Here is a 115343-nt window from a genome sequence, read left to right on the forward strand (position 1 = left end):
GTTCCTACAGGGAAATTTAAAAAGAATTTTTAACCCTAATAAACACTGGTACATCAACATTTCCGGAGGGAGTCAAGAGGTATTCACTCCTACTAGCATACATTAAAATGAAAGTTAAACTTCCCGATCTTTTATGCTAACAAATGCTTTTTCATATCATAGATGATCTGGCCTCTGAAAGCGAGTGTCGGCAAATTAAACTATATTGTTAGCAGGTCAACAACCTGAAATACAACCATTAGGATCATTCTATTATTGCAGCGCCTTCACATCTTCTACGATTTCGTCGTATTTCACATTCGAAACACCTTCGTATTTCATAACTACGATTCCCTCTTTATTCACGAGATAGAAAGATGTTCCGTGAGTGAATTGGTCAGAGTTCGGGTCAGGTAGCGCTAGTGTTTGAAAGCTATTCTTCGCGAACTCCTGGATCTCATCTCCATCATAACCTGTTAGGAAATGCCAGTTAGATAAATCTGCATCGAACTTTTGAGAAAATGCTTCGAGTTGTTCAGGTGTATCACGTTCTGGATCTACACTAAAGGATACGATTTCAGCATCGATATCTTGCTCTGCTAGTTTATCCTGTATTTTAGACATGTTGGATGTCATAGGAGGACATACCGTATCGCAATTCGTAAAGATGAAGTTCGCAAGCCAAACGTCACCTTCTAAATCCTTAAGACCAAATTCGCTGTTTGTGTGATCCGTATATGTAAACTCTTCAACTTCCCAATCAAGATCATCGGGTACATCTTGTCCGCATGCTGCTAATAGCAAGATACTGATAAGACCGATCATCAATGTTAATTTTCTTTGCATTACTTTCTTCCCTCCAAACGTAATCGTTCTCTTACTACCATATATGATATATAATCGACTTGCCATACGTTTTATTCGTTAATTTTGAGCATTTCTTGAAATAGCAAGATATCTTGCCAAATAAAAAAGCCCCGTCCATCCGTATTGGATGAACGGGACCTTTTTGTCTGTAAGCACGACTGTGTAGTCCACGCTGTGTGAATGCCCATTAAATGTTATTCATCTAAATTGATATTCAATAACCCCTCAGCGAGTTTTCTAGATTCATTTCCATAGGAATCCTTTACTTTCACTTCAACTTTAGCTCCTTTTGCCACAACATTAGATGTAGCAGTCCAATAGCCTTCGTAATGTCCTTCTGACACTTCCATCATTGGAAACTCAGTTACACTTTGAGTCATCATGGTTGGATTTACGAGAGGCATATGAATTGAAAAGGTAGCCTTTATTCCTGGTTTACTATCAAATTCAATTTTCACCGATTCTCCAGCTTGAAGATTTTTAGTTTCATCAGGCTTTAAATTACTAATCTCCAATTCCTCTTGCTGGGTATAGACGGTAATGGATTTCTTCGCCTTATTACCTGCTTTATCTTTTGCTACAACTTTGATTTTATTTTCACCTTGATCTAGTAAGATGCGAAGCGAATACTCTCCCTCTTCTACTTTGGCTTTTGTACCATTTACTTTCACCCAAGCAAGGTTTTCATCGTTGATTTTACCTTTGACTGTCACAGAGCCTTTGTTTGTCTTCCAGCCATCCTCTGGAGAAGTGATCGTTAACTCTGGCTTATTTTGATCCAAAATGACGAGTACGGAATCTGATTCTTCCGTCATTCCATTGTCGGTAGACGCTCGCGCAGTCAACCGATTGTCACCTTCGCTCAATTGAATTTCTTCAGCAAAGTAACCGGCGTTATCTGAAGATGTCGTCGCTTTTTCTTCCCCATTTTTATAAAGATGGACTGTAGTGGAAGGTGCTGTTTCTCCTTCAACGAGAATGCTGTCTTTCTTTGTATAAGCTTTAGCTTTTGGAGAAGTAATCGTAGGTGCTGTTAACTCATAATCCACAACCGCTCGGATCATATAGTTTCCTTCTTCTTCAGGCGTCTTCGACCATGCTCCACTTACATATTGCCAACTACGATCGACATATTCTCCGTCTTCATCTGTTGCAAGTCCCGGAGCATTTGGATTACCATCCGCTTGAATATAAGTCAGGTAAAAATCACCTTCTACAATAACTCCTTGATCAGATAGATCGACCATTGTCCATTCTCCGTTTCGAAGAGCTGTTGCATCAATTGGACCAGCGAGCTTCTTGCCTGGTGCTCCATCTGGACCTGAAGCTTCATGAATTTCAACTTTGAAATCTGTCCCGCCTGGATTTGGCCATTCTGTATTCCAGAACCTGAATAAACCGCCTGTTACAAGTGCGCGTTCTTGCCCTTCCTCAAGTGACATTTTCACGGACCAGCCGTTACCGGCATCATAGAACGCTCGTGCATTCTCTGCCGTGCCATCATCATAACCAATTTCTCCGGCATATCCAATGAACGGAGAAAGTGATGCATCTTGAACAACTGTTTCATTGGCTTCCAGCGTGATGGTGAAGGTTTCACTATAGTAACCAGCAGCAAGAACTTTTAGAGTATATTCCCCTTCATATCCTGTTAGTGAGTAGCGACCTTCCTCATCAGTCTGAACAGGTGTGATCGCTGCATCTTCTACTAATAGGACGGTCGCTCCTTGAATTGGCTCACCCGTCTCACTATTCATTACGGTTCCTTCAACTTCTCCCTCAGGAATGGCTTCTAAAGTAAAATCAGCTTCCGTTATTTCATCATCCGTTATTGTTACTTCCTGAGTTTCTGATTGATAGCCATATGCTTCTGCAATGGCTGTGTAGTCTCCTGCTGCATGAGTCAAGGAATAGCTTCCATCTTCCAAATCAGTTGTTGCAGAACGTCCTGTCTCAAGAATAGACACTTCTGCTTGAAGCGGCAAAGCTTGAGGGGCAGGGACTTGCTTCTGTTGATCAGGAGCTTTCACATCGAAAAGTGGTGTAGGTTTTAGCTTACTAGGAATGACCTTTTCTTTCGCTTTTACGCTAGATTTCTCAACGACAGGCTGGGTAGTGGCTTTCATAGTTTTCTTAGCAGCCACTTCCATCGGCTCAGATGATAGCTTCACATCATCAATATACCAGCCCTGCTTCATAACACTACCATCTGTTTCAACGTGAAAAGCTAAATAAATACGTTGATTTTCATAAGAGGAAAGATCAATCTCTTCACTCATCCATCCATCAGAAGTATTATTGTATTCCCTTAGGGCTTCCCAATTTTCCTGATCGGTTGAAATGAATAAATGACCATAATCATAGTTTCTTTCAAGTTCATACCACTGACTAAATTGAAGGTAGGCTTCGCCTTCTTCAAGATCGATAGGTGGCATCATTAGCGACATATTCGCATTGTTATCATAGGCACCATCAAGATTTGTACCATAAACTTTTTCTCCAGAGAAGGCTTCGGGACCGGCTATTGGCGCTCCCCACTCCCAAGAGTTATTATCCCCCCAGCTCATCCATCCAGCTGGCTCTGATTCAAAATCACTCTCATAGCCAGTTGTGATGCCAGGCATAATGTCCACTTGATAGTCGTCCGTTGTAACAACATGGCCACCATAGTCTTCAATTTTGAACCTGTAACTAACAGAAGGTTCTTCGATTGCCTCCCCAGGAATAGTAGCTTGATAGGTTCCAGAAAGGTAATTCCCATCGACTCTCGTAGCATCTGTTGAACTCCATTCTCCATCAACAGCGTACTCAAGTTCTACGTTTGTTACACTGACGTTATCTGACGCTGTAATAGTCAAAGGAAGATCCATTCCTGCATAAGCCTCTGAAGGTGCTTCATGTTGATATGTTGGCCCTTCTTCATCATTTCCTTCCTTCAAGACTTCTCCTTGTAATGTACCAAGACCACTCATAACAGATGAAACAGCATCAAAGGCATTTACTAACCCATAGCCGTATCCATTATTAGGGGATTCAGGAAATTCATCATCTGTAAGCGGCGTAACGGTACTGAAAAAGATATCTTCTATTTCATCAACGGTTAACGACGAATCAGCTTGAAGAAGTAGAGCTACAATCGCTGATACGTGAGGTCCAGCCATCGATGTACCATTCCATCCTCCTTCATAGTTACTTCCTGGTACTGCTGAGCGTATATTGACTCCTGGAGCTGAAACGTCTGGTTTTATTTCATCATAAGGCGAGGGTCCTTGCAGTGAAAAGCTTCCGAGCGAATCATTAATGTCCGTCGCTCCAGTAGCAAATGACTCAGGATAATTGGCAGGTGTAGCGATGGACTCTGGGCCCCCTGGATTAAATAACGTGGTATTTCCAGCTGAAAATTCAGGGAAAATATCGGCATTTCGCCAATTCTGAACCATTGGACGATACCACTCATCAAGACCTGGTCCTCCTCCCCAAGAGTTATTTACAACGTCTGGCGCTTTCTCTGGGTGCGGGTTTCCTTCAGCATCTTTCGGAGCAAGAATCCACTCTCCAGCCTCAAGAAGATCAATATCTGTTCCTCCTTCTTCGCTAAATGCCTTTACTGCAATCCACTTCGCACCTGGAGCAACACCGATCTGGTTTGAACCATCCGGTTCAACGCCAACCATCGTCCCCATTGTATGTGTTCCATGGCCATTGTCATCGTAAGGAGCTTCTTCACCGCTAACAGCATCAAACCAGTTAAATTCATGATCTGCTCCCTCGGAACCATATCCTCTATACTGTTCCATTAGAGCCGGATGATCCCACTGAACACCGGTATCGATATTAGCAATGACCGTTCCTGCTCCGTCAATTCCCATTTCCCAAACTTCTGGAGCCCCTACTCGTTCAATATTCCATTCAATTGTATTCGTTTCGGCAGTCGTTTTTTGCTTTGTTTTGTTCGCCATTGGCTGAATCTGTCTCATTTCATTAGGGAGGATCTTCTCAACTTCTGGCATGGAAGCAAGATGATCCATTACTTTCTTCGTTGCAGTTACTGCCATCCCGTTCACAATATAGAATGATTTTATGTTTGTTGCATTGCCTTTTTGCTCTTGTTGTTCTAAGTAAGTTGTAACACCCTGCTGAGTTTCAATCGCCGTAGCTCTAAGTGCATTGACTACTGCCGATCGTTGTGTGATTTCTGCTTGGTATGAGGTTAAGTTCTTTTTCTTTGCAGTAGCTTTCGCATTTTTTGCTACTTTCGTGGTGTCTGCCTGTTCAGCAAATTTAATTAAGAACGTTACTTTTTCATTTTTCTCAAAAGCTTTCGTTACTTTCTTGTTGATTCGATCGCTTTCACTTTTCATCGATACGGAAGTTTCGTTTCCAGCATTTGCTTGCATAGCTGGGTGCATGAAGCTCGTGATGAGGAGAATAAAACAAGCAAATAGCATAAAGATTTTACGTCTTTGCTTCTTCAAATTTCTTCCTCCCTTATTTGTTGTAGTAAAGCTTCTTTTCCTCCTTCCTGTGTTCCAACTTCACCTCCCATGCTGTACCAGTAGTTACCAAAATAAAATCTAAAATGACATAATTTTCAGAAAATAAACCAAACAAATCATTGTACTTTCAATATAAAATAATGACTTATTCCCTGCTTATTTCTTCCAAAATTCACAAGAACGTTAACCTTCTGAAATTCAACATTGCACAAGACTATTTACCTATTACCAAAAACCAACACTCACGGTTAAGACTAATTTACTACAATTACTTTCTAAATTTTTTAACTGTGACTAAAAGGAGTATTTATCACAACAATAAACAACAACCTTTTTTCCATTTATTTAAAGTTCTATTAAATACGCTATTTTTCGCTAGTAAACAGGTCGTCAACCCCTAATCGCTTTACACAAAAATTCGACAAGTCTCTCAAAAGCCTCCTCAGAAAGTTTTAGTAAATTCGAACGGCTGGAACCAAACTAGCAAAAAAAGTGGTACGTGAACATTGATGCTGTTCACGTACCACTTTTCTTCTTGAGAAAATTTATTTTGTCTAATCAGATCATCATTTTTCTTTTTGAACATTCCTAACGATCCTTGTCGCAAGTTTTCGTGGCATAAATCGAACGGATTTTGCCATCAAGCGATTTTGTCGACCAGGTATGATTACACTTCTATTATCCATGAACCCTTTATAGCCTATTGTAGCAACAGACTTTGCATCCATCGTACCCATATCAAAAAGCTTTGATTTACCTAGGTCCGCTCGGTCTGCAAAATCTGTTTTTGTAGGACCTGGACATAGCGTCGACACCGTTACCCCAGACTCTTTTAACTCATTTTCTATCGCTTCAGAAAATGAAAGAACATAAGCTTTGGAAGCATAGTAAACCGCCATTAGTGGACCTGGTTGAAATGCAGCAGTTGAAGCAACGTTTAAGATTCTTCCTTGTCCTCTATCTTTCATTCCGCGTAAAAATAGCTTCGTTAAATGTGTGAGAGAATTGATGTTCAAGTATAACATGTCCATCTCTTGCTGAAGATCGTTCTCTATAAATCGCCCAAACATGCCAACACCAGCATTATTAACGAGAATGTCAATTTGCTTCCCGATTTTTTGTACTTCAGCATAAATTTCATCTGGTGCCCCGGGCTTCGAAAGATCGCTTACGATGACGTCAACCTGAATACCATGCTTCCTTAATTCTTCTGCGTTTTCCTCTAATTTCTTTTTATTTCGTGCGACTAGAATAAGGTCGATGTTATCTTTCGCCATTAGTTTTGCTAACTCATACCCTAAGCCGCCAGATGCTCCAGTTATCAGTGCAGTTTCCACGTATACTACCTCCATTACTTCTATTAGTTTAAACTTTTAAACATTAAATGTGTTAAAAAGTAGAAGATTAAAAGCATGCATCCTCTACTTTCGCTAACAAGTGTTTTAATGTTGTTACGCTATCTTCTAACTGTAGTGAATAAAAACGTGTCGTACCTTGTTTAGAAGCAGCTACAAGTCCTACTTCACGCAGGATTTTCAAATGGTGAGAGATCGCTGGCCTTGATAAGGTTGATTTCTCCGTGATTTCATTCACGCTCAATCTGTCATGTTCACTTAAGAGCATGATAATATCTTGCCTATAGGGATCACCGAGTGCTTGAAAGATAGGTGTACTTTTGCGAAAAAGGTCAATTACTTCATGATGGTCCTGTTCGTTATTCATAGAAACCCACATCCGTTCAAAAGTTTAAACATATAATCTAATACGATAATAAGGAAAAAAGAGCTGGTTGTCAACCTCTCTTCTCCTTCGTAAACCTACCGATCGTCTAAAGAAGATTCAGCCATCAGACAACGTTCGTCTTGGTAATCAACTTGGATTGTTAAATGTTCTAGATGAAGCTCTTCAACGAACTCTTGAATTTGTTCTTTAATGTGGATGATTTCTGCTTTGTTTAGAGACTCTTCCACAACGATATGAGTACTTAGAACATGCTGTTCGCCATCAAGAGACCATAGATGCGTATGGTGGGTCGAAATAATGCCTGGTAGAGCTACAATTTTACTTTTTATCTCTTTAAGATCGACACCTTCAGGTACAGCTTCTAAAAAGATCATAAGTGTTTTCTTGAGGTTCTTAATGACATTCACCAACACATAGAGCGTAATCATAATCGAAAGAATTGGGTCGAGAATCGGGATGTTTTTAAACATGAGAACGATACTCACGATCAATACAGCTACCCAACCTAATACGTCTTCAAGTAGGTGCCAAGTTACCACTTTTTCATTCATGGATTTTCCACTACGAAGTTTAAAAACAGCTGCTCCATTTACTAGAACGCCTAAAATAGCTAAAACCATCATTCCACTCGCTTGAACAGGCTCTGGATCTAAGAGACGAGGGACTGCCTGTGTCAAAATAAAAAGGGAGCCTCCAATTAAAATGATACTGTTGATTAAAGCTCCTAGTAACGAAAACCTTCTATAGCCAAAGCTAAACGTGGCGTTACTTCCTTTACGGTTTGATTTCTTTTGGAGGTACCACGATATTCCTAATGATAATGAATCTCCTAAGTCATGCAGAGCATCAGATAGGATTGCCATACTATTCGTTAAGAGACCACCTATAATTTCTATGATAGTAAAACTGAAGTTTAGGAAAAATGCCGTTTTAATGTTTTTTACTGAGCTGTGATCATGGTGTCCCATCTTATCCCTCTCTTCGCTCGAATTCGCCATTATTATGTATTCCTTACTTCATGATGTTTATAACAAAAAAAGACCTTTCTCCTCGGAAAAGTCTTTTATACATTACCAAATGCCCAGACCCAGTAGGCGACTCCCCATACTGCGCTGATAATAAGTAATATAATTAGCAGTCTTATATTTTTACTCCTCATGCTCAGGCATCTCCTTTTGATTCTCTTCCTTTCTTTCTTTTCGTTTTAGCATATAAAGAAAGAAACCAAACAGTCCGAAGACAACAAAAAAGATAACCGTCGACATGACGACTAAGATTGATCCTATGTCCCCCATCTCGTCCACCTTCCTATGAAAACACTGTTAATTCCTTAGCCACTATAAGATAGATAGATCGATAATGCACCGATCACAACCATCGTAATAAAAGGCAGAATAAAAGCTAAGAAAATAACAGCAGATTCAGTTTTATGCTGCTTAATTTTTGCTAACATGCTTATTCCCCTCTCGTTCGTTCTATCCACATTATAACTTTGCTTGCATACATTCAAAACCTAATTTTATGAACGTTTCCAAACTTTTTTCGCTCCTACTAATCATGACAAGCATGATTGATCGCCTGACTCAAGAGCGCCATCACGTGAGTATCATCCGGAGAATAATAAATGCTCGTCCCTGCTCGTCGAAATTTAACCAGTCTTAAATTTTTCAAGAAACGCAATTGGTGTGAAACGGTAGATTGAGACAATTGAAGCCCTTCCGCTATTTCACTAACAGAGCATTCATGATCTGCTAGAAGATTTAAGATGCGTATTCTTGTAGGATCACCTAGTGCTTTAAACGTTTGCGACACGATGAATAACGTTTCTTCATCAAGATCCACGTTCTCAAGGATAGCGTCTCTTTCTTGATTATCCATACTGTTTCCTCCATTTTATATGAATGTACGTTCATATATGGTCCTGATGCCATTCTATGTGAAGGTTTGCTCTACTGTCAACTAGAGGGCGGAATGTCACGGTTCCTTCACACATTCCTATTAGGTCTTGTTGTATTTCAATTGATTCCTTCTTACAATAATGGTAGAGGTTAATGAGATTTTGTATAGATGTGGTATGATGGGTATGTTGATTTGCTATGACTGGCTTATGAAATATAGATGGAGGTGTTCCTGATGTGGGAACAATTATCAAGCACGTTTTCCTTTAGTGCGTTGTGGAGCCCTGGGCTAATGGTCGCTGCCATTTTCGTAGGAGTACTCTACTTACTTCTAACGGGACCATGGAAAAATTCTTTTAAAGATTCAGCTCCTTTTCCGTTGTATAAAAAGCTGTTCTTTCTTTTAGGCGTATTTATTCTCTATATTGGATTCGGTGGACCTTTATCACTTATGGGGCATTTACTCTTAAGTATCCACATGACCGAAATGGCACTCGTTTATTTAATCGCACCGCCATTGATGATCATTGGTACGCCAGCGTGGATGCTAAGACCGCTTCTCAATATCAAGGTCATCCATAAAATTGTGAAGTTCTTTACGTTTCCAATCATTTCATTGCTCTTGTTTAACGGGCTGTTTTCCTTTTATCATATCCCGGAAATTTTTGACTACTTAATGGTTAACTATACAGCTCAGGATATTTACAAGGTCGCGCTGATTCTATCTGCTTTTGCAATGTGGTGGCCACTCGTATGTCCTGTTCCAGAATATGATACCTTATCTGGAGTGAAAAAGCTTGGATATATCTTCGCAGATGGTGTTCTATTAACACCTGCGTGTGCATTGATTATCTTCGCTTCAACTCCTTTGTATGCTACTTATACGGATCCAACTGTATGGGCGACGGCAATGGGTTACTGTGTTCCTGGGGGCACTACTGTACCTCCTGAACTTTTTGCTCAATTTAAACCACTCGGTATCTTAGAAGACCAGCAATTGGGTGGAATTATCATGAAGATTATTCAAGAAATCTCATATGGTTCTGCACTAGGCTACATCTTCTTCCAATGGGCACGAAGAGAAAAAGAAAAAGATGCAGAAGAACTACAATCTGCTGATTTTCGAATGAGTGAAATTTAACTAAAACAGGCAGTGAGGAAAAATTCTCACTGCCTGTTTTTTAATTCGGTAACCTGTAATCTTTTTAATAGGAATGCCCGACACACAAGACCTATTCCAACACCTATCACAATTCCGCTTATCGCAGTGAATGTAGGTGGAATCGGTATAACATTCGAGTAAATGACTCCGATTGTTGAAAAATATGCCCCTGAAACAAACGGAACACTTACGTAGGTTGGTATACGCATGTTAAGTCGCTGAAATGCCATCACATAGCTTTCAAAAATCGCAAACAAATAGATACAAGGATAAAACATCGCCCATTGATAGTTCGTTACATCGACTGCAAGGCTTGACTTGCCTTGAAAGCTATACAGAATGTTCAAGTTAAGGTTCGAGTTTACATTGATTAAAAATTCGAGAAGGATGAAAAATCCTCCGCGAATATAAGCACCATTTAATATTTGTCCAAACCCCGGAAACGCGATACTCCATAGTAAAACCTCAATAGGATAAAACTTCCTTTTCATCTAATCACCAGTTTCTCCACATCTTTGTCACCTCCCTATTTTTTCCAAATAGCTGGAATTCATTCTTTATTCATGGAATTATTTTCAGAAGTAGCTTGTGAAGCTTTGCTACATACTACAACTATCCATAAAAATAAGGAGGCTGTATTTATGCTGACAACCAATCAACTTCGTTCATTCAAACAAATCATCAAAAACCGATTAGCAGAAATTGCAGAACAAGAAAGAACTGAACAAGACGATTTTGGTCTATCGCAAGCCTTTGTTCAAGAATCCACCGGTGAACTTTCAAATTATGATAACCATCCTGGTGATACTGGAACAGAATTATTCGAACGGGAAAAGGATTTGTCATTAGATGAACATTTAAAACAAGAAAAAGCAGAACTAAACCTTGCCTTACAAAGAATTAACCAAGGTAAGTATGGTGTTTGTCAGGAATGTGGAAAAGAAATTGCTACTGAACGGCTACTCGCCATGCCAACAGCAACAACTTGCGTCGACCACTCACCTTCTGCTCAAACTTCCCACAATAGACCTGCAGAAGAGTCTGCACATCCGTTTGGGAAATATGATAACGATAACCGTGATGCGAATTTCTTCGACTCTGAAGATTCCTGGCAACGGGCTGCTAGTTATGGAACATCAGAAACCCCGTCAGATTTCATCGATCCAAAAAAAGACTACGACAATATGTATGTCGAAGCAGACGAACCATATGGGTATGTTGAAGAGATCGAGACGTTTCTTACATCTGATATAGATGGGAAACCAACTGGTGTTATGCCGAATGAATCTCATGAACGATACGAAGAGACGATCGATGAATATGAACAAAATATGTTTGATGGAACAGTTGAGGATACAGATTACACGGGATATTAAAAAAACGCAGATCCACTTAATGGGTCTGCGTTTTCTTGATAAAGCCTGAACCATGTTGTTACATTTCTTGCGGCGCATGAATTCCGAGTAATCGAAGACCTTCTGTTAACACGATTGAAACAGATGCCACTAAGTCCAGTCTACCTTGTTTCATGCTTTCTTCATCAAGTATTCTTACATGGCTATAATATTTATTGAAAGAACGAGAGAGATCGATCACGTATTTAGCAACGATCGATGGGTCAAAATCACGTGCTGCTCTTTGAACCGTTTCAGGAAAAGCATTGAGTAACATCACGATTGGCCACGCCTTCTCATCATCTACTCCAGAGACATCTCCCTTGGTGTATTGTCCCTTTCTTAAGATCGAGCATGCCCTTGCATTCGTATATTGTACGTACGGACCTGTCTCTCCTTCAACTCTCAACATGCTTTCTAGAGAAAAATCGATATCGTTTCGACGGTCATTTTTCAAATCGTGGAATAATACAGCTCCTACACCAACTTGTTTAGCAATAACATCTTTATTTAGTAGAGATGGATTTTTCGTTTCGATATTACCTTTCGCTAGCTGAATAGCCTCTTCAAGCACTTCTTCTAGGAGAACAACTTTTCCTTTACGCGTAGACATTTTTTTGCCATCCTTCAACATCATACCGAATGAGATATGATGCATGCTTTCTGCGAAATCAAAGTCTAGCTTCTTCAATACCTCTATCAGTTGTTTAAAGTGCAAGCTTTGTTCATTTCCTACTACGTATAAAGATTGACTGAATCCATATGTTTCATAGCGGTATAACGCTGCTGCTAAATCACGCGTAGCATATAACGTTGCTCCATCTTTTTTCTTAATCAAACATGGAGGAAGGTTGTCGTCATCCATTTCTACAACTAGCGCTCCTTCTGACTCTTTGAGCAACTCTTTGTCAGATAGAAGCTGAACAACGCGGTCCATCTTATCGTTATAAAATGCTTCCCCGTTCGTTGAGTCGAAGGAAATATCCATCAATTCATAGATACGATTAAACTCTTTTAGTGATTCTTCTCTAAACCACTCCCATAACTTAACGGCCTGCTCATCTCCATCTTCTAAGCGCTTAAACCATCTTCTTCCTTCATCTTCAAGAGTGGCGTCTTTCTCAGCTTCTTCGTGAAACTTAATGTATAGAGCGAGAAGTTCTTTAATCGTATTCTGACGAACCTTTTCTTCGTCACCCCACTTCAAGTAAGCTGCGATCAGCTTACCGAACTGAGTTCCCCAATCTCCCAGGTGATTGATTCGGATCGGATCATATCCTATTTTCTCAAGTAATAGAGCGAGGGAATTTCCAATAACTGTTGAGCGTAAGTGCCCCATTGAAAAGGGCTTCGCTATATTAGGAGAAGACATGTCGATTGGAACTTTTCCATTATTGCCATGATTACTCTTTCCGAACTCACTTCCACTTTCTAACACATCACGAATGATTTCTGATGAAGCCTGTCTTTTTTTCAAATACATATTAAGATAGGCCCCTACAGCCTCACATCTTTCAAACGAAGGATGTTCTAGTTTTTGCGCTAACTCTGATGCGATCTGTTGTGGAGAACGTCTCATGATTTTAGCGAGATCAAAGCATGGAAATGCAAAATCCCCATAGCTTTCTTGACTTGGTTTTTCGATTCGGTTGATAATGGTCTCGTACTCTACCTTATTTTCAATCACATGATAAAGCTCATTTGCAAATACGTCTTTAAAGTTCAATTTAAAATCCTCCTTCATATACAAAAAAACCCCGCCTCTAATCATTGATTAGAGACGGAGTAATCCGCGGTACCACTCTTATTGCCTGGTTACGACCAGTGCCAACTTTATTCCATAACGGGGAAACCGACCATTCCTACTAATCATTCAGAACAGTATCTTGAAAGTCCGGTTCATGCTTGCCTAGGCTCCAGGCTCACACCATCCCCGGATCGCTTTTCCCTTCACAAACACTACTCTCTTTCGCATAGACATTGTTATATTACTAATCAGTATAGCTAAATCACACAAAAAATCAAACCATTTTTTGCTCGTTAGCCTGAGTGCTGTTCCTGAGGTTGCTCTTGACGTTCTCCATCGGCTAAACCTTCTTCATAAGCTTCCCGATAAATAGAGGTCATGTACATGTAAATAAGCTGTCTTACTTTAGGTTCAACGTTGACGACTTCTAAATGTTTCATGCATCGATCTACAGCGAGCTTTTCCTTTTGAGTGTTTCTTATCGTCATCGTAAGAACCACCTTCCGATTTAGTAACTTTATTATACATTACTTAAACAATAAGAGTACATACATTCGACAAAACCTATCAAAACATCAATGAAAATGATCCAAAAGGACAGCAAACCCGAACGTTCATCTGAGTCTTTTTGCATATATCTCGTTTGTTCAACTTATTTTCACCATACAACTATTGAACAATTGGTATACAAAAAAGTAGAACGAGAATGTTACTCTCGTTCTACTTTTTCCATCTCTTCAATAACAGGTTCCTTTGAACCATGCCATGCATAAGCAACGTTGTAAAGTTCACCTTCGACTACTAAATTCCAAGTCATCTCATCTTCTACAACAAGCTTTTTGGCATCACCTTCACCCTCAGGCTGTACAAAGACATAGTACTCGTGGTGATGACTTTCCTTACTAACGATTTCGCCTCGTTCAATGTGCTCTTCATGAACATACGTATACTTCCCCAACAAAAGAGCTCCCACGATTACGATTAAACTTCCTATTATGAGATTCGTTACTTTTTTTCGCTCCATAATTCCTCCATTAGTAAAAACGACATACGCTTATCATTAAGTTACCACAAAATCGTGTGCGATAACAAAATAGAACTTGTATGTTTAACTCATTTTCTACCAGGGTATCGATTTACTATAAGCCGATATTTACTACAAGGAGGAATAGCATCATGGCTAAGAACTCTCAATATCAACCAATTCACGAAAAAGGTTTTCAATTAAGTGATGCACAGGAAGTTGCATATGCAAAGGAATTTAAAAAGGCGGACATCGCAGGTGGCGTTCGAAAGCCTAAAGTAAAACGAGCGAAAAGTGAAAATCCAGATTTATTAAAATAAGAACAACAAATGAGTCATGCAGCTGCATGACTCATTTTTTATTGACGTTTATCGCTCTTCTTTTATGATCGCATCATACCCTTTCTCTCTTAATTCAGTACAAAGTGTTAGTGCTCGTTTCTTCTCTTGAAATGCACCAGCTTGCACGACATAGATCGACTGCGTCCTTTTAACAACGGCAAGCGCAACAGACTCTGCAAGTTTCAGGCGAAGCGTACGTAGTTTCGCTATGTCCTCAATTGAATCTAGAAAGCCATATTCCACAATAAGCGTTTCAACTGATCCAGTGAGGCGATGCATGAAGTAATAATCACGATCGTCTTTTCCTTTTCGTGAAAATACTCGCCTGAGAGGCATTCCCGCTGACGTAAGAGCATGTCCAGCTGCTTTTGCAAGCTTACCATCTGAATAAATGGAATGGATCACTTCAGCGCCTTTCCCCCCACCAGCATTGAAATGATTGCTAATACAAATTGACCCACCACACCGTTTGACGAGATTCGTTCGCTCTATAGGCGTCAACCCTTTATCGGAGGTTCTAGTCAGCACCGTTTGAATGCCAAGATTATTTAAGAACGATTGCTGATGCAACGACACTTCTAACGTCCAATCCTTTTCCCTTATCCCTCCTGCACATGCACCTGGATCCGTACCTCCATGACCCGCATCAATGATGATCATTATCTTTCACTCCCCATTAATATAATAACTTCCTACTATATATCGAAAAGAAAAAGGAAAAAGGGGCACCTAAATGAAATTAATTACAAATACCTGCAACTTTATGTAGGGGCTACCGTCTTAATAAGAAAAAGGATTGTTAAAGGGCTGATAACATGAGAAAGATCGACCTTAACTTAATAAAGAAAAGTGATATTACCTCCTATACCACTGTCCAGAAAACGCAGTTAATCGAACAGTTGATGTCACAATTTGGCGAGTCGATCCTGCGACTTTCTTATACATATGTGAAGGATTGGGGCAAAGCTGAGGACATTGTACAGGAAGTGTTTTTAACATGCTTCTTAAAAATTGATACATATCGTGGAGAAGCTTCTCTAAAAAATTGGCTATACCGCATTGCGGTGAATCGTTGCCATGATTACGTTCGTAGCTGGTCCTTTAAACATATCGTTCCGAGCACAATGTTGAAGTTAATAAAATCTCATGATTCTTCTCCTGAATTACTAATTGTACAAAACGAAGAAGCGTTGAAGTTGCGCAACGAAATTCTGAAACTCCCTATTAAATACCGTGAATCGTTTATTCTTTTTTATCATGAAGATTTATCGATTAAAGAAATTAGTGACCTCCTGGATACAAAAGAAGCAACGATTAAATCTCGTCTACATCGGGCCCGACGCCTGCTTGAAACAAGACTGGGTGGAGAAAGTGAGTGAACGACTAGATGGAAACAAAAGATATGAGAAAAAAAGTAAAAAACGTTATGTTTCAGAAACAACATTTTACTGAAGCAAAGAAAGAAAAAATGCTTGAAAATATACTCATCGAACATTACTCAAGACGGCCAAGAAAGAAAAGTATGATCCTCGAATGGGTAGGGATAGTGGCCTGCCTGCTCTTACTCATTACGACTACGATTCAATTAACAGGAACCGACATGTGGTTCCCTGAAAACAATAGTGCAGAGGAAAACATCGATTCGCCGTATATAAGTGCTGCTTATATGAAGCGGTCAACAGAAATAGCAAAACGAGACACGGATATTATGGATGTTACTTATTTCGCAAAGGGGAGCACGCTTCACCTTGAATTGATGGTACCTGACTCTATGACGGAAGAAAAAATGAAAGAAGCAGCTAACAGCTATCTTACGTTACTCTCACACCTTTATATTGAGGAATATAATGGCCTTGGTGATCTCTGGAAATACTACTCTGTTGATATCATTATTACGGCAGAGAACGAATACATCATACAGAATTATTTAGGTGGAGAGAATAGTGCGATTTTATTAAAAGGTACAAAAGGAAGAGACGACGATCGGATTAACTGGATTCAACCAAAAGAATAAAGACGCCAAAAAGCACAACCTCCATGGTTGTGCTTTTGTCTATCTGTTCACTGCTCTTTGATCTTCGTATTCACTTTCTTCATGGTTGATGAAATAAAATGACCCAGCTGACACGTTCTTTTCTTCTGTTGTTGTATGAACTTCTTTTCTCCGATTACGCCTCTTCCCTACTTGACCGTTTTGAGTTTGCTTATAGCCTTCGAGGGTGATGTTAACTGAAAGAATCACAACGACAAAGAAAAGAATCGGGATTAGAGGAATCCACGTATTGTACGGAAGAAATTCATATGTTGATCCGATTAGCCCCGACCACTCTGAAGACACCGAACGATATTCGTCCCCGAGCTGTGGATCAGGGTTAAAGATTGTACCACCTAAGAAAAGCTTTAATAATCCGAGATGTAACAACAGGATAAAGACATTGATCAGCTGCTGCAGAAAGATGATCATCATTCTTGGCCACAAATGTGGAAAGATGTGTTTGAACAAGATTCTTACTTTAGAACCACCAAGAATTCTCGCACCTTCGATATAGCTCTTTTGCCACAATGAATGTGTTTCATTTGAAATAAGTACGGTCGTAGTAGGAACAGCGACCGCTGTTAAGATAATGACTTCAAAGATCAATCTTTCCCAGAAATTATATTGAAATGTACCTTCCATTCCATTCTCCATCAGTACGCCCCTTAAGATAAAATAGCTCAATAGAGAAATAGGAATGTACTGCATCGCATCTACGAGACCTGAAGTAACGCGAGACGTTTTTTTTGAATAGGTACCAGAAATCACTCCAGCTACAAACGATAACGACATCCTCATACATGCGATAAGAAGCGCGATTCCAATTGTATATTTTGCACCAATAATAATCTGTTGAAAAAGATGGTATCCTAATTTATCTGTTCCAAACGGCTCAACCTGTGAAGGTGTTAGTGGAGCTTTGTCGATCAAATTTCCTTCTTCATTATAAAGCATGAATGTTTGTGGAATGTGATCATCATACGCGATTGTATAAAATACGCTCCCTCCAAATAATAGGACAAGAACAAGTATCCCAGTAAGAAACATCGGATTTTTCATTAACACGAGCTATTCCCCCCATTCATCGTTACAATGCCTCCGCTTTGGAAACCCGTTCTGCAAGAAGTTGGTAGAGTCCTAGAATAATAAAGATCGGAACAAAAAGAAGCAACGCGCCAACTGTAAAGAGTTCAGGTGTAGGGTTAATATACATAAAGCGGATGATACCGTTTAAGTTGAAAACAAATTCCATAATGAATAAATTTGAAAGCGCAAACCAGATGATTGACCTCGAATGAAAATAAATCGGTAACAACGCGTTTCGAAACATATGAACAAACACGAGAGCAGTTCCAGCAACACCCTTTGTTTTCGCCAATTCCACATAAGGCTTTTCAGCTTCTTCTTCAAATACATGAAGCATGATGCGATAGAATAACAGCGCTGGAAGGATCGACAACACCAGTATTGGCATCGCATAGATTCGTTCAAACGCAGCGATATCAACGAGTAGAATACTAGTCTTCTTATAGAACCAAATGACACCGATCTGTACGCATGCAAGAATAAAAACGTCTGGTAACGACTCGAATAAAAACGATCCTCTTTTAATCATCTGTTTGAATTTTATTGGAAGCATCATGGTGAGGTATGTAGCTCCTAACGCACTAATGAAAGCTAAGATCAGTGCTGAAAATAGCAAAATCAATGAATAGTTTAAGTATGTAAAGAGTTCAGGAAACAATGGATATTGGTTATCACCAACTCGAAAGGTGAGCTCGTTATAAGCCATCAGCTTTTGTATGGTCGCAACTAACCGGTCTCCATAACCTCCTAGATCAAGTTTCATTCCATTGAACAAACCTGGTAATGCACCAAGTAGTAATACGCCAATAAAAGATGCTATGAACTTCACCCCAAAACGATAGACCCCTCTAATCATAGTTATCCCCTTTCTGTTTCTACCCTTCTACACTTGTAGACGTAAATAATTCCCAAAGGTTGCATGTGGCGTGACAAAATTTCAATTTGACTCGGTGATGAATTTTTAAAAAGATGAATAGGTTGTTAGAAGGAGCATTAAGAGGGGAGGAAATTCTATGAACAGTTCCTTGGAGATGATTCGAAAAGTAAGTGGGATCAGCGCTCTCAAGAGTCATTTTACAGACCTGATCGAACAAGACAAAAAGCTTGCAGCTTCTCAAGTAAACAGTGAAGAGGTGTCATTCCCAACGCTTTATATACTCTCATCATCTATCAGTTCAAACAGATTAACAAAATACTTATCAGATAGAAATAAAGTCGCACTCGCACTACGAAAAGATATACTCGCAAAAGAACGTGCACCCGCGAGCCCTTTTCCATACTCAATATGTGAGACACCTCAGCTCATCCATTCTGTATTAAGATGGATTGTCACAACTGGGGCCAACGAAAATCTTAATTCGAAATACCGTTTTGTATTAGATCGGTCAGCAGGGTTGTTAACGACGATCTTTCATGACCCGACTGACCTTCCTGCTATTTCTCAGTTATTGTTTAAGCGACATCAAAAAGGACACCCAACGCATTATTTAACGTGGGCTTACTTTTCAACACAAAACGTAAGTAGTTTACTTCCCGTCGGCGAAAGACTAGCATCCGCTGATCGTGAGGAGAAACACTTTGCAAAGGAACTTCTTCACTTTATACCTGGACTGAACGAGTCAGAAAATCCTTACGTACATTTCAGGACGTGGTACGAAGAGAACCTTCCATACCTTGTACTCAATGAAAATAGTTATGAGCTTACAGCTCAGTTAGAGCCCTATTGTGTTGACTATATGATGAAATACAAAGAACAGCCTGGAAATAGCCGTCTTCATGATGAAGAGTTTCGGTCTCTGCCAGCGGAAACACAGAAACGCCTTGGTGACTTTTCATATAAATTAAGAAAATATTCACGCTCTGAATGGAATGAATGGTTAACACGGCCTCTAGAAGCACAGGTTCAATCGATTGAGGAGGTAAACCATGATACTTATAGGAGATAAGGTCGCGACGATCGACGATTTTGACCATCGTATGATTCAAAACTCCTTCGAGCGACAGGTGTTAGAGACCCTTCTCAACAGCTCGGTCACACACACGTATAGCTCTCGTGGTGAAGTCGTATTTGAAATGCAGTTTCGTTCAGCAATTACAGCGAGTGCTCGAGAACTTTATTATAGCGGCGCACAATTTGCGGATTTTTATAAATCCAGGTGTAATCCAATGTTTTGGAACTTGATGCCTGACGGAGCTTTTCTGCTAAAACAAGGCGTTCCCCCTGCTGAGGCTATCGTTGATATTTTTCGAAACGGAAGAATCTATGCGTTTGAATGCGCAACAGCCATGATCATCGTTTTGTACAAAGCTGCCTTAAGAATGCTTCCACCCGTGAAATTCAATACGTTATTCGCAGATATTCGCCTTTGGGGTTGGAAGTATGATGCTGACCTCCGGATCGTTCATAATATCCCAACGCAATATATTCCTGGCGATATACGGTATGTGAAGAATCCAGACGTAAATCCATTAACACCTGAATGGCAAGGTGAGAACATCGTCGATTTGGGGGATGGTATGTATTTTGGTCATGGACTTGGTTTTAGGACGCTTCCTGGAATCATCGATGCCCTTGCGAGAAGACGACGACCTGGCGCAATGAGGATGCCTTACCTTCTTGAAACAGCAACAAGACCTGGTTTCTCCTATTTATACCAATTTGCGACAATGAGGGATGAACTAGAACAAAACGTTTTGTTATTTGACGATCAGCTAGGGAATAGCTCTGTATCTCTAGATGAATACAACAAAAAGCAAGAAGAATTATTAAAGGAATACATTACGATTCGTTTTCCTAAATCATAAAAGAAATTCATAAAATTCTTTTTATATAGATGACCGCCCTCCACACTCAAGACCGTTCTGCATATAGTGTAAAAAAACGGACGGTGCAGAACATGGATACTTTTCCAACACTTCTAACATCACGATTAGTGCTAACGGCTCTTCATCCGAACGATGTCGATGCTTTATTTTCTATTTTTTCAGATCCGCTAGTCACGTATTACGATACGGGTGACACCATGAAAACTAGAACTCAAGCAAATCACTACATCAATGCTTTTAAAGAGCCTTCTTCGATTTCAACAACAAATTCGATTCGATTTGCCGTTCGTCTTAAAAGCAACAACCAACTGATCGGCACCGCAGGATTCCAAAACTGGGATCGCAATTCCTCCAAAGCGGAGATTGGCGCTGTCCTATCAAGAGACTATTGGCGAGGAGGGTATGGTTTGGAGGCAGCGAGGTCCATTATCGATTTCGGATTTTCAAAGATGAAACTACACAAAATCTATGCCCAGACTATCCAAAACAACGAATCTGCAGTCAAACGCCTCAAACAGCTAGGATTCAAGAAAGAAGGTTGTTTTAAAGAGCATATCTTTCTTCATCAAAAGTATTACGACGTTCTCGTTTATTCCATCTTTTCTAAATAAAAGCTCCTCCCATTCGCATGGAAGGAGCTTATTATTATGCAGCTTTCTTTGGCGGAGGAGATAAAAAGGCGGCAACGGTACCTAGGATTGGGAAGATCAAAATAAGTAATAAAATCTCTGTATATCCTCCAAATGTATCGTAAGCCACACCAAAAGGTAATGGACCAAAGGCAGAACCGATTACCATCGTTGTTGTTGCGATCCCCTTTATACTACCAAGATTTTCTCTGCCAAAATAATCTGGCCATATAATGTTGAGAGTGATTCTCTCGATGCCCCCAATAATTCCCCATAATACGCCAAACACAATTGCAAGGACGTAGGTATCTACTTGAGTCAATAACAGGATAAAAACCATCTGACCGATGAAAGAAAGTCCTAAAACAATATGTACATTAACACGTTCTAGAATAAAACCTGATGCCATCGTTACCGGAAAACCAACGATTGCCATGATGCTCAAGATCAGGGCAGCAGTATGGTCAGGTACACCTTGCTCTCCCAATATAGAAAACAAATGAAACGTGAGCCCTGTATTTACGAGGGCTGGGATACTCACACAAAATAAAATTAACCAAAACGCTCTCGTCCTCATCGCTTCCTTTACTGTCCAATTCGTTTCAAATCCTTCCTCATCTTCTTCGCCCATCTTTTCTTCTTTACGCTTTGCGAGTCTTTTTTTCGAAACCGCATTATCAGGAAGTAAGCCGATGTCTTCAGGTTTGTTTCGGATTAGAAAGAAAACGACTGGTAAAAAGATGATGACGATTGCTGCTCCAAGAATTCTCCAGGCATTCTCCCAACCGAACGAGTCGATCAACCACGTGTTAAGAGGTGGAAAAATGGCAGAACTTAAGAATCCGCCAATCGCCATAAAACTAAGTGCACGCCCCCTTTTAAGAATAAACCATTGAGGGACAAGCGTATTTGGAACAAGTGTCATTGAACCCTGTCCGAACAATCGAAGCATAAAAAAACCGATGAACAACATGACCGGTCCGACTACAAAGCTATTCCAAAGGCACGCGACCGCTAATAAAGACCCTATAATGAGCATCATTCGTCGCTGCCCAAATTTGTCTACCATTCTACCAATAATAAATAGTAAAAGACCAGCTGCTAACGTAGCTGATGAATAAATACCAGAAACTAATGAACGACTCCAACCGAAATCTGAGATATAGTGATTAATAAAGACAGAAACGCCATAGGTTTGTCCAGGTCCTGAAAAGAAAACGCCTAAAGCTGCTGCTGCGACGATCAACCATCCATAGAAAAATGAGGAAGACTGCTTAGAAGATTGCACGACTATTCTCCTTTTCATAAGGTATTGATTACCATTCTACAGAAATATTCATACTTCCCAAAACACTTTGTCCTTTTGAACAATTTTCAATATCGTTGTAACCTTTTCGTAACGTATGTCGTTTTGTTATATAGGAGGAGGAGGGGTATAACATGAATGAAACATTTGATCGACTGTATAACGACTATCACGCAACATTATTTCAGTTCTTATTTTATATGGTAAAAAATCGTGCAGTCGCAGAGGAGCTTGTTCAAGAGGTCTATATAAAAGTACTACGCTCCTATCATTCATACGAAGAAAGAAGCAATGAAAAAACTTGGCTATTAACGATAGCGAGAAACGTCGCAATCGATTATTTGCGTACACATAACCGGAGAACTTCAAGGTGGCTGAGCAAGTTCGAATTTAACAAACAAAATACAAAAGATGATACACCGCTCCCTGAAGAAATCGTGATGCAAAAAGAAGACGTTCAAGCCATCTACCATAGTTTGAAAAATTGCACGCTCGACCAGCAACAAGTTCTTATTCTTCGCTACATTCAAGAGTTTACAGTGAATGAAACCGCCGAAGTTCTTCAGTGGAGCGTGAGTAAGGTAAAAACAACACAGCATCGTGCCATCAAAGCGCTTCGAGAACTATTGGACGATCAAATGAAGACGAATTTAAAGGGGGTTTTATGATGAGTGATAAAACAAAATCTCTGTTATCGAAATTACCCGAAGTTAAAGACCATCAAAGTAAAGAAATGATCTATCAACAAGTTCAAAATAAAATGAAAGAACGAGGTAGTCACGTGAAGAAGAAAAAACGTGCACCATGGATCATTCCATCATTTGCAACTGCAGCAGTCGTTAGTTTATCTTTATTTCTATTACCAGGCTTATTCAACGAACCTGAAGATCAATCGCAACCTGCCATAGAATCTTCTTCAGATCAGGGAGATTCGAATGCGAACGAAAGCGCAACTACCGCTACACTCGATGAAGATAAGAAGATTGTAGATGATCCGATTGGTGAAGCTGAAGATAGTAACAAAGGATTTGCCGCAAACGAAATGGTAACGTTCGATCACTATACTCCTGCTATGCAACAAGGAGCAGAAAGTATCGTCCTCTCATTTCCAGACCAAGAAGGGCAGGCTCTCATTCCTCTATCATTTCCTTTTGATAGTGAACAAACGCTCTCAGACCAATTAACAGAGATCCTTTCCTCCTTCGATGCAAGTGAATACGGGCTTTTAGAATCGCCAATCTCTGATGCTTCCTTTACAGTGGAAAATACTAATGATTTGAAAACCCTAGTCGTTGACTTCGCAACACCTGGTGATAGTCTTTCATCAAACGAATCGATCATGATTCGAGATAGTATAGCGTGGCTTGCGGATAGTGTCGATGCACAAAACATCGCATGGAAAACGAATGGTGAAGAAGGTTATACCCTAGGTAATTATGGTCCTGCTGAGCAAAGTATTGAAGACGAAACTGCACCATTCTTTCTATTTGAAGCGAGTACGGGCGATCGATACCTTGTAAAAGGTTCACCATTATATGGTAACAACGCGAATGATTTGCAGAGCGTTCTCTCCCTTATGAAGAACGGCGATAGCGAAAACAACGCATATGCGCCTTCAATTCCAGAAAGTGTGTCGATCGATTCAGTTGAAAAAAGAGACGATGTAGCTGCGATCACGTTTACAGAAAATAGCACATTTGATTCTCAAGAAGAGGCGATGGAAACACTTGAAGCGATCATGCTAACAGCATCACAGTTCGGATATAATAAGGTAAGCTTCTTTAATACAGGATTTTACAGGGTGGGACCTTATTCTCTCTATGAAGCGATCCCTATCCCTCAGTCTCCAAATGCCATCTCACTCGATCAATAATCATAAAAAAAAACGCATCTGTTAATCCAGATGCGTTTTTCATTTAAACGGCAGCTTCTTTACCATATAAAATAAGAGCTTGAGGCACACGCCATTCCAAGCTCTTAAAATAGGTTATCTTGCTATTTCAGCAATAATCTGAGCTGGTGTCATCTCAGTAGTAAGCTCAAATTCACGAGGTTGAATGGCTGTTTCCTTACCTTTATCTCTTAAGACTTTAATAAACTCATCAGCACTTTCCACAAGTTTCAGATCTTCGAGACTTTGCGCTACTTCTTGACTCGTCATGCCCTCTTTTATATCAAAGATAACCTTTTTAGGTTTTTCTTCTTCTTTTTCTTCTTCTTTTTCTTCTTCTTCTACCTCTTTATCTTTGGAGGTTTCTTTAGAAGTATCTTTAGCATTGATGGCTTCTAACTTTTTTTGTGAAGCCTGCAATGATTCGTACTCTTCTTTCTTTACCATCACCATGTTCTTTTCCTTCAACTGCTCTTCAATCAACTCGTCCGCTGATTTCTTGCTCTCTTCAGCCCATGCACTTGAAAACATTAAATAATAGGCTCCGAGAAGAAGAGCAGCAACCAAAAGACCAGCCGCAATTCCCTTTGCTTCTTGCTTACTCATTGGTACCACCATTTGCAGTTTTTGCTTGGCGTTCGAGAAGTTCCGTACGTTGTTTTACAACTTTTAACTCTCTCATTAAGTTAATGTATACATCATCTACTTGTCCTTTAACTTCTTTCGCATAATCGTTAACGAAATATGAGTAAATAAAGAACCCTAGTGAACCGGCAAGCAATAGAAAAATGATCAAAAGCATTATTATCCCCCTACTAACTGTTTTTTGCATTTTCTATATATGTACGTATTTCATCCATCTAATTCTTTCGTGGGGTTTGAAGGCTTTATGTCTATTTCAGCCAATATAAAAGAATTGCAAACACAAAAAAACTAGAAAATACGACATGAATCGACCTTTTCTAGTTTACCTATTATTTAAGAAACTGGCAATACGTCTCTTTTCCTACTGATCACTTACAAGTTGGACGAAGTGATATAGAATTCTTGCAGTCATCCCCCAAATCACATAATCCTTATAATAATAAAAGAACTCAGGTAATACAGAAGATGACCAGGTATACTCCTCACCATTTGGTATAAGATGAAATGGAAAACTCTCGTCGGGCTTTACATGTATTTTGATATCGTGGCGTTCAGGAGGATTCGATATAAAATAGCTTAAAGGTACTGTGAATACCTCCTCTACCTCCTCAGGATTATGAGACAACGTCGTATCTTTATTAATAACTCCTAGAAACGGATAGACGATGGATTGAAAAGACGACACAAGATAATCGAGCTCGCCAATGACGTGAAGATCATTTTCTGATACGCCCAGTTCTTCACACGTTTCTCTCGTAGCTGCTTTTAAGGGGTTATCATCGGTTCGATCGACTTTTCCACCCGGGAAACATACCTCACCAGGCTGTCTACGCAGTGTATGAGCCCTCACTTCGAACAATACATGGAGTTCACCCTTCACCTCGATTAGGGGAAGAAGCACCGCAAATTTATAGAAGTTTTCGTTACCGAGTACTTCACCTTTTCTCCCTCCAACGTTAGCGTTTATCTTATACCATAGCTGCATTCTATCGAACTCCTTTTATTCTTCCTTCACATTTATTATATACCCCTAAAAATAAGGATTACCTGCTTTTGATGAAATTTTCTAATTATCGTGTAACCTTTTCTTCACTTGAGTCGTCCAATTAAGAAAAGGGTGATTATATGCTTAAATACTTGGCTATCGGCAGTATCGCATTACTTACGTTAACCGGATGCGGAGAAGGGAATGAGTCAATGAATTCAACGAACAAAGGAAATGGTAATGGAAATGGAACGGCTGAAGAGGTTAACTCTGGGTCAACTGGCTCCTCTGGTATTGTTGCTGGGTCAATGGAACCTTCCCTCACTTTAGATTCGATTAGTAACGGGCAAGCAACCTTTACTTACAAAGTTCAAAACCAAACTGAAAAGGTTCAAACCGTCGTTTTTCCTTCGAGTCAGAAATATGATTACAAACTTTATAATGAAGAAGGTGAAGTTCTTGTAACCTATTCTGCCAACAAAAGCTTCATCAAACAAGTTGAAAAGAAAGAAGTGAAACAGGCTGATACTCTTGAATATACGATCACGCTCGATTCACTTGCCAAAGGCTCATATACGTTAGAAATCTGGCTTGCAGTTGAAAACGAAGAAGATTTCAAGAAGACCATTGATTTTACGGTAGAATAATTCAAACCAGCTGGCATACCAGCTGGTTTTTTCATTATCAACGCAAGGCCTTCTCTAGATATCGTTTTGACAACGTTTGAAAGTATGCAGCTTCAACAGATAGTGATGAAGAGATAAGCAGGCTTTCCATTGCTTCACTTTCCACAAACGTTAACCGACTCTTTGAACAAAGTTCCTGTGCCTTTTCTTTTACAACTGAAAGATCATTCTCTGAATGAACTCCTTCAAATAGACATGCATACGCATGATAAAAAACAAGAGGGTTGATCAAATCATCGTTTCGATCTGCAGGGTTGTTGAAAGCAAATCTTAATAACAGTCGAATGCTTTCAAAGTCATGAGTGTTCTTTAAATCTTCTACAATGAATAAAATCGCTGCCTGTTCAATCGAATACTTTTTCCCATGCTGCGGAGGGCCAATCCAATCTTTAATATCTCTTTTTACCCAATTCTGTACGGCAGTGGAACGAAAGCTTGCATATTCAATTTGATTTCCGAGACTCACTATTTCATTGATAGACAATCCGATCGCTCTTTCTTCAGCTTTTAAGAGCTTTTGAAAGACAGTAGGCAGATTATTGTTTTCTTCAAATCTCCCTTCTCCTCCGGTACGTTCCCAAGCTTTCATCAAAATGTCATATGGACTTTCTTGATTCTTGATACATTGTAAGATCTTTCCCATTTCCATTCTAGTTAAATAATAGCCTTTCATCGTACACCCTACCTTATAAGGTCATTTGAACTTATCGTATAGTTTCTTTATGGAAATATCAAGAAGGAGTGCTTCTTACATGTAATAATTGGGCTTTTCACCCCTCATTTTGTTGTAACTGTTTAGGAACTGGGTGAATATCCTGTGTTGTGTAAAGGAGGAGTTCGCTTATGAACATGTACAACAACCCCTACGCGAACCAACAAGTTCAGGGTGCTAACATGCATAACCAAGTACAAGGCGCTATGAATGGTCCTAATCAACAAGTTCAGGGTGCGATGCACGGACCGAATATGCCGAATCAGCAAGTTCAAGGCGCAATGCATGGACCGAATATGCCGAATCAGCAAGTTCAAGGTGCCATGCATGGACCGAATATGCCGAATCAGCAAGTTCAAGGTGCTATGCATGGACCAAATATGCCGAATCAGCAAGTTCAAGGTGCCATGCATGGACCAAATATGCCAAATCAGCAAGTTCAAGGTGCCATGCACGGACCGAACATGCCGAACCAGCAAGTTCAGGGTGCCATGCAAGGACCAAATCAGCAGGTCAAGGGAGATTTAAAGCAACTTTCAGGAGATATGAAAAAGCTTTGTAAAAAATACAACAATTATCATGCAAACGTTCAAATGACTGACGGTATGGAGTATGAAGGTATTATCATGGACTCAGACAGTGAGCATGTATCATTACTACTCCCTCAAGAAGTTGCAGAAGAAGAAACAGAGCGTCAGTACGGACGACGTCGTTACAGACGCTATGGAAGATACTATTTTCCACTCGCAGGAATTGCAGCACTTAGTTTAATTCCTTATTATCGCCCGTATCCTTACTACCCTTATTACGGCTATCCTCCATATGGATATCCATATTACTATTAAAATACCTACAAAATACGAAAAGGAAGCCGTGGGGCTTCCTTTTTTTATGGTTTACCTTAAGCTTATTGCTTACTTTTTACATCCAAGTCATTTCTGGACATGAGCTCTTTTGCTTGCTCGGAAGTAAACCGTTGATTGAGTGAATCACCGGAAATACTGTCAAAAACCATATCTGGGTTCAATGAGGTATTCATCTTGATATCCTGTTTTGATCTATTCCTGTTTTCCGCCATGATATCCACCTCCATCATTAGTTATCATGACCTGAACTGTTCGAAACATACCTCCCCAAACACATAAGCTACATGGTAATGACGATTTTCCCAAATTGTTTAGCTTCAGCTAAATGATTGAACGCGGTCTCGATTTGTCCCAATTCATAGTACGCGTCGATTATTGGTTCAATGGAATGATTCGCTACAAAATCCAGCATAGCGCTAAATTCATCGGCACTCCCCATCGTCGAACCAAGAAAATTATATTGTCCGTAAAAGAAGGATCGTAAGTTAATTTCGGCTGTATCACCTGTTGAGGAGCCAAAAATCACCAATGTACCTCCACTACGTAAGAGATCTAACGATCGGTTGATCGTCGCTGCTCCTACGCTTTCGATTACAAGATCGACATTTTCTTCTTTAGCGACGTTCGTCCAGTCATCTTCATTTGAAAGAGCGAGATCCGCTCCAAGATCGAGGGCTTTTCTGCGCTTTTCCTCACTTCTTGAACTAACGATCACTCTAGCCCCAACCGCTTTAGCAAATTGGAGTAAAAATGTTGCAACACCGCCTCCGATTCCTGGAATAAACACCGTTTGGTCACTTTTTAACTGTCCTCTTGTGAATAAAGCACGATAAGCTGTTAGTGCAGCGATGCCATAAGAAGCAGCTACTTCAAACGACATAGAAGAAGGCTTTAGAAAAGCATTTTCTTCAGGGAGCACGATACTTTCTGCAAACGTACCATCTCCAGGAAAACCAACAATTTGAAAGCCCTTGGGTGGTGCTGCAGCATTTTCTTTCCAACCGATACCTGGATTAATGAGCACTTCATCTCCAACTTTTACTGATTGGACGCCTTCACCTACTTCACTGATGATTCCTGCACCATCTGAGCCTAAGATGACGTCAGGATCTCCGTTTGATCGTCGCGTAGGAACGGACAAATCTCTATGATTTAACCCCGCTGCTCGTAATTGAATTTTCACCTCACCTTTGCCAGGTCGAGGTTCTTCTAAGTTGTCTTTGAATACAAGTCCTTCTTTTCCTCTGGCTCCACCGTGCACATAACCTTGCATATGTAATTTCTCCTTCCTATAGTCATTTCGTCTCTTCTATTCAATGGTACTATTTATTCCCGGCGTTTACGAATTCGTAAACCTTACCTACATCGTAAAAAAGTAAAAAGCATCAGGGGGTGATCCCTGACACTTTTATACTTAGCCACTAATCCATTTGTATTCTTGCCCCCAGCTTTCCTTTGCGAGGGTTTTCACTTTTGCTACACTGTCTTGTTCAACGGCATACGAATCGCCCTGTTCGTATGGATTGTAGTGAAACGCATAGAGACGTGAAGTGAATTCATCAAAAGGAAGCGAGCTTTCACCAAAGTACTCACCGTTACCCATAACCGTACTAACAATTCCTTGACCCCAGTTTTGAGAGCCATCGTTGTTCGGGTTATAAAAATAAACTCGGTAGTTACCTTTAGGACATTTCGCGATTCTTTGAATTGATACCGCGTGGAACCCAAGCATTTTCCCGTGAACGTTCGTGATGAATATACCGACAGGGTTCGGATAGATCAATTCATATTCATCATTGTATTCCGGATGATGGGTTGCATAAAACAGCCTTACGAAACCAGGGTAATCTGCAATGTTTCCAGTAATCGGCTCAATGACCATGCTGAACCCTTTTTGTACCCAGTTCCCATAAAAAGCTGGATTTACCCACCGGTGCCCATCTTCTCCTCTTAAAGCGACTCTCGACATCATTTCACTATAAATACGATCGAGGTGAGGAACTAATACGATCGACACTGGATCAAGTTCAGGATGTAGTTCAGGTGCTAATCCTCCCTGCAAATCTTTGGAGTAAATGTTAACGCCTTCGAAAACCATATCGATCTCACCATCACGTGCAGCTCGAGGGATGATTTCTAATAAATACCCTGGCGCGTGCTGTGCCCACAAGCTGATGCCCCGTGCAGCCTGACAGGTTGGGTTCAATCCTTGACCTACTCCAAGCGGTTGTCCGAGGACACTAATTACGCCAGCAAGGAGAATACTGTTTGCTGTTAGGCCTTCGCCTTCGTTCGCTTTGAACAATGCGTTTCGAACCTCAGGTCGAATATCAAGTTCAATCAGCCTTCTTAGCCCTGGTATAACTGGTGATGCTGAGAGCACGCCTCTTTCTAAGAGCAACGCTAGCCCGTATACAGATTGACACGTAGTTGGGAATAGAGCGACTTTTATTAGCTGATGAACGAGTTCTTCGTGCTCTTCAAAATTCGCTTTTCCTTTACCACTCAATTGTAAAAGGGCAGGGAGAAGCTCGGGTGACTTCCTGCTTAAGAAACGCGCCAGCACACTATGATGAGGAGAGCAAAGGCCAGTATTTCGCATCGATCGACCCAAGATTTCACTTTCTCGTTGAAGTTCTTCAACTGAAAGGTTCATCAATTGCTTCCTATATTCATTAGGCTGTGAATATAAATGACTTAAGTTAGATGGTCCTTCAATAGAAGCTACGTATTGCTGAAGAACCTCTTTCTGCGTGTCATCCTCATTTGATTTAAGCATTTCTTTTGCCATTTTTATGATCGACACAGTTCTTTTAACCATTATCGGGCGTTGCGCAGTCAATCGTTTGATTTCATAAATCAGCGTCTCAGAGAGAGCACTCGATGAAAGGTAACGAGAGATAAACTGGAACAAACGCTGGGCCTCATCCGCATTCTCTTTTTTCTCAATACGAGAAGCCTCTGTAGCTTGAGGGAAAAGCAAATCCAAATTGAGCGCCATGACCTCATTTAAAAAATCCATAGCCATTTCTTTAGAAACAGTAGGATGCTCTTCCATGCCTTCAGCAATGGCTAGCATACGTAAATTACTAAGCATCTCAATGACATAAGGAAGCCCCTTCGCTTGTAGCGAACCTGCGACTAGCGGAGGCTGAAGCTTCGATGGGTCTTCCCAAGGACCGTCTTGGAAGACACCTGCTTCATCAAAACGATCTGCATATTTAAATAGGATTTCGAGACCTTCTTCTGTTTCTAGAAGACGGTTTGCTTCTTGATAAACATCCGTCTGGTATCTCGATTTAGCGTATGTTGGTGCCTCGTTCAGCTTAGTCAATGACTGGGAAAACCTTGCAATCTTTCCTTCTGTTACTTCAGATGGCATGCTTAATTCTCCTTTATGATAAAGAATATTCTACAAATAAAAATCGTACTTTTCATAGTATTCTAATAGGCGTCTCATCTCGGCGCTATCATCACCGAAGAAGAAAATCGTTCCATAGTGGTTACCAAACCCTACTCGTTCTGCCACTTTACCTTGCGGTGGAGTGAACATGTCATGCTTTTCGAAGAAAGGATGCTCTTCAAGCTCATCTGGAATCGTTAGTTCTTCAATGAAAGTGACGTGCGGGTGTACCATAAGGCAGCCTGCATATCCATTAGCTTCATCTTCAGCTGGGAAGAATTTTCTTAGCTCTTCTTCTGTCGTGTTTGGATCACTACAAAGAATTTGTGCTTCATATGCGCTAAACCCGTAAGCGCGTTCAATTAAGTCGAAAATATGACCTCCTGGAACACGTGCAGCTACTTCACCGAAGTGCAACGTTCCGTCTGGCATGATGAAATATTCAGGGTGAATAACCCCATTCTCAATTTCAAATGCTTCGATCAGCTGCTCGATCGCTTGACGGATAACTGGTCTTTTCGATTCAAGAGTTGGAGAAGGTGGGACAAAGTTTGAATAACCTAACTTCACATATTCAGTGATGTTCAAAAATTGAATTTGTCCTTTATGAACAAACACTTCACATGAAAACTCTTGCCCATCGAGATGGCTTTCCATCAACAGTGGGAAATCATTGTCTGTTAAAGCTTCGATATCGGCTGGATTATCGATGGCACGGTGACCAACTGAACCTGCCTTATCGAGAGGTTTACAGTGGATTGGATCGTATTTATCTCCATCAACTTTAAGAAGTGCTTCATTAACTCGTTTCAGGAAGCGTTTGACATCATCTTTGTCTCTTGCCTCTTCAAAGACACCCACTTTAATTCCTGCAATCTGAGCCTTTCTTTTCATCATCCCCTTATCTCTCAATAGAAGAGAACGATTAAAGAGTCTTGGTTCTTGACGGAATCTGGCGTTTAATGCTCCTGCCCATTCTACACATTCTTCATATAGTGGAACGGCAACTTCTGCACCAAGTGCTTTCAGCTGCTTATAAAGCTTGTCTGATCCTTCATTCAAACGATCAAACTCCCACCCTACGAATGTGATATTATGTTTTTCAGCGTAGTCTTTGAAATCAGGTGGTCCTACTACTACAAAAGGCCGTTTCAATTTATCACAGGCCTCAATTGCCGGAAGACTCCATCCAATTAAAGCAGTTAAATATGGAATAGTTTTTCCTTCTGGCTGACTTTCTTCCAACGTCTGGTTCATTTCTAATTGATCCAGTTCCATTCGTTTTCGCTCCTTTTTTCATATAGTAGAGAAATCTTCCTGAACTTCCCTCTCTAACGTAGCAGATATGCGATGACTTTTTAACTAATATTCTGAATTTTAGCCAAATTACGACAAAAGAAGTCGGCATTCTCTGTTTTTCGAGTTAATTCGACTAATCGAAAATCAGAAAACCAGCTAGCTTTTCTATTCCCTATATTTTCTATTTTCTAACAAAAAAAGAAAGCCACACAATTGTGTAGCTTTCTTTGATAAACCTAGATGATATGCTCCCTATGCCGTAGGAGCTTGAATACAATCAATCAAAGTTATACTTTCTTATCTCTGATGATAACAAACGTTTCAGCTCATCATTTTGAAGTGATTTATTTTTATTCATCGTAATAACGCAGATTGGAGCGGAAGGATGCTCGACTCCTGCGGGACATGCGGGACAGGGGAGATCCCACAGGAGCGTTAGCGACGAGGAAGCTCACCGCCCGCCCCGCGGAAAGCGAGCATACTGGAGCGGAAATCACCTCTATTTTGTTAGCAAATTCTTAAGATTTTTTTCAACAAACTGAAAGCCACCCAATTGAGTGGCTTTCTAAAAATATAACTTACGAAGCATTTTTCACTGTGATCTTATCTTCAATTACCTCTACTTTCACTGACGTTACATCGCCTTCGTCAACAAGTAGATCAGCAATTCCATCTTCTACATGTTCTTCGATTACTCTTCGTAGTGGGCGAGCACCGAACTGTGGATTGTATCCAAGCTCAGCAAGCTTCGATTTAGCTTCATCTGTGACCTCGAGGGTAATTTGCTGCTCAGTTAGACTTCCTTTTAACTCATCGATCATCAAGTCAACGATTGATACAAGACTTTCTTTCTCAAGTGACTTAAAGGATACGATCGAATCAAAACGATTGAGAAATTCAGGTCTAAAGTATGAGCCTAGGCTTTCCATCACATCGGTATAACTATCAGCGGATTCAAATCCTACTGTTATACGTCGTTCTGTACTTCCTGCGTTGCTCGTCATGATGATCACAGTATCTTTAAAGCTCACTGTTCTTCCCTGGCTATCCGTCAATCGACCATCGTCTAAGATTTGTAGGAACATATTTTGAACATCTGGGTGTGCTTTTTCAACTTCATCGATCAATAGAATGCTATAAGGCTTACGGCGTACACGTTCTGTCAGTTGCCCTGCCTCATCATGACCTACATACCCTGGTGGTGAGCCGATTAGTTTAGAAACAGAGTGCTTTTCCATGTATTCACTCATATCGAGTCGAACCATCGCATCTCGATCTCCAAAAAGTTCCTCAGCTAGAGATTTGGATAATTCTGTTTTACCGACACCAGTAGGCCCTACGAATAGAAATGAACCGATCGGTCTGTTCTTACGCTTCAGACCTGCGCGACTTCTTCGAATTGCTTTTGCGACCTTATGAACAGCATCCTCTTGCCCAATAACTTTAGCATTAAGCTGTTCAGCAAAATTCTTCATCTTCATTTGCTCATCTTCTTGAAGCTTTTGTACTGGAATACCAGTTTTACTTTCGATGAGTTGTTGAATATCTTGTATGTCAACAGAAGCTTCCGCTTGATCGTTTGCATTTAAGGATTCTTCTAGTTTCTTTTCAAGCTTTGTTTCCTCATCACGAAGCTTTGCAGCTACTTCATAATTTTCTTCACTCGTCGCCTTCTTCTTATCTACTGCGATTTGTTCGAGCCTCTTTTGTATTTCATCATGATTAGAAGTGGTAATCGTTAAGTTTCTTTTTGCACCAGCTTCATCCATTAAGTCTATCGCTTTATCGGGTAAGAAACGATCTTGAATGTAGCGATTTGATAATGTGACACAAGCTTTTATGGCTTCTTCAGAGAATGTCACTTCATGATAATCTTCGTACCTCGGTTTTAGGCCTTCTAGAATTTGAATAGCTTCCTCAATCGAAGGTTCGTTAACCATTACTGGTTGAAAACGTCTTTCGAGCGCTGCATCCTTTTCAATTTGGCGATACTCTTTCAGCGTTGTAGCACCGATCAATTGAAGCTCACCTCTAGCGAGTGCAGGTTTCAAGATGTTTCCTGCATCCATCGAGCCTTCTGCTGAACCAGCTCCTACGATCAAATGAATCTCGTCGATAAAGAGAATGACATTCTTTTTTGCTTGAAGTTCAGAAATCAACTGTTTCATTCTCTCCTCGAACTGACCTCGAATACCTGTGTTTGAAACGAGAGATGCGACATCTAACAAATAGATCTCTTTGTTTTGTAGTTTTGAAGGAACGTTCCCTTCAGAAATGCGAAGTGCAAGTCCTTCGGCAATCGCTGTTTTCCCTACACCTGGTTCACCGATTAGGACAGGGTTGTTTTTGTTTCGACGATTTAGTGTTTCGATGACCCGTGCTACTTCTTGATCTCTTCCGATAACTGGATCGATCAATCCTGCTTTTGCAGCATCTGTTAGGTTCTTTCCTAAATCATCAAGTAAACCACCGTTCCCACTATCGGTTTGTTCACGAGGTTGAGTTTGACCTGATTGATTCATAAATGATTGAAAGAAATCATCAAAGTGACCGTTTGATGAAGGTGTTGTCTGACCATTCATCACATTTGCATAGCAAGAGTTGCACAGATGAACACGTTTTTTAGAATGGTTGATTTGAACATTCAACTGAACAGTTGCTGAATTTTGATTACATTTTTCACAAAGCATATGATGGCCTCCCTTAAAATTTATATAAGCGTTATATTTTAGTACGTTACATGTATTGGTTAAGGTCAATGCAGTTATTTTGACTTTGACTATATTTGACCTTGTAACCATATTATAATCTGACTATCTTTGACTTTCAAGTGTTATGCATTTTCTAATCTGTTCTTATAAAAAAAGCCGCGACAATTGTATCGCAGCTAAAAAAATGTAATATTTGAAATAAAGGAATTTTTTTGAGGGTTGGTTAATAGATTGTATTAAACTACTTTTCGACAAAGGGTATACAAGTTTACTAGTCTGGCAACAATGGTGATAGATTATAAAGGGAGGAATACCAATGAATGATTCAGTCTATCAATTGATAGTTGAAACGACCGTCAAGCGCGTCCCTACCTGTCATGAATCACCTAATGATTTCTTCATTGCCCTGGATGACTGTGATTACCCGTACCTTATCCTACCTACTCCTAAAGAAATGTTTGATAACGATGATGTCTTTGCCATTCGTTTAATTCCTGATGTACTGAATAAATTCCGTTATGATTTGGACAACTCTTATACAAAGCTATCGTTCAGTCGATTTTCTACTTTTTTCGATGATAAAACGTATTATTTTGGTCCAGAAGATAACATGCTAGTGAAATTCCTAACTTCTTCTATTTATAAGAACTATGTAGCGTGGATCAGCCACCTGTATTTCAAACGAATCGATGATCTAATTGAACAATACAATAATGAACCAGGTAAAGAGCAGAGAAAATCAATTAAAGCGAAACTTTCTCGCCTTCTAATCGAAGCTTAGACACTAGACGCTCCACTTCATTCTGGACAAGTTGGCATCCTTCATCAAGAGACTCATAGTGAACATTTATAACCTCACCTACATTCTCTGTCGCCTTATGAGTGTACCTAGGATCGTAATAATTCAACAAAAGGCTTTCGACGACTGCTTCATAATTCTTTTCCTCAAATGCGAGGGATATATAACGTCGTTCATTATCTGGCAGACGTTTCTCGATTCTTTGGATGCCCTTTACTATTTTCTCTCTATTCTGTTCGGGATGATATGTATCTAGAATGGTTTTTATTCGATAAGAAAGCGGGGCGTGAACATGTATGCGCGTCCCTTTTTGTTTGCCTTCAAAGATAAAGTCCGGAACGATAATGTTCCCAAGTCGCTTACTTTCAGACTCAATTACATAATAATCCGTCTCCCCTATTTCATTTAACCGTTGAGAAAGCTTCGCTTCAAACTCCTTTTGGCTTCTTGCAGGTAAATTCACTCTTCCGAAGACTGATCCTCTATGTGCAGCTAAGCCTTCAAGATCAATGACTGGGTAGCCTTTGTTTTTTAAATAATGTAAAATGTCTGTCTTAGATGTCCCAGTAAACCCTTCCACTATAAGAAAAGTTACGTTTCGTTTAGCATGTTTTTCAAGTATTCTCGTGACATTTTGACGATATGAACGAATGCCACCAACAAGTTGACGACATGGCAGCCCCATCATCTCAAAAATCACAGTAAGGCTTCTACTCCTCATACCACCTCTCCAACAGTAAACGACAAACTCCTGTCCTTTTGATAGAACTTTTGCCTTCTGATAAAAATCAGGAAGAGATGGAGACACAAGCGAGATCCCTAACTCCTTCGCTGCTTCTGTGCCTTGTTGTTTGTATGTTGTTCCAACTAACTCTCTTTCTTCGTTTGAAAAGATCGGCATGTTGACTGCTCCTGGAATGTGGAACTGCTCGAATTCGGCTGGGGTTCGAACATCTATGATGGGTAATTTTCTATCGAAACATTCATCTATCGAAATAGTTCTCATAACGACTCATCCTTTGTATCTCATTATTAGCTCATTATATCATTCTAGATTAGAACCATTTAAACCCTTGTTTATGCACCTTAAATTCGGGGAAGTTTATATTGAGGTGAAAAATATGGAAACTACCGAAATGGTAACTCGTATACAAGAAACCTTAAACGATTGGGTTGGCGGACATCTTATCATTCAAAAACAAGAGAATGAAGACTTGGATAAAGTAATCATGGTATTAGATCGCATTTCTTTGTATCACAGAGAGGAAACGATCGATAATTACACACCTTCTTCCCTCCTACAACTAGCGGGAAAAGGTAAGATCATTTCTGAAAAAAACCCCGTTTCCCTTCCAGACGCTAACTATGAAGTACAATTAGAAGATTTAAAAGAAATCGATCGTTCAGCAAATGAGCTGAAAATAACGACAGAGAGAGCACATTACGTGATTACGTATAATTCCAACTAGAAGGAGCCAGCGATAGGTTCCTTTTTTGTTTTGAACAAATCGCAAAGAATATCTAAGAAGCCTTCATAATACCTTGTATATAGACGGTTATGAAGGAGGTACTTCATGGAGGAAAAGGATATTCAAACCCCAGATGACGAAACGCGTTCATGGGCTATGTTTGCACATCTTTCTGCACTATCAGGCTATTTAATTCCGTTTGGTAACATCATCGCACCATTAATCATTTGGTCACTAAAGAAGGATGTTCATCCTTTTATTAATGAGCAAGCAAAAGAAGCATTGAATTTCCAGATCTGCATGACCATTTACGGCATCATCGCAGGCATACTCACACTCGTCTTAATCGGATTTATCCTACTACCTGCAGTTTTTATCGTCCAACTTGTATTTATCATCATCGCTTCAGTAAAATCAAATCAGGGAGAAGATTATCGGTATCCGCTGACTTTCCGAATGATCACCTAACATTCGACTAAATTTGAATGTTTCCACATAATTTAGGTATGTCCATGTTATAATGGAAGTAAACTTAGAATGTGGAGGGTGTGCCTTGACTGCAAAAGGAAAAGAATGGAACCGTTTTACTGTATGGGCGCTTGCATTTATGGTGTGGGCTGTGCCTATCGCTTTTATCGTCGGTTTCTATATCACAACAAGACCTCAATAAACCAGCGATTCGCTGGTTTTTTATTTATTCTGAATCGTTATCGTTAGGTTTTAGCTTCCATGTTGTTGGGAAAGAAGTACATATACACCAACTAAAGGAGGAACTAATTCATGAAAGAATTCACAGTAGCACCAAACAAAGATGTAACAGGCTGGTATGTTAAGGTGGAAGATATTGCACCTACAGATTTATATAAAATGCGTTCAGACGCTGTTGAAAAAGCTGAAGAACTTGCAAAGGAAGATACTCCTAGTAAAGTACTGATTCTGAACGATCAGCATGAAGTCGAGGAAGAGCGTAAGTTTTAATAATTCCTAATTACTCAAGCCCCTTTCATAAGAAGGGGTTTTAATTTTGTTTAAGTCCATAAAAAAAAAGAGCGGAGGCTTCTCCGCTCTTCATACCCATCAATTATTGTTACTGCCGTTTCCGCTATTTTTACCGCCTTTTTTCCCAATCTCTTCGTAAAATTCTTTGTCATGATTCTTAGATGTTTGCTCTCCGCCTTTTTCTCCTATTTCTTGATAAAACTCTTTATCATGCTCACGTGATGTTTTGTTTCCGCCCTTTTCACCAATTTCCTCATAAAATTCTTTGTCATGCTCCCTCGCAGTCTTATTCCCGCCTTTACGTCCTGCTTCTTCTCTACTCATCTTATTATTGTTATTATCAGCCATTTGAAAATCCTCCTTTAGAATGTGTGTTTATATCTCACTCAATTTCCGTATTTTACTGTTTTTCATAAATTTGGTACACTCTATGTGAAGTATCATTTAGAGAGAGCGGGCCCAAACCGCTCTTTTTTTATTTGTTCTGATTTCCACCTTTTTTTCCTATTTCCTTATAGAATTCTTTATCATGATTCTTAGACGTTTGCTCTCCGCCTTTTTCTCCTATCTCTTGATAAAACTCTTTATCATGTTCACGTGATGTTTTGTTTCCACCCTTTTCGCCGATCTCCTCGTAGAATTCCTTATCGTGTTCTCTTGCTGTTTTGTTTCCACCTTTTTCTCCTATTTCTTGATAGAATTCTTTGTCATGTTCATTTGCAGTTGTTTCCCCACCTTTTTGGCCGATATCTTGGTAAAACTCTTTATTATGTTCTCTCGCGGTCTTGTTTCCACCTTTTCGACCTGCTTCTTCTCTGCTCATCTTGTCATTGTTATTTGCCATGTTCTCTTCCTCCTTTAAGATACTTGTTTTCTTTTTTTGCTACAGTTGTGGTATTCCACGGTAGACTTTTTCGAAACCAAATAATGGGGTTATTTTACAAATATAAGCCAATCTTACCAACATGATCTGTTTTCCTCACACAAAAAAAAGCCCCCAACTTGAGGGCTTTATGATTAAGAGTAGTACACATGGATTGGTCTTTCGTATTTCTTAGAAAGCTTTTCTAGAGATTTCTTTACGTTGATCAAATCATCCTTATCGATTCCACAACCGATTTTTATTTTAAAACCTTTTTCCTCAAATGGCTTTAGTTCTTTAATCATACTCTCAAAAGATTTCAACCAGGCTGGGTAGTTCGTTTGAAGACCGGCTGGTTTATATTGACCGTATAGATTCGCAATAATTCTCTTATTATCGTGACTCAAGGCAAACGAACATTTACCTAGCTTCTTTTTTGGTGGAAAAGGAAAGTTTTCGTCTGCTTTAGCTGCTTCAGGGTAGGTTTCTTTCACTGATTTTGCAATCCCGACATCTAATGCATTGAAGCAATCACATTGGTGAGCAATCACAGTACAATCACTTTTAAGAAGGTTGCCTTTTTCTAATTGAATCATACATGCACTCTCCTTTAGAGAACCCTTTTGTATGATTATAATGAAAAATCAGATAAATTCAATAGGAATATTTTCCTTCGTTCTGCATAAAATGATAGGTTTCGCAGTTTTAATAGGATTTTGCTATAAAAAAAGATTTTTTATCCCTGATTATTCTGCATGTATACCTCTTCGAAAGGCTGAACAACCACAAATCCTTCACCTTCGAATTTCATCTGAATCGATTCTCCACTGCCTCTTCCAAAGAAAGACTTGAGAGACACATCCGTTTGAAAATCTGGGTTTAAATTACCAGACCAGGCTACCGTTGCGTTTGGATCAGTAATAACCGGTTTATCTGGTGTTACTCGAATCGTGAGCGGCTCATAATGACTCGTAACGGCAATCATGCCAGGTCCATTACATGTTACATTAAATAAACCACCTGCCATCATCCCAGTAATCCGCTTCATCATTCGAATATCCCAATCGATTCGTTCTTCAAATGAAAGAAGATCATTGCCGTTTACGCTGATTGACTCCCCATGACCTAAATGAATGATTGAAATCTTCTTCCCAGAATCAGCTAAGTATAACTTCCCTCTTCCTTCAGCTTTCATCAGAGAAGCACCTTCACCTGTGAATGCTTTTTTGAACATTTTACCTAAACCATGTTCTAAAATACCTTCACGTTCGAATTTTATTTCTCCATTATACGTGATCATAGATCCTGCTTTCGCCCATACTTTACCGTTTAAATTCACTTCCAACATTCTTTCAGTTTCAAGTTCAAAAAATCCTTCACCTTTATCCTTTTGCTCTGTTGATTTTACGAACTCATCCATCGAGTATCGATTCACAAAAACCTCTCCCTTCTATTTCTTACCACCATTTTACAATAATCGCTATAACTTCTCACACAGTTGGTTTAGACTGTAGATATAGACTGTTTGGATCATTCCAGCACAGGGTACATTAAAACGTATAAGACAAAGACTGGAGGTATGACCTTGATCATCGTGTATATAAGTATTGCACTAGTAGTTCTTTCACTCATTTATCTCGGCATCGTTGCAGTAAAAACCTCTAAAGAAACGAAAGTATCACTGAATGATTTTTCTGCCACTGCAGCAAGACTGCAAGAAAAAGTTGATAAGATCAACGAAGAAACAACGAACTTAACAAACACATCGAATCAAATAACAGAGAACATTCAAACAAAAAAAGAAACGATTCAAGGCGTGATCGGAGAAGCGAAAGCAACCCCTGAACCATTCAAAAAACTTTTCACATCGATTAAGAACACACCAAACCCACAAAAAGATACATCAGATGAAAGGTTGGTCGAACTAGGCGATCGACTGATCGACATGTGGGGCCGCTACCGCGTTAAGAGAAAATCGAAAGCGGAGTAAGGGCGCAGCCCTTACTTTTTTTGTACTGTAAAACAACTTATTAGGTGGGCTACTTATGAAACAAATTAGACAAATCATTTTCTTTATTCTAATGACAACGAGCCTTTACAGCGTGTTGTTCACATCGATCCCCACCCTATGGAAGTGGGTTTTTGGAACAATCTATCTTGTGATCTTATTTTCTATTCTCTTCGTCCTCATGCTTGAACAAAGGTCACCTTATAAAACGTTATTGTGGATGTACGTGCTGATTTTCTTTCCTATTATCGGGTATGTGTTCTTCCTCTTCTCAGGTCAGTTAGAGGTAAAGGGGCACTTGTTTAAAGAGAAACGTACAAACGGCCTCGAGTTTTTTCAGAAGTATGTTAATTTCTCTGCATCAGAGCGCTGGCATGACTTGAATGAGCGGAACCAAAACTTTTCAAACCTTATTGCTACGATGGTGTCTAGCCCTATCAGCATGCGGTCCCAAACGAAGCTCCTGTTAAACGGAAGTGATACATTTCCGGCTATTAAAGAAGAAATAAAAAATGCAAAAACATACATTCACATGGAATACTACACGTTCCGTTCCGATGAGTTAGGAAAATCAATCATTGATCTCCTCGTTGAAAAAGCGAAAGAAGGCGTTGAAGTGCGGGTGCTCTATGATTCAATTGGCAGTCATAATCTTTCAAGAGCTTCTAAAAATGCACTAAGAGCTGCGGGAGCTAGTGTCCAGCAGTTCCTTCCCATCAAATACGGTTTCTTCAATCAAACCGTTAATTTTCGAAACCATCGAAAAATCATCGTGATCGATGGACGTACCGCTTTTGTAGGTGGTCTTAACATTGGAGATGAGTACGCCGGCGATTACAATAATATGAACTACTGGAGAGATACCCACCTTCTCGTCAAAGGTGAAATCATTTCCGCTGTACACGGCGTTTTCCTTATGGATTGGGAATACATGTCTGGAGAAAGTTTGTTATCGGAAAAGTATCTAGAAACGTACGATGTGGAAGGTGACGGCGGTGCTCAGATTGTCCCGAGCGGACCTGATACAAAGAGAAGTGCTATGACAGACCTTTACTTCAGCTTGATCACAACAGCAAAAGATCGTGTGTGGATCGCAACGCCTTATTTCGTTCCAAACAAAGCGCTAAGAGCTGCTCTTTCCATCGCTGCGATGCGTGGTGTTGAAGTAAAATTAATCGTTCCTGAAGTGAGTGATGGATTTCTTACACAATACGCTACTCGCTCCTACTTCTCACAGCTTCTGGAGTATGGTGTAGAAGTGTATATGTACCAACGAGGTTTTCTTCACCAGAAGATTATGATTGTGGATGACGATATCGCAACGATTGGAACAGCAAATATGGACATGCGCTCCATGCATTTAAACTTTGAAGTGAATGTTTTCTTATTTCAGGCGAACACCATTACAGACTTAATAAACGCCTACCAAGAAGATATCAAAGACTCCATAAAAGTAGATAAGAACAGATATAACGAAAGAGGATTGCTTCACCGGACGAAAGAATCATTCGCAAGGTTATTTTCTCCCGTTCTCTAACGACGTTACCAATCTTTTTTTAAGAGAGCGTGCATCATGAGATCAAAGTGCTTCCCTCCTGCGTATGCATAGTCTCTAAGAACCCCCTCCTCCTGAAAACCGAGCTTTGTTAGTAACTTTCGGGAGGAGGTGTTATCAGGATGAACCAATGCCCCTATACGATTTAGGCGCAACTCATCAAAACCAAACGGGATAATGGCGGATAGAGCCTCTGTCATATATCCCTTTCCTTCTGCTTTTTCTACTAAATCGTAGCCAATCTCAATTCTCCCAACGCGCTCAGCCCAATTATGGAAACCACATGTTCCGATTAACTCATCAGACTCTTTAAGTGCGATTCCCCATCTAAATGCTCGCTTGTTCTCGAACCCTTTTCTAAAGCTCATCATGATTCCCTCAGCTTCTTCTAAGTTCTGAATCGTATCATTGCCATAATACTTCATTGTGTGTGAACTAGAAAAAATCATAAATAACGCCGTAACATCTTCTTCTTTAATCTCTCTTAAACGCAGCCTTGTTGTAATAAGTTCTGGAAACTCGTTCACTTAAACATCCTCTCTACTCAAAAAAATTCCTGGAGAACGACTGCTCTCCAGGCAAAATAAAAAAACATAAAATAAGGGGATCAATTATAAGACGATTCAGAAGCAATTAAGTTTCAATTTTTTGAATTTATTTTTTGATCTTTATCTACTCATGGTAAAATTTATAATGAGAAAATTATAAAGAGTAGTGAAGGAGTGATCATAGTGAAAAATTTGTACCTCGTACGTCACTGTGAAGCAGAAGGTCAAGCCCACGATGCCTCATTAACTCCAAAAGGCCGGGAACAAGCCGTGATGTTAGCGGAGCATCTACAAAGTATAACATTCGATAAACTTTATTCTTCCCCCTTCACAAGAGCTCTACAATCAATTGAACCGATCGCGCTAAAACTAGACAAGCAGATCACGATTGATGAACGGCTAGAGGAAAGAATACTCTCAGAAGTGGTTTTGGATAACTGGATGACAGAATTAGAAAAAACGTTTGATGATTTCTCACACAAGCTAACGGGCGGGGAATCTAGTGCTGAAGCAGCAACTAGAGGAGTAGAAGCTATAATGGATGTTGTTCGAGTAACAAATGAAAATGCACTTGTCGTAACGCACGGAAATCTCTTCACACTCATTCTCAATCACTTTGAATCCTCACACGGGTTCGATACTTGGAAGTCGTTGAAGAACCCTGATTGTTTTAAGCTGGTTTTCGAAAATGATAAAATCGCTTCAATCGATCATGTGAACGTGATCCCTACATGAAGACCGGGTTTTATTCAAAATACCATTGTTGTGCCACCTGCATTCATTTCGCAATCGTTAAGAACCCACGTACTTCTTACAGATGCAAACGGCTCGGTTTTGAAACCAAACCTACGTATCAATTCGACTGCTGGGAACCTAAAGACGTTGTAAAAAAGCGGATAAGAAAAGACTTACTTTAAACCTCCTGATCTGTTGGGAGGTTTTTTAATCCGTCGTTTCGATATCAGTTACTTCGTTCATCCATTGATCGATGGCGTGTTGCGGTACATCCCAACTGATCCAAGAAGCCATCACTTTGATATCCTCCGATTTTACTACCCAGTATTCGTAGCGCTTTTCATGAATATTGCGATAGACTCCAGATTTATAAATGATCATAGACAACGCCTCCTCTTGAATCTCTTATATTTTTCATACCCTTTTAAATTAAAAGTAACACGACAGATGTATGATTTATGACTTCATTATCAAATACTAACCTAAGTACATAGTAGGGGTGATGGTAGTGAAGTATAGTAATTTACAACAAATTCGATCCAGCTTCTGGTTCATTCCAACCTTCTATGGAGTGGGAGCATTCATTGCAGCGATACTCACGCTCGTTTTTGACAGGCACTTCATTCAAGGAAATCCCATTATTCTACCTTACTTCTTCTTCGCTACCTATGATACAAGTATAACAATCTTAAGCACACTCGTGTCTTCCATGTTGACGATGACGACCATTACTTTCTCTACAATTATGGTTGTACTTACTACTTATTTATCGAACTTTTCTCCAAGAACACTCCAGAATTTCATAACCGATCGCATCACTAAACGTGTACTTGGTATTTTTGTAGGTGGAATCATCTACTTCATCATCCTTCTCCTACTGATCGAACAAACCGCAGAGGATGGATTCGTTTACTTTGCGCCGGTTTTGGCAGTCACTTATGCTATTGTATGTGTCGCTTATTTTGTGTATTTTATCCACCACGTAGCAAACTGGATTCTAGTCGGAAACTTAATCAAACATATCTCAAAGAACACGATGGATACAATCGATCGAACATTTATGGATTTTGAAAAGGCGAACGAAGGTGGGTCTGCTTCATGGGACTCATGGGAACTCGATGAAATTAAAATGAAAGAACCTCGTACAATTTCTTCTCGAGTATCTGGTTACCTACAAAATGTAGCGATCAAAGATCTATTAAAGATCGCTATTCAACATGATCTTATTATTAAACTTGATAGAGATATTGGTGAATTCATCGACGAAGGTACAGTCGTCATCTCTTATTGGTCTGCAAAAGATTATCCCGAAGAAGAAAAAATATTAGATGCCTTATCGCTTGGAACGGAACGAACAACAGATCAAGATATTGAATATGGAATCCAAAAGCTCGTTGAAATTGCATTAAGAGCAATTTCCCCTGGAATCAACGATCCTAATACTGCGATTAATTGTATCAATCGCTTAGGAAGGGTGTTATCACGGTTAGGCCAGAAACATATCCCCCAACCTCTATACCATGATGAAAACAAAAACCTTCGCGTCATAACGAATCCAGTCACCTATAGTACGTACCTTTATAAAAGTTTCTATCAAATAAGGCACTATGCACGTGAGGACGTATCCGTTCTTGGCTCGATCCTTCACTCACTAGAATTAGCAGCAGATGGAAACAAACATGACATTCATGAGACGATTTGGGAGTTCGGTCAGTTTGTCATAAGAGGATTTGATCCGAACGTTCTCGATGACTTAGATTTTCGGTTTATCAATGAGAAATTAAAAAAGGTGGCAAAAGCAACAGGATTCGAAGAAGCTTATACGCCTCTCAAAAAGCCCGTCTAAAACGCAAAAAAAACGGCCGATATGGGCCGTTTTTGTTTATGATGCAGATTGCAACCACTCTTCCATTTCTTCAAGGGTTAAAGGGCCTACCCGTTTTTCAACAATAACTCCTTCACGATCAATCATGTAGGAAGTTGGCATCGAGAGTACTTTGTAGAGATCTTCTCCTACCTTGCCCTCAGTATCCATTAAAACAGGAAACCTCAAGTTATTTTCTTCGACAAAGATCGGAATCTCATCCTTTTTAGGTTCAAACTTCGTAAAGTTTACCGAAATTACTTCAACCTCTTCCCCATATTGATCAGCGAAGGCCTGAATATCTGGCATTTCCTCTTTACACGGAGGACACCAAGTTGCCCAGAAATTTAAAAACACCGGTTTTCCTTCAAAGTCCGACAAGCTTACTTCCTCTTCATCTTTGAGGGTCGTAAGAGTGAAGTCTGGTGCACGATCGTTTATTTCTGTACCAACACTTGGTTCGGCGATCACCGTACTATAGACTCCCCATCCAAGCGCAGCAACAAGGATTAGAAGCACGATTCGTTTAAGCATCAAGTCTCGCTCCTTTACTACGTATCTAGAGAGAAATATTCATCGCGAACGAAGATTTCTTCACGATTTACTGCATCATCTTTTGATGCTAATACTAGCCCCAAGGGAGTATCGGTTTCTTTATCATTAATGATTGTAAATGGTATAGAAGCTTTGTTTGCTTCTTTTATATATTTCGATAGCATGGAATATGGTAAATCTCCATTTAAAAGTAAAATGCGCCCCCTACTCATTTCGTTCTTTACAGGAGGATACAGCTTTTGAGCCACTTGTCTTTTCGTAAGCGCAACGTAAACTCGCTCCCTGAACGTTGATAAGTATAGTGCTTTTTCAGCAGGCTTTAATTCTGGAGTGCCATGGATTCCAGCTTCTAATGCTTGTTTGATCTCTTTGTCCAATTCATACACCTCTTCTTGATGATTAAGAATAGTGTCTCACATAGTGTGATTGAAATGCTAGTAAAGAGATATTCGAACTTAAAACATTTCTCTAAATAAAAAAACGCCTTTCTGAGTTATTCAGAAGGCGTAGCTTGTTTTGCGCTCCCTATGCCGCAGGAGTTTGAATCCCTCTTGCTTTCCTGTGGACGAACGCCCGAGCCTCAGAGCGGACAAAACCCCTCCACTCCGAGGCTCGAACGCCCGTTGGACCACTGGAGTCAAGAGGGATTCACTCCTACTAGAATACAATTAAACTAAATAAAACATCACGTCCTAGGTTAATTAACGCCAGCATATATCGCTGGTTGACTGTAACCTTACTACACTGATAGCTCTTCACGCTTTCTAAAAAGACTAGGCCTTTCTATTTTATTCAGAAGGCGCATCGTTTTCGTATTGGTTTAGCATGATTAAACGTTCCATCATTGTTGGATGACCGTATTTGAAAAACTTTACTAAGACCGGTGGATTCACTTCGTTTAAACTGTTTATCGTTAGCTTCTGGAAAGACCCTACTGCAGCATCCACATCGTCTGTCATCTCAATAGCATATTGATCGGCATTCATTTCAGCATGCCTCGAGATAGCAAGTTCTACCGGACTTGCAATAAATGACATGATTGAAAAGAGAAGCAGCAATGCAGGAAGTGTCGTTATATCGGAAACTGATGTTGCACCCCATGCATCTCCCCACTTCGCAACAATTTTACCTAAAAGGCGATAAGCGATATACAAACCGAACAAGCTCATGATCAAAGCACCTGCAAGGTTCCCATACAAGTGGTTCATTACGTAGTGGCCCATCTCGTGCGCCATGATGAAAAGCACTTCATCATCTTGTAACTTGTTCGTTGTCGTATCCCATAGCACAATTCGTAAATTTGAGCCTATTCCCGTAACATATGCATTCATTGCATTCGTTTTTTCAGACATGTTCACTTCAAATACTCTGTCAGCTGGTATATTTGCCTCATTCGCTAAGTCGAGAATTTGCTCCTCAAGTTCTTTATCAGACAGTGAACTAAAGTCGTTGTACAAAGGATCGATAACAACTGGTTGAATGTACATCATAAAAGCTAAGTACGGGACCATCAATCCCCATGCCGCAAGCCACCATCTCTTCTCAAAGCGCTTGATTAAGAAATACAACACTCCGATTATGATTGAGGTCAGACCGATCTCAATCCAGAAAGAAATCATTTCGTCCTTCATCCAATCAGAAAAAGCCTGCGTATTGATACCATATTTTACCGAAAGCGACCTGCTCCAAAATTTAAGAGGAAATGTAACGATCCACGTAAAGGCAGAGAGAAGAACAATATAGACAGGTATGATGACGAAACCTTTCTTTGAGATTCCTTTCCCAAACGACTTGAACATTTTCGATAGACCAAAACCTAGTACAAGAAGGTAAATCCCCCATTCAAAAGGAATTGACAGGAAGGACAAAAAACTTCTGTAACGTGAATATTCTTCCGAAAGTTCAAGCTGCCTTTCAGACATGAATGTAGCTGGGTCTGCCGCCGTACCTTGATACGCTTTCGGTACTCCAAAATCAGCCCAATAAAACAAATAAAGCCCCATTAAGAGCGCGTATGCGGAGAAGCCAAGAATGAACCACCAGGTTACTCGTTTCCTCATAATATTTCTCCTCCCGATACTTTCTCTATATTATTTGTACGAGCAAACCTCACAATTAGAACCTGTCTGTATTGTTGGGTTATGTAATAGTACTCTACTTATATTGTTATAATTTAGATCAATATTATTACAAAACGGGGCACAAAAAAATCGGCGGAACAACCGCCGATTTCATATCAGTTTATTTACTCTCTACATAGACATTCGTGCGATCATAGCTATGATCATATCGGTTCATCACTCCACAATGAGGACACTGCGAAATTACATGGAGCTCCACCACAGGAGCTTGACTGCTTTTTGTCGTGATTGCAGTCGCTTCAACCCTATCTTGTGATTGATAATTATCCTTTGCGATCGGAATGAACCAAGTGTAGTCATTATCGCACATTCTACAAGTTGATTTTTCTTCAATTTCTGTTGGTCTTAACATGTTTCCAGCTCCTTTAGCAGATTATTTCTCTAGACTGCGAGAAACAAGGCTCCGGAAACCCTCCTTTTTAGATGGGAATCCCTTCCTGCTATCACAATTTCCCGCTTAAATGGAACTGAAACGTAAATACCGGTAATATTTTTGACTATTTCGTTAATTTAATCTCTCTGTAAAGAAATAGAAATTGTTCACTTTCCATTGCAATTTTTCTTTACAAGAAGAAATAAGCATAAACACTAAGAGCTCCAACCGAAGTCATCACAACGACAATTAAGTTGGCACCAAGGTAAGCGGTGATGAAAGCGACAGCTGCTCCGATCAGCCCAAATGTCATATCTTCATGAATCGTTAAGATACCAGGAAAAATCAGTGCGCCTAAAATCGCAAACGGTACATTTTTCAATATGTTTTGAAGTGAGGCAGGTATATGATCTGAGTTAAAGAATACAAGCGGCACCATTCTTGGAATATACGTCACAACAGCCATACCAACGATGATCAATAGCATTGTACTAGACATTCTCTTTCCTCCCCGTAACAATCTCTACTAGCACGGATGATAATAATGTAGCTAGGACAATAGACCAACCTGTCGAGATGCTAAGATAAGAAAAGAAACTATTAAAGAGTGCAGCCACTCCTGCTAGAATGATGACTTTCCGACTCTTCTTAGAAGACGGAACAAGCAGTCCAACAAACATCGCATATAGTGCAACGCTCATCCCCTGTTGGATAACACCCGGGAGTGATGCCCCTACCATATATCCTGCTCCCGTAAAGACCACCCAACTCGTGTAAGAGATCAAGCAGAGCCCAAACATATAACCTGTCGTCACGTTTCCACTCTTTGTAGCTGCTACAGTAAACGTCTCATCTGTAATACCAAATGCATATAGAGCCTTTTTCCAGACCGAATCTTCTGTTACTCTTTCGTTAATGGAGGCACTCATCAATAGATGTCGAATATTTACAATGAATATTGTAAAAATAATTTCTAATGCACCTGTTCCGATTGCAAGTAGGCTTAGCGTTATGTACTGTGCTGCCCCAGCAAATACTAGCATGCTCATTAAAATCGCTTCAAACACAGTAAGCCCTGTTGTTCTAGCTAATAAGCCAAATGTGAGCGCAACTGGCATATAGCCAATCGCTATGCTTGTGCCTGCTCTAAGACCTGTTGCAAATCCTGACTCACTTCTTGTAACACTCGTGATCGCCTGCATACCATCACTCCTATTGGCGTTGATTGTTTAATATATTATACTGATTGTATGTTATATTAAACAAAACATCAATAGGTACTTTACCATAGAATAGGAGATAAGAATGAGTGACAACTCTTTAACAAAACAAATCGGTGAAAAGCTTAAGAAGCTACGCCAGGAGAATGGTCTGAGTCTCGATCAGCTTAGCTCTCAATGTTCAGTAAGCAAGCCGATGCTCGCTCAAATTGAAAGAGGAGCCTCAAACCCGACCGTAAATACACTTTGGAAAATTGCAAATGGCCTTGGTGTTTCCTTCACAGCCTTTATAGATGAGGAACAACCAGTGATAAAAAAGGTGAACAGAGACGAAATTGAACCGCTTTTTGAGGAAGGTGGAAAAATGAAAGTCGTTCCCCTGTTTCCAATGGAACCGGGGAAATCGTTTGAAAGTTTCGCGATAACGTTAGATGTAGGCTGTGATTATCATTCCAACTCCCATCCTGAAGGCGTGGAAGAATATCTTTTTGTGGAAGAAGGGGACATGCAGCTCATTGTGAATGATATTTCGTATTCGATCAAGAGAGGCGAGAGCTTGCGATTTACCGCCAACTATCCTCACCGCTATGTGAATCCTTCAAAATCATATTGTAAAGCGATGATGATCATTCATTACCCCACGCGTCATAGATAAGCAAAAAACAACGCCAATCAGCGTTGTTTTTGTTTTGATTCTGTTTTAGATAGTTGAAGTGAATTTTCAGTTGCTTCGATCCATGCTTCTCCAAATCCCGGGTGAGGCGCAAATGGGTAAATAAAGTCTTCATCTCGGGCAACCATCTCCAGGGCGAGCGTTCCTTTTTCGATGAGTTCGATTGCACCACTTCCAATCGCATGAAAGCCTAGTAAAAGATGCGTCTCCTCATCTCTTATCACTTTTACCAGACCTTCAGGTTGCCCTTGTAACGTCGCATAGCCGTTTGCTCGCATATGAGATAACCCTGTAGACACTTTATATCCCGCTTCTTTCGCTTCCGCTTCGGTTAATCCAACTGATGCTACTTGAGGTAACGTGTGCATGACGACAGGTAAAAAAGTAAGATCACATACAGAAGAAACTCCACAGCAGTTGTCTGCTGCTACCTTACCTTGCTTGATCGCTTTAACCGCAAGTGACGGTCCGTTTGTAATATCCCCACAAGCATAGATGCGATCATTAGATGACTGACATGAATCGTCGATCGTAATAAAGTGATCGTCATTCACCTTAACTCTCGCATTCTCTAGACCGAGGGCTTCAAGATTACGCCTTCTTCCCGCTGAATATCCTAATATGTCGGCAAACATCTGTAAATCTTTCCCCTTAGAATCGTTTGCGGTAACTTTTATAGAGCTTCCTTCTTCGTTTATCGTTATATTTGTAACCCCGGTAGAAACACGGATTCCCTGTTTCTTGAACTGTCTTCTTACTTCTTTACCAATCGTTTCATCAAGTTCAGGTAGAAATGAGGCCTCATCTGTCATCACATGGACATGAGAACCAAGGGCTTGAAAGCTACTTGCTGCTTCTGCAGTCACATAGTCCGATCCATATAGAACGAGGGTCTCTGGCACACGTTCCAGATTGTAAAGGTCTTCGACAGATTGTACAAAATCACTATGTTCTTCATAAAAGGAGGGGATCTTCGGACTGCTTCCTGTTGCGACGATCGCATGGTTAAAAGAACATACTTCAAATTTCTCGCCTTGCTCAACACCGATCCGCTCCTCTGATAAGAAAGAGGCGTTTCCTTGTATAAATTCGATTTTACTCGTTTTGAACAATGAGTGAAGTCCTGTTTCTAGTTTCTTTACCACTTCTTTTTTGTCACTGTTCCATTGCTTCATCGAAAAGGAAGCTGACAATGTAAGGCCAGGAGCTGCTTCGTTCATCTTACTCGCAGAAACAGCAAGCAGTTTTGAAGGGATACATCCGCTATGTAAGCACTCCCCACCAGGTTCAGTGCGATCGATCAAGGTCACATCACGTCCGTAGTTTGCTGCACGGATCGCTGCCTGATAGCCCCCTGGTCCTGCTCCTATGATCACCAGGTCTTTTTCATATACCAATTCTCCTACTACCATTATTTCAACTCCGTTAAGAGCAGTGCAGGCTGCTCGATTAATTCCATCACACGATTCGTAAATCGCATCGAATGTGCACCATCCGCTATTCTATGATCGAACGTCATCGATAGATTCATGATCGATCGGATCACGATTTCATCATTTTTACCTACGACAGGCATTCTCTTCGTTTTATGAAAAGCCATCAACGCTACTTCTGGGTAATTTATGATCGGCGTTGCACCAGTACTACCTAGGGGACCAGCATTGCTGATGGTAAATGTACTGCCAGTCATTTCTTTAGGAAGAAGCGTATTTGTACTTGCAGCTTCATATAGCCTCTTCATTTCTCTATGAATTTCCTTAACTGAAAGCGTGTCACAATCATGGATAACTGGAACGATCAATCCATCCTCTGTATCAGCCGCAAGACCAATATGAATAGAAGGCTTTAAATGGATAACCCCTTCATCTTCATCGAGCACAGAATTGAAAATAGGAAAGTCTCTAAGGGCAGTACAAACCGCTTTAATGTAAAACGCAGCAACTGATATCGCCTCTCCCCTTTGTTCTAACTGTGCTTTCATTTCGAGAACATTGGAAACGTCGACTTCATCAAAGTGTGAGACGTGAGGAATCGCAAGTCGGGACTGTGACATCTTCGCTGCAATCTGTTTACGCCTCCCCTTGAATGGTATGGTCGTTGTCGAGCTTTCAGGCGGAGCTTCTTTCCTGACTTCTTTTTTCTCCTTGATCGGTGCAGGTTTCTTAACACTTGTTTTCATGTGGTTGATCACGTCTTCATCCATGACGCGCCCCGCAGGACCAGTTCCTACAACTTTCTCGATATCTACTCCGTTTTCCCTCGCAATCTTTCTAGTAAAAGGAGCAGCTAGTATTCTATTGTGATTGCGCCATCCCCGTTCTGCTGACTCAGCAGGAGGCCGCTCACTTTCCTGAGTCGGATTGATCGTTAACATCACATTCCCTACCTCGATCACATCTCCAGGAGAAACAAGGATATTCTCAATCTTTCCAGCGATAGGTGCCGGAAGCTCAGCCGTCACTTTATCTGTTTGAACCTCAAGCAACGGTTGATCCACAGTTACAACATCGCCAGGATTAACGAGAAGTTGAACGACTTCTCCCTCAGACATCCCTTCACCTATATCATGAAGTTTCACTTCCATTAACGTTCACCCTCCTTAGAAACGCGTCACTTCTTCAATTGCTCGATAGATTTTCTTTTCATCAGGCGCATAGTCGTCTTCAAGTGTAAATAGAGGTACAGGCGTATCGTAGCCTGTCACTTTTTTAATTGGGGCTCTCATATAGAGGAAGGAAGTATCGTTGATGATCTCGATCACGTCATTGCTAACGCCACCAGTTGAAGGAGCTTCATGGACGATAATGGCTCTTCCTGTTTTCTGTACAGATTCTGCGATTGCATCTTTATCTAACGGATATAACGTTCTTAGGTCGATGACATCACAGTGCATTCCATTCTTACTTGCTTCTTCAGCTGCTTTTTCGGCCACTCTCACCATCGCACCCCAGGCGAAGATCGAGACATCATCACCTGTTCGCTTCACTGAAGCTTTACCAAGGGGAACAGAATAGCTTTCAGTTGGTACATCTTCTTTCCCTGCACGATAGATTTTCATAGGTTCAAGGAATAGAACTGGGTCTGGATCTTTTATAGAACTGATCAGGAGACCTTTTGCATCATAAGGATTTGAAGGCACAACTACTTTTAATCCAGGAATATGAGTGAAAAGTGCTTCAGTACTGTCACTATGAATTTCTGGTGCTCTTACACCCGATCCATATGGAGCTCGTACAGTTAACGGAACGGTATAGCGGCTTTGCGTCCTAGTTCGAATGCGCGTAGCATGGGTGATCAATTGATTAAAACCAGGATAGATAAATCCAAGGAACTGAATTTCTACGACGGGTTTAAAGCCGTTCATCGCAAGACCGATCGATGACCCGATCAATCCTGATTCTGCTAGAGGCGTATCGATTACGCGATCATCACCGAACTGCTCAAAAAGACCATCTGTCGCTCTGAATACCCCTCCGTTCTTACCTACGTCTTCTCCGAGCACCAATACAGATTCATCTTCAGCTAGCATTTCTCTTAACGCATCCGTAATCGCTTGGACGATAGTCAATTTCTTTGTATTTACGGCAGTACTCATCCCTTCTCGCTCCCTTCATAAAAGAAACGATGCTTTTGCTCCTGAACTGGCCAAACATCCGTCCCAAACACATGGTCAAACATGAGTGATTCATCAGATTTAATCGTTTTTTCCATTTCGATCACCGCTTCATCAAGCTTTTGTTCTGCTTCTTCATGAACGTTCTCTGCCCAATTCGAATCCCATGCTCCTTCATGTTCAAGAAACCTCTCTACTCTTGTGATTGGGTCTTCAGTCTCTCTTCTTCTACTACTTTCAGACTGGTCACGGTATTTCGAAGGCTCATCCGTTGTAGTATGAGCGCCATATCTCCATGTGACTGCTTCGATTAACGTCGGTCCACCGCCGCTTCTTGCTCGCTCGACCGCTTTCATCGTTTCATCGTAAACAGCAAACACATCGTTTCCATCGACCCGAACACCTGGGATATCATATGCTAAAGCCTTCTGAGCAATCGTTTTGGTTTTCATCTGACGTTCAAGAGGAACACTGATCGCATAGCCATTATTTTGGTTGAAAAATACGACAGGAATGTTAAACACACTGGCAAAATTTAGCCCCTCATGAAAATCTCCCTCAGAAGTTGCACCGTCACCAAAATAGACGATCGACACTCTGTTGGTCCCTTTCTTTTGCTCCGCCCATGCGGTACCTGTTGCGTGAAGAATCTGAGATGCAATCGGAACGGAAGGTGGAAAGATATGCTTTCCTTTCGGAGGCACACAGCCTTCAATACACCCTTTCCAATAGAGGAATATATTTTTCAAAGAATGACCAAATGCAGCAGTAGCTGCATGATCGCGATACGTCGGAAACATCCAGTCGCCATCTTCCATCGCAAGTGCACTGCCGATCTGAGAAGCTTCCTGCCCTTCAAAAGGAGCGTATGTCCCAATACGCCCCTGTCTTTGAAGATTTACTGCTTTTCGGTCGAACAAACGAGAAAACACCATATGCTGATAAAAACGTTTTGCTTTTTCGATCGTAATGTTTTCAGAAATAGCTCCGGTTCTCCTGCCGTCACCAGTGATTAGCTGTACGATAGGGAATTTCTCATTCATATCCATACGTATCCTCCTATTATCTGCATTTAAGAACGCACAGCCCATTTGCCAGGCTTTTTGTGAGAAAAGAAGCTATTTCTTCTTTTACGACTTTCAATTCTTTCTTCACAAAAATAATTCGCTGCCTGGACAGTCGATATTGAATTTTCTTCTGCGTTTTTGAACACCGTATGAAGCGTATCGTAAATTGCTTTCGTCTTTTGAAGTACACGCATCGGGTGAGGAGAATACAGCTCATCAGATACTTGTATTAACCCTCCGCTGTTCACGATATAGTCCGGTGCATAGAGAATCCCTCTATTATGAAGGCGGTCTCCGTGCTCAAGAGTGAGAAGTTGATTGTTAGCTGATCCGACAACAGCACTGACTTTTAACATATCGATCGTACGATCATTGATGACCCCACCTAGCGCACATGGTACGAACACATCTGCGTCAGCTTCGTAGATCTCATCACCTGAGACAACCTTGACCTCACCCTTCAGTTCAATCGCACGCTGAATGAGTCGATCGATAGCGGAGCGGTTAATATCAGTAACGATAATTTCTGCGCCCTCTTCAAGCAACATTTCAGCAACTTTATACCCTACTTTTCCAAGGCCTTGAATCGCATACGTCTTACCTCCGAACTCCTCATTCCCAAATACCATTTTGTTCGTAGCTTGAATGCCGTATAAAACACCTTTTGCGGTAGGAATGGAAGAGTCTCCGCTTCCACCATATTCTTCAGGAACGCCTACGATACAGTTCGTCTCTCGTAAAGAATGGACAAAGTTATCTGGTGTCGTCCCCATATCTGTTCCTGTATAAAATCGCCCGTTAAGCGATTCTACAAACTGACCGAATGCACGGAATAATTCTGGTGTGCGATCTGTAAGAGGATCTCCGATAATTACGGCTTTACCTCCTCCGAAATCCACATCTGCTGCAGCACATTTATATGTCATTCCTTTAGAAAGCCTAAGGACATCTTCTAAAGCATCGTCTACGGTTTCATACGGTCTCATCCGACAGCCACCAAGCGCAGGACCAAGCGTTGTATTATGTATCGCAATGATGGCCTTAAGTCCTGTATCTGCGTCATTACAAAAAAGTACCTGTTCATGCTCAGCTATTCGATCAAACATGATTTTCACCCCTTAATGAAATCGCTTACAATTTAGCATTTGCTAATTTCTCTTCTATTGCTTTCTTAGGGAGGACGAACTGGACGACTGATCCCGTTCCGATAATATCCAATCCTCTTCTCACTTCCACATAGCTAATCACTGATTTACTCGTCAATGAGGTGATCGTTGCGGTGATCGTGATCTCTTGACCTTCACAAGCTGGTCCAAGATGCTTCATTTCGACCCCTCCGCCTATTCCCTCTTCTTCCTCTTCTAAGTATGGAAGGATGAGCTTTCTCGATGCCCATTCCATATGGTAGACCATCGAAACGGTAGAATAAGCTGGATGGACAACGTTCCCTTCAAACTGAGCGAACATTTCTGATGTCACTGTTGTTGTAACCGTTGCTTTTTGTCCGATAGCGATACCATCCTTCACTCGCTTCATCCCCTAATCATCACACTAAAATATATGACGTTTATTTAACGATATAATAACATCACGTATAATAACCGTCAATTAATTGTCAAAAAATTACGACCCTTTCACGTTAGAAAAGCTGCCGAACCTACTTCGACAGCTATTGTTCATAAGGCTTACCCAAGCAGTGCCTTGTCACTATTCAACTTTGAACCTTTGATTCTTTGAAATTCCTGTAGCAAGGCTTCGATCGTAAGATTCTGCTTGTCCTCGCCATCAACTTCTAGAATAATCTTACCGCTGTCCATCATGATCAAGCGATTTCCGAGATCTAGCGCTTGTTGCATATTATGCGTAACCATCACAGTGGTCAGTCCCGTTTTCTCAACGATTTCTCCGGTAAGCTTAGTTATGAGCTCTGCTCGAGCTGGGTCGAGTGCTGCCGTATGTTCATCAAGCAAGAGAATTTTCGGATCAGTAAACGTGGCCATCAGTAGAGAGAGTGCTTGTCTTTCTCCACCGGATAATAATCCTACTTTCGCGTTCAGTCGATCTTCAAGTCCAAGGTGAAGACTTTCAAGAGCTTCCTGGAAAGTGGTTCTTAGTTTTTTCGTAACGCCTTTTACAAGAGTACGCCTACGGTTCCGACAGTAGGCCATGGCTAAGTTCTCTTGAATCGTCATCGAAGGGGCTGTCCCTGCCATCGGATCTTGAAAGACTCGCCCAATTAACCTCGACCGCTTATACTCTGGCATCGTCGTTACTTTCTTGTCATCGATAAAAACATCACCTACGTCTGGAGTTAACACGCCAGAGATCATATTCATCAACGTCGATTTTCCTGCACCGTTACTTCCGATCACAGTTACAAAATCACCAGGTTGTAATTTTAGATCGATATCTTCTAGCGCAACCTTCTCGTCTAGTGTTCCTTCGTTAAACACTTTGTGAATCTGATTTAGAAGAAGCATACTCATTTCCTCCATTCTCTTTCAGTTTCGTTTGCTGTAGACGCTTCCGTTTCTTTCGATTCCGTTCCTTTTGCCCATCGATTATCTGCGGGAAGATCAACGCTCCGATAACAATGACTGCTGTGATCAATTTCATATCACCTGTTTCAAGAAAATCGACTCGAAGTGCCAGACTTACAACCAATCGGTAAACGATGGCTCCCCCAATAACGGCAAACGTTGTGATCGCGATCGTTTTCGTTCCGAATATCGCTTCTCCAATAATGACGGAGGCAAGACCAATAATAATCATCCCGATTCCCATTCCTACATCTGCAAATGAACTGTACTGCGCAATGAGCGCTCCAGACAGAGCGACAAGAGCATTTGAGATGCCAAGACCTAGGATTGTCAGTTGATCAGTGTTGGCTGAGAAACTCCTGATCATTCGCTTGTTATCACCTGTCGCACGTAATGCCAGACCGACCTGCGTCTTAAGGAAATAGTCGGTCAAGATTTTAATAACAGCCGTAAGCAGCAGCATACTTATTAAAATCGACCATGTAGAGGTAATACTTCCTAGCCCAACGGCCGATGCTATGCTGTTTAGTAACGATTCAATTCCTAGTGATGAGAAGATCGATTCTACTTTCGTAAAGATCGACTCTTCATTTAACAGGGGCACATTCGAACGGCCCATGATTCTGAGATTGATCGAGTAAAGTGCAATCATCATTAAAATCCCTGAAAGCAGTGGATTTATTTTTCCTTTTGTATGTAGTAACCCTGTCACACATCCTGCTAGAAACCCTGCACCGATCGCGATCAAAGTTGCAAAGAAAGGATTTGTCCCATTAACGATCAGAATAGCGGCAATTGCAGCCCCAGTTACAAAGCTTCCGTCTACCGTTAAATCCGGAAAGTCTAATATTCGAAATGATAGATAAACACCGAGCGCCATGATGGCATAGATGACACCAGATTCAACCGCCCCAAATAATGCTGAGCCCATATGTAAGCTTCCCCCTTAAATTTCATTTGACGAGTAAAAAAACGGTTCGAAAAAGAAGCTGGCTTCTTTCTCGAACCTGTCCTGTTACTCGGTATATTCTCCTTCTTCCTCCCATTCTTGTTTGATATCGATTCGCATTTCTTCAGCAGCACTCTTATTCATCTTAAGCTTCAGATTTTGAGGATATTGAACAGGTAGTTCAGATGCTGTTGCTTCACCATTTAAAATCTTTGCTGCCATCAAACCTGCTTCGTATCCGATATCTTTATAGTCGAATCCGTAAGCAGCAAACGCGCCTCGTTCAACAGAATCGAATTCCCCAGCAAACATTGGAATGTCTTTGTCGTTCGCAACGCTGATAACAGATTCAAGCGCAGATACGACCGTATTGTCAGTAGCAATATAGATCACATCGACTTTTCCTACGAGTGCTTCGGCAGCTTGCTTTACTTCAGCTGAAGTCGATACGCTTTTCTCAACAGGCGTCAACCCGTTACTTTCTAGCGCTTCTTTTACAACTTTAACTTGTGCAACAGAGTTCTGCTCCCCTGCGTTGTAAATTAACCCAACGTTCTCAGCGTCGAATTCACTCGAGATAAATTCAATTGTATTAGGGATCGCATCAGGATGAGTATCAGTTGTACCTGTGATATTCTCTCCTGGCTTATCGAACGATTCTACTAGCTTCGCTCCAACAGGATCTGTAACCGAAGTGAAGATGATCGGGATATCTGACGTTGCGTTCAATGCTGATTGGGCACTTGGAGTCGAGTTTGCAAAGATCAGATCGACATTATCTCCAACTAAGTTTTGAGCGATGGTATTGCTGTTGTTCATATCATTCTGCGCATTTTGCACATCGTATGTAACGTTCTCTCCTTCTTTAAAGCCGTTCTCTTCAAGCGCCATTTTAAAGCCTTCGAATGCCGCATCCAACGACGGATGTTCAACGATTTGCGTTACTCCGATCGTATACATCTTATCTTCTGACCCTTCTCCCCCGCTGTCAGAGTCAGATGACGCATTGTTACTTCCACACCCTGCAAGCACCAAGACACTACTGACAAGAGAAATACCAACCCATTTTTTCCATGATTTCAACATCATTTTCTCCCCCTGTTCATTTAATGAGAACCTTCATGTAGCTATCTGTCATATTTTATCGTAATGGTACACTGCTATTGTGAAGCTTGTCAACGAATTATCAAACAATTATTACTATTGTTTATTTTAAAAATATTTATTATAGACAAGGGCTTCCCCTTATCCGTTATTAGGTTGTTTAAACTTGTTGAACTGTAGGGATTGATCGTTTAGTGTTTCTGAAGCTTCTCGTATCATCGTTACAAAAAGCTCTTCCACAGTAGGTAACGAATCGATCAGTCCACTAACTTGTCCACCATTGATAAACCCTTCTTCCAGCCGTCCTTCAATCGCTCCAATAATGTGCTTATCTTCAGCCGTCATCTTGGCAAAATCGTTAGGATGTACCCCATTTCTTTCTGCTTCTTCTAACATTGATGAATAACTTGTTTTTAATATCCTTCTCACTTTGCCTACACTCCGTCCAACGATGACAGTACCAGTGTCTTTCGATTGCAAAATCTGATCTAAATAATTTGAATGGTACGGAGAATCTTTCGTTGCGACAAGTCTTGTCCCCATCTGAACCCCTTCAGCTCCGAGCACAAAGGCTGCCGCTAATCCTTTGCCATCTCCTACTCCACCAGCAGCGATGACTGGAATCGATACACTAGCTTTTAACTGTGGAATCAACGTCAAGGTCGTTAGTTCTAGAGATGAGTTGATTCCTGCTGCTTCAAAACCTTCTCCAACAATGATGTCTGCCCCGGCATTTTCAGCTTTCACCGCATGCTTCACACTAGCTGTCACGCAGATTACTTTTATGCCATGTTCTTTAAAAAACGGAATGAATGGTGAAGGGTTCCCTGCAGAGAGAGACACTACTTTGACGTCATGCTTCACTACCAGTTCACACATCTCTCTAAAGTAAGGAGTTACGGTGATCGGGATATTTACAGCGAATGGTAATGATGTACGCATTTTTATATCTACTAACAATTTCTCGACCTCATCTGGCAACATCGTTCCAGTTCCAATCGTGCCAAGACCTCCTGCGTTCGAGACCGCAGATGCTAATTCTGAGCTTGAGATATTTCCCATACCACCTTGTATGATAGGATAGTTGATCGATAGCGTTTCACAAATTCGATTCATGATGTCCTCGCCTCTTTTCCTGTAACGTATTTATTACGTTTAATAGATTACGTGTTATACTCATACTAAACATTCAAAAAACAGACACTGAATTCCTGCAAAAAAATGAGAAAGAGAGGATTTTTTCGATGCTAATTTCTTATAACGGTCATAAACCAGCAGTAGGCAAAGATGTTTTCGTAGCTCCAGGAGCTAAAATTATCGGGGATGTTACGATTGGAGAAGAATCAAGCGTGTGGTTCAATACTGTATTAAGAGGAGACGAAGCACCAATTACGATCGGAAACGGATGTAACATTCAAGATAATTGTACGTGTCACTTGTTTGAAGGATTTCCGCTTGTGCTAGAAGATGAAGTTTCTGTTGGACATAACGCAATTCTACATGGATGCAAGGTGAAGAAAGGTGCTCTCATTGGAATGGGTGCCATTGTACTTGACGGAGCTGAAATTGGTGAAGGTGCATTGATCGGAGCGAATACACTTATACCTGCAGGGAAGAAGATTCCACCAAACACGATGGTTCTCGGCTCACCAGGCAAAGTCGTTAGAGAACTTACTGACAAAGATCGAGAATTGATTAAGTTAACGATCGATACCTACAAGAAAAAAGGAAAAGAATTTCTTGAACAAATCGAAGGCGTTGAAGAAATTCGTTGATACCAAAAAAGGAACGGGAGGTCCGTTCCTTTTTTTATCTATCGATCAATAGTGGATGCTGAAGTGCATCATAACGATCGTCTTTCTTCTTCAATTCATTGCCTTCTTTAAAGACCTCCTCAAAAAAGCGCGATGAAGGTTTTGCAAGTGTACGGTAGTAGTCGCTGAATAGCTTCGCCGCATGTTCTCCCGGCCACTCGTCTGGCAGCAGCTGAGGAGGAAGACCCGGATCCACGAATAGAAACTTACGGTATTCATGAACAAGCTTTGCTCTTTCAACAAAACATTCTCCATCTGTCATGTTCCCTTTTTCGATCTTATTACGATCGATGACGAACTTCTCACTGTAATGTTTGATGAAGGAGCGATATTTATCGCTGATGTCCTTCAAATCCCAGCATTCATTCACAAGAGCAGTATTTTCGTGTGGACCTTTGTAATCGGCTACAAAGAAATGAATATGTTCTTTAATGTCGTATTTCTCGATCAATACATCCACTTGCTCTTCTAGATGATTCGGAGACATCCACAAACTCGCAGAAGAACTTCCAAAGCCGCTCCAGACAAGTTCTTTTCGTAACTCGTCTCGAATGTGTCTTTTTTCCTCTGGAATCGTGTAAAGAAGCATGCGCCATCTTCCATCCCAACTGAACGGCTGAAGCTTAAAGATACGCCTTGCCGCTTCATCGATCCGTTTCACACCACGCTCTGTTAAGAAGTAATAGCTTTTGTTACCTTCTTTTCTTGATTGTACCCATCCTTGTTTGTTCATTCTTGAGATCGCAGCTCGAACTGACTGATCATTGTGTCCAAATTCCTTCAACAGCCTGATCAAACTTCCAATCCAAATCTCATTACCGTAGTGGCGGATATAATCACCGTACAGCGTAAAGATCATCGACCTTGTATTTAAACCTTCATTCATAACATTTTCCTCCGCTCAAGGTATACCGCTAATAAAACGCACCCTAAATATGATGTTATACTACCAAAGAGCGAAGGACATCGCAACTACTCTCCTTTAAACTCAGGCTTTCGCTTCTCAGCAAAAGCTTCAAGAGCTTCTAAACGATCCTTCGTGGGAATTGTAACTTCATACGCTTTCGATTCGATAGCCATGCCCGTATGTCGATCGACATTCATGCCTTCTCGGACTGCAAACTTCGCTTGTTGAACAGCCACCGGCGCATTCTTACAAATTTCAGAAGCAAGGTCCTCACACTGAGATACCAAGGCTTCAGCTTTTACGACACCATTCAGAATTCCATAATCTAATGCTTCTTCAGAAGTTAGTTTTCTTGCGGTCAACACTAGCTCGAGTGCTTTAGCAGAACCGATAAGGCGTGGAAGCCTCTGCGTTCCACCGGCACCAGGTATAATACCTAGACTCGTTTCAGTAAGCCCCATCTTAGTCCCTTCTACTGCATAACGAAAGTCACACGCTAGTGCGAGTTCAAATCCCCCTCCGAATGCATAGCCGTTGATCGCTGCAATCGTCGGTTGAGGAAGAGCTTCAACGGATGAAAATACCTCGCGAATTTTTTTGACGTTCCGCTTCACTTCACTTTCAGAGAGTGATCGTCTTTCTTTTAAGTCCGCCCCTGCACTGAAAGCCTTTTCACCAGCCCCCATAAAAATAACAACACGTACATTCTTATCGGTATAAATATCATCGATGATTCCTTGAAGAACAGAAAGCGTTTCATAGTTAAAGCAGTTTAGAACATCCGGACGATTCAATGTAACGTATCCTACGTGATTCTTTACTTCATATGTAACGACAGCCAATTTGCATCCTCCTCTAGTTAAGAACATAGGAAAGAGCCTGGTAGGATAATTAACCTCCAGGACCCCTTCCCCTAACATCTATTATTCTCGATATTTCCCCCAGTTTCCTTCTTTAAAGCATTATGAACCTTGAAACACCGGGCGCCTCTTCTCAATAAAAGCTTTTACACCTTCACGATGATCGTTGGTTCGACCTGCTTTACGCTGCGCTTCTGCTTCAAATTCCAGCACTTCCTCAAGACTGCTGTCCCAACTTTTTGCCATTCCTTCTTTGATAAGTGAGACAGCTTTAGGTGGTAGATTCGATAGACGAGCAGCAAACTTGCTGACTTTTTCATCCCAAGCATCATGCTCATACACATCGTTGACCATACCAAGTTCCTTCGCATGTGATGCACTCACTTTATCACCAAGCATCGCAAGCTCTAATGCTTTTGCATGACCGATCAATCGAGGTAAAAAGTACATGCTGCCAGAATCAGGAACAAGCCCGACGTGTACGAATGCCTCAATAAAACTAGCGTTCTCATGCGCAAGACGGAAATCACATGCAAGAGCAAGACTCATCCCCGCACCAGCAGCTACACCATTAACGGCTGCAACGACTGGCTTCTCACAGTTCACGATTTGCTTGACCATAGGATTATATGCTGATCGAAGTACGTCACCATGATCGAGTCCTTCGTCCACTCCATTCAAATCCTGACCTGCACAAAATGCTCTTCCATTTCCGGTAATCACGATACAGCGTACGTCTTCATTCGCCTCGCCACGCTCAACCGCTTCTTGAACTTCTTTATTCATCACCATTGTAAACGCATTCATTTTATCTGGTCGATTTAGGCGGATCCATGCGATCCGATCCCTTGTTTCGTATTCAATCGTTTCGTACATTCTCGTGCCCCTTTTCTATTGCTTAGTATCAGCTGTTTCGTGTACTTCTTCTCCGATCATCAGCGTAACAAGATCTCCAGCAAAGCTCATCAAGTCTTTTCCTGACGCTTTTCCTTCTTGTGATTTCATACCTGCCTTCATAGATTCATGATCTTCATAGTACATCTCGCAAAGCAGATAAAATTCACTCTCACCCATAGGAGAACCAACGATTCTCGTTACTTCCATCTTCTTTAATCCTGGGATCTTTGATGTGATCGGCGCGTGCGTGTTGAAATAATGCTCATCAAATTTCTGCTTGTTCTCCGGCTGCTTATACAATGCGATAACTTTAACCATCTTTCATCAACCTTTCTATTTTAAAATTAAATTGCTACAGGCTTCATGGCTTCAAACGGATTTTTACAGCTTTTACAATAAAGAATACTTCGACATGCTGCTGGACCAAAAATGTTGTCCATCGTAGTGTATACAGAGTCACAGTAAGGACAAGGAACACGCCATTCGTCCCCGCTTCTCTCTTCTGGAGGAGCGATTCCGTATTCTTTCAGTTGTACCTTCCCTCTTTCCGTAACACGATCGGTGGTCCATATCGGTTCACGTATATACTTCACTTCTACGGATGTAATTCCTTCTATTGCTTCAATTGCTTCTTTAATATCTCGTTTGATGATATCAAGAGCAGGACACCCGGAGAATGTCGGCATCGCTTCTACTTCAACGTTTCCTTCATCCACCTTCACATCGTAAATGATACCGAGGTCGACAACACTAACCGAAGGAATTTCAGGGTCTTTTACAGAATCAAGCTTCCGTAGAACTTTCATTCTCGTTGTCATAACAAAGCTCCTCTCAAACTACCATTCTGCTGATGGTACCGATTGATAAACTTCTGACAGTGTTGATAACGCGCCCTCAAGGTGGTCAGTATGCTTGCCGTTTCTTCCATCTAAGCTCATTTCAATATCTAGGCTAAAGTCCACCTTCTCGTTAAGCATGTCCTTCCACCTCTGAATCAGTACTTCTTCACTTTCTATCAAGGAAAGACGTACGATCTTTTCTCCATTTTCTCCATATGAGAAAACGCCCCTCATTTCTTTAAGTACGATGTCGATCGCGTTTGTCATTCTTCTTTTAGCTTCTGGTGTACTGTTCATTAGTTGATCGAACCACGTTTCCCAGTGCATGAGGTGGTAAGACATCTCGACCGAAATCTTTTTCACGATTTGTTGAAGGGATTCATAAGAGTTTTCCTTGATGGATTGCAAGCGTACTTTTTTCGCTAACGTGTAGAAATAGTTTCTTACTACAGTAAAAGCCCAATCGTAGTTAGGTTCTTCGAGATATGTTCCTTGCCCGTTCGGAAGTTCTAATAAAACTGCATTATGGAAGTCATGAGGTGACCTCGCATGTGTGAGTTTGTCAGCATCCCCTTCACCAAGCTCTTCGAGTAACGAATAGTAGAGGGTTGCATGCCCCATTAAATCCTGACTGATCGAAGAAAAAGCGACATCTTCTTCAATATGGGGAGCGAGTCCTAACCACTCTGATCCTCTATAGGCAAGGATAAAATCATCATCTGCAAGCTGGTAAATGAGCTCGATTAGACTATTGCGGTATTCGGCGGACTCCATCAATGATTGCCTCCTCCCATAATATCTTTTTCAGTAAGCTGTTCCTGTTCATATTTGCGCCACTTTTTCTTCAAGTAACCATATCCTTTTGTTTCTCTATAAGATTTATCGAGATTCTTCATTCCCTCTCGTTCTTCTTGTGTCATCGTTCGGATATCGTCTCGTTTTACGACCCAGATATCTGCAGGCTGTTCTCGTCGGAAAAAGTTTTCCTTTGCCATGATAAAAGCAAGCTCACGATTTGGAGCAAGCAGGCTGAATTGGTACTGTAATGGTGCTTTGTCATTCTTCTTACTAAACACTTCATAAACTTGGTAGAAATCCTTTTCACCTTCACTCACTTCAAGAACACCTCTCTATATATGCTGTGGTCTTTTACCAAGCGCCTCACGCACCCAGCTATTCATTTCATATGATCGTACTCTAAGCGCTAGTCGTTCTTTAGACTTCGGACCATTTCCAGTAACGATTTTCTTAAATTCCGACCAATCAGGATCTGCGTACTCCCACTCTGATTTTTCTTCATCAAATTTTAACGTAGGATCTGGAATCGTTAATCCTAACGCCCAGATTCTCGGAACATATTTCGTTAAAAATTCCTGGCGTAGCTCTTCATTCGTTTTCGTACGCAGTTTGTACTGCATGTTTTTATCTTGATTCGAGTGACCTGTTTCATTTTTTGATTTAGGACCAAAGAACATTAGGAGCGACGTCCACCATCTGTTGAGGGCGTCTTGCAAAAGTTCCCTTTGCTCTTCTGTGCCTTCTGCAAGTGCCATGATGATGCTCTCGCCATGCTGCGCATGAAAGACTTCTTCCGCACAAATCCGTTTCAAAGCTCTTCCATATGGTCCATAAGAAGTGCCTAGCATCATCGTTTGTGAGATGATTGCAGCGCCATCCACTAGCCATGCGATAATTCCTGCATCGCCCCACGTTGGTGCCTCCATGTGAAATACGTTGTGAAACTTTAAGCGTCCTGAGAACAGGTCCTTCATAATGTCGTCTCTATTCTTGCCGAGTGGTGCCATTAAATCTTCTGCTACACGAAGTAAAAGCTGACCATGCCCCATTTCATCCTGAACCTTTGCCATGATCGCTAATTTCCGATGAAGCGTAGGTGCTTTTGGTACCCATTCCTTCTCAGGAAGCGCTCCCATAATTTCGCTGATTCCATGCATCGATATTAAACGAATTAATGCTTCTCGGTACTCATCTGGCATCCAATCGTCCGCTTCAATTTTTTCACCATTGTTAATTCTATCCATGAAATGATCAATGTTTTGCTGATAAACAGCTTCCATTCCCACACACCTCCAATATAACGTTTATTTAACGTCATTATATTTTATTGTTATATAAATATCAAATATTTTCTGAATACTTTTCAAAAATAAAAAAGCCGGCTCTCAGCCGACTTCCTTGTTTCTACGCATTTACTTGCTTTCTTAACGCTTTTCTTAGAATCTTTCCGGTCGTGTTCTTTGGTAGTTCATCGATAAACTCGACGATCGTTGGGCATTTATATTTCGCAAGATGTTCCTTACAATAGATCATGACATCCTCTTCTGTAAGCGTGTCTTTTGAAACGATAAAGGCTTGTACCGCTTCTCCGAAATCAGGATCGGGTACTCCTACAACAGCTGCTTCCACAATACCTGGATGCTGGTATAGTACCTCTTCCACTTCTCTAGGGTAGACATTATATCCCCCTACGATCACGAGGTCTTTTTTACGATCTACGATATAGAAATAGCCTTCTTCATCCATCTTTGCGAGGTCTCCGGTATAAAGCCACCCGTCTCTAATTGTTGCAGACGTATCTTCAGGGAGCTTGTAATAGCCCGTCATAACATTTGGACCTTTTACAATAAGTTCACCAACAACACCAGGAGACACTTCTTGACCTAGTTCATCCACTACTTTATTCTCTACATTCGTAATATTCGTTCCGATTGAACCAGGCTTTCTCGGACGATCTAATGGGTTAAAACATGTAACTGGCGCCGCTTCAGATAAGCCGTACCCTTCTGAGACTCTTACACTGAACTTTTCTTCAAAGCGATGGAGGAGCGCAACAGGTAGCGGTGAACCTCCGGAAATACATATTCTTACATCCTTAAAATATTCACTTCGTCCTTCTGGGTATTGATAAAGAAAATTGTACATCGTTGGAACACCTGCAAAAACGGTTGCTTTATGCTTTTCAGCAACTCGAAAAACTTCTTGGGGACTGAATTTAGGCAGGATAAGAAGTGTTCCACCTGAAATAAGAGGAGCATTCATAGAAACAGTCATACAAAATACATGGAACATTGGGAGGGCTGTGATAACGACGTCGTCAGAATTAAACTCAAGATAATCGGCTGTGTCAGAAGCATTACTCACGATATTCTTGTGAGATAACATCGCTCCTTTTGGTCTACCAGTAGTCCCCGATGTATAGAGAATCACTGCAACATCATCTTCTTCTGTGTGAAGAGATGGTACAGCGTTTCCTTCTTCGGCAACCATACTTGTAAACGGTTTCAGTTTTATGTTTGAAATGACCTTTGAATCCGTTCCTTCTCCTACATACGTAACGAGGTTTACTCCAGGAAGCTGACCTGCCATCCCTTCTACAAGAGGTAATGCTTGTTCGAGCGTTACGATTGCCTTCACATCACCATTATGAAGCAAATATCCGATCTCGCTAGGTGTATAGATTGGATTGATTGGAATGACGACTGCTCCAGCTCGTAATACACCATAATAACTGATTAAAAATTCTGGTGAATTCCCAAGAATCAATGCAACGTGATCGCCTTTGTTGATATTCTCAGCTGCAAGGTTTGCTGCGAAAAGAGATACTTTCTGGTCAAGCTGTTCATACGTTACTGCCTCATCCTCATAAATATACGCTTGTTTATTTGGATGCGATAATGCGGCTCGTTTCAGTTGTTCCGAAAGATTCATTCGCTCTCCTCCTGATATGAATGAATAGTCATTCATTTTTAATTTTCTAAATATATTATATTGGAAGAAAATTTAACAAGCAAGGGGGGAATCATGTTATTATCGTTGTTCAAAAGAAATAGGAGCTGCTATAGCAGCTCCTATCCGTTAATAAAGAAGATTAATAAATTCTTCTTCAGTAATGTTTCCGAAATAATGTTTTACATCGATATCTTTAATTGCATCTCGAATGGACGCTGGGTCGTACCTAATATCGTTTAGTCGTTGTTCTAGCTCTTTTACATCCCCTACTCCGAAGAAGTCTCCAAAAATCGTTGCTTCCTTAATGTAACCTTTCTTCACTTCTAAGCGAACATCGATCGATCCAATTGAGAACCGCTTGGAATGCTGAACGTTGAATTTCGGGGACCTTCCATAGTTCCAATCCCAATTCTTATATCGCTTCTCTGCAATCTCATGTATTTTCTGCCAATCTTCCTCAGTTAGCTGATAGGTGGGGACATTATCATACTCTTCAAAAATTGATTCCAATAGCTTTTGTTTAAATTCTTCACGAGTCATATCATTGTCCATATGCTCACTGATGTTCGTCACTCTGCTTCGGATCGATTTAATTCCCTTTGATTCTATCTTCTCTTTGTTTACTTTTAATGCTTTTACGACGTTTTCTAGATTCACATCAAACATCAATGTTCCGTGACTATACATTCTACCTTTCGTTGAAAACTGAGCATTCCCCGATATTTTCTTTCCGTTAACGAGAAGATCGTTCCTCCCGCTTAACTCAGCTTCTACTCCCATCTTATGTAATGCTTTTACGACTGGGTCAGTGAATTTTTTGTAGTTGTGAAAACTATTTCCATCGTCTTTCGTAATAATACTAAAGCTTAAATTACCCTGATCATTGTACACAGCACCGCCACCTGAGAGACGTCTGATCACATCAACATCATTCTCTCGAATATAAGCTGTATCGATCTGTTCGATCGTGTTCTGATTCTTTCCTACAATTACCGTAGGATTCATCGAGTAAAAGAGCAGATAAGTTTCATCAGGGTCGAGTTCTTTTAGAATGTATTCTTCAATCGCCAGGTTAATCCCAGCATCCATAATGTTTTCATTATCGATATACCGCATAGCATTCCCTCCAGTTTGTACTGATTCCATTGTAATGAATTGTCTTAAACTAAGCAAAAAACCTACGCTTCCCCATAAAATGTTATGCGCTTCCTCCCCGTTCTTTTGTCCTATGCTACGAATACTTCTAGTAAACGCAAAAGAGGAGGAGCACAAATGAAGATTGTGTATTATGAAAAAGGGGACATCCCAGTTATTGTAGGTGCTTCGAGTTTAAATTCAAGCTTAACGATAGAGCAAATTAAAGCAGAAGGCGAAAAAAAGTGTAAGGAAATCGCAAGACTTCTTGGAAGAGAAATTGGTTTCTTAATGGATATGAACGGTAAACTCGAATCAAATCTAGATTAATATTTCAAAAGGACTGAAGGAAACCCCTCCAGTCCTTTACTCATCTTTCCCACGTTAATCCACTTTCCGCAAGAACAACTTCTCCATCAAAATACTTCTTCGCATCGTCCTCTAACTCTTCTAACACACCAAAGTGTGGCAGGTGAGTTAGCATTAGCGTGCCCACATTTGCTGAACTTGCAATGGTTGCCGCATCCGTACTATTCATATGCCCCATATCTGTTCCGTCCATATGGCTGTACAAATTACATTCACATATGAAAAGATCTACGTCGCGAGCGAACTCTTCGAACTCTTTCATATAACTTGAGTCTGCTGTAAATACCATGCTTGTTTGTTCATCCGTAATCCTCATAGCAAAACAAGTCACTGGATGCTTCGTTTTGAGAAACGTAATCGTAAATGGGCCGATCGTAAGCTCTTCGTCTTCCTTGTAGGGGGTTGCCACCGTATATGGTTCATGACTGAGTCGTTTAAATTCTGCTTTATCATGTGGAGGCGCATAGATCGGCAGCTCAGGAAGCTCCTTACCGATCTTTGATTGAATGAGTCTTCCATGGTAAAGAACACCGATATCCGCGATGTGATCAGGGTGATAATGACTGATCATTACGGCATCAAGCTCCTCAACAGAGAGATAATGTTGTAGCTGTGCCAAAACCCCACTACCACAATCTACTAGTAAGTTAAAACCATCTGATTGTACAAGATAACCAGCGCTAGCTTCTCCCACTTTAGGATATCCACCCCACGGGCCGAGAACTGTCACTTTCATCTCTATCACGCTCCCTTCATTTCAAGTAACGCTCTTGCAGTATATTGATCAGTAATTAAAATGTTTGCATAGCCGCCTTTTAACGCCCCAAAAATAGCCTCTACCTTTTTTGGACCGCCCGCGATCAGTATCGATTTTTCCTTTTTCGAAAGTTCTTCTAGGTCGATCCCAATTGTCCGATCATTTAAATCCTTATGAATCGGCCGTCCATTTCGATCGAAGAAACGAGAGCAGATTTCACCGACAGACCTTGAGTGAATGACATCTAATTCTTCCTCACTCACATACTCCGCTTGAACGATCACAGAATCTTTCGTTGGAATGCCGACGCTAAAAAGAGCTACGTTCGCATCGCGCCCCATATCGAGTACCTTCCGAATATGTCGATCAGCCTCCATCGTCTCTTTCACAAGCAGCTGATCGACGATAGCAGGTACAGGTAAGAAGTGACTCGCTGCATGGAACGAACGGCTGAGCATCTGTATAACTTCATATGCAAACGTATTGGTTTCTGAATAGCTGATCCCACCATTTAACTGAACGACAGTCACATTCTTCAAAAGTTTATGACGGAGATTTTTTCCCACCTCATGTAAGGTCGTTCCCCAGGAAACTCCAATTAGATCATTATCTCTTATCGTGTCATTAAGATACAGAGCAGCTGTCTTTCCTACATGGTGTTTTACGATACTGTCTTCATATTGGGGAACAATGGTCACTTTGGCGTCCATCAGGCCAAATGCCTCGACGAGCTCGGTGCTTAATCGATGGACATCCTCAGAAGGATCATGAATGGTTATCTCCACAACACCTTCCGCTTTCGCTTGTTTCAACAGCCTGGATACGGTTGGCCTAGATACCGACAACTTGCTGGCGATTTCTTGCTGACTGAAATCAAGCTGATAATATAAGCGGGCTGCCTCTACAACCTTTTCAAGTTTTCCCTTATCCATAGCAACACCTGTAATTCCGTATTATTTGCCACCTAAAACACCTTTAAAAAAGGCTTTCAGAAAGACCTTTTCGCCTTCTGAAAGCCTCTCAAGTGTTATCTTGATAGCATTGCTTTTACTCTTTTAACAACGTTTTCTGGAGTGAAGCCAAATTCTTTGATGACCGTATTTCCTGGTGCTGAAGCTCCGAAACGGTCGATCGCTAGAACATCACCTTGTTGTCCAACATAGCGATCCCAGCCCATGGATGCTCCCATTTCAATTCCAAGACGAACCGTTACATCATCAGGCAACACTGTTTTCTTGTAGTCTTCAGACTGCTGTTCGAAAAGATCCCAGCTTGGCATGCTAACAACAGAAGCCGTGATTCCTTCTTTTTCAAGAAGCTTTTGTGCTTCAACTGCAAGACCTACCTCAGAACCTGATGCGAGTAGAAGAGCATCCGCATTTGTGCTGCCTTCCACGATGTAAGCACCGCGCTTAACGCCTTCGTAAGCATCTTCGTGAGAGTCAGTTACTACAGGAAGGTTTTGACGAGATAAAACAAGTGCTGTCGGATTCTTAGAAGATTCCAGTGCTACTTTCCAAGCCGCAGCCGTTTCGTTACCATCTGCTGGTCTGATCACCGATAATCCAGGCATCGCACGAAGAGAAGCTAGCTGCTCTACAGGCTCATGCGTTGGTCCATCTTCACCAACTGCTACGCTATCGTGAGTGAACACATATGTTGCTGGTACACCCATCAATGCTGATAAACGAAGTGCAGGACGAAGGTAGTCAGAGAATACAAAGAAAGTCGCGCCAAAGATCTTAAGACCTTTGTGAAGTGCGATACCGTTCATCGCAGCTGCCATTCCGAATTCACGTACACCGAACCAGATATTTCTTCCACTATAATCCGCTGCTGAGAAATCATTCTCGCCCTTAAGCATTGTCTTGTTAGAAGATGCAAGGTCAGCAGAGCCACCGAAGATTTGTGGATTGTTCTTAGCGATCGCATTTAGAACTTCACCTGATGCAGCACGTGAAGCAGTGCTCGTACCTTTTTCATAAGAAGGAATTTCACTATCCCAGCCTTCTGGAAGTTCCCCTTTGATCGCTGCTTTCAACTGTGCAGCTAGTTCAGGATACTTCTCTTCGTAGCTAGCGAAAAGTTCGTTCCACTGCTTCTCTTTCTTGTCTCCTTCTTCCTTAAGTTCAGCGAAGACACTCTTCACTTCTTTAGGAATATGGAAGTCATTTTCATAAGACCAGTTGTAGTTTTCTTTTACTAGAGAGATTTCATCTGATCCAAGTGGTGCACCATGAGATGTGTTGCTTCCACCTTTATTCGGAGAACCATAACCGATCGTTGTCTTCACTTCGATCATCGTTGGCTGCTCTGTGTTGCTCTTCGCTTGCTTTAGAGCATCCGCAATTGCTGCCATATCGTTACCGTCTTCAACGCGAATCACTTGCCAGCCATAAGCTTCATAACGCTTTTGAACATCTTCTGAGAATGACTGGTTTAATTCACCGTCAAGAGAGATATCGTTCGAATCGTACATCACGATAAGACGGCCAAGCTTAAGGTGACCAGCTAATGAAGCTGATTCAGATGAAACACCTTCCATTAAGTCTCCGTCACCACAAATGCTGTAAGTGTAGTGATCGATCACGTTAAAGTCATCTCTGTTGTATGTCGCTGCTAGATGACGCTCTGCCATAGCCATTCCGACTGACATCGCTAGTCCTTGTCCTAATGGACCAGTCGTAGCATCGACACCTGGTGTTTCTCCAAACTCAGGGTGTCCCGGAGTGTTGCTTCCCCATTGGCGGAAAGATTTAAGATCTTCCATGCTAACATCGTAGCCGAACAAGTGAAGCATGCTATAGAGTAGCGCTGAGCCGTGTCCTGCTGAAAGGACGAAACGATCACGGTTGAACCATTCTGGGTTAGATGGACTGTGATCCATGAACTGACTCCATAATGTATATGCCATCGGCGCAGCTCCCATCGGCATTCCTGGATGTCCAGAGTTAGCCTTTTCGACTGCATCGATGGATAATGTACGAATTGTATTTACTGCAAGTGAATCCATTTGATTTGTTGTCATATGTATACACTCCTTTTTTTATTGTGAAATTTAGTAAAATGTCTTCTGAACAAATGTACATTGATTATTATACATGAGTGCTCGAAAAAGAAAAAGGAAAGATGTCTGATTTTACAAAAAAACATCTAGACCACAAAATTATCTTCCCTCGAAAATGAGTTTTCAATCATGAAAGTTTCAACAAATAAAAAAAGCGCGGTGAATACCGCGCTAAGGTTAAGATCAAAACACATCGGAGTGCAGCAGCTGATTTCCGCTCCAGGATGCTCGCTTTCCGCGGGGCGGGCGGTGTGCCTCCTCGGCGCTCTCCCGCGCGCCTGCGGGGTCACACCTGTCCCGCTCACCCCTCAGGAGTCGAGCATCCTTCCGCTCCAATCTACGTGATTATGAGCAAAACAATTTCCTCATGATACTTCGATGGTGTTAGATATTCTTAATTATTACAATAAGTAAGCTTTTACCTCATACGGTCGCATAGTAGAGTTCGTTTCTAATTTATGCGGAGTACTTTCATAGTTGTTGATGAGGAGGCTGCCTCCTTGTAAAGATTCATGTAGTTCAAGAGTTACGTTTTCACTTGAGAAGTTAGCTGCTACAACGAGTGTTTGGTCTTTGTATGATCTGGTGTAGACGTACAATTGCTCGTCGTCTTCTAGTAGGAGATTATAATCACCGTGAACGATGATGTCGTGTTCTTTTCTTAGGCGAATAAGCTCTTTATAGAAGTAGAAGGTCGAGTTTTCATCGCTCAATGCTTTCTTTGCATTCACTTCTGTATAGTTGGGGTTAAGTTTAATCCATGGTGTGCCAGTGGTGAATCCAGCATGCTGCTCATCAGTCCATTGCATTGGCGTTCTAGCATTGTCTCGTCCTTTTTTATGAATAGCTTGAAGGATTTCCTCATGCTCTCTCCCTTTATCTTCTACCTCTTCTTTATACATGTTCAGTGTTTCGATATCTTTATATTCCTCGATCGAATCGAAGTATACATTTGTCATACCAAGCTCCTGGCCTTGATAGATATATGGTGTTCCTTGAAGTAAGTGAAGCCAGGCTGCAAGCATTTTTGCTGATTCGACGCGATACGATCGATCATCACCAAAGACAGATACAGATCGAGGTTGATCATGATTTTCCATATACAGACTGTTCCAACCTCTACCATGTAACTCGGTTTGCCACTTAGAAATGATTTTCTTCAAATCCGTCAGCTTCCATGGTTGCTGGTCCCATTTTCCTCCTGGACCACTTGTTACGTCCATATGTTCAAATTGAAACAGCATACTGACGATTCCATCTTTTTCGTCTGTATACTTCACACCATCCTCAGGTGTAGCAAGCGGCATTTCTCCTACCGTCATGGCACCATACTGGCTCAATACTCTTTCGTTCAGGTCTTTCATATACTCAAAGAATTTCGGACCATTAACGAAATAGTCACCACCCCACTGGTATTGATCAGGTGACGTTACTTCAGCATCTGGAAGACCAGGCTCTTTCGATATAAAATTGATGACATCCATTCGAAAACCATCAACACCTTTATCGAGCCAGAAGCTCATCAAATCATACACTTCTTCACGTAACGTTGGATTTTCCCAGTTTAAGTCTGGCTGCTTCTTTGAGAAAAGATGAAGGTAATACTCTTCGGTCATCTCATCATACTGCCATGCAGATCCACCGAAGATTGACCCCCAGTTGTTTGGTTCATGTCCATCAACACCAGGACGCCATATATAATAGTCTCGATATGGATTGTCCTTTGATTTCCGAGATTCCGCAAACCATGCATGCTCATCTGAAGAATGGTTAACAACGAGATCCATCACGAGTCGAATGCCTCGCTTATGCATACCATCCAACATCTCTTCCCAGTCAGCCATTGTACCGAATTCATCCATAATCTCTCTATAGTTGCTAATATCATACCCATTGTCATCGTTTGGTGATTGATATACTGGAGACAACCACACGACATCGATCCCTAGTTCTTTTAAATAATCGAGCTTCTCTGTAATTCCTTTAATATCGCCGATACCGTCACCATTGCTATCATTAAAACTTCTTGGATATATTTGATAAACGACACTATCTTTCCACCATTGCTTCCCCACGTCGAAACCCTCCTGATATTATAGTATTGCGCAAACGTTTTCACAGCCTATTATATAGGAGATTCTATTGAAGTACAAATGAGGGATACGAAGCGAGCTTCTTTTATTTCTAGTATAAAAATTGGTATAATAGGTCTATTCTTCAGTATCTAATAGGCAGAAAGAGTTTTGTCGAGAGGGGCTATACTACATGAGTATCATTCAAGTTAAAAACTTAAAGAAATCGTTCGGTGATTTAGAAGTTCTAAAAGAAATCAGTACTGAAATAAATGAACAAGAAGTCGTCTGCGTCGTTGGCCCATCAGGGTCGGGCAAAAGTACGTTTCTTCGTTGTTTAAATAAATTAGAAGATATAACAGGTGGCAGCGTAATCGTGAATGGTCATGACATTGCTAATCCTAAGACTAAAATCAATAAAGTTAGGCAAGATGTGGGGATGGTCTTTCAGCACTTTAATCTCTTTCCACACAAAACTGTTCTTGAAAATATCACGGTTGCTCCTATCAAAGTAAAGGGAAACAACAAACAAGAATCCAAAGAACAAGCTTTGGAACTGCTTCAAAAAGTAGGGCTAAAGGAGAAGGCAAACAGCTACCCTGGTGAACTCTCTGGTGGCCAAAAACAACGAGTTGCTATCGCTAGAGCACTAGCTATGGAACCAAGCGTCATGTTGTTTGACGAACCGACTTCAGCGCTTGACCCTGAAATGATTGGAGAAGTGCTCGAGGTTATGAAGCAGCTTGCAAAAGAAGGAATGACGATGGTAGTCGTCACTCACGAGATGGGCTTCGCAAGAGAAGTTGGAGATCGAGTACTGTTCATGGACGGCGGCTACATTGTAGAAGAAAATGTACCTGAAGAAATCTTCCAAAACCCACAAAATGAACGAACAAAAGCATTCTTAAGTAAAATACTATAAAAAAACGTGCAGATCAGAGATCTGCACGTTTTTTACGTAGAAAATAATGTTAGCTCATTGCTACACCATTAGTCGATAAGGCCTTTTTCCTTCAAGAAGTTCATCGCAACCTCTTCTGGTTCTTCACCATCTAGATCGACCTTGGCATTCATTTCAGACATTTCTTCTTCAGAGATTTTTCCTGCTAGTTCATTCACAATATCAGCTAACTCTGGATGAGAATCTAGCGTTTCTTGTCTTACAACAGGAGCAGCGTAGTAAGGCGGGAAGAAATTCTTATCATCTTCCGTACTCACCAGGTTAAAACGGGCAATACGACCATCTGTAGTAAATGCAGGGATCACATCTACTTCCCCTTCATTCAATGCATCGTACATGATGTTCGGATCAAGACTTTCTGTTTCTTTAAAATCAAATCCATACGTTTCTACCATCGCTTCGTAACCATCAATACGTTCATAGAATGGGTGTGGTCCTCCGAATACCATTTCGTTCGATACTGGAATTAAGTCTGAGTACGTTTCAGCATTCAGGTCCTTATTCGTTTCTTGTGTGATCGCAAGGGTATAACCATTCTCAAAGCCTAGTGGCTCAAGCCAAACGAGGTCGAATTCGTCCTTGTATCCTTCTTTAACACGATTAAAGATTTCATCGGCAGATTCACTAGAATCAGCAGTATCTTTTAAGACCGTTTCAAGCCCTGTTCCCGTGTACTCAACATACATGTCCACATCGCCATCAACTAAAGCTTGATGGATAACACTTACCTCACCTACAGCTTCATCGATCTCGACTTCATAATCGCTATTCGCCTTTATGTATTCACCAATAAGGTGCGGTAAAATATATTGCTCTGTCCATGGCTTCCCTGAAATGACGATTGGATCATCCTCACTACTTCCGCTATCGTTACCGCAGGCAGCCAGTACCATAGCGAGGCCAATAATAAGTACAGTAAACTTCTTCAAATTAATCTCCCCTTTATTTTTTTGCTTTAATCCCTTTTGGAGTTGCTGCATTTTCTAATAACTTTAAGATCAAGTCGAACCCTAATGCTAGAATCGTAGCTGGAAGTGCACCAGCTAACACAAGCTCATCCTTGTTGGATGTAAGCCCTCTATAGATGATGTCTCCAAGTCCTCCTGCGCCAACGAACGTGGCTAACGTTGCAACACCAATCGTCAATACAGTCGCAGTTCTTACACCTGCCATAATAACAGGTAAAGAAAGAGGAATCTCGATTTTCTGAAGGATTTGAAGATTCGTCATCCCCATACCCCTACCTGCTTCTATCGAAGATTGATCAACTGAAGTGATTCCAGTGTATGTATTTCTCAAGATTGGGAGCAACGCATAAACCGTCAAAGCGATGATTGCAGTTGTGTTCCCAATTCCTAGGAAAGGAATTAAAAAACCAAAGAGCGCTAAACTTGGTACTGTTTGAAAAACCGCTGAAATTGCGATAAACGGTTCCGCAAGTTTTTTCCTTCGAGAGATAAAGATGCCTAGTGGTACTGAAATAACGATTGCAATCACGATCGAGATGAACGATAGAAAGAGATGTTCTTGTAGAGCAACTAGAATATCATCCCATCGGCCTTGAATGGTTTCAATGAACAAAACAAAGAAATTTCGATCATTCATTTAGGGCACCTTCCTTTCGCTGACTTACTTGATCGAGACCGGCTAGCCCTCTCATCATACTGCCATTCGTAATAACGCCTTCAAGTTTTTTCTCATTCACTACTGGAATCATCTTCAGTGTCTCTTCAGCAAACCGTTTTGCGATTTCTGGGTAAACCGTATCACTCGTAACAGGTTCAGGTTTACTCATCACATCGATGATGCGCTTAGAGTCATCCTCATAATGCTCTTGAACCACTTCAAGTGTAATCACTCCCTGATAAACTTGTTCAGGACCTGTAACGACAAGACTGTCGACGCGTTCTGATTTCATTAATCGAAATGCCTCGGCTAGGCCTCGGCTATCTTTCACAGTAGCCACTTTTCGGATCATCAAATCGCGAGCTGAAGGCGTCTTTCCCTTAGCGATCCTTTCATCGCCAACAAAGTCTCGGACAAACTCGTTTTTGGGGTGGCGCAGTATATGATCAGGAGTATCGAGCTGGAGGATCTCGCCGTCTTTCATGATCGCGATACGGTCAGCGATCTTCATTGCTTCGTCCATATCATGAGTTACAAAAACAATCGTCTTTTGTATCTCCTTTTGCAGCTTAATCAATTCATCTTGGAGCTGTTCCCGGCTGATCGGATCGAGAGCACTAAAAGGCTCGTCCATCAGAATGATTGGTGGTTCTGCAGCTAATGCTCGGATAACCCCAACACGCTGCTGTTGTCCTCCACTTAACTCTAGCGGATAACGAGAGCGAAATGTTGAAGGTTCTAGTCCAACAAGGTCCAATAACTCATCAACACGTTTATCTATTTTATTTTTCTCCCATTTCTTTAGCTTCGGTATCAACGATATGTTCTCTGCAATCGTCATATGCGGTAGTAGCCCAATTTGTTGAATGACGTACCCGATGCTTCGTCTGAGCTCTACTGGATCCTGTTCGGCAATCTGTATGCCGTCTATGTAGATCTGACCTCCTGTTGGCTCGATCAACCGATTGATCATTTTCATAGTCGTTGTTTTTCCACAACCACTTGGACCGATCAAGGTCAAAAGTTCCCCTTTTTCAATATGTAAGTTAATGTCTTTTAAAGCAGTTGTTCCATCAGGAAATTGTTTGCTAACATTTTTAAAAGTAATCATTCTTCCCCTTCACCCTGCCTCCTCAAAAATTCCTATTCTAAGTGAATACCCTAACGTGCTCGTTTCAAACTAATCGATACTATTACAATCTTACTAATACTCTATCCTTTTTCGCAGTATAATTCAAAGAAATGAGCCTTCTCGTAATCGAGAAGGCTCAGTTTCTTTTATTTCGTTACAGCAGGTTCATCAAACCTCTGAGTTTTACGTTTTTTCATTTCCATGAAGAAAAATACAATTGTCCCAACTATGAAAATAGTAGTGAACCCGGCTAATACCCATACGTTATCCCACATAAATGCAAAATTCCCACTAGAGATTACTGCCTTTAGTCCAGAAACGGTGTACGTCATCGGTAGCCATGAATTGAAGATTTGGAGACTCTCTGGAATTAACTCAAGTGGGAATGTACCGGCACTTGTCGTTAATTGTAGAATCAATATAATAATAGCGACAAAGCGTCCAGGATCGCCCATCGTCGTCACGAAGAACTGAATCATCGCCATATACGTTAAACTCGAAACAATTGAAAACATGATGAATAGCGGTACGCTCTTAACTTCAATTCCTAGTCCATACAATAATACGGCATCCGCAATCACTGCTTGAATAACACCTACTGTAAGAAGAATTCCATACTTACTCATAAACCATCCTAGTGCAGACTTGGGATTTGCAGCAGGTTCTCGAAGCGGGAAGACGATCGACATTAGAAGAGCCCCTACAAATAATCCGAGAGATAGGAAGTATGGAGCGAAACCTGTTCCATAGTTCGGAACTGAAGAAGTTGCATCACTTTCTACATCGACTGGATCTGCAAACATGTTGTAGGTCTCTTCATCTGCTTTTGTTTGAGACGTTTCTTTGGCAGCTTCATCTAACTTTGTATGAAGTTCACTCGATCCGTCACTTACTTTCTCAGCACCACTATCTACCTTCTTTGACCCTTCTAGAAGCTTTCCTGCACCTGTTGTTAAATCAGACGTTCCTCCTTCTAAATCGGTCAAACCGGTTACGAGTTTCTCGGACCCATCAGTTAATTCAACAACACCGCGATTGAGTTTCCCTATATTTGTAATCATGTCTTGCCAACCAGATGACACGTCGCTTGTTCCTTGAGCTACTTGAGCAGCACCGGCTTCAAGTTTTGATACCTTTTCTTTCGCATCATTTATCTCTGTCCCAAACTGATTGAGACCTTGTTCGAGCTTTACTTGCCCATCATATATAGATTCTAGTGCCGAAATAAGCTCTGATTGACTCGTTTTCATCTCACTTATGCTTGAAGAAACACCCTTTGAAACTGCTTCTAACGTTGTAGCTCCATCCTTAACGGACTGAGCGGCGCCTGCAGATTTTTCTGCGATAGGCTTTAGTTGACTGATCAACGCTTGTTTCTCTTCTTCTGTATAAGCATCATTTGATTGAATACCTTGAATCACGCCCTGTAACTCTTTTGAAACTTGAGCAGCTCCTTGACCACCATTAACAATCGGTTCTTTTATGCTTTCAGCAGTCGTACCTAAAGCGGTCACTTCTGACGATTTTTTCTTGAGGTTCGATAAAATTTGTTCGATGCCTTGTTGACTTTGTTTTACTCCACTAAGCAGGCTTTCTTGCGCTGACTTAAATTCATTGAAACCATCGTTTAGCTTTTTCACACCATCACTGACCTGATTGGCACCAACAGTTAAATCATTTACTTTAGATTGTCTTTCTTTTAATGTTGTTAACAAAGTAGTGGACCCTTGACTCGCTTCGTCTAACCCATTTGCAAGTTCCTCTGATCCATTTTGCAATTCACTCACGCCGTTCGTAATTTCGATCGATCCATTGTTTAGCTCGGCTAAATTTGCTTTTAACTTCGCTGTTCCATCTTTTAATTCTGAAGAGCCATCAGCTAAATCTCCTGCACCATCTGATGCATCTGACAAACCATCTGCAATCTCGCTAAACGTATCAAAAATAAGTTCACTATAATTCTCTGTGATATTGTTTGCGATTTGAGACTTGATTTCACCTACAGCTGTACCACCTATTTGCCCAGCGAGGAAGTTAAAGCTTTCATTTGGCACATACTCTAGATTTAGTTTTTCAGGCTGTTCATCAAGTACTGTCGTTGATCGTTCTGAGAAATCTTCCGGGATCTGAATCTTCATATAATAGGTCTGATCCTCAAGACCCTCATTCGCTACTTCCTCATCAACGAAGTCCCACTTGAATTGTGGATCGTCTCTCAACTTTTCTATCAAATCATTTCCTATTTCAATGTGCTCTCCTTCAAAATCAGCTCCGCTGTCTTCATTTACAACAGCGACAGGAATTTGATCGAGATTCTCATACGGATCCCAGAATGCCCATAGAAACATACCACTGTATAAAACAGGGATGAATAGGACTGCTAAAACAGGTATGAGAATTTTCTTATTAGTGAACAATGCACGCCACTCAGAACGGAGATGACGAAATTTCATAGTTGATGACCTCCCGTTGTCTATATGACCAATTTTGTCATTTGGTCATTAATACTAAAAAAAAGAACAATCTATACTATCTCGACTGCATTTTGACCAAAATTAAAATTTAGTCATTTTAACCACAGATAGTAATATATCATCCTTTTTTTATTTAGGCAATAGCCCTTCTATACCTTCTTAATCCCTTCCATTGTGAATAACTCGATATGGTGGGCAATCTCTTCTTTTGTTAAAGAACGGTTTGACTTCTCCCAATCAAAAACGAGAGCGATATACATTTTGAAAAGCAGGAATGCAGTGAGAGAAGGATCGCATTCTTTTATCTCATTGTTCCGTATTCCCCTCTCGATTTCTTGCTTAATAAAGGACGTGATCGCTTGTTCTACAAGATTGAGCGCTTCTAAAGCAGCTGGTGTTCCTATTTCTCGAACTTCTTGTGATAGTTTAATTGCGAGTTTATGTTCCTTCCGGTGTTCGAGTACATCGAACAATCCCCTATGAAGATTCTCAAAAAACGTATCCTCTTCATTAATGGAGGTTTGAGCAAGTTCTTTCATCTCACTTACCATCTGGTTTACGATCTCATTGAAAAGCTCTTCTTTATTTCTAAAAAAAGTGTAGATCGTCCCTTTTCCCACATTTGCTATTTTCGCTACTTGGTCCATCGTTGTTGCTTTATATCCAAACATTGAAAAAGATTTCTCTGCAGCATTGATTATGCTTATCTTTCGGTCAAATCCCATTGTCCTCCCCCTTTATTTTAATGTAGGGAGCGTTACCGTTACGGTCGTTCCCGAACCAATCGTACTTTCATACGATATTTTCCCATTCATATTTCTTATGAGTCTATTTGTTATCATTGTGCCTAACCCAGTACCTTTTGATTTCGTTGTGTAAAAGGGAAGGCCGATTTTTTTCAGCTCTTCATCACTCATGCCAGATCCATTGTCACTTATAACAATATCAACCGTGTTTCTCTTTGTTCCATTCTGAAGAGAGATTTCGATCAGTCCATCTTTCTCTATTGCTTCGATGGAATTCTTAATGAGATTGATCAAACACTGTTTCATCTCTTGAGGGTTGGTTAAGATTCTGAAATCACCGTTCTCTTCATAAGAAATTTTAACAGCATGGTAAACCCCTAGAACTGACGTCAACTCGATTGTATCACTGACAACTTTATTCAAGTGGACCTCAACATGATCCAACCTTGTTGGTTTGATGAGAGTCAGGTAATCGGTAATGATTTTATTCGTTCGATCAATTTCATCTAGCATCAGTGGCGCATATTTTTTCACCTGCTGATCTTCTGCACCTGTAGAAATAAATTGAAGTAGACCTCTAACCGTTGTGAGTGGATTTCTGATCTCATGGGCGATTGAAGCAGCCATTTTTCCAGCAACAGACAGTTTTTCAAGATAGACCGTCTCCTCGAGCTGGAGGTTAATGATAACGAGTTTCTCCGTTAAATAGAAAATAAAAAAATAAGCGATTGCAAAAGATAGAAAATAGATCGGATAAAAGTATGGTTCTGATGGTTTGACTAACCATAAGATGATCGATATATAAGTAATGATAAAGATAATGCCTACTTTTAAGATAACATTCCATTTCTGGATCGACCTTTCGAATAGGCCTCTATATCCCCAAGCTAAGAAAAATGCAATGATGGCTAAACTGACACCTACGTAAGCGAACTCCCCGCCCATGGAAAATCGAGTGATCGAGATAACGACCGCACATATGACTCCTGGGACTGGGCCTCCATATAACGTAACTAGAATAAGAGGAATCACCCGCAGGTCAAATACAGTATCTCCGAATTTCTCTAACGGAAATAACATACACAAAAGGGCCATTAAGGAGCTAATCACACCGTATAAGAATTTATCTTTTAAACTTAACGACCTTGACCGTGTAAAAGGCATGACCATGTTCCAGATAAATAGCACTGAAAATAGCATCGCAATATTTACAAGTAGAGGTCTTGCCATATCTAACATTGCCAAGTCTCCTTTTTCTATATGTTGCCATTTCATTTTATCATTAGAGAGGTGATGAGACTATCTTATGGATTGCTAAATACGCACAAAAAAAGATTCACCGATCGGTGAATCTACTTTTTGCCGAGGTATGAAACGACTGATGTTACGGATTCGACTCCTTGATCGATACAATCAGGAAGCCCAACTCCTCCATAGGAAGCACCTGCGAGAAAGACGCCAGGCATTTTACTTCTTAATCCTGTTTGTACTTCCTCAAAGCGGTTTCTATGTCCTACTTCATACTGGGGCATAGCCTGACGCCATCTCGTAATGCGGTAGAACTCTGGATGCCCTTCAATTTCCATGATTTGATTCAAATCATTAAGAACGGTTTGGACAATTTCCTCATCGCTCTTCTCAACGATTTCTTCCTCACCCGCTCTGCCTACGTAGCACCTTAGAAGGACTTTCCCTTTCGGTGCAGCATGCTGCCATTTTCGATGCGTCCACGTGCAAGCCGTAATCGTATAATCGGCATTTCTAGACACGACAAATCCTGTACCATCTAATGATTTCTTAACGGCTTCTTCAGGAAAAGCCATGGCTACTGTTGCCACCGTTGTTGAAGGCATATCTTCTAAGGGAGCCACTTCCTCGTGACCCCTGAACATCTTTGTCACTTGCTGATGTGGAGTCGTAACGATCACAGCATCAGCCTCGATCTGTTCACCGCTCATCGTTGTAAGCTTATATGACTCCCCATCTTTTTCAATCGAATCAACTTTAGTATTCTTCCTAATATCTACTTCAGTTAGGTGATCTTCAATCGCCTTTACTAGCGATTGCAGCCCTGATTTAATCGTTAAAAATGCTGGTTTCTTCTTACCAGTTTTTCTTCTAGAAGCTGGCGTTGTCTTCTTCATCCCTAATATTAAACTACGATGCTTCTTTTCAACTTCATAGAATTGAGGAAACGTAGACATCAGACTCAATTTATCGATATTCCCAGCATAGATTCCTGATAATAATGGTTCGATCAAATTTTCAACGACTTCATTACCCAATCTTCTTCTAAAGAAAAGACCTAATGACTGGTCCTCGCCATTACTATCTCGCCTTGGAAGTGCTAGATCGAGGGCTGCTCTTAGTTTTCCTTTCAAGCTGAATAAACGCGTCGAAACAAACGGAGCTACTTCTGTTGGTATTCCCATTACAGATCCACCAGGAATGGGATAGAGCTGATCATTGTTTAAAATAAATGCATTACCAGTCGAGTTAGGTACAAGCTGATCTTCTAGCCCTACCTCTTTCGCTAATGTCGAGGCACTCTTCTTTCTTGCTAGAAATGAATCAGGGCCCCTCTCGATTACAAAACCATTGGTTGTATCTGTATGAATCTTCCCTCCGAGACGTTCACTGCCCTCTAGAAGTGTAATTTGAAAAGGTTCGCCGGATTCATTCATTTCTTTCTGAAGATAGTACGCGGCAGTTAAGCCAGTGATACCCCCGCCAACTATCACAATTCGATTTTCTTTATTATTCATGATTTATCATCTTCTTTTTTATTAATTCTTTTGTCACAACAGAAGCTAATATCTCTATAAATTCGTCTCGTGCATTCGGCATATCAGGCCTATGATAGGTAGCCCCTAGCTCATCCGTTACCTGCTTACATTCATAATCGTTATCATAAAGAACTTCGAGATGATCTGCCACGAAACCAACGGGGCAATAAATGAACCCTGTATACCCTTCTTGTTCAAATAGATCCCGCGTTAAATCCTGAACGTCAGGACCAATCCAAGGTTCTGGCGTATTTCCTTCACTTTGCCACGCAACAGCATAATTTTGGATACCCGCTCTTGTAGCGATATGACTTGCAGTTTCTTCTAATTGGGAAGGATAAGGGTCTCCGTGTTGCAATACTTTCTCAGGTAAGCTATTAGCAGTAAAGATGACGACAGTCTTTTTCTTCTCCTTGTCATCTAGCTCCCTCAAACATGAGTTTAGTTGCTCAACCCAGTATTGAATGAATTTTGGCTCTGTGTACCATTCGTCGATGCAGTGGATATCCGGGAATCCAAGCTTTGCAGCAGCCTTATTCGCTCGATCATTATAAGCTTGTACACTATAACTCGAATAATGTGGCGCAAGAACGATGCTGATCGCTTCTTCAATTCCGTCTTTTTGCATATTTTTCACTGCATCTTCTACGAAGGGTTCAATATGTTTAAGTCCTAAATAACTTTTAAACGTAATATCTTCACCAAAAAGCTCATTCATCCTGACCTCAAGCTTTTCAGATTGTTCTTTCGTAATCTCATACAGCGGAGAAATGCCCCCGATTGCCTCATACCGTTCAACTAGATCTTGTAACATGTCCTCTGTCGGCCTTTTCCCTCTTCGAATATGAGTATAATATGGTTCTATTTCCGCTTCGTTCCGCGGTGTACCATAAGCCATTACAAGGAGACCTATTGTTCGTTTCGGCATATTCTACCTCCCGTTCCCCTACCTATTTCTTACTTGTATATTCGTGTACAAAACGAGTTAATCGCTGCAACGTTTCAACTTCAACTTGTGGGAATACACCATGACCGAGGTTGAAAATAAACCCAGGATCCTGCATCCCTTGATCTAAGATTTCTTTTGTACGCTCTTCGATCACATCCCAAGGCGCAAGAAGCAATGCTGGTTCAAGGTTCCCCATAAGAGGTTTAGTGATTCCCTCTTTAACACGTGCATTCTTAATGGTGATTCTCCAATCGATCCCAATCACATCAACAGGGAGCTTGTTCCATTCTTGAATAAGATGGCTTGCTCCGACCCCGAAGATGATAAGAGGAACACCGGTCTCTCTCAAACTAGAGAAGATACGATTCATAACTGGCGCTATGTACGTTCTATAATCAGCTTCGTTTAGAGCTCCAACCCAAGAATCAAACAATTGAAGCGCCTGAGCACCAGCTTGAACTTGAGCCTTAAGATAGGCGATCGTCATATCTCCTAATTTATCCATCAGACGGTGCCAAGCTTCAGGATCTGAGTACATGAGCGCTTTCGTTTTATAGTAGTTTTTAGAAGGTCCGCCTTCGATCATATAACTTGCTACGGTAAAAGGAGCACCACTGAAACCGATCAAAGGTACAGATAATTCCTCACGAAGCATCTTCACGGTTTCCATGACATACGGAACATCTTTAAGGGGATCTAACTCTCCAAGTCGATCGATATCTGATACGGTACGAATCGGGTTGTCGATCACTGGGCCAATCCCTTTTTTAATTTCAACATCGACACCGATTGAAGGAAGGGGTGTCATGATGTCTGCAAATAGGATCGCTGCATCCACACCTAGCTGCTCAACGGCAAACCTTGTTACTTCCGCAGCAACCTCTGGATTTAAATTCATTTCATGAAAAGAGTACTTTTCTCTAATCTTTCTATATTCAGCCTGATAACGTCCAGCTTGTCTCATATACCAGACTGGCGTAAATTCTGTTTCCTCCCCGCGACATGCGCGAAGAAATTGATCATTGAATGGCGCTTTACTCATCGTTGTCCACCTTTCCCACACTCTTAGTGCTTAACGTTCATTTATGCATCCCTACATACTATAGCGGTGCAAGTCTTACGTGTATAGTCATTGAAATAAACTGTCATAAAATTGTCCTTGTTTGATGCCGTTTACACTTCTTACCTTAACACACTGAAAACCACGATTAAGAGGTATTATCACATTATTACCCTCTTTTGTAGATTACTACCCTGCTTCCTCCTCCTCATCGCGCTCCATAAATCGATCAAATAAACGAATCGATGTTTCATTCGAAGGTGTTCCCTCTTGATCAGTAAGTGGATTAACAGGTACGACTTGATACGATACTGAGCCGAAGAAAGAAACAGAATGCTTCGTGTATTCACCTTTTCCTGTCACTGAATCAATCTTCTTTCTGTTACCGTCTTTAACTTCATAGATGACATACTCCACTCGATCATCTGAAGAAGCCGTCCATTTTAATGTTACTGCTGGTAGACCATATAAGAAGTCGATATCAGCTTTTAAATCATTGATTTCAGGGAGGCTGACAGGCTTCTCCATATCTTTTACATCTTCAGGTTTCTTAAAAGCCGTAGTACTAGCTTCACTAGCATTCACTACTTTTTTGAATAACTGTACAGGATATTCGCTGCCGCCTTTGAGGTACTGATCCTTTGTTGTTCTGTCATATCCCATCCAGACGGAGCCTACAATCTCAGGTGTGTAACCAACAAACCAGGCATCTCTTACGCCACCTTTTACTCCTTCATATGAAGTTGTTCCTGTTTTTCCTGCTAGAGCTGTGTTCACCTTACCACTTTGGGCAGTCCCGTTCTTCACAACTCCTTCAAGAATGCGAGTCATGTACCAAGCCGTTTGCTTTTTATAAACGGATTCTTTCTCAGGCTTTGCTTCACCTACAAGTTCACCTTCATGATCGTAGAGCTTCTCAATAAAATAAGGTTCTACTCTTTCCCCTTCATAAGCAAACGGTCGATAGGCTTCCATCATTTCAAATGGAGTAACACCCTTGTCGATCCCGCCAAGTGCGATCTTCAAATCTTGATCTTCAATCGAAACGCCGCTTTTTTCTAGATAAGATTTTGCGTAAGAAATCCCGATCTCGTTTAAAAGCCAGACCGCCGGCGCATTTGCAGAAACTCTAACGGCGTCATACAGTGGCATCTCACCTGAGTATTGGCCATTGTAATTAGACGGTGAATAGCCGTTATACTCTTCTTTTTTATCTTGTAAAAGCGTGTAGGGCTCGTACTCTTTTTTATCGAGCGCTGGTCCATAGACGGCGATCGGTTTAAACGATGAGCCTGGCTGTCTTCGTGCATTCACATGGTTCAACCCTTTTTGAACATAGTTCCTGCCTCCTTGAACAGCAAGTACACCACCGCTTTTAATATCCATCATCGTTAAAGCACCTTCTGGAGGCGTGTTAGGATCGCTTCCTGGGAATAGCGCTTTATTCTGGAATTCCGTGTATGCGGATTTCTGTAGCGTGACGTCCATTGGGACGACGATTTTATATCCGCCCTTTAATACTTCTTCATTTGAAAGGTTATATTTCGTTTTCGCTTCATCTAGTGTCATATCTACGTAAGTTAAGAACGATGGATCTTTCGTGACCTCTGCGATGTCTAACGCCACCGTTTTCCCTTGTAAGCGAACAGCTTTTTCAGCGGATAAATAGTCTTGCTTCTCCATAAGGGATAGAATCAGGTCTCTTCTTTCTTTACTCTTCTCCGGCTGATCGATCGGGGAATAGTTTGAAGGCGCTTTAGGAAGCCCTGCCAATAGCGCGCCTTCCTCTATGCTGAGTTCAGTCGTCTTCTTATTGAAATAGAGTTTAGAAGCGGACTGTATTCCATATGCACCGTGCCCAAAATAAATCTGATTCAAATACATCTCTAAGATTTTCTCTTTGCTGTAGTTGCGTTCGAGGTTAATAGCAATCACGGCTTCTTTTGTTTTCCTTAACCAAGACTTATCGTTTGTTAAAAAGACGTTTTTGGCAAGCTGTTGCGTGATCGTACTACCGCCTTCAACTTTCGCGCCTGCTAAGATATCTCGATATAACGCACGACCGATCGCTTTTATATCAAGTCCATGATGATCATAAAAGCGACTATCTTCCGTCGCGATAAAAGCTTCTTGTACGTGCTCTGGAATATCTTCGATCGATACAGGATCTCTATTTTCAATATATAGCTTTGTAATAAGCTCGTCTTCAGGTGTTACAAGCTTAGTCGCTGAATTCATCACAAGCTTTTTCTCATCGATCGCATAATTACCTGCAAGTAGAATGCCTAGATACCCTAGCAGTCCTACTAGGAACACTGCAATCGTTGCAACCAAGCCTATACCTAGCTTTTTCATTATGTACGGCACCCTCCTTACAAGTCGAATAAAATTAAGCTTACATCACCGACTATGTTTTTTGTACATCATAATTTGACAGTTCTGTTTAGTTTTCGCCAAAAATGGGTAAAGTATCAGGCGTTTCCTATCTTATTGTTGAAAGGATGTATAGCATGAAAGTTTATGTTACATACGGTACATACGATTACTTATTTAAAATAAAAGAAGAGAATAACGATGAGATGCTTTTATTAGTGGATGATGAAGGTGCCGCGCTCTATCACCAGACAGACTCACAACCCGTTTTCAACAGTGGAAAAGAGTATGACATTCTCGACCAAAAAGGGAATGTTATTGAACCTAAATTTGTCGTCTTAAACCATATACCAGTGGAAGAAAGCGAACGCCCAACATTTGAAGATCGATTTAAAAACAGAGCCGGAAAAGTAGAAAACGAACCTGGCTGTGAAGGTATCAGAATTTTACGCCCCGTTGATCACAACGATCCCTACATTGTCGCCACCTTCTGGCGTAGTGAGGATGATTTCAAGAACTGGCAATCCTCCGAAGCTTACAATACCGCACATAAACACCGTAATACAGACAAAGGATTACCGAAAACAGTCTTCAGAGGCAAACCCTATGTTAAAACGTATCATGTTGATTCCCCTAGCGTTTAACTAGACCGACTCAAGGGTATTTTCAATACAGCAGAAATAATTATACAGGAGTGTTTGCACATGCTTGTAAGTGAAAATGAGGTCTATAAATACAATATCGATACTAGCGACGGAAAAAAAGGTGCGCTGAAAGAACTCTATTTTGATGACGAGCATTGGGCAGTAAGATACTTAGTTGTCGACACGCATAAATGGCTGCCTGGTAAAAAGGTGTTAATATCACCATACTCAATCGAAAAACTTACTCATGATGAAGAAACCGTTTCCGTTTCGCTTTCAACGGAGGAGCTCAAAAATAGCCCTTCGATCGATACAGATCAACCGATATCTAGAAAGCATGAAATGTCTATGAACAAGCATTACGGTTGGCCTTACTATTGGGTAGGCACAGGCGCATGGGGGAGCGGGATGCACCCCAATCCTCACATGGACGTTCAAGAACTTGAAGTTTCTTATGAGGAAACGAGGGAAGATGATAACCATCTTCGCAGCACAAAAGAAGTTTCAAACTATCAAATACAAGCAATCGATGGCGAAATCGGCCATGTTGATGATTTTATCTTTGATGATGAAACCTGGAAGCTAAGATATTTTGTCGTAGATACGAAAAGCTTTTTAAGTGGAAAGAAAGTACTGTTATCTACGGATTGGATCGAAGACATCCATTGGAATGACCGTAGTGTAGTAGTAAATGTACCGAAAGAGAAAATAGAAAATGCTCCAGAGTATCTATTGAACGAGCGCCTCACCCGAAGATTTGAAGAAGACCTTTATACTCATTACGGGAAAACAGGATACTGGAAATTTTAAATTAAGGGCGAGGTGGATACCATCTCGCTTTTTTCCCTACCATTACTATTCTTCATGGCACCGCAAGCGGTCTTGGCGAATACTAGCCGAAAAAGTTTTTTTACAAGTAACTGCATAAACATCTGCAGTAATCGATTACGTTAGGAGACTTCTTATGGCAAATGAAGATAAACCGAAACAGCAGGAAGGAAAAGCATCATATCCTGAAAGACAATTTTATTTTCCTGCTCAAATCGTTGAAACCTTTATCGTTAAGGGCGAGTCTCATAGTGCAAGACCACTCAACAGGCAGTTTATCTTATCGATATTAGCAGGAGCTTTCGTTACCTTTGGTTCAATCCTATCTGTCCTCATTGCTCTAGGGGTGGAAACGAAAGGGATACATAATCTTCTTGCAGGCGCAGGATTTGTAACAGGCTATGCTATCGTGTTCATCTCAGGAGCGATCTTGTTCACAGAAGTAAACGTCTTGTTACCAAGCTATATACTGCAAAGAAAGTTCTGGATCCCGAAACAGCTTATGAAATTTTGGGTAGTTTGCTATATCGGTAATTTGATAGGAGCACTCTTAGTCGGAGGTTTAGTAGTACTATCAGGTTCTCTTTCACCTGAATTCTATACAGAATTAAACGTTTATATCGAACATAAGATGAAGTTCTTATCGGAAGGAACGAAAGGATGGTTTCAGATTCTGCTATCTGGGGTCATCGCAAACTGGTTGATCGGAATGGCAGCATTCCTTGCAACCGCTGCAAGAGACTTAACAGGAAAAGTACTCGCTACGGCGCTTCCAGTCATCATATTCGTAGCAGGGAATTTCCAACATAGTGTAGCCAACATGGGTTATTTCGGTACGGCTATTTTTAATAAGGCAGAATATACGTGGGTGGATTTTTTATTCTTCAACCTGGTCCCTGCTAGTATAGGTAACCTTATAGGCGGAGGAGTATTAGTAGCACTTACGTTCACTTATGCTTATAAACAAGAAATCAATGAAGAGCACTTTCCTCGAGAAGAAGCTTAAGTTATTTAGGGAATGCTATTACAAAACCACACGAAAGGAGAGCTTCCACTTTGGCGCATGCAGCCTTGATTCTAAACCCTAATGCTGGTAACCAAAAAATGATCAAGCAGATCGATACGATTAAAACGAGGCTCGATGACCACTATCAGCAATTTACGTTTTATGAAACCGAATATCCAGGACATGGAGCTAAGATTGTCGACGAGATTAATGAAAAAGTGGATATCATTATCGGAGCCGGTGGAGATGGTACGATTTATGAATTAGCAAATGCACTCTGCAGCAAGCAGACCCGCCCAATCTTTGGAATCATTCCCGGTGGAACGTGTAATGATTTCTCGAGAGCGATAGGAATCAATCAGAATCCGATTCTTGCCGTCGAACAAATTATCCAGAACAACACGAAAACCATCGACGTCGGACGTTCAGATAAAGAGTACTTCCTGAACTTTTGGGGCATCGGGATGATTACTCAGGCTTCTGAAAATATCGATCCGAATACAAAAGAACTGTTCGGAAGGCTTTCGTACTATATTAGCTCTGCACAGACGATCAACAACCCTTCTCCATTCCATCTTAAAGTGGAAGCAGAAGAGCACCAATTTGAGGGCGAAGCAGTGATGATGCTAGTAGGAAACGGACCATTTACAGGAGGCATACAAGCTTTCTTCCCTGAGAACAACCTTACGGATGGTAAATTCGACGTGTTGATCATTAAAGAATCGTCCCTTCCTACTTTTTGGTCATTCTTTCAATCTAAGTTCACAAAGGAACCTGCTTTGCATGAAGATATCATTCATTACCAAACGAGAGAATTGCGTATTTCCGCAGATCCAGAACAGAAAATTGATTGTGATGGAGAGCGAAACTACACGACCCCTTCAACATTAGAACTACTTCCAGAGCACTTGACTGTCCTCGCAGGAGAAGTATAGGTGACAGGCACCTGTCGAATCTTCGCATAAAGAAAAGCCGCTGAAAACTCAGCGGCTTTTGTTATCTTCGTTTAATACCATTCTTACAAGAAGATGAGCTAAAGCATGACGGTGCTCTTTTTCACCTACGAGCCATAGTTCTTGAAGAAGCTTTTCTTCTCTGTTCTTAGGCTCTTCTTTGTGAGCTAAGTAATCAGCCACTTTCTCTGCAGCTTGAGCTAACCTTTCTTCACTCAGCCCAAGCTTTTCACCCACTTCTACTTTATCAGCAAGGTACCCTTTGAAATGTTCAAAATTACTTAAAATGTCATCGATTCGATCCTCACTAATACGATCCATCGTGTCGTCCACTTTCTTTAAATCTAATTCACTGTTTTTGTTTACTAGGTGATTTTTCTCACTCATACCGATACACTCCTTAGCTGTCCATTACAGACAGTGACTTTTCAATAAATGCAGGAATATCATCTGGGTTTCTACTGCTGACTAATGTTCCACCACAAACGACAACTTCTTCATCGAAAACATTCGCTCCGGCGTATTTTAAATCTGTTTGGATCGACTTGAACCCCGTAATGTTGCGACCTTGTAGCGCTTCTGCAGTAATTAGCAGTTGTGGACCATGGCAGATCACAAGTGTCTTCTTATTCAGATACATCATTTTCTTCGTAAAGTTTACAAAGCGATCGTCAGCTCGTAATTCATCTGGAGAGAACCCTCCTGGAATGAACAACACATCGAAATCCTCTGCATTTACATCGTCGATTCCTTTGTCTGATGTAACCGTAGCATCTTGTTGCTTTCCAGTTAACGATTCACCTGCTTTATGACTGATGACAGTCAATTCATGACCAGCATTGCTGAATTGCTCGGCTGGTTTTGTATACTCCACATCTTCGAACATGCTTGTCATAAGTACCGCTATTTTACTCAATGTAAGTCCTCCTTCTGTTTAACCATCTAGTTGGACTATTACCCCTTCAACACCGATGCAAACATGAGAGTATGTAGCACCATTTATTCTTTCCATGTTTTATTAAATTCATGAATGGGTAAAAATAAGGTGGAACGAATTTTGTATAGAAAGGGTGTTTTGAATGGAAGACAAGAAACAGGAGCTTATCAAAGGGTTAAATGAAGACCTAGCGAACGAATATGCTGCGAGTATCATGTATACGTACAATGCGGCAGTTGTATCCGGCTTGTACCGTCAAACGTTGAAACCTTTCTTTGAAGGTGAAATAGCTGATGAGCAGGGCCACGCACTGTATCTTGCAGAAAAAATCAAGGTGCTCGGTGGTACTCCTACAACCAAACCAGCAGAAGTTAAACAACTAAGTGATGTTAAAGAAATGCTCTTAGAAGCAAGAAGAGCTGAAAAAGATACGATCGACCGCTATGAGAAGCGAAAAGTCCAAGCGGAAGAACTAGGGTACACGGAGCTTGTTGTAAAGCTAGATGATATGATCGCTGACGAGACGCATCACATGGAAGAGATGGATCGCATCCTAAGCGACTCTCGCTTTGAATAATGTGAAAGAGCCGGCCAAAATGGCCGGCTCTTTTGCAATTTATGAGGAAGCTAGCATCCTGTAACGATAGGCATTCATAGCAGTTTCACCTAGCCAATCGATAAAGTGGAAATTAACGAACGCTCCAACGATCGCTCCAAAACCAGGAATCATTTGCAGTAGCTTCGGTAGATCAATATAATCCCTGTATTCAAGTTGAAACGACTTCCAGTTGTGTTCTTCATTAAAGAAATCTTTCTCTCTATAAAGATGACTCGTCTCTTCCCAACTCTTTAGACGCTTGAAAATTTCTTTACGGGTTTTATCTGAGGAAAAAGCAAGTTGAAAGATGGTAAGGATGAACACTCTCTCCTCAAATCGTCTTGCATCGTATCCATAAATACTAGCAAGGTCAAATAAAAACTTCATCTTGATGGACAATAGTAATGGAAAATCTGCTAATCCTAACAGTATACCTCCCGCTCCAGTTCCTGCTCCTTCAACAGCGGCAACTCGCTTAAAAGTGACCGTTGCTTCCTTCGCCAATCTGTCCCTCTCTTTAAGTGAAAGATTTCGTAATGGTTCTTTCACTGCGTACGTATTGCCAGCAAGCACGCCTTCCACCATTGTTCGAATACTATTCGTCACAACCGTGTGGACACGCTCAGGTATCGCATCGTTCACTTTGTTTTGAAGTTTTTTAGTTGCTCGAGAATATAACGGAGCTTTTCGCGTCATCTTTTTTTCCCAAATAAACAGTTCATCTCTTAATTCTGCTTCATAGCTGTTCATGGCAATCTTCCTTTACGGATCAGATTGGTGGAGCTTTTTGTTTCTTTGTAGTAGCGAATAGGACAGTTAAAATTCCAATCAAACAAACCACAAGAAGCGTTGTTACATCTCGTACTAAAATAAGGGTGACCAACGCAAACAAGGCAGCTTGAATTCCGAGTAAGCGTCTTAACATTTTGTTGAATGCACGATCTTTTTGATCCTCCGGAAGAGGATAAAGCTTTATCATCACGTGTGCTGAATAGTGAGGATACAGTGTGCGCAGCTGTGTAGCCGTCAAATAGATAAATAGCCCCGCCCCAATTACCTTACCTATCGTACCTGGAACGAAAACCACGACCAACAGACCGATTATCGCTAGGCGTAGATAGATTCCAAGGTATTCGTTGCTTCGTACAAACGCTTTTTGATAAAGCTTTTCGTAAACCGTATCATTCGGAAGGAGTTTTTCAGCGATCGAACTGATCATTCTTCTTCCTTTAACAGATTGTTTTAGTTTTGGAACGTCTGTAAATAGATTTGCTGTTCGATAAAACTTCATACTTTGCTTCTCATCTAAAGCAAGAAGCTTCTCCCATTTAACCGAATACTTTCGATTAAGGGGATAAAACACAAACCATAAGAGACTAATAAGCGCTATTGCAGTCAGAGCAACAACAATCAAAGATGCTTGAACGAGAACGAAGTACGTAAACAGTAACGTAGCCACTGTACGCAGTCCTACGAATCCAGCTACAGATCGATGTGCAGGTAAATGTAACTCCATCCATTTCATGAAGATGTTTAGTGCTTTCAGTAATAACATGATCGCGATCACGAAAACGTAATATGCGGTCCCCGCTGCCATTTCATGCTGATACAACGGGGCAAGGATCACCATCGTAGCAATCGTGATGAACGCCTGAAGCATAAAGCTATAGAGTAGTGATCGGTTAAAATAGTCTTTTAGCTTTCTTTCTGCAGGTAATAAGAATACAAGATCAGCTTCTGATAGAAAGAACCTTAGAGGGGACCTTACGATTACAAAAGAAGCAATGACCGTGATAACAGCAATGCCTGGAAACGCTTCGGGCAGTACCTTGAGTAATTCACTATAATAATATGCGCCAAAGATAAGGGTCAGGACGAGCGTAAATAGAAAGCTGCTATTGCCGATTAACCGGAAGTAACGAAGCGCAATTTTCCAAAAGGCACCCGCTCTTTCCTTCCATAAGGTCTCGAACTGCATCATTTCCCGCTCCTGGTCGCTTCGATATAGACATCATCCAATGTAGCGTTTGGACGCCCGATTTGTTTCTGAAGCTCCGCCATTGTTCCTGACATAACAATGACACCATCATGGAGAATGATGAAGCGATCACAGTATCGTTCAGCCGTAGAAAGAATATGAGTAGACATTAAAACACCTGCACCCTTCTCTTTCACTTGGACCATCATATCCAAAAAAGACTGGATGCCGATCGGATCGAGTCCAACAAACGGTTCATCGACAATATAGAGAGAAGGTTGAACAAGGAAAGCGCACATGATCATAACCTTCTGCCTCATCCCTTTTGAAAAGTGACCCGGAAACCAGCTTTTCATATTCGTCATTCGAAACTCTTTCAAAAGATCTTCTGCCCTTTGTTGCCACCCCTCATCTAAGTCATACGCAAGAGCCGTCAATTGTAAATGCTCCCATAGCGTCAATTCATCGTACAATAGAGGTGTTTCAGGTATGTAGGAAAATTGTTTTCGGTACTTATCTTTGTTTTCACTGAACGTACTACCTGCAACACGAATGTTACCTTTCATAGGATCAAGCAGACCAAGAACATGCTTAATAGTGGTGCTTTTCCCTGCTCCGTTCAAACCGATCAATCCTACGATTTCATTCGCATTCACATTTAACGAAAGATCATGCAAAACAGGTTTATTTGCCTGGTATCCACCAGTTAAATTGTTCACTTCTAAGATCGAATTCGACATAATGACCCTCTCATTTCTGTATTTGACTCCATTTTAACAAACTTTGATTACCTCAGTGAAACGACTACGCTTCTGGTAGCGGCGTCGGAGTTGGTTTGCCATAACCAACCTTATAGGTCTCATCGATGAACGCTCGAATGTCTGTAACCGACTTTCCATTTTCTTTCATTTCAATGGCTTTCACAGCGATGTCAAGACAAACGCCGCACTTCGTACCATGGTCATCCCAAGTTGTACGTTCTGCTGTTTTGTCATGTACAAAGCAGTCGTAATTATTCATGTGACCTGCCGTGTCTCCACAACCGCAATAACATGGTATGTGTTGTAATAAATCTTCCTCCGACTCTACTTTTGAATAGATTGCCTGTACCGTATCGTGTTTATCTTCAAGGAATGTAGGGAGTTCGTTAGATGCTGTTGTTTCTCGTATATCTCCATTACTTAAATGTTCTTGGTGATGATTTTCATTATTATTGCACCCCGTCATAACAGATACGATAAGGATTCCTACTATTGCTAGAAAACGAAACTTCATTTGTCTCTCCTCCATTTTATAAATCTGTACACATCATATCTTGATTAAACGAAGGAATCCAGATTTTCATAAGAATATTCGCAAAACAGTTGAATAGTTTGTTCTATTTCCGAGCAACCTAGTACGGAGTGTGACGTCTTCCCTGAAACTAGTTACGCTCATGGCTCTGCACCCCCGGCAGAGCCTTATTTGATTTTTCAATAAACATGAAAAATATGGTACGATAAACAAAAATGATGAAAGGAAGATCGTAATGAGTCATTCTCCTGACTGTATTTTTTGTAAAATCATTAATGGCGATATTCCATCAGCTAAAGTTTATGAATCAGAAGATGTTTTAGCCTTTCTAGACCTCACCCAGGTAACCGAGGGGCACACATTAGTCATTCCAAAGAAACATAAGCAAAACATATATGAGTTAGATTCTGATACAGCATCAAAGCTCTTTGAAGCTGTTCCTGAAATTGCAAATGCATTAAAAGCAAATTTTGCACCTGAAGGAATGAATATCTTAAATAACAATGAAGCGATCGCTGGACAATCTGTGTTTCACTATCACCTTCACCTTATTCCACGCTATGGGAAAGGCGATGGATTCGGTGCTGTCTGGAAAACACACGAAAGTGAATACGATGCCGAGAAGCTACAGAAGCTTGCAGAAGGAATTCGCTCACAATTTAACTAATACAAAAAAGGAGGCATACGCCTCCTTTTATTATTTATATGATCTTTTCATCTCCTTCAGCGTGTGAAACCCTGTTGGCTCTACCCAATCTGGATGGTCGAACTTCTCCTCCATTCCAGCCAGGAGTGTAGATACTTTTGACTGAAGGATCGAATTCCAACGAAGTTCATGTATGAACTCCTCCCTATGCCCCTCATATCCCACCAGCCCTTTCAGTTCATTCAACAAGTCAGCCTGCCACATGGATGGCAAAGGCGATTGCCCAGGGATATCCATAAACCTCACCATTGAACCCTCTCTTAAAAATGCATGAGGATAATAGTAAGCATATACCCGTTCAAATCGCTCACCTGTCGTTAGCATGAGCTTTTCTCCTTGATGCTCCCTAAGAACATAGCTGCCTTCTGTACGGTTCAATAGCTCGAGTTGTTTACGTTCAACAAAGGTAACCCAAACCTCTGTTTTAGCACCTGTAACCGGGGCAATTACTGCCGGAAGTGCTCCATATGGTGCTAAAAACGATCCTGCAACGACATCGGTATCTTCAATGTTTGCACGGAAAAATAAGATAAAATCGTTTAAGTCGGGATTAAGGCTGAATTTATATTTTAATTGCGCCAAACAAACGTTAGAACCATATGCCAGTAAAGGAATCCGATCTTCAATGGAAGTAAGCCCTTCACTCTTCAGCAATTCATTCACTGTCAACTTTGTTGGTGAAGAAAAAGATAGCGTTCCCGTTACTTCTTCCCCCATAGAGTACTGAACAACTTGTTCTTCGATTGGGACATTTTGCTGTTCATCAATTCTATGAGCTTTTCCGTTATGATAAACGAACGAAGAAGATGGCCTGGGTCCTGGATAAATATCTGGATGGTCGTATGGTCCGATATGAATTGGTTTATTTTCTCGGTACATGTTATGGTTCACTCCTTTTTCATTCGTTCCTATTAGGATAGCAAAACAATGCAAGTTATCAAAAAGTTAAACCAAATCTTTTATAAGATTCAGAAAAAATATAGCGCTAAGGTTTCGATAATGATAGGATAATTACAAACAAAATAGGTTATCGCATTACTACATTAAAGGAGTGTCTTCTGTTGAATAGACGTTTTAATTTTAATGCCGGTCCTTCTGCATTACCTCTTGAAGTACTAGACCAAGCGCAATCTGAACTGATCAGCTATCAACAATTTGGTATGTCAGTCATGGAATTCAGTCATCGTAGTAAGGAATACAAAGCGATACATGAAGGAGCAGTTAACCTATTGCGTGAGCTTCTCAATATTCCAGACGATTATGAAGTTCTCTTCCTACAAGGTGGAGCTAGCTTGCAATTCTCAATGGTTCCTATGAACTTTCTACGAGAAGGACAACAGGGAAATTATTTTCTTACAGGAAGCTGGTCACAAAAAGCCTTAACAGAAGCACAAAAAGTAGGTGATACGTTCATAGGAGCAAATGGAGAACAAACAAACTTCAGCCGTATCCCCACTCCTGATGAATTAACCTACAGCGATAATGATGCATATGTACATCTAACATCCAACAATACGATACATGGTACTCAGTGGAAAGAATTCCCTAACGAACCAAACAAGACATTTATTGCAGATATGTCTAGTGACATCTTGAGCCGTGCTATTCCGATCGAACAATTTGGGTTGATCTATGCAGGCGCACAAAAGAACCTTGGACCTGCTGGCGTTACGGTAGTTATTTTGAAGAAGGATCTACTAAAAAACGCACCTAAGAACTTGCCTACAATGCTCGATTACAGAACTCATGTTGAAAAGAGTTCACTCTACAATACACCTCCGTCATTTTCCATTTACATGCTATCACTCGTTTTAAAATGGACAAAGAAATATGGAGGCATTGAAGCGATCGAAAAATGGAATAAAGAAAAAGCAAGTCTTCTCTATAAAACGATCGATGAGAGCAACGGATTTTATAATGGCATCGCAGATAAACAAAGTCGCTCTAGCATGAACGTCACCTTTACATTACGTGAGAAAGAACTTGAAGAATTATTCCTTAAAGAAGCAGAAGACGAAGGTTTTGTAGGACTGAAGGGGCACCGTTCGATCGGAGGGTGTCGCGCTTCCATCTATAATGCAGTTCCACTCGAATCTGTTAAAGCACTATGCGACTTCATGAACACGTTCCATCAAAAGCATAATATTTAATACTTTTCAAGAGACAAATCGTTTGTTACTATTAAACTAGTTCTTTCGCAGGAGGCAACGAGTGCACTTCTGGAGAGAGCCACCGTCTAAGAGACGGAAATGAGATGAGAAGAGGAGAGTTTCTTTATGAAAACAAAAAATTTGGTATTGATGGCTTTACTACTTGGAATTGGGACGATTCTACACGCAGTACTTCCAGGACTTATTTCTGGAATGAAGAACGATATGCTGCTCACGATGATGTTCCTTGGAATCCTGTTATTCCCAGACCGTAGAAGCGTTCTAGTGCTCGGTTTGGCCACTGGAGTGATTTCAGCAGCAACAACGACATTCCCTGGTGGACAACTTGCCAACGTAATCGATAAACCGATCACAGCATTTGTATTCTTCGGACTCTACTTGCTTGTCCGACGATCCAACTCACTCGTTACAGCTGGTGCATTAACTGCAATCGGAACGATGATTAGTGGAGCGATCTTCTTAGGTGCAGCACTTGTCTTCGCTGGACTTCCTGGGGGCGCAGCTTTTACAGGACTATTCCTAACAGTTGTCATCCCAACGGCTGTCGTGAATACGATCGCTATGGTATTCATATACCCAGTCGTACAATCCATTTTAAAACGTACAACATTTGCCTTTTAAATAGATCGAACGGCAGGCTGTCGAGAGCTTTCTCGACAGCCTATTTTTTTTGCCTTTTTAACACACTCCTCCCTTCTATGTGCACCAATTTACTATTAAATTGTTTCTAATTCGGGTAAATAGGCTATGTTAACCATTAAACGTTTAAAGAATCAGGTGAAAAAATTGAAGTTTAACTCTCTATATCGCATCGTTGTCATCGTCTTTATGTCCGTTAAATTCTTCATTCAACTCGAGATGTTTCGTAAAAGAAGCAAACATTCCTGGAATCAGGAACGCTGGCAAAAGCTTTTAAAGAAGCAGGCAAAAGAATATAAGAAAAAAGCAATTCGACTCGAGGGGCTGCTCGTAAAGCTCGGTCAGTTCCTTTCTACTAGAGCTGATATTTTACCGAAAGTTTTTCTTGAGGAAATTGAGGACCTTGTGGATCGCGTACCTTCTTTTTCATGGAACAAAGCAAAGCGTATTTTAGAAGAAGAATGGTCTTCTAATTACGAAGATGTCTTAAAGGACATTTCTGAACGGCCAGTCGCTTCAGCTTCCATCGGACAAGTGTATCGTGCAAACTTAATTAGCGGTGAAGAAGTCGCTATTAAAATCAGAAGGCCCAATATACGTAAGATTATTAGAGCTGACTTTAAAGCACTCCGAATCGTCTTCTGGTTGATCGATACCTTCACGTCATACAGTAAACAGCTCGATCTTCCTAAGCTGTATGATGAGATTCGAAATGTGATTGAAGATGAGCTCGACTTTAACAAGGAATTAAAAAATGGTCTTAATTTTCAGGAGCGCTATAAAGAAAGTCCAGATTATCGCATCCCTCACTACATCTCAGAATGGTCAACAAAGAAAGTGCTCGTGATGGAATGGATGGAAGGCGCACGGGTCACGAACATCTCTTATATAGAAGAGCAAGGCATCGATCGAAACGAGTTAGCTAGGAAGCTTCTAAAAGGATTCCTCGAGCAGCTATTACAAGAAGGTCAGTTTCATGCTGACCCTCATTCCGGTAATATCCTTATTCAGCAGGACGGCACTATCGTATTTATCGATTTTGGTATGGTTGGATTTATTGAATCACGCGATGCCCTTAGCATTCGAAAATTGATTACCGGCGTTGTTCTGAGTCAGTATGACGACGTAACCGAAGCGCTTGATGAGCTACGCTTTCTCCTTCCTGACTCTGACAAGAAACAAATTGAAAAAGCGATCAAAACTCTCGTGACCTTATTTATTGAACAAGATTTAACGATGATCGATGAGGATACTGCAGAACAAGTCTTACGAGAAGTCCAGACTCTTGTGAACAAGCAGCCCATCCAACTTCCTAGTGAATTTGCTTTCCTTGGTCGCGCCATCTCAACGATCGTTGGCATCCTTTATACACTCGACCCTAAGATCGATCTTATCGAAGAAGGAAAGCCTATCGTTCAAGAGTGGATCAACCGAGAAGAAGCTTCTGATGAACGATATGATCCTTCGAGAATGATTCGAAAGCTATACGGAAAACTAACCTCGATAGAGAATCCTCTCGATCGACTTTCTCAAGAGTTGAATCAACACCGGACATGGGAAGAATCAGTTAAACGAAGAGAATCTCAATCTAGAAGCATGCTTTGGAACAAGCATTATAGCTTCATAACGCTACTCATCTCTTTGATCAGCCTATTTGTAAGTTTTTCATTTGAGCTTGATAACGTACAGCTTGCAAGCTCAATCACCGGTGGGGTGAGTTTATTTCTAATCATCATAACGAGTACATTAGAATCACGAGTCTGGTCAAAAAAGGAGGGTCCTAAATGAGCGACGTTATGAAAGAAACGACTGAAAAAGTTGGGGATTCAGAAGTAAAGATAGAAGGCCTCTCTAACGGATATCGTATTACGGTTAGAGGGGATGAAGAAAATTTAAAACAAAACAGACGCATAGGTGGCGCATTCATCAATCTTTTAAAACAATTAGAAAAAGCCGGATATCGCCTCCCCTTCCCATTCTCCTGGATATTGCGTTTTTGGAATCGTTATTCGAAGCCATAAGAAAAGAGGGGACGATCCGTCTCCCTCTCCATCTATTCATTAGATTTTCACTCCCGTTTCCCATTCACGAAACTTCTCTAGTTCTTGTCTCAGTTGACTAGCTACAAACCCAATGACGGCTACATCATCTAAAAGGCCTACCCCTGCAAGCAAATCCGGGACAGCGTCGATTGGACTTATGAAATACAATAGCCCGCCTACGATCATGACCACGGATTTTCGAGAGATGTCTTTATACTCCCCTTTCCTCACTTCTTGTACCAACCTTGAGAAAGTTTTAACATCTACCCACATATCGCTCATGCCCTTTCTTCCTTTATAAAGAGCACCTTTTTTTAAAGATTCGAGGGACACTTCATTTAAACGATCTTTGTCCTTCACAACACTAACCGCTTTTTTTGTCATTCTCTTAAATACACTTTTCACCATTCTATTCATCTTACACACGCTCCTTTGCGTCCTTCTATCTATAGGATACCTCAAATGAGCGTATTTCTAACCTATCCACGTAGGTTTGTCAATCACGTTATATGGGAAAAATAAAGAATGGCTTACTATAAAACTAAAAACGCCATCGAAACACCTAGTAGAAGAAAAAAGATAGCGAACGTTCCAAACAGAAATGCGTTTCGTTTCTTTTGAATAATTTGTTCCGTATAAAAGGAATATTTTCGAACCATTAACAAGCGATTCACAGTTGCCAATAAAAGTAGACATCCTGCTGCAATAAGAGCAAAGATAAACCCAGCCATACTTATGCCTCCTATCTACCCTTCGTGTCTTACTAAAAGATATATGTACACTTGAATCATTTGATGACCGGGATGAGAGTGATAAAAAAAGAAGGAATTCAAGAGTGTTTGGAGAACTACAGTCATAGAAGCAGAGGATTGTCAGGAAAGGATGAAAGCATCATGGGAAAAGCAAAAGCGCTAGCGACAGGATTTTTTATAGGTGGAGTAGTGTCAGCCGCATCAGTACTGTTAACGACACCGAAGTCGGGTAAGGAAATGATTACTGACGCAAAGAATAAAAGTGATGAGATAAAGGAAAGCTTTACAAGACTGAAAGAAGATTTGAATGAACTAACAACCCAAGTCAAGCAGCTTTCTTCTGAAGGGAAACAAATCATAATCGAAGTTTCTTCAGATTTAAAACGTTCCATTTCTTCATTCCAAGAAGACATCGAACCGAACCTTACTCGTCTGAAGGAAGACATTGAAGAAATGCAGCAGTCTATCGAAACAGTTAAAAGTGAAGTTAACAAACCGGCTCCAAAATAGCCGGTTTTTTTACAACGTGAGAACAGTATTCTAATATAGATTTCCCAATAAGGTTGGGATTTGTTAAGGAGGCAAATATGAAAGATAGTCAGGGTATATCTATCCAAGAAGCTATGATTTTCAGCCACCGAATCGGTCAATTAAGCAAGGCGCTTTGGAAATCGGTTGAACGAGATTGGCAGGAATGGTTAAAACCCTTTGATTTAAATATTAATGAGCACCATATTTTATCGATCGCATATCACCTTGATGGCTCTTCGATTTCCGATATCGCCAAGTTCGGTGTCATGCATGTCTCAACAGCTTTTAACTTCTCAAAAAAGCTTGAATCACGCTCCCTTCTTACCTTCTCCAAAAAAGAGAATGACAAACGGAATACATATGTACAGTTAACAGATGAAGGAGAGAGACTCCTGAAACAAACTTGGAAACATTACTCCCCAAACAGAGATAGTGTTCTAAAAGCATCGATGCCACTAAGAGACCTTTATGGTAAGTTTCCCGAATTCAATGAAATGATGAGCGTAATAAAGGGCCTTTATGGTGATGACTTTTTGGAGATATTCCAGAAATCATTTACGAAATTAGAAGAAGAGTTCTCCGAAGAAGAAAAATTCGTAAATGAAGAAAAGATTTATTGATAGTTTGGAGACGCTGAGAGAAGTTCAGTCATTAAATTTGCATACTTCTCCTCTTGCGTCTGTATCGCTTTTATCGTAGGGATCGGTTTTAATTTCATATCTAACATTCCGACAAAATGTGTGAGCAATGAAGTTCGGCTAAGAAGGCCCTCTTCCATCTGCTCATGCATTTTTTGTTGGATTTCTTCACATAGCGAAAAAACGTCCTTCACTTCTTCTTCCGTAAGCCCATGCTCGATTACAAGAGTATAGAAAGGATACTTTCCTTCCTCTTCGTACATCCTAGCAAGCAAACGATTATGATACTCAATTTTATCTAGTCGTGCTTCAATAGATTCCATTCAAAAATAACTCCTCACTCTGCGATCAATTGTACTTATATTTTAACGGACTGGGGTAGGAATGAAAACGTCTTTTCCAATTCAATCCAATGCGAAAAAACGAGTATTTTGTCTAAAATTTTTTGACATATTTCAATTCTAAAAAACGTATTGATTTCTTCGGAAAATCGCTGTACAGTATACGAGTATTCAACATAATTAACATCTTAGACGGAAGCAGGTGATCCTTATGAATTGCTGGAAATCAATCTATTTAAATCGCGAATTCGGAGTACACCGACTTACGATTTTCTCTACTCTATTAACAGTACTCTATTTTATTGCTTTTTACCTTACGTTCAGTATGTTTTATCCTAATACAGAACACGCGATTGTGCCGATTCTTCCTTTTCTAGGGTCATTGGCAATTCTTTTCCCTATTCATAAGCTTCTACACTGGCTTCCTTTAACATTTGCTGGGATGAAAGCGACGATGCGATTAGAAAAGGGGTTAGCAATCGTTCCGAAGATGCATTGCGAAACATGTAATCCGATTTCTCGTAATCTATATTTGATCGCTTCTTTAAGCCCAGCGGTTATTATCACAGCTGGTGCGACTGCATGTTCGATCGCGATGCCTCAATATGTATCGTTCTTTTCAATACTCGCTGCTATAAACCTCGGTTTTAGCTTTAGCGATTTTCTCTACGCTTCACAAGTATTAAAAGCTCCAAGACATGCTTTTGTAGAAGATCGAAGCGAAGGGTTTCACATTTTGATCAAGCGAGCATCTTGATTCTCTCATAATAGAAATTAAACAGAGCGCTCTCGTTAAGCGCTCTGTTCTTTTACATCTAGCAAAAAGCCGGCAGTATTGAATTCTTATAAGACTTCCTTCATAATAACAATAGAGCATAGATCTAGTTAATTGGATAGTAAGCATCAAAGATAATTTGATCATTCGGTAGATCGAATGATTGAGCTCTTAATTTCATACCGTTCTTTAACTCTAGATCGCTAACAGCCATATAGATTGTTCCTTCGTCGGCATCAATCGTAATTTCAGGCGGTAACGATGCCTGTTTTTTTATAAACGAAAGTACTTTGTCACTCGGTAACTCAAGGATTCCAATCTGAAAAGCTTTTTCTTTTAATAAGAGATCGCCATTTGGTTGGACTTGAGGTTCAAATTTCAGAAAGAAATCGACTTTCCGATCAAAAATCGTAAGATAGCCTTGAAAAGTTGCAAGTTCATTTAGGTTCACACTGTACCCAAGATTTTCTTGCTTTTCACTATACTTTTCTAACTCGTTATTGATGATTTCATTTAGTTGGTCTTTCTTCATCTGAATAGAAAAAGTCGTTTCAAAGGACTCTTCTTCTGAAGTCTGATCTGGGATTCTAGCAAACTCGCTTTCAGGGAAATAATAGTGATAGGATCCAATTAAAACCACTATTACGATCAAGACTACAGAAGCAAGTGCAATAAAAGCGGTTCGCCATTTGTTCTTTAACATTCTAACCATCTCCTTGTGGGACGAATCTTTTTCATCATACTACGAATAGACAGCTTAAGGAAATACTGTTATACATTTCTTCGCATTATCGAATTGGACTCTGGGAGGTTTTCAAATGACAATTATCGGGTTGATTTTCATCCTGTTCGCTACAATGATCTTGCTTGCATTTAACTCAATGACAAATGCATTGTGCACGAAGAAGAATATTCCAGAGGAAAAGCAGCCTAACGTCTTCCGAACGATCAATGTTTTGATCACTATTCTGCTTATTTCATCCTATGTTGAAATTCTCTTCACATAATAAAGCAAATTTGATGGGGCTTATGCCCTATCTTTTTTATTATAATGAATGATTTCGCTTTCATTGTAATATGTAAATTCTCTCATATTTCTCACGCAATTTAACTTCATCGTACAATTTGTGCTATAGTATTAATTGTGACACAAAAATGTTAAATTTAACTAACGCTTAGGAGTGTATGCTTGATGAAAAAAACGTTCATTATACTCACTGCTTTCATCACAATGCTTGCTATATCAGCATGCAGCAATGATTCAGGTGATGATTCAGAAGTAGTAGTAGAAACAAATGCCGGTAACATAACGAAAGAAGAATTTTATCAGGCTATGAAGGATCAGGCTGGTGAAACTGTACTTAGCGACCTCGTTCAAACAAAAATTCTTGAAGATAAATATGATGTTTCAGATAAAGAAGTTCAAGCTGAGCTTGATAAGATTAAGGAGAATTTCGAATCTGATGAGCAATTAGAACAGGCACTACAAGCTAATGGCTATAAGGATTTAGATCAGTTTAAAGTTGATGTACGTAAACAACTTCTTGCTCAAAAAGCAGCTACTGAAGGCGTAGATGTATCTGATGAAAAGCTCAAAACGTTCTATGAAGAAAATCAAAATCTATTCACAGAGCTAGAAGCGAGTCATATTCTAGTTGACGATGAAGAAACAGCAAAAGAAGTGAAAGAAAAGTTAAATGACGGTGGAGACTTCGCCGAACTTGCGAAAGAGTATTCTAAAGATGGATCTGCCCAAAATGGCGGGGATCTTGGAATCTTTAAGAAGGGTGACATGGTTGCTGAATTCGAAGAAGCTGCATTCGCTCTTAAAGAAGGAGAAGTCAGCGACATCGTTCAATCACAGTTTGGCTATCACATCATCAAACTAAAAAGCAAAACAGTCAAACCTTTTGAAGAGTCTAAAGATGAAGTTAAAGAGCAATATCTACAGCAGAACGCAAAAGACGTTCCAACTGTTATCGACGAACTGATTAAAGAATCTGATATCAAAGTGAAAGACGATCAGTTTAAAGATCTTTTTAAAGAAAAAGAGCAAGAGCAAGAACCAGAAGCAAATGAAGAAAGTGCTGAATAGCATAAAAGCCGAGAGGGAACGTTCCCTCTCGGCTTTATTTGTTTATTGTCCGCTTACACGAGCTTTCTTTCTTCTCTCCCTCTCATCTTCCATTCGCTTCACATATACCTTACCTTCTTCTTCAATGTGAATCTGGTCGACTTTTCGATCTTCAACAGTTAATGTCATCGATTTATACCCGCTGTAGATGATCCCTGCTAAAACGAAATAAACCCACCAAGGTAAACCTGATGCAAACGCTGTAACTGCAGAAAAAATCTCTGTAAGCTGTAGAATACTAATAATAAATAAGACACCAAGTATGACAAGAATTCCTTTTCTCACCTTTTGCCCCTCCCCTTCATTCACTTCTAAGTACAAGCTCTTCAGATTACTACACTCTATGAAGGAATAGAAAGGATTATACCATTGTTTCGTCAGAGAACTCTTTCAGGAATCACTTCTTCTTTTGACTCTCTTAATCGGAACATCACGTAATACAATAGTGCTGCTATAATAGCTAATAAACCGATGATAGAAAATGTCCACGTAAACCCTACCAGAGCGGTTAATGGGATGGCTAGAGGCGCAATCGTTCTGCCGATTGTAAACCGTAGACTAGCAGCTGCAAAGTATTGCCCTCTCATATGTTCTGGCGCTAATCTTGATACAAATCCTTCCTGAATGCCTACAACCATAAGTTCAGCCATCGTAAACAGGAACATAGCGAAAACAAGCACCCATACGTGCGTGGTAAATCCAAAAACAAGCATACTTAACGTATAGATAAAGCAAGAAGCAATGAACACGTTTTTTTCTTTGAAGTGATTCATTTTCGTTGTCATATACACAGTTAATAGCGCAACCAGTAACCCATTTTCAGCGATGAGCCACCCGAAGATTTGTTTTCCATCTGCTTGAATATTGAAGAGTACAGATTGTTCTGGGACAGACTCGCTAAGGTAGACCGCGATCAAAAGATCAAGCTGCATAAAGGTTTGCGCCACAAAAATTCCTGCGAGAATAAAGAGCAGGAACACTTTATCTTGCGCGATGACCTTATAGTCCTGCAGTTGATCTTTCATAAACCCATACCATTTTGTAGAGGAATCTTTAACAAGCTTTTTATCCATCTGCTCTGGAGCCGTTTCTCGAATAAATGAAGTGATCAATATAGCAACCCCGAAGCTCACGATTGCAGCTGTGAGCAATAGTTCGAATCGATACTGAAAGAAAAATATTCCGCCGAGTATTGGTCCAACGACAACGGATATATTCAATGCAGTATAGAAAACGGCGAACACCGTATTTCGATCCTTTTCATCCACAACGTCAGCTACCATCGCATGACTAGCAGGCCAATAGAGTGCGCCGAAAATGCCAAGTATAGAGAAACTGATGAAAGTTAGCATAGGGGAATCGAGCCAAGGAGAATTTGCATAAGCAAAGAGTAGGAACGTTATCCCTTGTCCGTACGCAGCGATTACCATCATTCGTTTACGACCATACTTATCTGCACAATAGCCACCTACTAGATTTGCTAGGACACCAAATACTTGTGAAAGCACAAGAAGAAGTCCTGCCATCCCTTTCCCAAATGATTCAGAAAAATAGATCGCCATAAAGGGAAAGAACATCCAAAACAGAACGTTGATCATCCCTTCACCAAACAGACGGATTTTTAAATTTCGATCCCAATCTCTTAATTTCATCTTCTTTTCCTCCATACATCCATACAAATGATTAGACTTACTCACAGTAAAATAGAGAAACGCTACGTAGCGTTTCTCTATCGATCTACAACATTATGATTTGGCTGTTTCCTTTTGGACTGTTGCCGGAGTATTCGGTTTATAGAATGAACGATTATCAAGGGCAAACACACGATCTGTGAATTCGCCTGGCTCGACTTTATCTAACGCACGGTCTAGCATGTTCATCTTTGCATCGATGTTATCGATCATATGAAGCATTTCTGCTTCTCGAATCATAGGAGGCTTCGGACTGCCCCACTCTGCCTTTCCGTGATGACTTAAAATCATATGTTGAAGAAGCGTCACTTCTTCTCCATCGATTTCTAGTTCTTTTGCGGCTTGTCCGATCTCATTCACCATGATCGAAATATGTCCGAGTAGCTTACCTTCCTTCGTATAGCTCGCTGCTACTGAACCTGATAGCTCGACGACTTTCCCAAGATCATGCAAGATGATTCCTCCATACAATAGATCCGTATCGAGGGACGGATAGAGAGTCGCAAGTGACTTAGCGAGGTCTAACATCGAAACGACATGGTACGATAACCCTGAAACAAATTCATGATGGTTTTTTGTCGCCGCAGGAAAAGTTAGAAAATCATTCTGATGTTTTTTTACGAGATGACGCGTTATTCGTTGAATGCGAGGGTTACGCATTTCAAATATATATTGAGTGATTTTTTCCATAATATCGTTTACTTCGAGTGGAGCCGATTCAACAAAATCTCCAACTTTTACTTGATCCATTTCAGTGGCTAGACGAATTGTTTTAATTCTAAGCTGGTTCCTGCCTCTATAGCTGTTCACATCCCCAGTGACTTTAATGATTTGTTGAGCATCAAAGCTCTCTTCATCTTCTGGAGAAGCGTCCCATAATTTAGCTTCAATATCACCCGTTTTATCTTGTAGAATTAGCGTAAGAAATGGTTTCCCATTACTTGCTACTCCTTTTAATGATGATTTGATCAGCACATACTGATCGACCGGTTCACCTACTTTATAGTGCCCGATTCCCTTTGATTCCTTCATCTTTCCACCTCCGTGTCAACATCTATTTTCTTAGTATAGCATAGCAACCGACCGGTTCGATTCATTTTAGTTTCAATCGATGTTCACTTTTTTTGGTAAGACGATCGAGAAGGTTACACCGTTCACTTCATTTTCTACTTTTGCATATCCCTGATGACGTTCTGCTACCTTCTTCACGATTGCTAGGCCGATGCCAAACTGTCCTTTGTCACCCTTTTGAAATGGTTCAAACAGTCTTTCTTTTTCTCCAGTTTTAAACGAAATCGGTTCACCGTTATTGCTGACACTGATGACAGTCGTTTTTTTATCTTCTCTCGCTTCGATTTGTATGTCGCTCTTTGCATATCGAAGGGCGTTTTGAACAAGGTTATCGAGCGCAGTCAGCATCTGCTCTTGAATAGCCGTTAACAGGACGTCTTCACCAGTTATCGAAATCTCTACATCGTCTCGTTGATACATGAAACGTTCCCTAATTTCTTCTGCAAGCCCTCCGAAACGAAACGTTTCATAGCTGCCTTCAGGCTCATCGATCGAATCTAGTTTTATATAGGTGAGCATCGATTTCACTCTCTGCTCCATTCGGTCAGATTCGTTCAATATGACGTCCATTGTATTCTCCATCGAATCGGGCATTACACCATCCTTAATGGACTGCGCGTAGCTTTTTATGACCATAATCGGCGTTTTCAACTCATGTGACGCATGTTGGATGAACGTCTTTTGAGTTTTGTCATACCGCATCAAGTTTTGTCTCATCGATTCGAATTGATTCGATAGCTTTTGGAACTCTTCATCGCCTTCCCAGACGAAAGGCTCTTTCCAATTTCGGTTTGCGATTTGATCAAACCTTTCGCCTAGTACAGTAAGTGGCCTTCTTAAGTATCGCGCGATCCACATCGCAGGGAGTAAACTTAGAACCATAGCGAAAGCCAATATGATGATGAGTCTCCACCATAAACGCTCGATCATCTGATTACGATACGTATCCCACATATAGGAGATAAAGTAAGCTTCCTGACTATTCACCTGGACTTTTGAGATCACGTAAAAAAGGGACGCCTGGTTATTGTACGTAAGTTCATATCTCGCTTTTGGTGTCTCTTGTTCAAGAGCGTTTTTACGCATTTCAACGATTACGGCATTAGGAATTGGATCTCCTTGAAGTGGCCCTCTATATAATCTAGTAATGAGCGTGTGACCTACAGAGCGAGAGGCATCCCTTCGTTCGATGAAATCTTGATCTGTCTCAGGAGGGAGAGGGGCATCCCGGTCAGGGAACGTATACCGTTGCTGTTCAGATTCAATAATTTGATACGTTTCTTCAGTAAGTGTTCCTTTGATCGACAAAGGATAAATAACCGCAATGACGACACCTACGAGTAGAACGAGTATCATAAACGACAGCCATATACGTTTTGTTAAGTTCACGCGAAGCAAATTCATGTGATCAACCGGTAACCAAGCCCGTAGGAAGTCTCTAGATTCATGCGAGGCATTTTTTTCCGAACACGTCTAATCACATCATCCACCGCTCGATCTGAACCGAAATAATCTTCTCCCCAAACATGAGTTAGAATTTGTTCTCTAGATAACGTTTGATTCACGTGTTCTACTAAATATAAAATTAAATCCATTTCTTTCGTCGTTAGTTCGATCGGTTCTCCTCGATCTGTAACTTTGCGAGTAATTGGATCTACTTGATATTCGGATACTTCGTATTTCTTTTGGGATGCTTGCTGATAGACTCGATTCAATAGCTTTTTTGCTCTGATAATCAACTCTCGTGGCATGAAGGGTTTAGCGATGTAGTCATCGCTTCCAAGCTCAAGCCCTACAATTCGATCGAGATCTTCATCTCTTGCCGAAATAAAGATGACCGGAACATCCTTCTCCGCTTTAATTTTTTTAAGTAACTCATACCCATCTATTCCAGGAAGCATGATATCGAGAATCCAAAGGTGACACGAATCGTGGATGTTGTCCATCGCCTCTTCGCCGCTCAAAAATGTCTTAACGTCAAATCCCTCTTTTTCCATGTACGTTTTCAATATTTGGACAAGGTTTTCTTCATCTTCTACTAGATTGATCTTATAGGTTTCTTCCAAATCCAATCACCTCATTTTAAGATACCTTCCTATTGGAAAACACGCTCGAGCTTTATTACATGATCATCAATACCATCTAAAGTCGTTTGATGGCAAGTTAGCATCAACACTTGCTGTTCTTTTGAAAATTCTTTTATAAAACCTTTCGCCACTTCGGTGCGTTTTTCATCG

At 40.8% G+C, this 115343-nt stretch carries 127 protein-coding genes, 1 pseudogene and 1 other annotated feature (1 of these 129 running past the window's edge); of the genes and pseudogenes, 39 read left to right on the plus strand and 89 right to left on the minus strand.

From position 1 onward, the window contains the following. Positions 1-252: 252 nt before the first annotated feature. From ACXAHI_RS17005 to ACXAHI_RS17040, 8 genes are all read right to left on the minus strand, one after another. The gene (locus ACXAHI_RS17005; RefSeq protein WP_474849932.1) at positions 253-825 is read right to left on the minus strand and encodes an SCO family protein; all 573 of its coding nucleotides are present in this window, start codon (positions 823-825) and stop codon (positions 253-255) included. Between the two features lie 215 nt (positions 826-1040). Then, complete coding sequence (locus tag ACXAHI_RS17010; RefSeq protein WP_474849934.1) at positions 1041-5321, minus strand: S8 family serine peptidase; 4281 nt, start codon at positions 5319-5321, stop codon at positions 1041-1043. A gap of 587 nt (positions 5322-5908) precedes the next feature. After that, complete coding sequence (locus ACXAHI_RS17015; protein WP_474849936.1) at positions 5909-6694, minus strand: SDR family NAD(P)-dependent oxidoreductase; 786 nt, start codon at positions 6692-6694, stop codon at positions 5909-5911. A 52-nt stretch (positions 6695-6746) separates the two neighbouring features. Further along, positions 6747-7064: an ArsR/SmtB family transcription factor gene (locus ACXAHI_RS17020; protein ID WP_474849938.1), complete on the minus strand. Its 318-nt coding sequence runs from the start codon at positions 7062-7064 to the stop codon at positions 6747-6749. A gap of 95 nt (positions 7065-7159) precedes the next feature. Continuing rightward, complete coding sequence (locus ACXAHI_RS17025; protein WP_474849940.1) at positions 7160-8083, minus strand: cation diffusion facilitator family transporter; 924 nt, start codon at positions 8081-8083, stop codon at positions 7160-7162. 150 nt (positions 8084-8233) lie between these two features. Further along, positions 8234-8380, minus strand: a complete 147-nt coding sequence (locus tag ACXAHI_RS17030) for a hypothetical protein (RefSeq protein WP_474849942.1) — start codon at positions 8378-8380, stop codon at positions 8234-8236. A 35-nt stretch (positions 8381-8415) separates the two neighbouring features. Beyond that, positions 8416-8538 (minus strand): hypothetical protein, encoded by a 123-nt coding sequence (locus ACXAHI_RS17035; protein ID WP_270182542.1) that lies wholly within the window; start codon positions 8536-8538, stop codon positions 8416-8418. 98 nt (positions 8539-8636) lie between these two features. Next, positions 8637-8963, minus strand: coding sequence for an ArsR/SmtB family transcription factor (locus ACXAHI_RS17040; protein WP_270182541.1), 327 nt, complete (start codon positions 8961-8963; stop codon positions 8637-8639). Positions 8964-9218: 255 nt separating this feature from the next. Here ACXAHI_RS17040 and ctaG point away from each other — a divergent pair, with 255 nt between their 5' ends. Next, a complete protein-coding gene (gene ctaG / locus ACXAHI_RS17045; RefSeq protein WP_474849944.1) occupies positions 9219-10124 on the plus strand; it encodes a cytochrome c oxidase assembly factor CtaG in 906 nt (301 codons plus the stop codon). 26 nt (positions 10125-10150) lie between these two features. Here ctaG and ACXAHI_RS17050 read toward each other — a convergent pair whose 3' ends face one another. After that, a complete protein-coding gene (locus tag ACXAHI_RS17050) occupies positions 10151-10636 on the minus strand; it encodes a hypothetical protein (RefSeq protein ID WP_474849946.1) in 486 nt (161 codons plus the stop codon). Positions 10637-10786: 150 nt separating this feature from the next. On the opposite strand from ACXAHI_RS17050, the gene ACXAHI_RS17055 reads away from it, so the two are divergent. Continuing rightward, positions 10787-11521 carry a TraR/DksA C4-type zinc finger protein gene (locus ACXAHI_RS17055; protein WP_474849948.1) on the plus strand — a complete coding sequence of 245 codons (735 nt, stop codon included), beginning with the start codon at positions 10787-10789 and terminating at the stop codon, positions 11519-11521. Positions 11522-11579: 58 nt separating this feature from the next. On the opposite strand, the gene argS is transcribed toward ACXAHI_RS17055, so the two are convergent. From argS to ACXAHI_RS17070, 3 genes are all read right to left on the minus strand, one after another. Continuing rightward, positions 11580-13265, minus strand: a complete 1686-nt coding sequence (gene argS / locus ACXAHI_RS17060; RefSeq protein ID WP_474849950.1) for an arginine--tRNA ligase — start codon at positions 13263-13265, stop codon at positions 11580-11582. 47 nt (positions 13266-13312) lie between these two features. After that, positions 13313-13523, minus strand: a binding site (T-box leader). A 56-nt stretch (positions 13524-13579) separates the two neighbouring features. Then, positions 13580-13774, minus strand: coding sequence for a hypothetical protein (locus tag ACXAHI_RS17065; RefSeq protein WP_474849952.1), 195 nt, complete (start codon positions 13772-13774; stop codon positions 13580-13582). A 221-nt stretch (positions 13775-13995) separates the two neighbouring features. Then, positions 13996-14310, minus strand: a complete 315-nt coding sequence (locus tag ACXAHI_RS17070; RefSeq protein WP_474849954.1) for a hypothetical protein — start codon at positions 14308-14310, stop codon at positions 13996-13998. Positions 14311-14462: 152 nt separating this feature from the next. Here ACXAHI_RS17070 and ACXAHI_RS17075 point away from each other — a divergent pair, with 152 nt between their 5' ends. Then, positions 14463-14630 carry a YfhE family protein gene (locus ACXAHI_RS17075; RefSeq protein ID WP_474849956.1) on the plus strand — a complete coding sequence of 56 codons (168 nt, stop codon included), beginning with the start codon at positions 14463-14465 and terminating at the stop codon, positions 14628-14630. A gap of 48 nt (positions 14631-14678) precedes the next feature. On the opposite strand, the gene ACXAHI_RS17080 is transcribed toward ACXAHI_RS17075, so the two are convergent. Continuing rightward, the gene (locus ACXAHI_RS17080) at positions 14679-15311 is read right to left on the minus strand and encodes an N-acetylmuramoyl-L-alanine amidase (protein ID WP_474849958.1); all 633 of its coding nucleotides are present in this window, start codon (positions 15309-15311) and stop codon (positions 14679-14681) included. A 155-nt stretch (positions 15312-15466) separates the two neighbouring features. On the opposite strand from ACXAHI_RS17080, the gene ACXAHI_RS17085 reads away from it, so the two are divergent. Together ACXAHI_RS17085 and ACXAHI_RS17090 are read left to right on the plus strand one after the other, a co-directional pair. Then, the gene (locus tag ACXAHI_RS17085) at positions 15467-16030 is read left to right on the plus strand and encodes a sigma-70 family RNA polymerase sigma factor (RefSeq protein ID WP_474849960.1); all 564 of its coding nucleotides are present in this window, start codon (positions 15467-15469) and stop codon (positions 16028-16030) included. Between the two features lie 23 nt (positions 16031-16053). Then, the gene (locus ACXAHI_RS17090) at positions 16054-16665 is read left to right on the plus strand and encodes a hypothetical protein (protein WP_474849962.1); all 612 of its coding nucleotides are present in this window, start codon (positions 16054-16056) and stop codon (positions 16663-16665) included. Positions 16666-16704: 39 nt separating this feature from the next. On the opposite strand, the gene ACXAHI_RS17095 is transcribed toward ACXAHI_RS17090, so the two are convergent. Beyond that, positions 16705-17745 (minus strand): ABC transporter permease, encoded by a 1041-nt coding sequence (locus tag ACXAHI_RS17095; RefSeq protein ID WP_474850207.1) that lies wholly within the window; start codon positions 17743-17745, stop codon positions 16705-16707. 28 nt (positions 17746-17773) lie between these two features. Then, the gene (locus tag ACXAHI_RS17100) at positions 17774-18628 is read right to left on the minus strand and encodes an ABC transporter permease subunit (RefSeq protein ID WP_474849964.1); all 855 of its coding nucleotides are present in this window, start codon (positions 18626-18628) and stop codon (positions 17774-17776) included. A gap of 157 nt (positions 18629-18785) precedes the next feature. Between ACXAHI_RS17100 and ACXAHI_RS17105 the strand changes: the two genes are divergently transcribed. The 3 genes from ACXAHI_RS17105 to ACXAHI_RS17115 all read left to right on the plus strand — a co-directional run bounded on the left by ACXAHI_RS17105 (position 18786) and on the right by ACXAHI_RS17115 (position 21209). Then, entirely contained in the window at positions 18786-19718 is a 933-nt protein-coding gene (locus ACXAHI_RS17105; protein ID WP_474849966.1) for a hypothetical protein, read from the plus strand. After that, positions 19699-20577 (plus strand): protein-glutamine gamma-glutamyltransferase, encoded by an 879-nt coding sequence (locus ACXAHI_RS17110; protein WP_474849968.1) that lies wholly within the window; start codon positions 19699-19701, stop codon positions 20575-20577. Before ACXAHI_RS17105 ends, ACXAHI_RS17110 begins: the two co-directional genes overlap by 20 nt. A 92-nt stretch (positions 20578-20669) precedes the next feature. Further along, positions 20670-21209, plus strand: a complete 540-nt coding sequence (locus tag ACXAHI_RS17115) for a GNAT family N-acetyltransferase (RefSeq protein ID WP_474849970.1) — start codon at positions 20670-20672, stop codon at positions 21207-21209. A gap of 34 nt (positions 21210-21243) precedes the next feature. Here ACXAHI_RS17115 and ACXAHI_RS17120 read toward each other — a convergent pair whose 3' ends face one another. Next, complete coding sequence (locus ACXAHI_RS17120) at positions 21244-22515, minus strand: MFS transporter (protein ID WP_474849972.1); 1272 nt, start codon at positions 22513-22515, stop codon at positions 21244-21246. A 152-nt stretch (positions 22516-22667) separates the two neighbouring features. Here ACXAHI_RS17120 and ACXAHI_RS17125 point away from each other — a divergent pair, with 152 nt between their 5' ends. Beyond that, positions 22668-23201, plus strand: coding sequence for an RNA polymerase sigma factor SigX (locus tag ACXAHI_RS17125; RefSeq protein ID WP_270182525.1), 534 nt, complete (start codon positions 22668-22670; stop codon positions 23199-23201). Beyond that, positions 23201-24406, plus strand: coding sequence for a GerMN domain-containing protein (locus ACXAHI_RS17130; protein WP_474849974.1), 1206 nt, complete (start codon positions 23201-23203; stop codon positions 24404-24406). The genes ACXAHI_RS17125 and ACXAHI_RS17130 overlap by 1 nt, the downstream gene beginning before the upstream one ends. Positions 24407-24520: 114 nt before the next feature. Here ACXAHI_RS17130 and ACXAHI_RS17135 read toward each other — a convergent pair whose 3' ends face one another. The 3 genes from ACXAHI_RS17135 to ACXAHI_RS17145 all read right to left on the minus strand — a co-directional run bounded on the left by ACXAHI_RS17135 (position 24521) and on the right by ACXAHI_RS17145 (position 26054). Further along, positions 24521-25030 carry a hypothetical protein gene (locus tag ACXAHI_RS17135; protein ID WP_474849976.1) on the minus strand — a complete coding sequence of 170 codons (510 nt, stop codon included), beginning with the start codon at positions 25028-25030 and terminating at the stop codon, positions 24521-24523. Then, positions 25023-25226 carry a hypothetical protein gene (locus ACXAHI_RS17140; protein ID WP_474849978.1) on the minus strand — a complete coding sequence of 68 codons (204 nt, stop codon included), beginning with the start codon at positions 25224-25226 and terminating at the stop codon, positions 25023-25025. Before ACXAHI_RS17140 ends, ACXAHI_RS17135 begins: the two co-directional genes overlap by 8 nt. Positions 25227-25430: 204 nt before the next feature. Next, positions 25431-26054, minus strand: coding sequence for an NUDIX hydrolase (locus ACXAHI_RS17145; RefSeq protein ID WP_474849980.1), 624 nt, complete (start codon positions 26052-26054; stop codon positions 25431-25433). 140 nt (positions 26055-26194) lie between these two features. On the opposite strand from ACXAHI_RS17145, the gene ACXAHI_RS17150 reads away from it, so the two are divergent. After that, entirely contained in the window at positions 26195-26701 is a 507-nt protein-coding gene (locus tag ACXAHI_RS17150) for a BsuPI-related putative proteinase inhibitor (protein ID WP_474849982.1), read from the plus strand. Between the two features lie 37 nt (positions 26702-26738). On the opposite strand, the gene ACXAHI_RS17155 is transcribed toward ACXAHI_RS17150, so the two are convergent. Continuing rightward, entirely contained in the window at positions 26739-27413 is a 675-nt protein-coding gene (locus ACXAHI_RS17155; protein ID WP_474849984.1) for a DUF1836 domain-containing protein, read from the minus strand. A 170-nt stretch (positions 27414-27583) separates the two neighbouring features. Between ACXAHI_RS17155 and ACXAHI_RS17160 the strand changes: the two genes are divergently transcribed. Further along, entirely contained in the window at positions 27584-28297 is a 714-nt protein-coding gene (locus tag ACXAHI_RS17160) for a hypothetical protein (protein ID WP_474849986.1), read from the plus strand. A 62-nt stretch (positions 28298-28359) separates the two neighbouring features. Here the strand turns inward: ACXAHI_RS17160 and ACXAHI_RS17165 are convergent, their stop codons facing one another. The 5 genes from ACXAHI_RS17165 to ACXAHI_RS17185 form a co-directional block, all read right to left on the minus strand. Next, a complete protein-coding gene (locus tag ACXAHI_RS17165; RefSeq protein WP_474849988.1) occupies positions 28360-28530 on the minus strand; it encodes a hypothetical protein in 171 nt (56 codons plus the stop codon). Between the two features lie 68 nt (positions 28531-28598). Beyond that, positions 28599-29591 carry a zinc-binding dehydrogenase gene (locus ACXAHI_RS17170; protein ID WP_474849990.1) on the minus strand — a complete coding sequence of 331 codons (993 nt, stop codon included), beginning with the start codon at positions 29589-29591 and terminating at the stop codon, positions 28599-28601. 141 nt (positions 29592-29732) lie between these two features. Then, positions 29733-31700 carry a hypothetical protein gene (locus tag ACXAHI_RS17175; RefSeq protein ID WP_474849992.1) on the minus strand — a complete coding sequence of 656 codons (1968 nt, stop codon included), beginning with the start codon at positions 31698-31700 and terminating at the stop codon, positions 29733-29735. Between the two features lie 30 nt (positions 31701-31730). Beyond that, the gene (locus tag ACXAHI_RS17180) at positions 31731-32999 is read right to left on the minus strand and encodes an ATP-grasp domain-containing protein (RefSeq protein WP_474849994.1); all 1269 of its coding nucleotides are present in this window, start codon (positions 32997-32999) and stop codon (positions 31731-31733) included. Between the two features lie 599 nt (positions 33000-33598). Next, positions 33599-35710: an ATP-dependent Clp protease ATP-binding subunit gene (locus ACXAHI_RS17185; RefSeq protein ID WP_474849996.1), complete on the minus strand. Its 2112-nt coding sequence runs from the start codon at positions 35708-35710 to the stop codon at positions 33599-33601. 337 nt (positions 35711-36047) lie between these two features. Here ACXAHI_RS17185 and ACXAHI_RS17190 point away from each other — a divergent pair, with 337 nt between their 5' ends. After that, positions 36048-36512 carry a hypothetical protein gene (locus tag ACXAHI_RS17190; protein ID WP_270182511.1) on the plus strand — a complete coding sequence of 155 codons (465 nt, stop codon included), beginning with the start codon at positions 36048-36050 and terminating at the stop codon, positions 36510-36512. Here the strand turns inward: ACXAHI_RS17190 and mnmH are convergent. Next, positions 36475-37536 carry a tRNA 2-selenouridine(34) synthase MnmH gene (gene mnmH, locus ACXAHI_RS17195; protein WP_474849998.1) on the minus strand — a complete coding sequence of 354 codons (1062 nt, stop codon included), beginning with the start codon at positions 37534-37536 and terminating at the stop codon, positions 36475-36477. The two genes, ACXAHI_RS17190 and mnmH, sit on opposite strands and share 38 nt — an antisense overlap. Before the next feature lie 115 nt (positions 37537-37651). Here mnmH and ymzB point away from each other — a divergent pair, with 115 nt between their 5' ends. From ymzB to ACXAHI_RS17210, 3 genes are all read left to right on the plus strand, one after another. Further along, on the plus strand, positions 37652-37999 hold the full coding sequence (gene ymzB / locus ACXAHI_RS17200) for a protein YmzB (protein WP_474850000.1): 348 nt from the start codon (positions 37652-37654) through the stop codon (positions 37997-37999). Positions 38000-38104: 105 nt separating this feature from the next. After that, positions 38105-38467 carry a DUF4870 domain-containing protein gene (locus ACXAHI_RS17205; RefSeq protein ID WP_474850002.1) on the plus strand — a complete coding sequence of 121 codons (363 nt, stop codon included), beginning with the start codon at positions 38105-38107 and terminating at the stop codon, positions 38465-38467. Positions 38468-38779: 312 nt separating this feature from the next. After that, complete coding sequence (locus tag ACXAHI_RS17210) at positions 38780-38977, plus strand: DUF2188 domain-containing protein (RefSeq protein ID WP_270182507.1); 198 nt, start codon at positions 38780-38782, stop codon at positions 38975-38977. Between the two features lie 117 nt (positions 38978-39094). On the opposite strand, the pseudogene ACXAHI_RS17215 reads toward ACXAHI_RS17210, so the two are convergent. The 4 genes and pseudogenes from ACXAHI_RS17215 to ACXAHI_RS17230 form a co-directional block, all read right to left on the minus strand. Next, positions 39095-39346: pseudogene (locus tag ACXAHI_RS17215) on the minus strand (KGG domain-containing protein); the annotation flags it as partial. A 127-nt stretch (positions 39347-39473) separates the two neighbouring features. Further along, complete coding sequence (locus ACXAHI_RS17220; protein ID WP_474850004.1) at positions 39474-39842, minus strand: KGG domain-containing protein; 369 nt, start codon at positions 39840-39842, stop codon at positions 39474-39476. A gap of 173 nt (positions 39843-40015) precedes the next feature. Continuing rightward, on the minus strand, positions 40016-40456 hold the full coding sequence (locus tag ACXAHI_RS17225; protein ID WP_474850006.1) for a macro domain-containing protein: 441 nt from the start codon (positions 40454-40456) through the stop codon (positions 40016-40018). A 140-nt stretch (positions 40457-40596) separates the two neighbouring features. Beyond that, complete coding sequence (locus ACXAHI_RS17230; protein ID WP_270182504.1) at positions 40597-41295, minus strand: AIM24 family protein; 699 nt, start codon at positions 41293-41295, stop codon at positions 40597-40599. A 159-nt stretch (positions 41296-41454) separates the two neighbouring features. Between ACXAHI_RS17230 and ACXAHI_RS17235 the strand changes: the two genes are divergently transcribed. Then, entirely contained in the window at positions 41455-41850 is a 396-nt protein-coding gene (locus ACXAHI_RS17235) for a DUF948 domain-containing protein (RefSeq protein WP_474850209.1), read from the plus strand. 55 nt (positions 41851-41905) lie between these two features. Continuing rightward, on the plus strand, positions 41906-43405 hold the full coding sequence (gene cls, locus ACXAHI_RS17240) for a cardiolipin synthase (RefSeq protein WP_474850008.1): 1500 nt from the start codon (positions 41906-41908) through the stop codon (positions 43403-43405). Positions 43406-43410: 5 nt separating this feature from the next. On the opposite strand, the gene ACXAHI_RS17245 is transcribed toward cls, so the two are convergent. After that, the gene (locus ACXAHI_RS17245; RefSeq protein ID WP_474850010.1) at positions 43411-43950 is read right to left on the minus strand and encodes a GNAT family N-acetyltransferase; all 540 of its coding nucleotides are present in this window, start codon (positions 43948-43950) and stop codon (positions 43411-43413) included. 204 nt (positions 43951-44154) lie between these two features. On the opposite strand from ACXAHI_RS17245, the gene ACXAHI_RS17250 reads away from it, so the two are divergent. Beyond that, on the plus strand, positions 44155-44706 hold the full coding sequence (locus ACXAHI_RS17250) for a histidine phosphatase family protein (protein WP_474850012.1): 552 nt from the start codon (positions 44155-44157) through the stop codon (positions 44704-44706). Between the two features lie 207 nt (positions 44707-44913). Here the strand turns inward: ACXAHI_RS17250 and ACXAHI_RS17255 are convergent, their stop codons facing one another. After that, positions 44914-45087, minus strand: coding sequence for a hypothetical protein (locus ACXAHI_RS17255; protein WP_474850014.1), 174 nt, complete (start codon positions 45085-45087; stop codon positions 44914-44916). Positions 45088-45214: 127 nt separating this feature from the next. Between ACXAHI_RS17255 and ACXAHI_RS17260 the strand changes: the two genes are divergently transcribed. Then, positions 45215-46552 carry a DUF2254 domain-containing protein gene (locus ACXAHI_RS17260; protein WP_474850016.1) on the plus strand — a complete coding sequence of 446 codons (1338 nt, stop codon included), beginning with the start codon at positions 45215-45217 and terminating at the stop codon, positions 46550-46552. A 36-nt stretch (positions 46553-46588) separates the two neighbouring features. Here the strand turns inward: ACXAHI_RS17260 and ACXAHI_RS17265 are convergent, their stop codons facing one another. The 6 genes from ACXAHI_RS17265 to ACXAHI_RS17290 all read right to left on the minus strand — a co-directional run bounded on the left by ACXAHI_RS17265 (position 46589) and on the right by ACXAHI_RS17290 (position 50841). Then, positions 46589-47104: a redoxin domain-containing protein gene (locus ACXAHI_RS17265; protein WP_474850018.1), complete on the minus strand. Its 516-nt coding sequence runs from the start codon at positions 47102-47104 to the stop codon at positions 46589-46591. A gap of 17 nt (positions 47105-47121) precedes the next feature. Continuing rightward, positions 47122-47502 carry a YueI family protein gene (locus ACXAHI_RS17270; protein ID WP_474850020.1) on the minus strand — a complete coding sequence of 127 codons (381 nt, stop codon included), beginning with the start codon at positions 47500-47502 and terminating at the stop codon, positions 47122-47124. A gap of 411 nt (positions 47503-47913) precedes the next feature. Beyond that, positions 47914-49185: a M48 family metallopeptidase gene (locus ACXAHI_RS17275; RefSeq protein WP_474850022.1), complete on the minus strand. Its 1272-nt coding sequence runs from the start codon at positions 49183-49185 to the stop codon at positions 47914-47916. Positions 49186-49366: 181 nt separating this feature from the next. Then, positions 49367-49618, minus strand: coding sequence for a hypothetical protein (locus ACXAHI_RS17280; RefSeq protein WP_474850024.1), 252 nt, complete (start codon positions 49616-49618; stop codon positions 49367-49369). A 211-nt stretch (positions 49619-49829) separates the two neighbouring features. After that, a complete protein-coding gene (locus ACXAHI_RS17285) occupies positions 49830-50138 on the minus strand; it encodes an AzlD domain-containing protein (RefSeq protein ID WP_270182493.1) in 309 nt (102 codons plus the stop codon). Continuing rightward, complete coding sequence (locus ACXAHI_RS17290; protein WP_474850026.1) at positions 50131-50841, minus strand: AzlC family ABC transporter permease; 711 nt, start codon at positions 50839-50841, stop codon at positions 50131-50133. The genes ACXAHI_RS17285 and ACXAHI_RS17290 overlap by 8 nt, the downstream gene beginning before the upstream one ends. 103 nt (positions 50842-50944) lie before the next feature. Here ACXAHI_RS17290 and ACXAHI_RS17295 point away from each other — a divergent pair, with 103 nt between their 5' ends. Then, positions 50945-51514 (plus strand): helix-turn-helix domain-containing protein, encoded by a 570-nt coding sequence (locus tag ACXAHI_RS17295; RefSeq protein ID WP_474850028.1) that lies wholly within the window; start codon positions 50945-50947, stop codon positions 51512-51514. A 17-nt stretch (positions 51515-51531) separates the two neighbouring features. On the opposite strand, the gene ACXAHI_RS17300 is transcribed toward ACXAHI_RS17295, so the two are convergent. The 10 genes from ACXAHI_RS17300 to ACXAHI_RS17345 all read right to left on the minus strand — a co-directional run bounded on the left by ACXAHI_RS17300 (position 51532) and on the right by ACXAHI_RS17345 (position 61921). Next, the gene (locus tag ACXAHI_RS17300; protein ID WP_474850030.1) at positions 51532-52944 is read right to left on the minus strand and encodes a dihydrolipoyl dehydrogenase family protein; all 1413 of its coding nucleotides are present in this window, start codon (positions 52942-52944) and stop codon (positions 51532-51534) included. After that, on the minus strand, positions 52944-54116 hold the full coding sequence (locus tag ACXAHI_RS17305; RefSeq protein WP_474850032.1) for a dihydrolipoamide acetyltransferase family protein: 1173 nt from the start codon (positions 54114-54116) through the stop codon (positions 52944-52946). The genes ACXAHI_RS17300 and ACXAHI_RS17305 overlap by 1 nt, the downstream gene beginning before the upstream one ends. A 15-nt stretch (positions 54117-54131) precedes the next feature. Then, complete coding sequence (locus ACXAHI_RS17310; protein WP_474814166.1) at positions 54132-55127, minus strand: alpha-ketoacid dehydrogenase subunit beta; 996 nt, start codon at positions 55125-55127, stop codon at positions 54132-54134. Beyond that, entirely contained in the window at positions 55124-56188 is a 1065-nt protein-coding gene (gene pdhA / locus ACXAHI_RS17315) for a pyruvate dehydrogenase (acetyl-transferring) E1 component subunit alpha (RefSeq protein ID WP_474850211.1), read from the minus strand. Before pdhA ends, ACXAHI_RS17310 begins: the two co-directional genes overlap by 4 nt. A gap of 29 nt (positions 56189-56217) precedes the next feature. Continuing rightward, the gene (locus ACXAHI_RS17320) at positions 56218-57318 is read right to left on the minus strand and encodes a Glu/Leu/Phe/Val dehydrogenase dimerization domain-containing protein (protein ID WP_474814168.1); all 1101 of its coding nucleotides are present in this window, start codon (positions 57316-57318) and stop codon (positions 56218-56220) included. A gap of 25 nt (positions 57319-57343) precedes the next feature. Continuing rightward, positions 57344-57748, minus strand: a complete 405-nt coding sequence (locus ACXAHI_RS17325; RefSeq protein WP_474814170.1) for a thioesterase family protein — start codon at positions 57746-57748, stop codon at positions 57344-57346. A gap of 149 nt (positions 57749-57897) precedes the next feature. Continuing rightward, positions 57898-58692: an ABC transporter ATP-binding protein gene (locus tag ACXAHI_RS17330; protein ID WP_474850034.1), complete on the minus strand. Its 795-nt coding sequence runs from the start codon at positions 58690-58692 to the stop codon at positions 57898-57900. Further along, positions 58658-59683 (minus strand): ABC transporter permease, encoded by a 1026-nt coding sequence (locus ACXAHI_RS17335; protein WP_474850036.1) that lies wholly within the window; start codon positions 59681-59683, stop codon positions 58658-58660. The genes ACXAHI_RS17330 and ACXAHI_RS17335 overlap by 35 nt, the downstream gene beginning before the upstream one ends. Positions 59684-59767: 84 nt before the next feature. Further along, positions 59768-60787: an ABC transporter substrate-binding protein gene (locus tag ACXAHI_RS17340; protein WP_474850038.1), complete on the minus strand. Its 1020-nt coding sequence runs from the start codon at positions 60785-60787 to the stop codon at positions 59768-59770. 159 nt (positions 60788-60946) lie between these two features. Then, the gene (locus ACXAHI_RS17345; protein ID WP_474850040.1) at positions 60947-61921 is read right to left on the minus strand and encodes an NAD(P)H-dependent flavin oxidoreductase; all 975 of its coding nucleotides are present in this window, start codon (positions 61919-61921) and stop codon (positions 60947-60949) included. Positions 61922-62049: 128 nt separating this feature from the next. On the opposite strand from ACXAHI_RS17345, the gene ACXAHI_RS17350 reads away from it, so the two are divergent. Then, positions 62050-62580, plus strand: coding sequence for a gamma carbonic anhydrase family protein (locus ACXAHI_RS17350; RefSeq protein ID WP_474850042.1), 531 nt, complete (start codon positions 62050-62052; stop codon positions 62578-62580). Between the two features lie 34 nt (positions 62581-62614). On the opposite strand, the gene paaX is transcribed toward ACXAHI_RS17350, so the two are convergent. From paaX to ACXAHI_RS17400, 10 genes are all read right to left on the minus strand, one after another. Continuing rightward, a complete protein-coding gene (gene paaX, locus ACXAHI_RS17355) occupies positions 62615-63505 on the minus strand; it encodes a phenylacetic acid degradation operon negative regulatory protein PaaX (RefSeq protein ID WP_474850044.1) in 891 nt (296 codons plus the stop codon). An 86-nt stretch (positions 63506-63591) separates the two neighbouring features. Further along, entirely contained in the window at positions 63592-64368 is a 777-nt protein-coding gene (locus ACXAHI_RS17360) for an enoyl-CoA hydratase-related protein (RefSeq protein WP_474850046.1), read from the minus strand. Between the two features lie 120 nt (positions 64369-64488). After that, a complete protein-coding gene (locus tag ACXAHI_RS17365) occupies positions 64489-65262 on the minus strand; it encodes an enoyl-CoA hydratase-related protein (protein ID WP_474850048.1) in 774 nt (257 codons plus the stop codon). A gap of 15 nt (positions 65263-65277) precedes the next feature. Continuing rightward, positions 65278-65601: an EthD family reductase gene (locus tag ACXAHI_RS17370; RefSeq protein WP_270182478.1), complete on the minus strand. Its 324-nt coding sequence runs from the start codon at positions 65599-65601 to the stop codon at positions 65278-65280. 26 nt (positions 65602-65627) lie between these two features. Beyond that, entirely contained in the window at positions 65628-66101 is a 474-nt protein-coding gene (gene paaD, locus ACXAHI_RS17375; protein WP_474850050.1) for a 1,2-phenylacetyl-CoA epoxidase subunit PaaD, read from the minus strand. An 18-nt stretch (positions 66102-66119) separates the two neighbouring features. Beyond that, entirely contained in the window at positions 66120-66896 is a 777-nt protein-coding gene (gene paaC, locus ACXAHI_RS17380; RefSeq protein ID WP_474850052.1) for a 1,2-phenylacetyl-CoA epoxidase subunit PaaC, read from the minus strand. Then, entirely contained in the window at positions 66896-67237 is a 342-nt protein-coding gene (paaB, locus tag ACXAHI_RS17385) for a 1,2-phenylacetyl-CoA epoxidase subunit PaaB (RefSeq protein ID WP_270182475.1), read from the minus strand. Before paaB ends, paaC begins: the two co-directional genes overlap by 1 nt. A 15-nt stretch (positions 67238-67252) precedes the next feature. Next, positions 67253-68200, minus strand: a complete 948-nt coding sequence (paaA, locus tag ACXAHI_RS17390; protein ID WP_270182474.1) for a 1,2-phenylacetyl-CoA epoxidase subunit PaaA — start codon at positions 68198-68200, stop codon at positions 67253-67255. Positions 68201-68324: 124 nt separating this feature from the next. Next, the gene (locus tag ACXAHI_RS17395; RefSeq protein ID WP_474850054.1) at positions 68325-69851 is read right to left on the minus strand and encodes a fatty acid--CoA ligase family protein; all 1527 of its coding nucleotides are present in this window, start codon (positions 69849-69851) and stop codon (positions 68325-68327) included. Positions 69852-69998: 147 nt separating this feature from the next. Further along, positions 69999-70988: a lipoate--protein ligase gene (locus ACXAHI_RS17400; protein WP_474850056.1), complete on the minus strand. Its 990-nt coding sequence runs from the start codon at positions 70986-70988 to the stop codon at positions 69999-70001. 156 nt (positions 70989-71144) lie between these two features. Between ACXAHI_RS17400 and ACXAHI_RS17405 the strand changes: the two genes are divergently transcribed. Beyond that, positions 71145-71336, plus strand: coding sequence for a hypothetical protein (locus tag ACXAHI_RS17405; protein ID WP_270182471.1), 192 nt, complete (start codon positions 71145-71147; stop codon positions 71334-71336). 40 nt (positions 71337-71376) lie between these two features. Here the strand turns inward: ACXAHI_RS17405 and ACXAHI_RS17410 are convergent, their stop codons facing one another. From ACXAHI_RS17410 to ACXAHI_RS17425, 4 genes are all read right to left on the minus strand, one after another. Next, positions 71377-72111, minus strand: a complete 735-nt coding sequence (locus tag ACXAHI_RS17410; protein ID WP_474850058.1) for an MBL fold metallo-hydrolase — start codon at positions 72109-72111, stop codon at positions 71377-71379. A 5-nt stretch (positions 72112-72116) separates the two neighbouring features. Further along, the gene (locus tag ACXAHI_RS17415) at positions 72117-73064 is read right to left on the minus strand and encodes a sugar-binding transcriptional regulator (RefSeq protein ID WP_474850060.1); all 948 of its coding nucleotides are present in this window, start codon (positions 73062-73064) and stop codon (positions 72117-72119) included. Positions 73065-73159: 95 nt separating this feature from the next. Then, positions 73160-75160 (minus strand): transketolase, encoded by a 2001-nt coding sequence (gene tkt, locus ACXAHI_RS17420; RefSeq protein ID WP_474850062.1) that lies wholly within the window; start codon positions 75158-75160, stop codon positions 73160-73162. A gap of 440 nt (positions 75161-75600) precedes the next feature. Continuing rightward, on the minus strand, positions 75601-77274 hold the full coding sequence (locus ACXAHI_RS17425) for a glycoside hydrolase family 13 protein (protein WP_474850064.1): 1674 nt from the start codon (positions 77272-77274) through the stop codon (positions 75601-75603). A gap of 190 nt (positions 77275-77464) precedes the next feature. Between ACXAHI_RS17425 and ACXAHI_RS17430 the strand changes: the two genes are divergently transcribed. After that, positions 77465-78193, plus strand: a complete 729-nt coding sequence (locus ACXAHI_RS17430; protein ID WP_474850066.1) for an amino acid ABC transporter ATP-binding protein — start codon at positions 77465-77467, stop codon at positions 78191-78193. 68 nt (positions 78194-78261) lie between these two features. On the opposite strand, the gene ACXAHI_RS17435 is transcribed toward ACXAHI_RS17430, so the two are convergent. From ACXAHI_RS17435 to ACXAHI_RS17480, 10 genes are all read right to left on the minus strand, one after another. After that, positions 78262-79161 (minus strand): ABC transporter substrate-binding protein, encoded by a 900-nt coding sequence (locus ACXAHI_RS17435; protein ID WP_474850068.1) that lies wholly within the window; start codon positions 79159-79161, stop codon positions 78262-78264. Positions 79162-79174: 13 nt separating this feature from the next. Next, complete coding sequence (locus ACXAHI_RS17440; protein ID WP_474850070.1) at positions 79175-79837, minus strand: ABC transporter permease; 663 nt, start codon at positions 79835-79837, stop codon at positions 79175-79177. Next, positions 79830-80969 carry an ABC transporter ATP-binding protein gene (locus ACXAHI_RS17445; protein WP_474850072.1) on the minus strand — a complete coding sequence of 380 codons (1140 nt, stop codon included), beginning with the start codon at positions 80967-80969 and terminating at the stop codon, positions 79830-79832. The genes ACXAHI_RS17440 and ACXAHI_RS17445 overlap by 8 nt, the downstream gene beginning before the upstream one ends. Before the next feature lie 167 nt (positions 80970-81136). Next, a complete protein-coding gene (locus ACXAHI_RS17450; RefSeq protein ID WP_474850074.1) occupies positions 81137-83443 on the minus strand; it encodes a YhgE/Pip family protein in 2307 nt (768 codons plus the stop codon). A gap of 170 nt (positions 83444-83613) precedes the next feature. Beyond that, the gene (locus ACXAHI_RS17455) at positions 83614-84189 is read right to left on the minus strand and encodes a TetR/AcrR family transcriptional regulator (RefSeq protein ID WP_270182462.1); all 576 of its coding nucleotides are present in this window, start codon (positions 84187-84189) and stop codon (positions 83614-83616) included. Between the two features lie 12 nt (positions 84190-84201). After that, positions 84202-85449: an ATP-binding protein gene (locus tag ACXAHI_RS17460; protein ID WP_474850076.1), complete on the minus strand. Its 1248-nt coding sequence runs from the start codon at positions 85447-85449 to the stop codon at positions 84202-84204. 113 nt (positions 85450-85562) lie between these two features. Then, positions 85563-86975, minus strand: coding sequence for a protoporphyrinogen oxidase (hemY, locus tag ACXAHI_RS17465; RefSeq protein WP_474850078.1), 1413 nt, complete (start codon positions 86973-86975; stop codon positions 85563-85565). After that, positions 86968-87924, minus strand: a complete 957-nt coding sequence (hemH, locus tag ACXAHI_RS17470; RefSeq protein WP_474850081.1) for a ferrochelatase — start codon at positions 87922-87924, stop codon at positions 86968-86970. The genes hemY and hemH overlap by 8 nt, the downstream gene beginning before the upstream one ends. A gap of 22 nt (positions 87925-87946) precedes the next feature. Beyond that, complete coding sequence (gene hemE, locus ACXAHI_RS17475) at positions 87947-88987, minus strand: uroporphyrinogen decarboxylase (protein ID WP_474850083.1); 1041 nt, start codon at positions 88985-88987, stop codon at positions 87947-87949. 207 nt (positions 88988-89194) lie between these two features. Beyond that, positions 89195-91360, minus strand: a complete 2166-nt coding sequence (locus tag ACXAHI_RS17480; RefSeq protein WP_474850085.1) for a transglycosylase domain-containing protein — start codon at positions 91358-91360, stop codon at positions 89195-89197. Between the two features lie 155 nt (positions 91361-91515). Here ACXAHI_RS17480 and ACXAHI_RS17485 point away from each other — a divergent pair, with 155 nt between their 5' ends. The 4 genes from ACXAHI_RS17485 to ACXAHI_RS17500 all read left to right on the plus strand — a co-directional run bounded on the left by ACXAHI_RS17485 (position 91516) and on the right by ACXAHI_RS17500 (position 94791). Then, positions 91516-92022 carry an antibiotic biosynthesis monooxygenase family protein gene (locus ACXAHI_RS17485; RefSeq protein ID WP_474850087.1) on the plus strand — a complete coding sequence of 169 codons (507 nt, stop codon included), beginning with the start codon at positions 91516-91518 and terminating at the stop codon, positions 92020-92022. Between the two features lie 60 nt (positions 92023-92082). Beyond that, positions 92083-92832 (plus strand): PRC-barrel domain containing protein, encoded by a 750-nt coding sequence (locus ACXAHI_RS17490; protein ID WP_474850089.1) that lies wholly within the window; start codon positions 92083-92085, stop codon positions 92830-92832. Positions 92833-92986: 154 nt separating this feature from the next. Next, complete coding sequence (locus tag ACXAHI_RS17495; protein ID WP_474850091.1) at positions 92987-93856, plus strand: formate/nitrite transporter family protein; 870 nt, start codon at positions 92987-92989, stop codon at positions 93854-93856. A 50-nt stretch (positions 93857-93906) separates the two neighbouring features. Further along, the gene (locus tag ACXAHI_RS17500) at positions 93907-94791 is read left to right on the plus strand and encodes a diacylglycerol/lipid kinase family protein (protein WP_474850093.1); all 885 of its coding nucleotides are present in this window, start codon (positions 93907-93909) and stop codon (positions 94789-94791) included. Between the two features lie 48 nt (positions 94792-94839). Here the strand turns inward: ACXAHI_RS17500 and ACXAHI_RS17505 are convergent, their stop codons facing one another. Next, positions 94840-95196, minus strand: coding sequence for a DUF3243 domain-containing protein (locus tag ACXAHI_RS17505; protein WP_270182452.1), 357 nt, complete (start codon positions 95194-95196; stop codon positions 94840-94842). A gap of 13 nt (positions 95197-95209) precedes the next feature. Then, entirely contained in the window at positions 95210-95725 is a 516-nt protein-coding gene (locus ACXAHI_RS17510) for a type 1 glutamine amidotransferase domain-containing protein (RefSeq protein WP_474850095.1), read from the minus strand. 163 nt (positions 95726-95888) lie between these two features. On the opposite strand from ACXAHI_RS17510, the gene ACXAHI_RS17515 reads away from it, so the two are divergent. Continuing rightward, on the plus strand, positions 95889-96323 hold the full coding sequence (locus ACXAHI_RS17515) for a ferritin-like domain-containing protein (protein ID WP_474850097.1): 435 nt from the start codon (positions 95889-95891) through the stop codon (positions 96321-96323). A gap of 39 nt (positions 96324-96362) precedes the next feature. On the opposite strand, the gene ACXAHI_RS17520 is transcribed toward ACXAHI_RS17515, so the two are convergent. From ACXAHI_RS17520 to ACXAHI_RS17535, 4 genes are all read right to left on the minus strand, one after another. Then, on the minus strand, positions 96363-97094 hold the full coding sequence (locus ACXAHI_RS17520; RefSeq protein ID WP_474850100.1) for an EcsC family protein: 732 nt from the start codon (positions 97092-97094) through the stop codon (positions 96363-96365). A gap of 19 nt (positions 97095-97113) precedes the next feature. Beyond that, complete coding sequence (locus ACXAHI_RS17525) at positions 97114-98322, minus strand: ABC transporter permease (RefSeq protein WP_474850102.1); 1209 nt, start codon at positions 98320-98322, stop codon at positions 97114-97116. Continuing rightward, the gene (locus ACXAHI_RS17530) at positions 98322-99062 is read right to left on the minus strand and encodes an ABC transporter ATP-binding protein (RefSeq protein ID WP_474850104.1); all 741 of its coding nucleotides are present in this window, start codon (positions 99060-99062) and stop codon (positions 98322-98324) included. The genes ACXAHI_RS17525 and ACXAHI_RS17530 overlap by 1 nt, the downstream gene beginning before the upstream one ends. A gap of 64 nt (positions 99063-99126) precedes the next feature. Beyond that, positions 99127-99597 carry a PCYCGC motif-containing (lipo)protein gene (locus ACXAHI_RS17535; protein ID WP_474850106.1) on the minus strand — a complete coding sequence of 157 codons (471 nt, stop codon included), beginning with the start codon at positions 99595-99597 and terminating at the stop codon, positions 99127-99129. Between the two features lie 253 nt (positions 99598-99850). Here ACXAHI_RS17535 and ACXAHI_RS17540 point away from each other — a divergent pair, with 253 nt between their 5' ends. Further along, a complete protein-coding gene (locus ACXAHI_RS17540) occupies positions 99851-100282 on the plus strand; it encodes an HIT family protein (protein ID WP_474850109.1) in 432 nt (143 codons plus the stop codon). 30 nt (positions 100283-100312) lie between these two features. Here ACXAHI_RS17540 and ACXAHI_RS17545 read toward each other — a convergent pair whose 3' ends face one another. Next, positions 100313-101200 (minus strand): hypothetical protein, encoded by an 888-nt coding sequence (locus ACXAHI_RS17545; RefSeq protein ID WP_474850111.1) that lies wholly within the window; start codon positions 101198-101200, stop codon positions 100313-100315. Positions 101201-101382: 182 nt separating this feature from the next. Here ACXAHI_RS17545 and serC point away from each other — a divergent pair, with 182 nt between their 5' ends. From serC to ACXAHI_RS17565, 4 genes are all read left to right on the plus strand, one after another. After that, complete coding sequence (serC, locus tag ACXAHI_RS17550; RefSeq protein ID WP_474850113.1) at positions 101383-102471, plus strand: 3-phosphoserine/phosphohydroxythreonine transaminase; 1089 nt, start codon at positions 101383-101385, stop codon at positions 102469-102471. A 126-nt stretch (positions 102472-102597) separates the two neighbouring features. Then, positions 102598-103113, plus strand: coding sequence for a tryptophan transporter (locus ACXAHI_RS17555; protein ID WP_474850115.1), 516 nt, complete (start codon positions 102598-102600; stop codon positions 103111-103113). Positions 103114-103278: 165 nt separating this feature from the next. After that, positions 103279-104919, plus strand: coding sequence for an ABC1 kinase family protein (locus ACXAHI_RS17560; protein WP_474850117.1), 1641 nt, complete (start codon positions 103279-103281; stop codon positions 104917-104919). After that, the gene (locus ACXAHI_RS17565; protein WP_474850119.1) at positions 104916-105152 is read left to right on the plus strand and encodes a hypothetical protein; all 237 of its coding nucleotides are present in this window, start codon (positions 104916-104918) and stop codon (positions 105150-105152) included. The genes ACXAHI_RS17560 and ACXAHI_RS17565 overlap by 4 nt, the downstream gene beginning before the upstream one ends. A 39-nt stretch (positions 105153-105191) precedes the next feature. On the opposite strand, the gene ACXAHI_RS17570 is transcribed toward ACXAHI_RS17565, so the two are convergent. Next, a complete protein-coding gene (locus ACXAHI_RS17570; protein ID WP_474850121.1) occupies positions 105192-105590 on the minus strand; it encodes a YkvA family protein in 399 nt (132 codons plus the stop codon). A gap of 116 nt (positions 105591-105706) precedes the next feature. Further along, positions 105707-105904, minus strand: coding sequence for a hypothetical protein (locus ACXAHI_RS17575; protein WP_474850123.1), 198 nt, complete (start codon positions 105902-105904; stop codon positions 105707-105709). 162 nt (positions 105905-106066) lie between these two features. Between ACXAHI_RS17575 and ACXAHI_RS17580 the strand changes: the two genes are divergently transcribed. Both ACXAHI_RS17580 and ACXAHI_RS17585 read left to right on the plus strand, forming a co-directional pair. Beyond that, a complete protein-coding gene (locus ACXAHI_RS17580; RefSeq protein ID WP_474850124.1) occupies positions 106067-106435 on the plus strand; it encodes a YtxH domain-containing protein in 369 nt (122 codons plus the stop codon). A 77-nt stretch (positions 106436-106512) separates the two neighbouring features. Beyond that, positions 106513-107076: an HTH-type transcriptional regulator Hpr gene (locus ACXAHI_RS17585; RefSeq protein ID WP_270182436.1), complete on the plus strand. Its 564-nt coding sequence runs from the start codon at positions 106513-106515 to the stop codon at positions 107074-107076. Here ACXAHI_RS17585 and ACXAHI_RS17590 read toward each other — a convergent pair. Further along, complete coding sequence (locus ACXAHI_RS17590; RefSeq protein ID WP_474850126.1) at positions 107070-107417, minus strand: DUF1878 family protein; 348 nt, start codon at positions 107415-107417, stop codon at positions 107070-107072. The two genes, ACXAHI_RS17585 and ACXAHI_RS17590, sit on opposite strands and share 7 nt — an antisense overlap. Before the next feature lie 229 nt (positions 107418-107646). On the opposite strand from ACXAHI_RS17590, the gene ACXAHI_RS17595 reads away from it, so the two are divergent. After that, entirely contained in the window at positions 107647-108192 is a 546-nt protein-coding gene (locus tag ACXAHI_RS17595; protein ID WP_474850128.1) for a DUF3267 domain-containing protein, read from the plus strand. 124 nt (positions 108193-108316) lie between these two features. Here ACXAHI_RS17595 and ACXAHI_RS17600 read toward each other — a convergent pair whose 3' ends face one another. Continuing rightward, complete coding sequence (locus tag ACXAHI_RS17600; protein WP_270182433.1) at positions 108317-108913, minus strand: YpmS family protein; 597 nt, start codon at positions 108911-108913, stop codon at positions 108317-108319. A 124-nt stretch (positions 108914-109037) separates the two neighbouring features. Here ACXAHI_RS17600 and ACXAHI_RS17605 point away from each other — a divergent pair, with 124 nt between their 5' ends. Beyond that, positions 109038-109217: a hypothetical protein gene (locus ACXAHI_RS17605; RefSeq protein WP_224884855.1), complete on the plus strand. Its 180-nt coding sequence runs from the start codon at positions 109038-109040 to the stop codon at positions 109215-109217. Between the two features lie 185 nt (positions 109218-109402). Next, a complete protein-coding gene (locus tag ACXAHI_RS17610) occupies positions 109403-110305 on the plus strand; it encodes a peptidylprolyl isomerase (RefSeq protein ID WP_474850130.1) in 903 nt (300 codons plus the stop codon). Positions 110306-110347: 42 nt separating this feature from the next. On the opposite strand, the gene ACXAHI_RS17615 is transcribed toward ACXAHI_RS17610, so the two are convergent. From ACXAHI_RS17615 to ACXAHI_RS17640, 6 genes are all read right to left on the minus strand, one after another. Beyond that, positions 110348-110629, minus strand: coding sequence for a sporulation YhaL family protein (locus tag ACXAHI_RS17615; RefSeq protein ID WP_270182431.1), 282 nt, complete (start codon positions 110627-110629; stop codon positions 110348-110350). Positions 110630-110721: 92 nt separating this feature from the next. Continuing rightward, complete coding sequence (locus tag ACXAHI_RS17620) at positions 110722-111996, minus strand: MDR family MFS transporter (RefSeq protein WP_474850133.1); 1275 nt, start codon at positions 111994-111996, stop codon at positions 110722-110724. Positions 111997-112089: 93 nt separating this feature from the next. After that, positions 112090-113067, minus strand: coding sequence for a 3'-5' exoribonuclease YhaM (yhaM, locus tag ACXAHI_RS17625; protein WP_270182429.1), 978 nt, complete (start codon positions 113065-113067; stop codon positions 112090-112092). 72 nt (positions 113068-113139) lie between these two features. Then, positions 113140-114510 (minus strand): sensor histidine kinase, encoded by a 1371-nt coding sequence (locus ACXAHI_RS17630; protein WP_474850135.1) that lies wholly within the window; start codon positions 114508-114510, stop codon positions 113140-113142. Beyond that, a complete protein-coding gene (locus tag ACXAHI_RS17635; protein WP_474850137.1) occupies positions 114507-115172 on the minus strand; it encodes a response regulator transcription factor in 666 nt (221 codons plus the stop codon). The genes ACXAHI_RS17630 and ACXAHI_RS17635 overlap by 4 nt, the downstream gene beginning before the upstream one ends. A 29-nt stretch (positions 115173-115201) precedes the next feature. Then, positions 115202-115343: the 3' portion of an ATP-binding protein gene (locus ACXAHI_RS17640; RefSeq protein WP_474850139.1), read on the minus strand. The gene runs 2597 nt beyond the window's last position; the window shows 142 of its 2739 coding nt (coding positions 2598-2739); its start codon lies beyond the right edge, outside the window; its stop codon occupies positions 115202-115204.

Source organism: Anaerobacillus sp. ABD4_527, assembly GCF_056160805.1.

Coding starts and splice junctions, on each gene's coding strand:
- ACXAHI_RS17005 (WP_474849932.1), bottom strand. CDS start 825: ATGCAAAGAAAATTAACATTGATGATCGGTCTTATCAGTATCTTGCTA.
- ACXAHI_RS17015 (WP_474849936.1), bottom strand. CDS start 6,694: ATGGAGGTAGTATACGTGGAAACTGCACTGATAACTGGAGCATCTGGC.
- ACXAHI_RS17020 (WP_474849938.1), bottom strand. CDS start 7,064: ATGAATAACGAACAGGACCATCATGAAGTAATTGACCTTTTTCGCAAA.
- ACXAHI_RS17025 (WP_474849940.1), bottom strand. CDS start 8,083: ATGGCGAATTCGAGCGAAGAGAGGGATAAGATGGGACACCATGATCAC.
- ACXAHI_RS17030 (WP_474849942.1), bottom strand. CDS start 8,380: ATGGGGGACATAGGATCAATCTTAGTCGTCATGTCGACGGTTATCTTT.
- ACXAHI_RS17035 (WP_270182542.1), bottom strand. CDS start 8,538: ATGTTAGCAAAAATTAAGCAGCATAAAACTGAATCTGCTGTTATTTTC.
- ACXAHI_RS17040 (WP_270182541.1), bottom strand. CDS start 8,963: ATGGATAATCAAGAAAGAGACGCTATCCTTGAGAACGTGGATCTTGAT.
- ctaG (WP_474849944.1), top strand. CDS start 9,219: ATGTGGGAACAATTATCAAGCACGTTTTCCTTTAGTGCGTTGTGGAGC.
- ACXAHI_RS17050 (WP_474849946.1), bottom strand. CDS start 10,636: ATGAAAAGGAAGTTTTATCCTATTGAGGTTTTACTATGGAGTATCGCG.
- ACXAHI_RS17055 (WP_474849948.1), top strand. CDS start 10,787: ATGCTGACAACCAATCAACTTCGTTCATTCAAACAAATCATCAAAAAC.
- ACXAHI_RS17065 (WP_474849952.1), bottom strand. CDS start 13,774: ATGACGATAAGAAACACTCAAAAGGAAAAGCTCGCTGTAGATCGATGC.
- ACXAHI_RS17070 (WP_474849954.1), bottom strand. CDS start 14,310: ATGGAGCGAAAAAAAGTAACGAATCTCATAATAGGAAGTTTAATCGTA.
- ACXAHI_RS17075 (WP_474849956.1), top strand. CDS start 14,463: ATGGCTAAGAACTCTCAATATCAACCAATTCACGAAAAAGGTTTTCAA.
- ACXAHI_RS17080 (WP_474849958.1), bottom strand. CDS start 15,311: ATGATCATCATTGATGCGGGTCATGGAGGTACGGATCCAGGTGCATGT.
- ACXAHI_RS17085 (WP_474849960.1), top strand. CDS start 15,467: ATGAGAAAGATCGACCTTAACTTAATAAAGAAAAGTGATATTACCTCC.
- ACXAHI_RS17090 (WP_474849962.1), top strand. CDS start 16,054: ATGAGAAAAAAAGTAAAAAACGTTATGTTTCAGAAACAACATTTTACT.
- ACXAHI_RS17095 (WP_474850207.1), bottom strand. CDS start 17,745: ATGAAAAATCCGATGTTTCTTACTGGGATACTTGTTCTTGTCCTATTA.
- ACXAHI_RS17100 (WP_474849964.1), bottom strand. CDS start 18,628: ATGATTAGAGGGGTCTATCGTTTTGGGGTGAAGTTCATAGCATCTTTT.
- ACXAHI_RS17105 (WP_474849966.1), top strand. CDS start 18,786: ATGAACAGTTCCTTGGAGATGATTCGAAAAGTAAGTGGGATCAGCGCT.
- ACXAHI_RS17110 (WP_474849968.1), top strand. CDS start 19,699: ATGATACTTATAGGAGATAAGGTCGCGACGATCGACGATTTTGACCAT.
- ACXAHI_RS17115 (WP_474849970.1), top strand. CDS start 20,670: ATGGATACTTTTCCAACACTTCTAACATCACGATTAGTGCTAACGGCT.
- ACXAHI_RS17125 (WP_270182525.1), top strand. CDS start 22,668: ATGAATGAAACATTTGATCGACTGTATAACGACTATCACGCAACATTA.
- ACXAHI_RS17130 (WP_474849974.1), top strand. CDS start 23,201: ATGAGTGATAAAACAAAATCTCTGTTATCGAAATTACCCGAAGTTAAA.
- ACXAHI_RS17135 (WP_474849976.1), bottom strand. CDS start 25,030: ATGAGTAAGCAAGAAGCAAAGGGAATTGCGGCTGGTCTTTTGGTTGCT.
- ACXAHI_RS17140 (WP_474849978.1), bottom strand. CDS start 25,226: ATGCTTTTGATCATTTTTCTATTGCTTGCCGGTTCACTAGGGTTCTTT.
- ACXAHI_RS17145 (WP_474849980.1), bottom strand. CDS start 26,054: ATGCAGCTATGGTATAAGATAAACGCTAACGTTGGAGGGAGAAAAGGT.
- ACXAHI_RS17150 (WP_474849982.1), top strand. CDS start 26,195: ATGCTTAAATACTTGGCTATCGGCAGTATCGCATTACTTACGTTAACC.
- ACXAHI_RS17155 (WP_474849984.1), bottom strand. CDS start 27,413: ATGAAAGGCTATTATTTAACTAGAATGGAAATGGGAAAGATCTTACAA.
- ACXAHI_RS17160 (WP_474849986.1), top strand. CDS start 27,584: ATGAACATGTACAACAACCCCTACGCGAACCAACAAGTTCAGGGTGCT.
- ACXAHI_RS17165 (WP_474849988.1), bottom strand. CDS start 28,530: ATGGCGGAAAACAGGAATAGATCAAAACAGGATATCAAGATGAATACC.
- ACXAHI_RS17170 (WP_474849990.1), bottom strand. CDS start 29,591: ATGCAAGGTTATGTGCACGGTGGAGCCAGAGGAAAAGAAGGACTTGTA.
- ACXAHI_RS17175 (WP_474849992.1), bottom strand. CDS start 31,700: ATGCCATCTGAAGTAACAGAAGGAAAGATTGCAAGGTTTTCCCAGTCA.
- ACXAHI_RS17180 (WP_474849994.1), bottom strand. CDS start 32,999: ATGGAACTGGATCAATTAGAAATGAACCAGACGTTGGAAGAAAGTCAG.
- ACXAHI_RS17185 (WP_474849996.1), bottom strand. CDS start 35,710: ATGCTTTGTGAAAAATGTAATCAAAATTCAGCAACTGTTCAGTTGAAT.
- ACXAHI_RS17190 (WP_270182511.1), top strand. CDS start 36,048: ATGAATGATTCAGTCTATCAATTGATAGTTGAAACGACCGTCAAGCGC.
- mnmH (WP_474849998.1), bottom strand. CDS start 37,536: ATGAGAACTATTTCGATAGATGAATGTTTCGATAGAAAATTACCCATC.
- ymzB (WP_474850000.1), top strand. CDS start 37,652: ATGGAAACTACCGAAATGGTAACTCGTATACAAGAAACCTTAAACGAT.
- ACXAHI_RS17205 (WP_474850002.1), top strand. CDS start 38,105: ATGGAGGAAAAGGATATTCAAACCCCAGATGACGAAACGCGTTCATGG.
- ACXAHI_RS17210 (WP_270182507.1), top strand. CDS start 38,780: ATGAAAGAATTCACAGTAGCACCAAACAAAGATGTAACAGGCTGGTAT.
- ACXAHI_RS17220 (WP_474850004.1), bottom strand. CDS start 39,842: ATGGCAAATAACAATGACAAGATGAGCAGAGAAGAAGCAGGTCGAAAA.
- ACXAHI_RS17225 (WP_474850006.1), bottom strand. CDS start 40,456: ATGATTCAATTAGAAAAAGGCAACCTTCTTAAAAGTGATTGTACTGTG.
- cls (WP_474850008.1), top strand. CDS start 41,906: ATGAAACAAATTAGACAAATCATTTTCTTTATTCTAATGACAACGAGC.
- ACXAHI_RS17255 (WP_474850014.1), bottom strand. CDS start 45,087: ATGATCATTTATAAATCTGGAGTCTATCGCAATATTCATGAAAAGCGC.
- ACXAHI_RS17265 (WP_474850018.1), bottom strand. CDS start 47,104: ATGCTTAAACGAATCGTGCTTCTAATCCTTGTTGCTGCGCTTGGATGG.
- ACXAHI_RS17275 (WP_474850022.1), bottom strand. CDS start 49,185: ATGAGGAAACGAGTAACCTGGTGGTTCATTCTTGGCTTCTCCGCATAC.
- ACXAHI_RS17280 (WP_474850024.1), bottom strand. CDS start 49,618: ATGTTAAGACCAACAGAAATTGAAGAAAAATCAACTTGTAGAATGTGC.
- ACXAHI_RS17285 (WP_270182493.1), bottom strand. CDS start 50,138: ATGTCTAGTACAATGCTATTGATCATCGTTGGTATGGCTGTTGTGACG.
- ACXAHI_RS17290 (WP_474850026.1), bottom strand. CDS start 50,841: ATGCAGGCGATCACGAGTGTTACAAGAAGTGAGTCAGGATTTGCAACA.
- ACXAHI_RS17295 (WP_474850028.1), top strand. CDS start 50,945: ATGAGTGACAACTCTTTAACAAAACAAATCGGTGAAAAGCTTAAGAAG.
- ACXAHI_RS17300 (WP_474850030.1), bottom strand. CDS start 52,944: ATGGTAGTAGGAGAATTGGTATATGAAAAAGACCTGGTGATCATAGGA.
- ACXAHI_RS17305 (WP_474850032.1), bottom strand. CDS start 54,116: ATGGAAGTGAAACTTCATGATATAGGTGAAGGGATGTCTGAGGGAGAA.
- ACXAHI_RS17310 (WP_474814166.1), bottom strand. CDS start 55,127: ATGAGTACTGCCGTAAATACAAAGAAATTGACTATCGTCCAAGCGATT.
- pdhA (WP_474850211.1), bottom strand. CDS start 56,188: ATGAATGAGAAATTCCCTATCGTACAGCTAATCACTGGTGACGGCAGG.
- ACXAHI_RS17320 (WP_474814168.1), bottom strand. CDS start 57,318: ATGTTTGATCGAATAGCTGAGCATGAACAGGTACTTTTTTGTAATGAC.
- ACXAHI_RS17325 (WP_474814170.1), bottom strand. CDS start 57,748: ATGAAGCGAGTGAAGGATGGTATCGCTATCGGACAAAAAGCAACGGTT.
- ACXAHI_RS17330 (WP_474850034.1), bottom strand. CDS start 58,692: ATGCTTCTTCTAAATCAGATTCACAAAGTGTTTAACGAAGGAACACTA.
- ACXAHI_RS17335 (WP_474850036.1), bottom strand. CDS start 59,683: ATGGGCTCAGCATTATTTGGGGCGGTTGAATCTGGTGTCATCTATGCC.
- ACXAHI_RS17340 (WP_474850038.1), bottom strand. CDS start 60,787: ATGTTGAAATCATGGAAAAAATGGGTTGGTATTTCTCTTGTCAGTAGT.
- ACXAHI_RS17345 (WP_474850040.1), bottom strand. CDS start 61,921: ATGAATCGAATTTGTGAAACGCTATCGATCAACTATCCTATCATACAA.
- ACXAHI_RS17350 (WP_474850042.1), top strand. CDS start 62,050: ATGCTAATTTCTTATAACGGTCATAAACCAGCAGTAGGCAAAGATGTT.
- paaX (WP_474850044.1), bottom strand. CDS start 63,505: ATGAATGAAGGTTTAAATACAAGGTCGATGATCTTTACGCTGTACGGT.
- ACXAHI_RS17365 (WP_474850048.1), bottom strand. CDS start 65,262: ATGTACGAAACGATTGAATACGAAACAAGGGATCGGATCGCATGGATC.
- ACXAHI_RS17370 (WP_270182478.1), bottom strand. CDS start 65,601: ATGGTTAAAGTTATCGCATTGTATAAGCAGCCGGAGAACAAGCAGAAA.
- paaD (WP_474850050.1), bottom strand. CDS start 66,101: ATGACAACGAGAATGAAAGTTCTACGGAAGCTTGATTCTGTAAAAGAC.
- paaC (WP_474850052.1), bottom strand. CDS start 66,896: ATGGAGTCCGCCGAATACCGCAATAGTCTAATCGAGCTCATTTACCAG.
- paaA (WP_270182474.1), bottom strand. CDS start 68,200: ATGGAAGCTGTTTATCAGCAAAACATTGATCATTTCATGGATAGAATT.
- ACXAHI_RS17395 (WP_474850054.1), bottom strand. CDS start 69,851: ATGAATCTTTCGGAACAACTGAAACGAGCCGCATTATCGCATCCAAAT.
- ACXAHI_RS17400 (WP_474850056.1), bottom strand. CDS start 70,988: ATGCGGTATATCGATAATGAAAACATTATGGATGCTGGGATTAACCTG.
- ACXAHI_RS17405 (WP_270182471.1), top strand. CDS start 71,145: ATGAAGATTGTGTATTATGAAAAAGGGGACATCCCAGTTATTGTAGGT.
- ACXAHI_RS17410 (WP_474850058.1), bottom strand. CDS start 72,111: ATGAAAGTGACAGTTCTCGGCCCGTGGGGTGGATATCCTAAAGTGGGA.
- ACXAHI_RS17415 (WP_474850060.1), bottom strand. CDS start 73,064: ATGGATAAGGGAAAACTTGAAAAGGTTGTAGAGGCAGCCCGCTTATAT.
- tkt (WP_474850062.1), bottom strand. CDS start 75,160: ATGACAACAAATCAAATGGATTCACTTGCAGTAAATACAATTCGTACA.
- ACXAHI_RS17430 (WP_474850066.1), top strand. CDS start 77,465: ATGAGTATCATTCAAGTTAAAAACTTAAAGAAATCGTTCGGTGATTTA.
- ACXAHI_RS17440 (WP_474850070.1), bottom strand. CDS start 79,837: ATGAATGATCGAAATTTCTTTGTTTTGTTCATTGAAACCATTCAAGGC.
- ACXAHI_RS17445 (WP_474850072.1), bottom strand. CDS start 80,969: ATGATTACTTTTAAAAATGTTAGCAAACAATTTCCTGATGGAACAACT.
- ACXAHI_RS17450 (WP_474850074.1), bottom strand. CDS start 83,443: ATGAAATTTCGTCATCTCCGTTCTGAGTGGCGTGCATTGTTCACTAAT.
- ACXAHI_RS17455 (WP_270182462.1), bottom strand. CDS start 84,189: ATGGGATTTGACCGAAAGATAAGCATAATCAATGCTGCAGAGAAATCT.
- ACXAHI_RS17460 (WP_474850076.1), bottom strand. CDS start 85,449: ATGTTAGATATGGCAAGACCTCTACTTGTAAATATTGCGATGCTATTT.
- hemY (WP_474850078.1), bottom strand. CDS start 86,975: ATGAATAATAAAGAAAATCGAATTGTGATAGTTGGCGGGGGTATCACT.
- hemH (WP_474850081.1), bottom strand. CDS start 87,924: ATGCCGAAACGAACAATAGGTCTCCTTGTAATGGCTTATGGTACACCG.
- hemE (WP_474850083.1), bottom strand. CDS start 88,987: ATGAGTAAAGCGCCATTCAATGATCAATTTCTTCGCGCATGTCGCGGG.
- ACXAHI_RS17480 (WP_474850085.1), bottom strand. CDS start 91,360: ATGAAAAAGCTAGGTATAGGCTTGGTTGCAACGATTGCAGTGTTCCTA.
- ACXAHI_RS17485 (WP_474850087.1), top strand. CDS start 91,516: ATGAAAGTTTATGTTACATACGGTACATACGATTACTTATTTAAAATA.
- ACXAHI_RS17490 (WP_474850089.1), top strand. CDS start 92,083: ATGCTTGTAAGTGAAAATGAGGTCTATAAATACAATATCGATACTAGC.
- ACXAHI_RS17495 (WP_474850091.1), top strand. CDS start 92,987: ATGGCAAATGAAGATAAACCGAAACAGCAGGAAGGAAAAGCATCATAT.
- ACXAHI_RS17505 (WP_270182452.1), bottom strand. CDS start 95,196: ATGAGTGAGAAAAATCACCTAGTAAACAAAAACAGTGAATTAGATTTA.
- ACXAHI_RS17515 (WP_474850097.1), top strand. CDS start 95,889: ATGGAAGACAAGAAACAGGAGCTTATCAAAGGGTTAAATGAAGACCTA.
- ACXAHI_RS17520 (WP_474850100.1), bottom strand. CDS start 97,094: ATGAACAGCTATGAAGCAGAATTAAGAGATGAACTGTTTATTTGGGAA.
- ACXAHI_RS17525 (WP_474850102.1), bottom strand. CDS start 98,322: ATGCAGTTCGAGACCTTATGGAAGGAAAGAGCGGGTGCCTTTTGGAAA.
- ACXAHI_RS17530 (WP_474850104.1), bottom strand. CDS start 99,062: ATGTCGAATTCGATCTTAGAAGTGAACAATTTAACTGGTGGATACCAG.
- ACXAHI_RS17535 (WP_474850106.1), bottom strand. CDS start 99,597: ATGAAGTTTCGTTTTCTAGCAATAGTAGGAATCCTTATCGTATCTGTT.
- ACXAHI_RS17540 (WP_474850109.1), top strand. CDS start 99,851: ATGAGTCATTCTCCTGACTGTATTTTTTGTAAAATCATTAATGGCGAT.
- ACXAHI_RS17545 (WP_474850111.1), bottom strand. CDS start 101,200: ATGTACCGAGAAAATAAACCAATTCATATCGGACCATACGACCATCCA.
- ACXAHI_RS17555 (WP_474850115.1), top strand. CDS start 102,598: ATGAAAACAAAAAATTTGGTATTGATGGCTTTACTACTTGGAATTGGG.
- ACXAHI_RS17565 (WP_474850119.1), top strand. CDS start 104,916: ATGAGCGACGTTATGAAAGAAACGACTGAAAAAGTTGGGGATTCAGAA.
- ACXAHI_RS17570 (WP_474850121.1), bottom strand. CDS start 105,590: ATGAATAGAATGGTGAAAAGTGTATTTAAGAGAATGACAAAAAAAGCG.
- ACXAHI_RS17575 (WP_474850123.1), bottom strand. CDS start 105,904: ATGGCTGGGTTTATCTTTGCTCTTATTGCAGCAGGATGTCTACTTTTA.
- ACXAHI_RS17580 (WP_474850124.1), top strand. CDS start 106,067: ATGGGAAAAGCAAAAGCGCTAGCGACAGGATTTTTTATAGGTGGAGTA.
- ACXAHI_RS17585 (WP_270182436.1), top strand. CDS start 106,513: ATGAAAGATAGTCAGGGTATATCTATCCAAGAAGCTATGATTTTCAGC.
- ACXAHI_RS17590 (WP_474850126.1), bottom strand. CDS start 107,417: ATGGAATCTATTGAAGCACGACTAGATAAAATTGAGTATCATAATCGT.
- ACXAHI_RS17595 (WP_474850128.1), top strand. CDS start 107,647: ATGAATTGCTGGAAATCAATCTATTTAAATCGCGAATTCGGAGTACAC.
- ACXAHI_RS17600 (WP_270182433.1), bottom strand. CDS start 108,913: ATGTTAAAGAACAAATGGCGAACCGCTTTTATTGCACTTGCTTCTGTA.
- ACXAHI_RS17610 (WP_474850130.1), top strand. CDS start 109,403: ATGAAAAAAACGTTCATTATACTCACTGCTTTCATCACAATGCTTGCT.
- ACXAHI_RS17620 (WP_474850133.1), bottom strand. CDS start 111,996: ATGAAATTAAGAGATTGGGATCGAAATTTAAAAATCCGTCTGTTTGGT.
- yhaM (WP_270182429.1), bottom strand. CDS start 113,067: ATGAAGGAATCAAAGGGAATCGGGCACTATAAAGTAGGTGAACCGGTC.
- ACXAHI_RS17630 (WP_474850135.1), bottom strand. CDS start 114,510: ATGAATTTGCTTCGCGTGAACTTAACAAAACGTATATGGCTGTCGTTT.